This is a genomic window from Bacillus salitolerans, assembly GCF_042680805.1.
GTDB lineage: Bacteria > Bacillota > Bacilli > Bacillales > SA4 > Bacillus_CJ > Bacillus_CJ salitolerans.
In genome coordinates, this window is record NZ_JBHUEM010000003.1 from 346,029 (window position 1) to 459,427 (window position 113,399).

The 113,399-nt window shown below is 35.9% G+C and carries 123 protein-coding genes and 1 other annotated feature (2 of these 124 cut by a window edge); of the genes, 89 read left to right on the forward strand and 34 right to left on the reverse strand.

Annotated elements, in window-relative coordinates; genetic code table 11:
• A protein-coding gene (locus ACFSCX_RS03310; RefSeq protein ID WP_377926682.1) for a glycine--tRNA ligase crosses the window boundary here: on the reverse strand, positions 1–1,348 show its 5' portion. Its footprint begins 35 nt before the window's first position; only the first 1,348 of its 1,383 coding nucleotides appear in the window; its start codon is at positions 1,346–1,348; the stop codon falls past the left edge of the window.
• A gap of 56 nt (positions 1,349–1,404) precedes the next feature.
• Positions 1,405–1,583 (reverse strand) — a binding site (T-box leader).
• 124 nt (positions 1,584–1,707) lie between these two features.
• On the opposite strand from ACFSCX_RS03310, the gene ACFSCX_RS03315 reads away from it, so the two are divergent.
• Positions 1,708–1,980, forward strand: coding sequence for a small, acid-soluble spore protein, alpha/beta type (locus ACFSCX_RS03315; RefSeq protein WP_377926683.1), 273 nt, complete (start codon positions 1,708–1,710; stop codon positions 1,978–1,980).
• A gap of 117 nt (positions 1,981–2,097) precedes the next feature.
• Here the strand turns inward: ACFSCX_RS03315 and ACFSCX_RS03320 are convergent, their stop codons facing one another.
• Positions 2,098–2,283, reverse strand: a complete 186-nt coding sequence (locus tag ACFSCX_RS03320) for a DUF6954 family protein (protein ID WP_377926684.1) — start codon at positions 2,281–2,283, stop codon at positions 2,098–2,100.
• A gap of 179 nt (positions 2,284–2,462) precedes the next feature.
• On the opposite strand from ACFSCX_RS03320, the gene ACFSCX_RS03325 reads away from it, so the two are divergent.
• The 5 genes from ACFSCX_RS03325 (at position 2,463) to ACFSCX_RS03345 (ending at position 5,706) form a co-directional block, all read left to right on the forward strand.
• Positions 2,463–2,825 (forward strand): DUF2500 domain-containing protein, encoded by a 363-nt coding sequence (locus tag ACFSCX_RS03325; RefSeq protein WP_377926685.1) that lies wholly within the window; start codon positions 2,463–2,465, stop codon positions 2,823–2,825.
• A 12-nt stretch (positions 2,826–2,837) separates the two neighbouring features.
• Positions 2,838–3,083 (forward strand): glutaredoxin family protein, encoded by a 246-nt coding sequence (locus ACFSCX_RS03330; RefSeq protein ID WP_377926686.1) that lies wholly within the window; start codon positions 2,838–2,840, stop codon positions 3,081–3,083.
• Between the two features lie 183 nt (positions 3,084–3,266).
• The gene (kynU, locus tag ACFSCX_RS03335) at positions 3,267–4,532 is read left to right on the forward strand and encodes a kynureninase (protein WP_377926687.1); all 1,266 of its coding nucleotides are present in this window, start codon (positions 3,267–3,269) and stop codon (positions 4,530–4,532) included.
• A gap of 21 nt (positions 4,533–4,553) precedes the next feature.
• Positions 4,554–5,174 (forward strand): arylformamidase, encoded by a 621-nt coding sequence (gene kynB, locus ACFSCX_RS03340; protein WP_377926688.1) that lies wholly within the window; start codon positions 4,554–4,556, stop codon positions 5,172–5,174.
• Positions 5,175–5,376: 202 nt separating this feature from the next.
• Positions 5,377–5,706 carry a hypothetical protein gene (locus tag ACFSCX_RS03345; RefSeq protein WP_377926689.1) on the forward strand — a complete coding sequence of 110 codons (330 nt, stop codon included), beginning with the start codon at positions 5,377–5,379 and terminating at the stop codon, positions 5,704–5,706.
• A gap of 173 nt (positions 5,707–5,879) precedes the next feature.
• On the opposite strand, the gene ACFSCX_RS03350 is transcribed toward ACFSCX_RS03345, so the two are convergent.
• On the reverse strand, positions 5,880–6,101 hold the full coding sequence (locus ACFSCX_RS03350; protein WP_377926690.1) for an IDEAL domain-containing protein: 222 nt from the start codon (positions 6,099–6,101) through the stop codon (positions 5,880–5,882).
• 148 nt (positions 6,102–6,249) lie between these two features.
• Positions 6,250–6,744, reverse strand: coding sequence for an Lrp/AsnC family transcriptional regulator (locus tag ACFSCX_RS03355; protein WP_377926691.1), 495 nt, complete (start codon positions 6,742–6,744; stop codon positions 6,250–6,252).
• A gap of 200 nt (positions 6,745–6,944) precedes the next feature.
• Here ACFSCX_RS03355 and ACFSCX_RS03360 point away from each other — a divergent pair, with 200 nt between their 5' ends.
• Positions 6,945–7,877, forward strand: coding sequence for a DMT family transporter (locus ACFSCX_RS03360; RefSeq protein WP_377926693.1), 933 nt, complete (start codon positions 6,945–6,947; stop codon positions 7,875–7,877).
• Positions 7,878–8,051: 174 nt separating this feature from the next.
• Here ACFSCX_RS03360 and ACFSCX_RS03365 read toward each other — a convergent pair whose 3' ends face one another.
• Positions 8,052–8,207 carry a hypothetical protein gene (locus ACFSCX_RS03365; RefSeq protein WP_377926694.1) on the reverse strand — a complete coding sequence of 52 codons (156 nt, stop codon included), beginning with the start codon at positions 8,205–8,207 and terminating at the stop codon, positions 8,052–8,054.
• 364 nt (positions 8,208–8,571) lie between these two features.
• Here ACFSCX_RS03365 and ACFSCX_RS03370 point away from each other — a divergent pair, with 364 nt between their 5' ends.
• The 3 genes from ACFSCX_RS03370 to abc-f all read left to right on the forward strand — a co-directional run bounded on the left by ACFSCX_RS03370 (position 8,572) and on the right by abc-f (position 12,073).
• Positions 8,572–9,807 (forward strand): PLL family lectin, encoded by a 1,236-nt coding sequence (locus ACFSCX_RS03370; protein ID WP_377926695.1) that lies wholly within the window; start codon positions 8,572–8,574, stop codon positions 9,805–9,807.
• Between the two features lie 71 nt (positions 9,808–9,878).
• Positions 9,879–10,016: an RAxF-45 family protein gene (locus ACFSCX_RS03375; RefSeq protein ID WP_377926696.1), complete on the forward strand. Its 138-nt coding sequence runs from the start codon at positions 9,879–9,881 to the stop codon at positions 10,014–10,016.
• Between the two features lie 161 nt (positions 10,017–10,177).
• Positions 10,178–12,073 carry a ribosomal protection-like ABC-F family protein gene (gene abc-f / locus ACFSCX_RS03380; protein WP_377926697.1) on the forward strand — a complete coding sequence of 632 codons (1,896 nt, stop codon included), beginning with the start codon at positions 10,178–10,180 and terminating at the stop codon, positions 12,071–12,073.
• 37 nt (positions 12,074–12,110) lie between these two features.
• On the opposite strand, the gene ACFSCX_RS03385 is transcribed toward abc-f, so the two are convergent.
• Positions 12,111–13,406, reverse strand: a complete 1,296-nt coding sequence (locus tag ACFSCX_RS03385; protein WP_377926698.1) for an S-layer homology domain-containing protein — start codon at positions 13,404–13,406, stop codon at positions 12,111–12,113.
• Between the two features lie 131 nt (positions 13,407–13,537).
• On the opposite strand from ACFSCX_RS03385, the gene ACFSCX_RS03390 reads away from it, so the two are divergent.
• The 3 genes from ACFSCX_RS03390 to ACFSCX_RS03400 all read left to right on the forward strand — a co-directional run bounded on the left by ACFSCX_RS03390 (position 13,538) and on the right by ACFSCX_RS03400 (position 15,913).
• The gene (locus ACFSCX_RS03390) at positions 13,538–14,023 is read left to right on the forward strand and encodes a GNAT family N-acetyltransferase (protein WP_377926699.1); all 486 of its coding nucleotides are present in this window, start codon (positions 13,538–13,540) and stop codon (positions 14,021–14,023) included.
• A gap of 62 nt (positions 14,024–14,085) precedes the next feature.
• Positions 14,086–15,342, forward strand: coding sequence for an ATP-binding protein (locus ACFSCX_RS03395; RefSeq protein ID WP_377926700.1), 1,257 nt, complete (start codon positions 14,086–14,088; stop codon positions 15,340–15,342).
• A gap of 103 nt (positions 15,343–15,445) precedes the next feature.
• A complete protein-coding gene (locus ACFSCX_RS03400) occupies positions 15,446–15,913 on the forward strand; it encodes a DinB family protein (RefSeq protein ID WP_377926701.1) in 468 nt (155 codons plus the stop codon).
• Positions 15,914–16,023: 110 nt separating this feature from the next.
• Here the strand turns inward: ACFSCX_RS03400 and ACFSCX_RS03405 are convergent, their stop codons facing one another.
• Entirely contained in the window at positions 16,024–16,440 is a 417-nt protein-coding gene (locus ACFSCX_RS03405) for a hypothetical protein (RefSeq protein WP_377926702.1), read from the reverse strand.
• 219 nt (positions 16,441–16,659) lie between these two features.
• Between ACFSCX_RS03405 and ACFSCX_RS03410 the strand changes: the two genes are divergently transcribed.
• Together ACFSCX_RS03410 and ACFSCX_RS03415 are read left to right on the forward strand one after the other, a co-directional pair.
• Complete coding sequence (locus ACFSCX_RS03410; protein ID WP_377926703.1) at positions 16,660–17,985, forward strand: MFS transporter; 1,326 nt, start codon at positions 16,660–16,662, stop codon at positions 17,983–17,985.
• Between the two features lie 108 nt (positions 17,986–18,093).
• Positions 18,094–18,744 carry a glycoside hydrolase domain-containing protein gene (locus ACFSCX_RS03415; RefSeq protein ID WP_377926704.1) on the forward strand — a complete coding sequence of 217 codons (651 nt, stop codon included), beginning with the start codon at positions 18,094–18,096 and terminating at the stop codon, positions 18,742–18,744.
• A 243-nt stretch (positions 18,745–18,987) separates the two neighbouring features.
• Here ACFSCX_RS03415 and ACFSCX_RS03420 read toward each other — a convergent pair whose 3' ends face one another.
• The gene (locus tag ACFSCX_RS03420; protein ID WP_377926705.1) at positions 18,988–20,769 is read right to left on the reverse strand and encodes a methyl-accepting chemotaxis protein; all 1,782 of its coding nucleotides are present in this window, start codon (positions 20,767–20,769) and stop codon (positions 18,988–18,990) included.
• Positions 20,770–20,935: 166 nt separating this feature from the next.
• Here ACFSCX_RS03420 and ACFSCX_RS03425 point away from each other — a divergent pair, with 166 nt between their 5' ends.
• Both ACFSCX_RS03425 and ACFSCX_RS03430 read left to right on the forward strand, forming a co-directional pair.
• Positions 20,936–21,844, forward strand: a complete 909-nt coding sequence (locus ACFSCX_RS03425) for a chemotaxis protein (RefSeq protein ID WP_377926706.1) — start codon at positions 20,936–20,938, stop codon at positions 21,842–21,844.
• Between the two features lie 264 nt (positions 21,845–22,108).
• Positions 22,109–23,719: a GGDEF domain-containing response regulator gene (locus ACFSCX_RS03430; RefSeq protein ID WP_377926707.1), complete on the forward strand. Its 1,611-nt coding sequence runs from the start codon at positions 22,109–22,111 to the stop codon at positions 23,717–23,719.
• A 375-nt stretch (positions 23,720–24,094) separates the two neighbouring features.
• On the opposite strand, the gene ACFSCX_RS03435 is transcribed toward ACFSCX_RS03430, so the two are convergent.
• The 3 genes from ACFSCX_RS03435 to ACFSCX_RS03445 all read right to left on the reverse strand — a co-directional run bounded on the left by ACFSCX_RS03435 (position 24,095) and on the right by ACFSCX_RS03445 (position 26,062).
• Positions 24,095–24,559: a YkyB family protein gene (locus ACFSCX_RS03435; RefSeq protein WP_377926708.1), complete on the reverse strand. Its 465-nt coding sequence runs from the start codon at positions 24,557–24,559 to the stop codon at positions 24,095–24,097.
• 334 nt (positions 24,560–24,893) lie between these two features.
• Positions 24,894–25,343 (reverse strand): L,D-transpeptidase family protein, encoded by a 450-nt coding sequence (locus tag ACFSCX_RS03440; protein WP_417281894.1) that lies wholly within the window; start codon positions 25,341–25,343, stop codon positions 24,894–24,896.
• A 518-nt stretch (positions 25,344–25,861) separates the two neighbouring features.
• On the reverse strand, positions 25,862–26,062 hold the full coding sequence (locus tag ACFSCX_RS03445) for a hypothetical protein (RefSeq protein ID WP_377926710.1): 201 nt from the start codon (positions 26,060–26,062) through the stop codon (positions 25,862–25,864).
• Positions 26,063–26,146: 84 nt separating this feature from the next.
• Between ACFSCX_RS03445 and ACFSCX_RS03450 the strand changes: the two genes are divergently transcribed.
• The 3 genes from ACFSCX_RS03450 to ACFSCX_RS03460 all read left to right on the forward strand — a co-directional run bounded on the left by ACFSCX_RS03450 (position 26,147) and on the right by ACFSCX_RS03460 (position 29,137).
• Positions 26,147–26,545, forward strand: a complete 399-nt coding sequence (locus ACFSCX_RS03450; RefSeq protein ID WP_377926711.1) for a fluoride efflux transporter FluC — start codon at positions 26,147–26,149, stop codon at positions 26,543–26,545.
• A complete protein-coding gene (locus ACFSCX_RS03455; RefSeq protein ID WP_377926712.1) occupies positions 26,542–26,931 on the forward strand; it encodes a fluoride efflux transporter FluC in 390 nt (129 codons plus the stop codon). The genes ACFSCX_RS03450 and ACFSCX_RS03455 overlap by 4 nt, the downstream gene beginning before the upstream one ends.
• Before the next feature lie 100 nt (positions 26,932–27,031).
• A complete protein-coding gene (locus ACFSCX_RS03460) occupies positions 27,032–29,137 on the forward strand; it encodes a sensor domain-containing protein (protein ID WP_377926713.1) in 2,106 nt (701 codons plus the stop codon).
• A 23-nt stretch (positions 29,138–29,160) separates the two neighbouring features.
• Here ACFSCX_RS03460 and ACFSCX_RS03465 read toward each other — a convergent pair whose 3' ends face one another.
• On the reverse strand, positions 29,161–30,024 hold the full coding sequence (locus ACFSCX_RS03465; protein ID WP_377926715.1) for a metallophosphoesterase: 864 nt from the start codon (positions 30,022–30,024) through the stop codon (positions 29,161–29,163).
• A 282-nt stretch (positions 30,025–30,306) separates the two neighbouring features.
• Between ACFSCX_RS03465 and fadH the strand changes: the two genes are divergently transcribed.
• The 4 genes from fadH to ACFSCX_RS03485 all read left to right on the forward strand — a co-directional run bounded on the left by fadH (position 30,307) and on the right by ACFSCX_RS03485 (position 33,928).
• Positions 30,307–31,071 carry a 2,4-dienoyl-CoA reductase gene (gene fadH / locus ACFSCX_RS03470; RefSeq protein ID WP_377926716.1) on the forward strand — a complete coding sequence of 255 codons (765 nt, stop codon included), beginning with the start codon at positions 30,307–30,309 and terminating at the stop codon, positions 31,069–31,071.
• Positions 31,072–31,206: 135 nt separating this feature from the next.
• Positions 31,207–32,421, forward strand: a complete 1,215-nt coding sequence (locus ACFSCX_RS03475) for an EAL domain-containing protein (protein ID WP_377926717.1) — start codon at positions 31,207–31,209, stop codon at positions 32,419–32,421.
• 182 nt (positions 32,422–32,603) lie between these two features.
• The gene (locus tag ACFSCX_RS03480) at positions 32,604–32,843 is read left to right on the forward strand and encodes a hypothetical protein (RefSeq protein ID WP_377926718.1); all 240 of its coding nucleotides are present in this window, start codon (positions 32,604–32,606) and stop codon (positions 32,841–32,843) included.
• 293 nt (positions 32,844–33,136) lie between these two features.
• Positions 33,137–33,928 carry a DUF3993 domain-containing protein gene (locus ACFSCX_RS03485; protein ID WP_377926719.1) on the forward strand — a complete coding sequence of 264 codons (792 nt, stop codon included), beginning with the start codon at positions 33,137–33,139 and terminating at the stop codon, positions 33,926–33,928.
• Between the two features lie 596 nt (positions 33,929–34,524).
• Here the strand turns inward: ACFSCX_RS03485 and ACFSCX_RS03490 are convergent.
• Positions 34,525–35,478, reverse strand: a complete 954-nt coding sequence (locus ACFSCX_RS03490; RefSeq protein WP_377926720.1) for an MBL fold metallo-hydrolase — start codon at positions 35,476–35,478, stop codon at positions 34,525–34,527.
• A gap of 288 nt (positions 35,479–35,766) precedes the next feature.
• Between ACFSCX_RS03490 and ACFSCX_RS03495 the strand changes: the two genes are divergently transcribed.
• The 9 genes from ACFSCX_RS03495 to ACFSCX_RS03535 all read left to right on the forward strand — a co-directional run bounded on the left by ACFSCX_RS03495 (position 35,767) and on the right by ACFSCX_RS03535 (position 43,035).
• Entirely contained in the window at positions 35,767–36,003 is a 237-nt protein-coding gene (locus ACFSCX_RS03495; RefSeq protein WP_377926721.1) for a YkuJ family protein, read from the forward strand.
• A gap of 298 nt (positions 36,004–36,301) precedes the next feature.
• Positions 36,302–36,820 carry a ribonuclease H-like YkuK family protein gene (locus ACFSCX_RS03500; protein ID WP_377926722.1) on the forward strand — a complete coding sequence of 173 codons (519 nt, stop codon included), beginning with the start codon at positions 36,302–36,304 and terminating at the stop codon, positions 36,818–36,820.
• Between the two features lie 69 nt (positions 36,821–36,889).
• On the forward strand, positions 36,890–37,087 hold the full coding sequence (gene abbA / locus ACFSCX_RS03505) for an antirepressor AbbA (protein ID WP_377926723.1): 198 nt from the start codon (positions 36,890–36,892) through the stop codon (positions 37,085–37,087).
• Between the two features lie 668 nt (positions 37,088–37,755).
• The gene (gene cbpB, locus ACFSCX_RS03510) at positions 37,756–38,199 is read left to right on the forward strand and encodes a cyclic-di-AMP-binding protein CbpB (RefSeq protein ID WP_377926724.1); all 444 of its coding nucleotides are present in this window, start codon (positions 37,756–37,758) and stop codon (positions 38,197–38,199) included.
• A 64-nt stretch (positions 38,200–38,263) separates the two neighbouring features.
• Entirely contained in the window at positions 38,264–39,772 is a 1,509-nt protein-coding gene (locus tag ACFSCX_RS03515; protein WP_377926725.1) for an MDR family MFS transporter, read from the forward strand.
• Between the two features lie 25 nt (positions 39,773–39,797).
• Positions 39,798–40,679 (forward strand): LysR family transcriptional regulator, encoded by an 882-nt coding sequence (locus tag ACFSCX_RS03520; RefSeq protein WP_377926726.1) that lies wholly within the window; start codon positions 39,798–39,800, stop codon positions 40,677–40,679.
• Positions 40,680–40,751: 72 nt separating this feature from the next.
• Positions 40,752–41,468 carry a 2,3,4,5-tetrahydropyridine-2,6-dicarboxylate N-acetyltransferase gene (dapD, locus tag ACFSCX_RS03525; protein ID WP_377926728.1) on the forward strand — a complete coding sequence of 239 codons (717 nt, stop codon included), beginning with the start codon at positions 40,752–40,754 and terminating at the stop codon, positions 41,466–41,468.
• Positions 41,469–41,547: 79 nt separating this feature from the next.
• On the forward strand, positions 41,548–42,675 hold the full coding sequence (locus tag ACFSCX_RS03530) for an N-acetyldiaminopimelate deacetylase (RefSeq protein ID WP_377926729.1): 1,128 nt from the start codon (positions 41,548–41,550) through the stop codon (positions 42,673–42,675).
• 114 nt (positions 42,676–42,789) lie between these two features.
• On the forward strand, positions 42,790–43,035 hold the full coding sequence (locus ACFSCX_RS03535; protein WP_377926730.1) for a YkuS family protein: 246 nt from the start codon (positions 42,790–42,792) through the stop codon (positions 43,033–43,035).
• Between the two features lie 242 nt (positions 43,036–43,277).
• On the opposite strand, the gene ACFSCX_RS03540 is transcribed toward ACFSCX_RS03535, so the two are convergent.
• Complete coding sequence (locus tag ACFSCX_RS03540) at positions 43,278–44,120, reverse strand: mechanosensitive ion channel family protein (RefSeq protein ID WP_377926731.1); 843 nt, start codon at positions 44,118–44,120, stop codon at positions 43,278–43,280.
• A gap of 267 nt (positions 44,121–44,387) precedes the next feature.
• Between ACFSCX_RS03540 and ACFSCX_RS03545 the strand changes: the two genes are divergently transcribed.
• The 7 genes from ACFSCX_RS03545 (at position 44,388) to ACFSCX_RS03575 (ending at position 53,565) form a co-directional block, all read left to right on the forward strand.
• Entirely contained in the window at positions 44,388–44,936 is a 549-nt protein-coding gene (locus tag ACFSCX_RS03545) for a peroxiredoxin (RefSeq protein WP_377926732.1), read from the forward strand.
• A gap of 63 nt (positions 44,937–44,999) precedes the next feature.
• Complete coding sequence (locus tag ACFSCX_RS03550) at positions 45,000–45,449, forward strand: TlpA disulfide reductase family protein (protein ID WP_377926733.1); 450 nt, start codon at positions 45,000–45,002, stop codon at positions 45,447–45,449.
• 207 nt (positions 45,450–45,656) lie between these two features.
• Positions 45,657–47,405 (forward strand): ABC transporter ATP-binding protein, encoded by a 1,749-nt coding sequence (locus ACFSCX_RS03555; RefSeq protein ID WP_377926734.1) that lies wholly within the window; start codon positions 45,657–45,659, stop codon positions 47,403–47,405.
• A gap of 14 nt (positions 47,406–47,419) precedes the next feature.
• Positions 47,420–49,237 carry an ABC transporter ATP-binding protein gene (locus ACFSCX_RS03560; protein WP_377926735.1) on the forward strand — a complete coding sequence of 606 codons (1,818 nt, stop codon included), beginning with the start codon at positions 47,420–47,422 and terminating at the stop codon, positions 49,235–49,237.
• A gap of 998 nt (positions 49,238–50,235) precedes the next feature.
• Positions 50,236–51,468 carry a peptidoglycan recognition protein family protein gene (locus tag ACFSCX_RS03565; protein WP_377926736.1) on the forward strand — a complete coding sequence of 411 codons (1,233 nt, stop codon included), beginning with the start codon at positions 50,236–50,238 and terminating at the stop codon, positions 51,466–51,468.
• Positions 51,469–51,831: 363 nt separating this feature from the next.
• Entirely contained in the window at positions 51,832–52,830 is a 999-nt protein-coding gene (locus ACFSCX_RS03570) for a DUF4349 domain-containing protein (RefSeq protein WP_377926737.1), read from the forward strand.
• 72 nt (positions 52,831–52,902) lie between these two features.
• Entirely contained in the window at positions 52,903–53,565 is a 663-nt protein-coding gene (locus ACFSCX_RS03575; RefSeq protein ID WP_377926738.1) for a potassium channel family protein, read from the forward strand.
• Positions 53,566–53,592: 27 nt separating this feature from the next.
• On the opposite strand, the gene rnjA is transcribed toward ACFSCX_RS03575, so the two are convergent.
• Together rnjA and ACFSCX_RS03585 are read right to left on the reverse strand one after the other, a co-directional pair.
• Positions 53,593–55,260: a ribonuclease J1 gene (gene rnjA, locus ACFSCX_RS03580; protein WP_377926739.1), complete on the reverse strand. Its 1,668-nt coding sequence runs from the start codon at positions 55,258–55,260 to the stop codon at positions 53,593–53,595.
• 2 nt (positions 55,261–55,262) lie between these two features.
• On the reverse strand, positions 55,263–55,472 hold the full coding sequence (locus tag ACFSCX_RS03585; protein ID WP_377926740.1) for a DNA-dependent RNA polymerase subunit epsilon: 210 nt from the start codon (positions 55,470–55,472) through the stop codon (positions 55,263–55,265).
• A gap of 631 nt (positions 55,473–56,103) precedes the next feature.
• Here ACFSCX_RS03585 and ACFSCX_RS03590 point away from each other — a divergent pair.
• Together ACFSCX_RS03590 and ACFSCX_RS03595 are read left to right on the forward strand one after the other, a co-directional pair.
• Positions 56,104–57,003 (forward strand): DMT family transporter, encoded by a 900-nt coding sequence (locus tag ACFSCX_RS03590; protein WP_377926741.1) that lies wholly within the window; start codon positions 56,104–56,106, stop codon positions 57,001–57,003.
• Between the two features lie 32 nt (positions 57,004–57,035).
• Positions 57,036–57,806 carry a Cof-type HAD-IIB family hydrolase gene (locus tag ACFSCX_RS03595; RefSeq protein ID WP_377926742.1) on the forward strand — a complete coding sequence of 257 codons (771 nt, stop codon included), beginning with the start codon at positions 57,036–57,038 and terminating at the stop codon, positions 57,804–57,806.
• Positions 57,807–57,844: 38 nt separating this feature from the next.
• On the opposite strand, the gene def is transcribed toward ACFSCX_RS03595, so the two are convergent.
• Entirely contained in the window at positions 57,845–58,399 is a 555-nt protein-coding gene (def, locus tag ACFSCX_RS03600; protein ID WP_377926743.1) for a peptide deformylase, read from the reverse strand.
• Between the two features lie 273 nt (positions 58,400–58,672).
• Here def and ACFSCX_RS03605 point away from each other — a divergent pair, with 273 nt between their 5' ends.
• From ACFSCX_RS03605 to lpdA, 5 genes are all read left to right on the forward strand, one after another.
• Positions 58,673–59,326 carry a YkyA family protein gene (locus ACFSCX_RS03605; protein WP_377926744.1) on the forward strand — a complete coding sequence of 218 codons (654 nt, stop codon included), beginning with the start codon at positions 58,673–58,675 and terminating at the stop codon, positions 59,324–59,326.
• A 389-nt stretch (positions 59,327–59,715) separates the two neighbouring features.
• Positions 59,716–60,831: a pyruvate dehydrogenase (acetyl-transferring) E1 component subunit alpha gene (pdhA, locus tag ACFSCX_RS03610; protein WP_377926745.1), complete on the forward strand. Its 1,116-nt coding sequence runs from the start codon at positions 59,716–59,718 to the stop codon at positions 60,829–60,831.
• A 3-nt stretch (positions 60,832–60,834) separates the two neighbouring features.
• Positions 60,835–61,812, forward strand: coding sequence for an alpha-ketoacid dehydrogenase subunit beta (locus tag ACFSCX_RS03615; RefSeq protein ID WP_377926746.1), 978 nt, complete (start codon positions 60,835–60,837; stop codon positions 61,810–61,812).
• Between the two features lie 73 nt (positions 61,813–61,885).
• A complete protein-coding gene (locus tag ACFSCX_RS03620; RefSeq protein WP_377926747.1) occupies positions 61,886–63,187 on the forward strand; it encodes a dihydrolipoamide acetyltransferase family protein in 1,302 nt (433 codons plus the stop codon).
• A gap of 3 nt (positions 63,188–63,190) precedes the next feature.
• Complete coding sequence (gene lpdA / locus ACFSCX_RS03625) at positions 63,191–64,600, forward strand: dihydrolipoyl dehydrogenase (RefSeq protein WP_377926748.1); 1,410 nt, start codon at positions 63,191–63,193, stop codon at positions 64,598–64,600.
• Positions 64,601–64,626: 26 nt separating this feature from the next.
• On the opposite strand, the gene ACFSCX_RS03630 is transcribed toward lpdA, so the two are convergent.
• Positions 64,627–65,022 (reverse strand): thioredoxin domain-containing protein, encoded by a 396-nt coding sequence (locus ACFSCX_RS03630; RefSeq protein ID WP_377926749.1) that lies wholly within the window; start codon positions 65,020–65,022, stop codon positions 64,627–64,629.
• Between the two features lie 161 nt (positions 65,023–65,183).
• Here ACFSCX_RS03630 and ACFSCX_RS03635 point away from each other — a divergent pair, with 161 nt between their 5' ends.
• The 3 genes from ACFSCX_RS03635 (at position 65,184) to ACFSCX_RS03645 (ending at position 67,805) form a co-directional block, all read left to right on the forward strand.
• On the forward strand, positions 65,184–65,429 hold the full coding sequence (locus ACFSCX_RS03635) for a hypothetical protein (protein WP_377926751.1): 246 nt from the start codon (positions 65,184–65,186) through the stop codon (positions 65,427–65,429).
• A gap of 95 nt (positions 65,430–65,524) precedes the next feature.
• On the forward strand, positions 65,525–66,391 hold the full coding sequence (locus ACFSCX_RS03640; protein WP_377926752.1) for a polysaccharide deacetylase family protein: 867 nt from the start codon (positions 65,525–65,527) through the stop codon (positions 66,389–66,391).
• A 337-nt stretch (positions 66,392–66,728) separates the two neighbouring features.
• On the forward strand, positions 66,729–67,805 hold the full coding sequence (locus tag ACFSCX_RS03645; protein WP_377926753.1) for a M23 family metallopeptidase: 1,077 nt from the start codon (positions 66,729–66,731) through the stop codon (positions 67,803–67,805).
• An 87-nt stretch (positions 67,806–67,892) separates the two neighbouring features.
• Here ACFSCX_RS03645 and ACFSCX_RS03650 read toward each other — a convergent pair whose 3' ends face one another.
• A complete protein-coding gene (locus ACFSCX_RS03650) occupies positions 67,893–68,327 on the reverse strand; it encodes a DUF1885 family protein (protein WP_377926755.1) in 435 nt (144 codons plus the stop codon).
• A 244-nt stretch (positions 68,328–68,571) separates the two neighbouring features.
• Between ACFSCX_RS03650 and ACFSCX_RS03655 the strand changes: the two genes are divergently transcribed.
• Positions 68,572–68,871: a DUF3055 domain-containing protein gene (locus tag ACFSCX_RS03655; RefSeq protein WP_377926756.1), complete on the forward strand. Its 300-nt coding sequence runs from the start codon at positions 68,572–68,574 to the stop codon at positions 68,869–68,871.
• 176 nt (positions 68,872–69,047) lie between these two features.
• Positions 69,048–69,179, forward strand: a complete 132-nt coding sequence (locus tag ACFSCX_RS03660; RefSeq protein ID WP_377926757.1) for a GapA-binding peptide SR1P — start codon at positions 69,048–69,050, stop codon at positions 69,177–69,179.
• A 55-nt stretch (positions 69,180–69,234) separates the two neighbouring features.
• On the opposite strand, the gene ACFSCX_RS03665 is transcribed toward ACFSCX_RS03660, so the two are convergent.
• Positions 69,235–70,704: an aminotransferase class I/II-fold pyridoxal phosphate-dependent enzyme gene (locus ACFSCX_RS03665; RefSeq protein ID WP_377926758.1), complete on the reverse strand. Its 1,470-nt coding sequence runs from the start codon at positions 70,702–70,704 to the stop codon at positions 69,235–69,237.
• Between the two features lie 292 nt (positions 70,705–70,996).
• On the opposite strand from ACFSCX_RS03665, the gene ACFSCX_RS03670 reads away from it, so the two are divergent.
• Positions 70,997–71,953, forward strand: a complete 957-nt coding sequence (locus tag ACFSCX_RS03670) for an NAD(P)H-dependent flavin oxidoreductase (protein ID WP_377926759.1) — start codon at positions 70,997–70,999, stop codon at positions 71,951–71,953.
• A 12-nt stretch (positions 71,954–71,965) separates the two neighbouring features.
• Positions 71,966–72,235, forward strand: coding sequence for a UPF0223 family protein (locus ACFSCX_RS03675; RefSeq protein ID WP_377926760.1), 270 nt, complete (start codon positions 71,966–71,968; stop codon positions 72,233–72,235).
• A 36-nt stretch (positions 72,236–72,271) separates the two neighbouring features.
• Here ACFSCX_RS03675 and ACFSCX_RS03680 read toward each other — a convergent pair whose 3' ends face one another.
• On the reverse strand, positions 72,272–72,901 hold the full coding sequence (locus ACFSCX_RS03680; protein ID WP_377926761.1) for a YktB family protein: 630 nt from the start codon (positions 72,899–72,901) through the stop codon (positions 72,272–72,274).
• A gap of 238 nt (positions 72,902–73,139) precedes the next feature.
• Here ACFSCX_RS03680 and ACFSCX_RS03685 point away from each other — a divergent pair, with 238 nt between their 5' ends.
• The 3 genes from ACFSCX_RS03685 (at position 73,140) to ACFSCX_RS03695 (ending at position 74,745) form a co-directional block, all read left to right on the forward strand.
• Positions 73,140–73,328, forward strand: coding sequence for a hypothetical protein (locus tag ACFSCX_RS03685; RefSeq protein WP_377926762.1), 189 nt, complete (start codon positions 73,140–73,142; stop codon positions 73,326–73,328).
• A gap of 140 nt (positions 73,329–73,468) precedes the next feature.
• Positions 73,469–74,275 carry an inositol monophosphatase family protein gene (locus ACFSCX_RS03690; RefSeq protein WP_377926763.1) on the forward strand — a complete coding sequence of 269 codons (807 nt, stop codon included), beginning with the start codon at positions 73,469–73,471 and terminating at the stop codon, positions 74,273–74,275.
• Entirely contained in the window at positions 74,275–74,745 is a 471-nt protein-coding gene (locus ACFSCX_RS03695) for a GNAT family N-acetyltransferase (protein WP_377926764.1), read from the forward strand. The genes ACFSCX_RS03690 and ACFSCX_RS03695 overlap by 1 nt, the downstream gene beginning before the upstream one ends.
• A 9-nt stretch (positions 74,746–74,754) precedes the next feature.
• Here the strand turns inward: ACFSCX_RS03695 and ACFSCX_RS03700 are convergent, their stop codons facing one another.
• Positions 74,755–74,934 carry a DUF5325 family protein gene (locus ACFSCX_RS03700; protein WP_377926765.1) on the reverse strand — a complete coding sequence of 60 codons (180 nt, stop codon included), beginning with the start codon at positions 74,932–74,934 and terminating at the stop codon, positions 74,755–74,757.
• Between the two features lie 149 nt (positions 74,935–75,083).
• Here ACFSCX_RS03700 and typA point away from each other — a divergent pair, with 149 nt between their 5' ends.
• The 3 genes from typA to ACFSCX_RS03715 all read left to right on the forward strand — a co-directional run bounded on the left by typA (position 75,084) and on the right by ACFSCX_RS03715 (position 77,621).
• Positions 75,084–76,931 carry a translational GTPase TypA gene (gene typA / locus ACFSCX_RS03705; RefSeq protein WP_377926766.1) on the forward strand — a complete coding sequence of 616 codons (1,848 nt, stop codon included), beginning with the start codon at positions 75,084–75,086 and terminating at the stop codon, positions 76,929–76,931.
• A 70-nt stretch (positions 76,932–77,001) separates the two neighbouring features.
• Positions 77,002–77,316, forward strand: a complete 315-nt coding sequence (locus tag ACFSCX_RS03710; RefSeq protein WP_377926768.1) for a YlaH-like family protein — start codon at positions 77,002–77,004, stop codon at positions 77,314–77,316.
• The gene (locus tag ACFSCX_RS03715; protein ID WP_377926769.1) at positions 77,313–77,621 is read left to right on the forward strand and encodes a hypothetical protein; all 309 of its coding nucleotides are present in this window, start codon (positions 77,313–77,315) and stop codon (positions 77,619–77,621) included. The genes ACFSCX_RS03710 and ACFSCX_RS03715 overlap by 4 nt, the downstream gene beginning before the upstream one ends.
• A gap of 65 nt (positions 77,622–77,686) precedes the next feature.
• Here the strand turns inward: ACFSCX_RS03715 and ACFSCX_RS03720 are convergent, their stop codons facing one another.
• Positions 77,687–77,887, reverse strand: a complete 201-nt coding sequence (locus tag ACFSCX_RS03720; protein WP_377926770.1) for a YlaI family protein — start codon at positions 77,885–77,887, stop codon at positions 77,687–77,689.
• 137 nt (positions 77,888–78,024) lie between these two features.
• On the opposite strand from ACFSCX_RS03720, the gene ACFSCX_RS03725 reads away from it, so the two are divergent.
• Positions 78,025–78,480, forward strand: coding sequence for a pyridoxamine 5'-phosphate oxidase family protein (locus ACFSCX_RS03725; protein WP_377926771.1), 456 nt, complete (start codon positions 78,025–78,027; stop codon positions 78,478–78,480).
• A gap of 30 nt (positions 78,481–78,510) precedes the next feature.
• Here the strand turns inward: ACFSCX_RS03725 and ACFSCX_RS03730 are convergent, their stop codons facing one another.
• On the reverse strand, positions 78,511–79,137 hold the full coding sequence (locus ACFSCX_RS03730; RefSeq protein ID WP_377926772.1) for a YhcN/YlaJ family sporulation lipoprotein: 627 nt from the start codon (positions 79,135–79,137) through the stop codon (positions 78,511–78,513).
• Between the two features lie 255 nt (positions 79,138–79,392).
• Between ACFSCX_RS03730 and ACFSCX_RS03735 the strand changes: the two genes are divergently transcribed.
• Entirely contained in the window at positions 79,393–80,721 is a 1,329-nt protein-coding gene (locus ACFSCX_RS03735; RefSeq protein ID WP_377926773.1) for a PhoH family protein, read from the forward strand.
• A gap of 81 nt (positions 80,722–80,802) precedes the next feature.
• On the opposite strand, the gene ACFSCX_RS03740 is transcribed toward ACFSCX_RS03735, so the two are convergent.
• Positions 80,803–81,303, reverse strand: coding sequence for a peptidyl-prolyl cis-trans isomerase (locus ACFSCX_RS03740; RefSeq protein WP_377926774.1), 501 nt, complete (start codon positions 81,301–81,303; stop codon positions 80,803–80,805).
• 110 nt (positions 81,304–81,413) lie between these two features.
• Between ACFSCX_RS03740 and glsA the strand changes: the two genes are divergently transcribed.
• The 4 genes from glsA to pyc all read left to right on the forward strand — a co-directional run bounded on the left by glsA (position 81,414) and on the right by pyc (position 87,541).
• On the forward strand, positions 81,414–82,346 hold the full coding sequence (glsA, locus tag ACFSCX_RS03745; protein ID WP_377926775.1) for a glutaminase A: 933 nt from the start codon (positions 81,414–81,416) through the stop codon (positions 82,344–82,346).
• 95 nt (positions 82,347–82,441) lie between these two features.
• On the forward strand, positions 82,442–82,723 hold the full coding sequence (locus ACFSCX_RS03750; protein ID WP_377926776.1) for an Fpa/YlaN family protein: 282 nt from the start codon (positions 82,442–82,444) through the stop codon (positions 82,721–82,723).
• Positions 82,724–82,859: 136 nt separating this feature from the next.
• Positions 82,860–84,017: an FtsW/RodA/SpoVE family cell cycle protein gene (locus tag ACFSCX_RS03755; RefSeq protein ID WP_377926777.1), complete on the forward strand. Its 1,158-nt coding sequence runs from the start codon at positions 82,860–82,862 to the stop codon at positions 84,015–84,017.
• Between the two features lie 83 nt (positions 84,018–84,100).
• Positions 84,101–87,541, forward strand: coding sequence for a pyruvate carboxylase (pyc, locus tag ACFSCX_RS03760; protein WP_377926778.1), 3,441 nt, complete (start codon positions 84,101–84,103; stop codon positions 87,539–87,541).
• Between the two features lie 62 nt (positions 87,542–87,603).
• On the opposite strand, the gene ACFSCX_RS03765 is transcribed toward pyc, so the two are convergent.
• On the reverse strand, positions 87,604–88,551 hold the full coding sequence (locus ACFSCX_RS03765; protein ID WP_377926779.1) for a COX15/CtaA family protein: 948 nt from the start codon (positions 88,549–88,551) through the stop codon (positions 87,604–87,606).
• A 582-nt stretch (positions 88,552–89,133) separates the two neighbouring features.
• Between ACFSCX_RS03765 and cyoE the strand changes: the two genes are divergently transcribed.
• The 8 genes from cyoE (at position 89,134) to ACFSCX_RS03805 (ending at position 96,306) form a co-directional block, all read left to right on the forward strand.
• Positions 89,134–90,075, forward strand: a complete 942-nt coding sequence (gene cyoE / locus ACFSCX_RS03770; protein WP_377926780.1) for a heme o synthase — start codon at positions 89,134–89,136, stop codon at positions 90,073–90,075.
• A gap of 102 nt (positions 90,076–90,177) precedes the next feature.
• Complete coding sequence (gene coxB, locus ACFSCX_RS03775; protein ID WP_377926781.1) at positions 90,178–91,224, forward strand: cytochrome c oxidase subunit II; 1,047 nt, start codon at positions 90,178–90,180, stop codon at positions 91,222–91,224.
• Positions 91,225–91,248: 24 nt separating this feature from the next.
• Positions 91,249–93,126, forward strand: a complete 1,878-nt coding sequence (ctaD, locus tag ACFSCX_RS03780; RefSeq protein WP_377927065.1) for a cytochrome c oxidase subunit I — start codon at positions 91,249–91,251, stop codon at positions 93,124–93,126.
• On the forward strand, positions 93,126–93,752 hold the full coding sequence (locus tag ACFSCX_RS03785) for a cytochrome (ubi)quinol oxidase subunit III (RefSeq protein WP_377926782.1): 627 nt from the start codon (positions 93,126–93,128) through the stop codon (positions 93,750–93,752). The genes ctaD and ACFSCX_RS03785 overlap by 1 nt, the downstream gene beginning before the upstream one ends.
• Position 93,753: 1 nt before the next feature.
• The gene (ctaF, locus tag ACFSCX_RS03790) at positions 93,754–94,083 is read left to right on the forward strand and encodes a cytochrome c oxidase subunit IVB (RefSeq protein ID WP_377926783.1); all 330 of its coding nucleotides are present in this window, start codon (positions 93,754–93,756) and stop codon (positions 94,081–94,083) included.
• Between the two features lie 201 nt (positions 94,084–94,284).
• On the forward strand, positions 94,285–95,166 hold the full coding sequence (gene ctaG / locus ACFSCX_RS03795; protein WP_377926784.1) for a cytochrome c oxidase assembly factor CtaG: 882 nt from the start codon (positions 94,285–94,287) through the stop codon (positions 95,164–95,166).
• A gap of 81 nt (positions 95,167–95,247) precedes the next feature.
• On the forward strand, positions 95,248–95,715 hold the full coding sequence (locus ACFSCX_RS03800; RefSeq protein WP_377926785.1) for a DUF420 domain-containing protein: 468 nt from the start codon (positions 95,248–95,250) through the stop codon (positions 95,713–95,715).
• Between the two features lie 84 nt (positions 95,716–95,799).
• Positions 95,800–96,306, forward strand: a complete 507-nt coding sequence (locus ACFSCX_RS03805) for a GNAT family N-acetyltransferase (RefSeq protein ID WP_377926786.1) — start codon at positions 95,800–95,802, stop codon at positions 96,304–96,306.
• A 200-nt stretch (positions 96,307–96,506) separates the two neighbouring features.
• Here ACFSCX_RS03805 and ytvI read toward each other — a convergent pair whose 3' ends face one another.
• Positions 96,507–97,568: a sporulation integral membrane protein YtvI gene (ytvI, locus tag ACFSCX_RS03810; RefSeq protein WP_377926787.1), complete on the reverse strand. Its 1,062-nt coding sequence runs from the start codon at positions 97,566–97,568 to the stop codon at positions 96,507–96,509.
• A gap of 153 nt (positions 97,569–97,721) precedes the next feature.
• Between ytvI and ACFSCX_RS03815 the strand changes: the two genes are divergently transcribed.
• Positions 97,722–98,078 (forward strand): Asp23/Gls24 family envelope stress response protein, encoded by a 357-nt coding sequence (locus tag ACFSCX_RS03815; RefSeq protein ID WP_377926788.1) that lies wholly within the window; start codon positions 97,722–97,724, stop codon positions 98,076–98,078.
• Between the two features lie 264 nt (positions 98,079–98,342).
• On the opposite strand, the gene ACFSCX_RS03820 is transcribed toward ACFSCX_RS03815, so the two are convergent.
• Positions 98,343–98,705 carry a YugN family protein gene (locus ACFSCX_RS03820; protein ID WP_377926789.1) on the reverse strand — a complete coding sequence of 121 codons (363 nt, stop codon included), beginning with the start codon at positions 98,703–98,705 and terminating at the stop codon, positions 98,343–98,345.
• Between the two features lie 307 nt (positions 98,706–99,012).
• Between ACFSCX_RS03820 and ACFSCX_RS03825 the strand changes: the two genes are divergently transcribed.
• Positions 99,013–99,441, forward strand: a complete 429-nt coding sequence (locus tag ACFSCX_RS03825; protein WP_377926790.1) for a CBS domain-containing protein — start codon at positions 99,013–99,015, stop codon at positions 99,439–99,441.
• A gap of 315 nt (positions 99,442–99,756) precedes the next feature.
• Positions 99,757–100,833, forward strand: coding sequence for a CAP domain-containing protein (locus tag ACFSCX_RS03830; RefSeq protein ID WP_377926791.1), 1,077 nt, complete (start codon positions 99,757–99,759; stop codon positions 100,831–100,833).
• A 116-nt stretch (positions 100,834–100,949) separates the two neighbouring features.
• Here ACFSCX_RS03830 and ACFSCX_RS03835 read toward each other — a convergent pair whose 3' ends face one another.
• The gene (locus tag ACFSCX_RS03835; protein WP_377926792.1) at positions 100,950–101,312 is read right to left on the reverse strand and encodes a hypothetical protein; all 363 of its coding nucleotides are present in this window, start codon (positions 101,310–101,312) and stop codon (positions 100,950–100,952) included.
• Complete coding sequence (locus tag ACFSCX_RS03840) at positions 101,309–101,818, reverse strand: PaaI family thioesterase (protein WP_377926793.1); 510 nt, start codon at positions 101,816–101,818, stop codon at positions 101,309–101,311. The genes ACFSCX_RS03835 and ACFSCX_RS03840 overlap by 4 nt, the downstream gene beginning before the upstream one ends.
• Positions 101,819–101,974: 156 nt before the next feature.
• On the opposite strand from ACFSCX_RS03840, the gene ylbD reads away from it, so the two are divergent.
• The 4 genes from ylbD (at position 101,975) to ACFSCX_RS03860 (ending at position 104,061) form a co-directional block, all read left to right on the forward strand.
• Positions 101,975–102,379, forward strand: coding sequence for a YlbD family protein (ylbD, locus tag ACFSCX_RS03845; RefSeq protein ID WP_377926794.1), 405 nt, complete (start codon positions 101,975–101,977; stop codon positions 102,377–102,379).
• Positions 102,380–102,393: 14 nt separating this feature from the next.
• Positions 102,394–102,633 (forward strand): YlbE-like family protein, encoded by a 240-nt coding sequence (locus ACFSCX_RS03850; protein ID WP_377926795.1) that lies wholly within the window; start codon positions 102,394–102,396, stop codon positions 102,631–102,633.
• A gap of 92 nt (positions 102,634–102,725) precedes the next feature.
• Positions 102,726–103,157 carry a hypothetical protein gene (locus ACFSCX_RS03855; protein ID WP_377926796.1) on the forward strand — a complete coding sequence of 144 codons (432 nt, stop codon included), beginning with the start codon at positions 102,726–102,728 and terminating at the stop codon, positions 103,155–103,157.
• Between the two features lie 433 nt (positions 103,158–103,590).
• Positions 103,591–104,061: a YlbF/YmcA family competence regulator gene (locus tag ACFSCX_RS03860; RefSeq protein WP_377926797.1), complete on the forward strand. Its 471-nt coding sequence runs from the start codon at positions 103,591–103,593 to the stop codon at positions 104,059–104,061.
• A 100-nt stretch (positions 104,062–104,161) separates the two neighbouring features.
• Here the strand turns inward: ACFSCX_RS03860 and ACFSCX_RS03865 are convergent, their stop codons facing one another.
• Positions 104,162–104,488, reverse strand: a complete 327-nt coding sequence (locus ACFSCX_RS03865; protein WP_377926798.1) for a hypothetical protein — start codon at positions 104,486–104,488, stop codon at positions 104,162–104,164.
• 96 nt (positions 104,489–104,584) lie between these two features.
• On the opposite strand from ACFSCX_RS03865, the gene ACFSCX_RS03870 reads away from it, so the two are divergent.
• Entirely contained in the window at positions 104,585–104,860 is a 276-nt protein-coding gene (locus tag ACFSCX_RS03870; protein ID WP_377926799.1) for a YlbG family protein, read from the forward strand.
• 47 nt (positions 104,861–104,907) lie between these two features.
• On the opposite strand, the gene ACFSCX_RS03875 is transcribed toward ACFSCX_RS03870, so the two are convergent.
• Positions 104,908–105,282, reverse strand: a complete 375-nt coding sequence (locus ACFSCX_RS03875) for a DUF7147 family protein (protein ID WP_377926800.1) — start codon at positions 105,280–105,282, stop codon at positions 104,908–104,910.
• Positions 105,283–105,437: 155 nt separating this feature from the next.
• On the opposite strand from ACFSCX_RS03875, the gene ACFSCX_RS03880 reads away from it, so the two are divergent.
• The 4 genes from ACFSCX_RS03880 to coaD all read left to right on the forward strand — a co-directional run bounded on the left by ACFSCX_RS03880 (position 105,438) and on the right by coaD (position 108,470).
• Complete coding sequence (locus ACFSCX_RS03880) at positions 105,438–105,689, forward strand: hypothetical protein (protein WP_377926801.1); 252 nt, start codon at positions 105,438–105,440, stop codon at positions 105,687–105,689.
• A 15-nt stretch (positions 105,690–105,704) separates the two neighbouring features.
• Positions 105,705–107,102: a stalk domain-containing protein gene (locus ACFSCX_RS03885; RefSeq protein WP_377926802.1), complete on the forward strand. Its 1,398-nt coding sequence runs from the start codon at positions 105,705–105,707 to the stop codon at positions 107,100–107,102.
• A gap of 304 nt (positions 107,103–107,406) precedes the next feature.
• Positions 107,407–107,982 carry a 16S rRNA (guanine(966)-N(2))-methyltransferase RsmD gene (rsmD, locus tag ACFSCX_RS03890; RefSeq protein WP_377927066.1) on the forward strand — a complete coding sequence of 192 codons (576 nt, stop codon included), beginning with the start codon at positions 107,407–107,409 and terminating at the stop codon, positions 107,980–107,982.
• Positions 107,982–108,470, forward strand: coding sequence for a pantetheine-phosphate adenylyltransferase (gene coaD, locus ACFSCX_RS03895; RefSeq protein ID WP_377926803.1), 489 nt, complete (start codon positions 107,982–107,984; stop codon positions 108,468–108,470). Before rsmD ends, coaD begins: the two co-directional genes overlap by 1 nt.
• A 15-nt stretch (positions 108,471–108,485) precedes the next feature.
• On the opposite strand, the gene ylbJ is transcribed toward coaD, so the two are convergent.
• Positions 108,486–109,718, reverse strand: coding sequence for a sporulation integral membrane protein YlbJ (ylbJ, locus tag ACFSCX_RS03900; RefSeq protein WP_377926804.1), 1,233 nt, complete (start codon positions 109,716–109,718; stop codon positions 108,486–108,488).
• 164 nt (positions 109,719–109,882) lie between these two features.
• Here ylbJ and ACFSCX_RS03905 point away from each other — a divergent pair, with 164 nt between their 5' ends.
• A complete protein-coding gene (locus ACFSCX_RS03905) occupies positions 109,883–110,680 on the forward strand; it encodes a patatin-like phospholipase family protein (RefSeq protein ID WP_377926805.1) in 798 nt (265 codons plus the stop codon).
• Entirely contained in the window at positions 110,667–111,689 is a 1,023-nt protein-coding gene (locus tag ACFSCX_RS03910) for a SepM family pheromone-processing serine protease (RefSeq protein WP_377926806.1), read from the forward strand. The genes ACFSCX_RS03905 and ACFSCX_RS03910 overlap by 14 nt, the downstream gene beginning before the upstream one ends.
• Before the next feature lie 23 nt (positions 111,690–111,712).
• Here the strand turns inward: ACFSCX_RS03910 and ACFSCX_RS03915 are convergent, their stop codons facing one another.
• Entirely contained in the window at positions 111,713–112,930 is a 1,218-nt protein-coding gene (locus ACFSCX_RS03915; RefSeq protein ID WP_377926807.1) for a nucleotidyltransferase, read from the reverse strand.
• Positions 112,931–113,125: 195 nt separating this feature from the next.
• Between ACFSCX_RS03915 and ACFSCX_RS03920 the strand changes: the two genes are divergently transcribed.
• Positions 113,126–113,399: the 5' portion of a YceD family protein gene (locus ACFSCX_RS03920; protein ID WP_377926808.1), read on the forward strand. The gene runs 236 nt beyond the window's last position; only the first 274 of its 510 coding nucleotides appear in the window; the start codon lies at positions 113,126–113,128; the stop codon falls past the right edge of the window.

Below are 113,399 nucleotides of genomic sequence, written 5' to 3' on the forward strand. Positions count from 1 at the left end.
GCTCATTTATTGTTATTCTTTGCTGTTCCATAGTATCACGGTCTCTTATTGTGACAGTATGGTCCTGTTCTGAATCAAAATCATATGTGATACAGAAAGGAGTCCCAATTTCATCCTGACGGCGATAGCGTTTTCCGATTGACCCAGATTCATCGTAGTCTATCATGAAATATTTGGCCAGTTCAGAGTATACGTTTTGAGCTCCTTCTGATAATTTTTTGGATAATGGAAGAACAGCTGCCTTAAATGGGGCGAGTGATGGATGTAATCTCATTACTGTCCTAGACGTACCATCCTCAAGACCTTCTTCTTCATAAGCATCGATCATAAATGCTAAAGTTACACGATCTGCTCCTAAAGAAGGCTCAATACAATATGGTATATACCGTTCGTTTGTTTCCTGATCAATATAGTTGAAATCTTCACCAGAGAACTGTGCATGTTGCTTTAAATCATAATCGGTTCGTGAAGCAATTCCCCATAGTTCACCCCAACCAAATGGAAATTTATATTCGAAATCGGTTGTTGCATTACTGTAATGGGAAAGCTCATCATCTGAGTGATCTCGAAGACGAAGATTCCCTTTATTAATTCCAAGCGAAAGGAGCCACTCGTTTGCAGTCTCTTTCCAAAAATTAAACCACTGAAGTTCTTCTCCGGGCTTACAGAAAAACTCTAACTCCATCTGTTCAAATTCTCTTGTGCGGAATGTAAAGTTTCCGGGAGTAATTTCGTTCCGGAAGCTTTTTCCTACTTGGGCAATACCAAACGGTAATTTCTTTCTCATGGACCTTTGCACATTTTTAAAGTTTACAAATATTCCTTGTGCTGTTTCAGGGCGAAGATATATTTCGTTGGTGCTCGTTTCTGTAACCCCTTGGAACGTTTTAAACATTAGGTTGAACTGGCGAATAGTTGTAAAGTCTTTGCTTCCGCATTCAGGGCACGAGATTTCATTTTCTTTAATAAGTTCCTCCATTTTCTCAAATGGCAATCCATCTACAATAATCTCTTGTCCTTTTGCTTCAAGAGCATTCTCAATTAGTTTATCCGCTCTATGTCTTGCTTTACAGTTTTTACAATCAATCATCGGATCATTAAAGTTGCCTAAATGGCCAGAAGCTTCCCATGTCTTTGGGTTCATCAAAATCGCTGCATCTAATCCTACATTGTATGGAGACTCCTGTACAAACCTTTTCCACCAGGCTTTTTTAATATTGTTTTTAAGTTCTACACCTAGTGGTCCATAATCCCATGTATTGGCCAAGCCTCCGTATATTTCAGATCCCGGGAATACGAATCCTCTATGTTTTGCATGAGACACTACTTGTTCCATTGTTTTTGTCATAACGATTTTCTCTCCTTTAAAATAAATAAAAAACTCTCGTCTCTAGGCCACAATAGCCTAGGGACGAGAGTTATGTTCCCGCGGTTCCACCCTAGTTGGTTTGAAAAAACAAACCCTCTTTTCATAAAATTCGCTCAGGATCGCCGTTTCTCCATTCATCATCATCAGGCTTTCACCATCCCTGATTCGCTATAGATGATTGGAATAGATACTATTCATCCGTCACAGCAACTTATTAATAGAATTTCATATAAACATAATATTACCAAAAAATAAAAATGATAGTCAATGTTTAATCAAAAACATTTGTGTATTTAAACAGGATATGTGTAAAACATAGTATAAAGGAGGCGAAATAAATGGGGCGAAGAAATCGAAAGCTGTTAGTACCAGAAGCTAGGGATGGATTAAATCAGTTGAAATACCAAGTAATGGAGAATGAGGGGTATCACATTCACCCCCAAAACAACAAGCAGCTGAATCTAGAGATTGCAAAAGAGCAAGGAATACAAATGAACCGTTCATATAATGGGGAAATGACTGCTAAAGAGGCAGGGAAAATTGGTGGACCGATTGGTGGGAAGTTAGTGGCTGAATTAATTAGGATGGGGAAAAATCAGCTTAATAAATAAGGTGATAGACGAGGATTCACACAAGCGAATCCCCGTCTTTATGAAATATATCTTCTTCTAAACATATATAAGTTTGTAATAAATAGCGAAGGAATTATAGTGACCCATAGCTTTTCGCTATTTTCTAACTTTTTGAAGAGCTTTTTTTAATGTGATTGATAGAATAATATACAATAAGATGATTGCTACTACTGTTACCATTCTCTCGTGAATGGAACCGTCAGCTAAAAGTACCGGGCCTAATCCAAAGAATGTAACTAAGATATATAAGAAAACAAATAAAATATACAAAAACCACTTCATTACGATTCCCCCAATAATTGCTTCTTATAATAAGTAACGTCATATTAAGATAAAAAGTTACATTGTCACATTATAATTTGATAAAGTTATTGTAGAAGATCATACACAGCTGTTTTGACAAAAACTGAAACCTTCTATATATAGAATGCGTATATATTATAATAAAGGAGGGGGACTCTATGGTACACGATCCTTTTGGAGGGCCACCAGCGTTTTTTAATTTTTTTATGGTTGTCATTCCAATCTTGGTAATAGGTGGGTTTATTTTTATTATTGTAAAAGGTCTTTCTACTTGGGCAACTAATAATGCTTCCCCTGTATTAGTAGAACGAGTGATAGTAGTATCCAAAAGAACAAAAGTTTATGGCGGGGGAGAAACGAATGCTCGAACAGCTTACTTTGTCACTTTTGAATTCATTGAAAGCAAAAATCGCCTTGAGTTACAAGTTTCTGGACAAGAGTCAGGATTACTCATAGAAGGGGATATTGGAGACCTAACATATCAAGGTACGAGATATAAAGGATTTAATAGAATTCAATAAAGGAGAATGTAAATGAGTTATAATGTAATTATTTATACACAAGAAACATGTCCTCCATGTCACGAAGAGAAGCTTTGGTTTAAAGAGCATGGCATTCAGTATGAAGAGAGAGATATTCGAAAGAATCCAGAGTACCTTGATGAAGTGATTCAATTAGGAGCTGCTGCCACACCAGTCACTGTTGTTAAATCAGAAATAGGAGAAGAGGTAATTTACGGATTTGACTATGAAAAATTATCCAAGCTGTTACAAACTTAAATGGGCCGCATAGGCTCTTTTTTTGTTAAAGATTCTTTGTTGAATAAGTAGATTTGCTTCATATCCAATAAAGTTTATTCTTTTGGATAAAAAAGTCAAAAAAAATTAAAGGATTTTGAATATGTGTTCACGAAGCTATTAATAATAGATAAAGATTAAAAGAATGAGTGAATGGGGTATTCGATGGAACAATATTTAGTAACAGCAAGATTACTGGACGCTCAAGATCCGTTAGCAAGTTTTCGAAACGAATTTTATTTGAAAGATCAAACTATTTATCTAGACGGAAACTCTTTAGGACTATTATCAAAAAGAGCAGAAAAAAGTTTGATAGGGGTTCTGAATTCTTGGAAGGAACATGCAATCGATGGTTGGATGAAGGGTGATAATCCATGGTTCTATCTTTCAGAAAATTTAGGTAATCAGATGGCGAAACTGATTGGTGCCTATGAAAATGAAGTCATCGTTACTGGTTCAACAACCGTGAATTTACATCAAATGATTGCTACTTTTTTTCAACCAACGAATCAGAAAACAAAAATACTTGCGGACGAATTAACGTTTCCTTCAGATATTTATGCAATCAAAAGTCAGCTTGAATTAAATGGTCTGAGTCCTGAGAAACATCTAATCCAAGTGAAAAGCCAAGATGGCTTTACTTTAAAAGAGGATGACATAATTAATAATATGACAAGTGATGTTAGCCTCGTCATATTGTCATCTGTTCTATATCGTAGTGGTCAACTTCTAGATATTAAGAGATTAGTTAACGCAGCTCACGAACGTGATATTATCATCGGTTTTGATTTAGCACATTCTATTGGTGTTATTCCTCATAATTTTCAGGAAAGTAAGCCAGACTTTGCTTTTTGGTGTAATTATAAATATGTCAATAGCGGCCCTGGATCTGTTGGAGGGTTATATGTAAATAACAAGCATTTTGGCAAAGCACCTGGACTAGCCGGATGGTTTAGCTCAAATAAGTCTAAGCAATTTGATATGAAACACACACTTGAGCATGAAAATCATGCTGGGGCTTACCAGATTGGTACACCTCATCTTTTAAGTATTGCACCATTAATAGGATCGTTACAATTATTTGAAGAGGCAGGAATCCAAAATATTCGAGAAAAATCGTTAAAACTTACAGATTTTCTGATGCAATTAATAAAAGAAGAGCTGGAAGAATTTGAAATCATCAATCCTACTTTGGAAAATGAGAGAGGAGGACATGTTTGTCTTCAACATGAGGATGCAGCGCGTATTTGTAAAGCGTTGAAAGAAAATGAGGTTATTCCAGATTATCGTGAGCCGAATTTAATTAGACTTGCTCCAATTGCCTTTTATACATCATTTGAAGAGGTATGGGAAACTGTAAAAAGATTGAAACACATAATGGATACAAAAGCATATGAAAAGTTTAAAAATGAACGGGAGATTATCGCTTAATAAGTAGCGTTGGAGGTATATATGGGTTGGATAGATATTTCAATGCCTTTGAATGAAACCACGGCTGTTTGGCCAGGAGATACAAGGTTTCTTTTTTCATTAAACTGGTCGAAACAACATACTGGATCAGTAAATGTAGGTAAGATAGAAATGAGTACACATACCGGGACTCACATTGATGCACCCTATCATTTTGATGACAGTGGTAAAAAAATTCATGACTATAATTTAGAAAGATTTATAGGTAATGCTCTTGTAGTTAGTTTAGAGACTAAAAAGAGTATTTGTATCGATGATGTAGTTGACATCGATACTCAAGGTGTCGAGAAATTGTTACTTAAAACGAATGCATGGAAGGATAGGTCCATTTTTCCAGATTCTATTCCCTGTATTGAACCAGGAGTGGCAGAGTGTTTAGCTAGGAAAGGAATCAAATTACTAGGACTAGATTTGCCTTCTGTCGACCCAATCGATAGTAAGGAATTGGTTGCACATCATGAGCTCGCTTCACAGGATATTCTGATTTTAGAAGGATTAGTCCTTAAGGATGTAAATCCTGGCCACTATGAAATGGTAGCAGTTCCCTTGTCAATAAAAGGTGGAGATGCAAGTCCAGTTCGTGCTATAATTAGACCTTTATAATTTTCTTATGATTTATTTAAATTAGTTTAACATATGGACAGTAAAAAGTAGAAAAAGGAAAACTTTACCGAAAGGAAGGACGACGCTAAGGCAATGGGTCTATGTTGTAGAAAGACGATAAGTTCCTGGCTATCAAGTTTTACACATATTACTTCCCCTTTTGGTAATGTCCCTGATCCCATTTAGATTGGAGGATGTTATCATGTTGTATGAAAAACGTGAGCTTTTAAGACGATTAGAAAAATTTAATAAACTTATATTAACCGAGCAAGACCACCCAAGTTCTGTCACAAGCTTTGTAAGCTTTTTTAGACAGTTACTGAGGAGCTCGATTCCTAGAGAATTGTTACCGGTCCGTGAGCTTGTTACTATATTAAAATATGAGAAGCCCAATATATTCCATATGATGAAACGGCAAGCACATCAGGATCTTTTACTTGAATTTCTAACAAGCATGGATATGGACTTACAACTAGCAAGAAATAAAGTAGAGCAAATAATAAAGGATAGTAAGGACAGAAAGAACACGTAGAAGTGTTCTTTTTTTTGATTGAAGGATAAAAATACACTGTTTAGTATCTTAATTGAGCCAGGCACTCGATTATGGTTAAATAGCCTGTCAAAGCCTTGTTCTTAACAAGCGGCAAAGAAAAAAGAACACCAAAATGGTGTTCGATTATACTTTATGTTTTGAAATATTTAATGTTATGAAAGAAGTTGGGTATATCGTCTAGACAATTCTAAAAATTCTTTTTTATCTCCTCGTTCTAAGGCTTTATCTATTTGTTTCATGAGTCTTTGCCGGTTAAATATTAGAATGGATTGATCTAATATTAGCTTCGCGGCAAGGGAAAATTCAGATTCATCTTCTGTGTGATCACATACTATCATTAGTTCGTTTTTAGGTTCCTGTTGGTATTGACTCATTATGATTCCTCCTTTGCCTTTTTACTATTATCAATGGAAATCAAAAATTTGTAAAGTAATTTTTAGAAAATTTTAAATATTTATTTATTTACTTATACCTTCAATGTTTGCTAAACATGATGAAAATTTGAAACTTTACTATAGTACACTATAGATCTTCATTATGATTATCCACTATAGGTAAGACAGTCGAATACTTAATTTCTCTTAGTCCTAAGCTGGTTTGGATTTTCGTGATCCCAAGCTTATTTAATTTACGAATAAAAGCTTGTAAATCTTTTCGATCTTTATTTGCAACCTTTAACAGATAATCATACTCCCCTGTTAAACAGTGACATTCTAATACCTCTGGCATTTGGCGAAAAGCTTCTTCTAAAATATCTAATTTCTCCGCATGATGGATATTTGAACTTATAAAGACAAAACATAATAAATCAAAACCTAATCTCTCAGGGTTTAAGATTGCTACATGCCGATTAATATAACCTTCATTTTCTAATCGTTTAATTCTTGTGTGGACAGCTGGTGAAGATAAATTTACTCGTCTAGCGATTTCTGCATTACTTACGTGTGCTTGCTTTTGCAGAATGTCTAAAATTTGAATATCCACTTTATCAAGCACCTTACTGACGATTGATTCCATCAAAACGCCTCCTTTAAATTATTTCATAATTAGCCGTTTATCATAGCTTAAAGCAGAAGAAAATAAATGAAAAGTCTAAGAAACTTTAATTTGTTTTGATTATTATCTATTATACAAAAGATTGTTTAGGATATTAATCTTTAATGTTAAAGTTATTAATATACTAGCTGGCGATATGAAGATACATGGGGGAGTTAGGGATGCGCTTTTTCTATTTTGGATTATTACTTTTGACGAGCTTTTTGTGGGCAGGAAATTTTATCGTAGGAAAATGGCTTGTCGGGCATGCTTCTCCAATGACGTTAACAATGCTACGTTGGCTAATTGCTGTCTTGTGTTTACTTCCTATTGTATGGGCAGTTGACAAAAAGCCTTTCCCCCCTCGAAAGGCTGTTTTTCCGTTGATATTAATGGGGCTGACAGGGGTTGTGTTATTTAATGTTTTACAGTTTATGGCGTTAGAGCATACGTCTGCGACAAATGTAGGGTTAATTTCCACCTTAATTGCCCTATCAATTGCTTTTTTTTCGTTTATATTCCTTAAAGAAAAATTAACTTTTTTTCAGATTACAACGATGTTCATTTCGCTATTTGGTGTATTGCTTGTCTTAACAAATGGCAATAGACAACTATTAGTTTCTCTAGAATTTAATCTAGGAGACGTATATATGATCGGAGCTGTTTGTATATGGGGAATTTATGTTGTCCTCAGTAAATGGGCAATGAATTACACTTCACCCATGATGGCTACATTGTACTCTGGAATCTTTGGCCTACTGATTGTATTGCCGTTTAACCTTTCAGATTTTACTGTTACCAATATTAATGCGACCTTCGTTTATTCGATATTATACACTGGTGGAATCTCAACAGTCGTGTGCATTGTACTTTGGAATATAGGGGTGAAAAAATTGGGAGCAACGACAGCAGGACTTTTTCTTAATTTCAACCCAATTTTTACAATGATCTTAGCTTTTCTTTTACTTGAAGAAAGAATGACATTTATACAAATTCTTGGGAGTGTCATTGTGATTACTAGCTGCTATTTATTTACATATAATAAAAAGAAGGCCTATTCTTCTAGAAAACAAGTCCAACATACGATACAACGAAAAGTGGAAAGAGGAGGCTAGGAGCTACAGAGTGCAATACTTGAAGAACATACACAATAAAAAACGCTTGAATCTTTCTTCAAGCGTTTTTTATGTGCTCAAAATTAACTGTCTTTTGATTTGCGGAAGTATAAATTTGGATTTTCTCCACAATAAAGAAACTAGTTATTTAAAGGGGATGTATTCTTTACCATCTTATCTTTCGTTTTGTTGTTTTTCTATGTAATCATTTCGTTCCATTCCATCAGATAATTCTTCAGCAAACTCGTGGGCTGATGGGAGTTCTGAATTTTTTAGATCAGTTGAAGATAAATTGTTATTAGGTGCAGCCTCATTATTCCATTTACTCATTGAAAGTACCTCCATAATCCATAATTGTGGTTCTGATTATATTGTTTTATAAGTTTCAAACTTTTATTCTTTAATTGGTGGTTTATCGAATAATACACTAATGAATCGTAGGGATGAAAAATGGAAAGCGAAGCTTACATGATTAAGTAGCAAATTAAATTTTAATTAGGAGATAACAATTATTCAAAATCTCTAAGAGTAACTCTAATTACGTATTTATTCAGAGCAGCTAATGGCTGCTCCATTTTTTTGCCTAAACCTATGCAATCCATAAAAAATTGCAATAAAATGACCAAGATATACATATGGATGATAATGGAGAAATGTTTAGATTTTCAAATTAAACGAATGGGGGTATTTGAGCGTGGCATATTCACCTCATCATTATACTGGTATGTATCGTCCTACACATCCTGGAGAACAGGAATTTCTACAGTATTATTATTATGTATCCTCAAGGCAACCAAATGATCAGCTTCGAATAGTATGGAATGAAATCAAGGATGATCTGAAAAAATTAGCAGATGGGTTACAAGAATTCAATGTGAATCGTGGTATTTCAAGGTATTTATTTCGTTTAGCAGTAGAGTTTACGATTTCAAATAAAGCAAAAATACAAGGATCTCTTAGTCAAAGGACAAATCAGGTCTATGAAAGGTTCACATCTCAGAATGTTTGGGTTTCCCATTTTTTAAGAGCTTATGGTGTACCACAACAGAAAATAGAACAAGTATTTAAACAAGTGATTCGTTTAGCCTTAGAGAACGTTGAAGTTGTTCCAGAAAAAAACTGGAGTGATTGGGAATCGCTCGGTGGCTTTCTGACCTCAGGACCTACCGCCTCTTCATGGGGGAGAAATAGGATAGATGTGTTTTCGAGAGGAAGAGGTCAGCAAATGTATCATATTTATTGGAATGGATCAAGATGGAGCGATTGGGAATCTCTTGGTGGTAAGTTAACCTCATCACCAGCAGCAGTGTCATGGGGACCAAATCGAATCGACGTATTTGTAAGAGGGGAAGATCAAGCACTTTATCATAAGTGGTGGGATGGTTCTAGTTGGAGTGATTGGGAAAATCTTGGTGGACAGCTAACGTCGTCTCCTGCAGTCGCTTCATGGGGAGAAAACCGATTAGATGTATTTGCTAGAGGGTCAAATAGAAGACTTTATCATAAGTATTGGAATGGCTCAAGATGGAGTGGATGGGAGGATTTGGGAGGAACTCTGACGTCGGCACCAGCAGCCATATCATGGGGGAAAAATCGAATTGATGTTTTTGCACGAGGACAAAACCGTCATTTATATCATAAGTGGTGGGACGGCTCTAGTTGGAGTGATTGGGAGAACCTTGGTGGTTCGTTGACATCTAGTCCTGCAGCAACATCACAAGGACAAAACCGAATTGATGTCTTTGCAAAGGGAGATCAAAATGAACTAATTTATAAGTATTGGGATGGTGATAGCTGGAGTGAATGGGATAAACTTCAGGGGTCTTTAACATCAGAGCCTGCAGCAGTTTCATGGGGAAGAAACCGAATAGATGTTTTTGCAAGAGGGCAAAATCAACAACTTATTCATACATGGAAATCGGGGAGTTAAATAATAAAATCATTTGTCTTTAGAAACTTAACCATGTATAATAATGGTAACTATTTAAGGAGGTGAAAGAGATGGTTTATGCTGTTGCTATTCGTACACAATTGCTTCAATTTATTTACAATTGTCGTGCGATTATTTTTGCATTTGTTTTCCAAGGGAGAAGTCTGCCCTTTTTTAGCAAATGCATAGCAACATCACACATCTCTTAAACCAAAACGGATACAGGATATTTGGACTAGAGATGCCTTTTTGGCATCTTTTTTTCATACATTCGATTTAATAGATAATGATTGTTTTGTCTATTTAAAAAGCCATGGGTATCAGGAGATACTCATGGCTTTTTCATTTCATTTTTAAGGAGCGATATTAGATGATAATTTGCACAGTTTCAGATATAAAAAAAATATATGGTGGTACTACGATTATTGAATCATTAAGTTTTGACATACAGGAAGGGCAACGTATCGGCCTTGTTGGTCCAAATGGAGCAGGAAAGACAACAATCCTGAAATTAATTGCTGGAGAAGAGTCTCTAGATGGTGGTGCTATTCATCGTAAAAAAAGATTAAAGGTTGGTTACTTATCTCAACTACCTTCATATACAGCTGATATGACTGGACGTAATGTTCTGGAATTGGCGTTTAACCACGTAATTGCACTCGAACAAAAGATGCAGCAGTTAGAGGTAAGGATGACAGATCCAACAATAAACGAGGAGACATTATCGGAAATTTTAGCTGAATATGGACAAAGCCAAGAGGAATATACACATATCGGTGGATATGAAATGGAATCTTCATTAAGTGCGGTTGCAAGTGGTTTAGGAATTGAACCTTTATTAAACCAATCTTTCAATCTCATGAGTGGCGGGGAGAAGACGAAAATTTGTATAGGATTATTGTTGTTACAACAACCAGATTTATTATTGTTAGATGAACCGACTAATCATTTAGACGTTGAAGCCATTGAATGGCTTGAAGACTACTTAAGGAGGGAGAATGTTACGGCTGTAGTTGTATCACATGACCGTTATTTTCTAGATCAAGTTGTAACGCATATTTATGATTTAGATGAAGGGGAAGTAACAAGTTATCACTTGAATTATTCGAGCTTTGTTGTGGAAAAAGAAAAGAGGCTCATGGATCAATTTGCAGCCTTTAATGAACAACAGAAACGAATAAAAAAAATGAAGGATTCGATAAGGAGATTAAGACAATGGGGAAATGAATCAGGAAATGAAAAGTTTTATCGAAAAGCGAAGAGTATGGAAAAGGCGCTAGAAAGGATCGAAAAGATTAAACGACCCATACTAGAAAGAAAGAAGATAAATCTTGAACTAGAGATAACGAATCGGAGTGGAAATGATGTGTTTATTTATGAAAATGTTACCCAAATTTTTAATAGTATAGATCTAATTCATCATTTCTCATTCGCTCTTCGCCACAAAGAAAGAGTAGCAATTGTAGGGAAAAATGGTACTGGGAAATCAACCTTAATTAAAATGTTAACCGGTGAAATCACTCCTTCAATTGGATCGATTCAAGTGGGCAGTAATGTGAAAATGGGGTATTTATCTCAGCATATATTTGAAGAAGAAGCCGACCAGTCAGTAATAGATGCCTTCCGCGAGCAAGTTCCCTGTCTAGAAGGGGAGGCAAGACAAATTCTTGCTAAGTTTCTGTTTTATGGAGCTTCCGTATTTAAGAAAATCAATCAATTAAGTGGTGGAGAACGAATGCGATTACGATTAGCTCAACTAATGTATCAGGATATTAATGTGCTTCTCCTTGATGAACCGACCAACCACTTAGATATAGATTCAAAGGAAGTTCTTGAGGACGCTCTAACTGATTTTGAAGGAGCTATTTTATGTGTATCCCATGATCGATATTTCTTAAATAAAATTTTTAATCAAATTTTATGGTTAGAGAACAAGGAGATTACTCATTATATAGGCACGTATGATGAAGCAAAGCTGAAAAGAATAAAAATGATTGGGAGTAATGATGATGCAAAACTAAAGAAAAAGGATAAAAGTATTACTTCAAACAAAATGAGCACAATGTCCCATCAAATTGCCGGAAGAAGCCTAGATGAGATTGAATATAGTATTGAGCAGCTAGAAGAAAAGAAATTGGTGATTCAACGTGAAATGATGAGTGTAAATGATTTAGACCGTTTGCATGATTCACAGAGACATCTTGAAGACATAGAAACCCAACTTGTGAATTTATATAATGACCTTGAATCACTGCTAGACTCATAACAGAAATCCCCCCAAACAATAAAAAGGGGGGATTTTCCTATTCTTTCATGAGAGACAATAAATAGGTTCTATATAAAAATGCAGCAAATTGTGCTCGAGTCGTATTCATATCAGGTTTGAAAGACCCATCTGTATATCCTGTTGTTATTCCTAGTGACGCAAGTGTAGTGATATATGAGTATGCCCAATGGTTTGTATCAACGTCAGTAAATGTTACTTCTGTCTGTTCATTAAAATGATAGGCAGTCATTAAAATTTTGGCCATTTGTGCCCTGGTAAGAGGTGAATCTGGATTAAAGAATTCCCCCTTTTGAAAAATTCCAGCCTCGGTAAGCTTAGCTATCGCCATATATGCAGGGTGAGACTCGTCAATATCCTTGAAGTAAGGATTAGCAGGTATTGATTGATCAAGATTCAAGACGTTGTACAGTACATGTGCAGCCTCTGACCTAGTAATAGGTAGGTTAGGTCCGAACGTATTATCTGTAATCCCAGGTAATAACTCTGAACGAGCTAGTAGATAGATGGCTTCCTTTGCGTAATGATCTTCAGGAACATCCGTAAAGACAATCTTTTCATTTTCCTCGTACTCTTTTAAAAAGGTATTCGCCATTAGTTGATACCCTTCAACAGTTGGATGTACGTCAAGCGGATTGGGTAAATATTTTATTGGATCTTCATCAAACACATGGTACATTGAGACGTAATGCACGTTTGAAAGCGTGGCTGCTGTTTCTATAGCGGTGTTAATAGAAACTGTGGCAGCTTTCATTATATTTTGTTGTTCAACTGTCCCGTGTGGAAAGGAGAAATAATAGCCAATTAAGTAAATCGTCGAGTCAGGGTTTAATTTTTTAATTTCACTAACAATTGAGCTTATATTTGCGGATATTTGTTTTAAAGTTAGGATTGCCGTTTGTGCATCAATGTTAACTGTTAATGTTTGTTTATCTACAAAATTTAGAAAATCATTTGCACCAGCTTGTATCGTAATGATTGATGCTTGCTTGATTTGATCAGTAATAGGTAATTTATTTCGGGTGACATTATTAACAATATCATCTAATACTTGATGGGTTGTATATCCACTCGTCGCAAAATCATCAACATACGTAGATAATGATCCGTTTTCTAATAGACTTTCAGCAATGAAATCCGTGTAGCTATTCCCAAATTCCCCGTCAGAATTTAATCCAGCAGGAAGAGAGTCACCGAGCGCCAAATAAAATTCTTTTTTTTGAAAAGCATTGGTTTGTAATGGAACCAATGTAACAGATACAGTTAAAAATATTAGACAAACTAGTCTGATACTATACATCAAACTCTTTTTCAAAGGCTTCACCGCTCTTTCTGTTTAATTTAACCCGTTCATAATATTCTCGATTTAGATGAATCATTCCTTTATTTTTTTTCTCTTTGTGATATGATTTTTTTGGATATTTTGACATGAAGAGGGAGAGGAATATGCGAATTGTAAATAAAAGGGATGTAGACGAGGGGCATGTATTACGATTTTTTATAGAGCATTGGGGTAGTCCAGAGATGATCGTATCAACTGGTGTTTACCAGTGTCATAAATTAGATGGGTATATTATGATGGATGATAATCAAATGATTGTCGGGCTAATTACCTTTGCTTGTGATCATGAAGATGAAGAATTAGAAATCATCTCACTCGATAGTATTGTGGAAAATAAAGGGATAGGAACGGAGCTATTGCAAACAATAGAACGTGAAGCTAGAAATAGAAAATGCAAAATAATTAAACTGATTACGACGAACGATAACGTAAAAGCTTTAAAATTCTATCAAAAAAGAGGCTACGTTCTATCAAAATTGATGGTAAATGCTGTTGAAAAAGCTAGAACTTATAAACCAGAAATTCCACTAATAGGGAATGATGGAATTCCGATAAGAGATGAGATTGAACTAATGAAAGTGATGGATTGAGGAGATGTCTCCTCTTTTTTCGTATAGTTATTTTGCGAAGCGTTAGTTTGGAGGAAAATGTATTGATAACACTTATTAAACCTCTAATTGTAAATATAACAATAATATTTTCTTTAACATTTAATGCAAATTTATTTTTTCCGTTTCATAGAGGAAAAAAAATAAGTTTAAAACAGAAGATTATTTACGGATTATTAAGTGCATTTGCCGGTTTATTATGTATGTCCTATCCTGTTGAAGTATTAGGGGAGACAAATTTTGATTTTCGAATGATTATGATTCTAGTCATAACCTTGTATGGAGGATTTTTACCTGGGCTAATTTGTACAGTCATTATTCTAATAGGAAGAATCTTTCTTGTCGGAGGAAATTTCGCTTCTGTAGGGGTCATTGTGTGTATCTTAGCATTTATTATTTCGATGCTATTTAGATCGACATATATTAGAGCGACTAATAAATTATTATTTGCTGTTTTAGTATTAAGTTGTTACCTATTATCATACATATTTGTTATCTACCAGGCCGTAGATTTTCTTGATACGAAATTTTACATCATTTACTTCTCTAGTTTTACCGCTACGTTTTTTTTCCTTATCGTTGTGATTGAGCGTCTTATCCATGCGAATAAAAGGCTAGATGAGGATGTATATCTTGATAAACTAAGTACAGTCGGACAAATGGCTGCGTCTTTTGCACATGAAATAAGGAACCCAATTACTACGGTTAGAGGTTTTATTCAGTTTTTAGAAAAGGAAACAACCGATCGAAGACTCAAGCAATACTCACCGTTAATATTAGAGGAATTGGATCGAACAAATGAAATTATTACGAACTATTTAACCTTGGCAAAACCTGAAAAGATAAAATTAGAGCCGGTATGTTTAAATGTTATTATCGAGAAATCCGTTGAATTGATACGCCCCTTAGCCTCCTATCATGATGTGGATCTAGTAATAAAAATGTCTGAAGAGTATGAAGTTTTTGCAGATAGTAATCATTTAAAACAAGTTTTTCTAAATTTAATAAAAAATGGAGTTGAATCAATCGAGAAGGGGGGATGTGTGTTTGTTGCAACATCCAAAGGTGAAAAAAAAGGTACTGTCCAAGTCATTATAGAAGACAATGGAAAAGGAATGACTCCAAAGCAATTAAAAAAAATGGGTTTACCATATTATACAACGAAGACAAAAGGGACTGGACTTGGTAGTATGATTTCGAATCGTTTAATTCGTGAAATGAATGGGAATATTCAATACTCAAGTGCGCTAAATGAAGGTACTAAGGTTATTGTTACTTTACCTCTACATATCAAAAAATAAGCGGAGTTTTGTAAAGTCATAAGAAAAAGGATTCCTCGTGCTTATAGTAGAATTAGTAAGTGGAGTTGAAAGAAAACACCCTTAACATTGGAGGTAATGACAAATGATAGATTCACATGAACAAGTGATGAAGGAGCAAGCTTCATTTGTAAATTGGGTAAAATCCCTATCAAAAATGTCAAATGAACAATGGTTTATGCCTTATTCCGAGGGAAAATGGTCAAGCTCTGAAATTATTTCTCATTTGTTAAGCTGGGATCAATTTTTAATTAGTTTGAACATCATGAAAATTCAAGAAGGGGATGTACTTCCGTCATTTCCACCTATACAAGAGGTGAATGAAAAGGCAGCACATTATGCAAGAGAAATAGTGTCAAAGGATGAGTTAATTCATCAGTTTGTGGAAACTAGAAAACGATATATGAATCAACTTTCAACTATAGGTGAAGAAGATTATTCACGTTCTTTTAAAATTGGTACATTTGAATTTACTATTTTATCGTTAATCGAGGATTTTCAGGGGCATGATCACCACCATCAAAAGCAAATTCAATTAGTACTAAGCCAATAAAGAATCTCCCTCTTTTAAAGGGGGAGATAATTACTAAATGTAAATGGATGTTCTTGTAAATCAAATGGAAGTACGAATGGTCCAATAAATCGTTCAATAATAGTTGCTTCTCATCTTCCTGTCGGCCTATTAAGCTCTGCAAGGTCTTTCGTAATAGGATCTACAGTGTACCATCCTTGAGTCACCTGATTATTTTCATCTAGTTCATTATCCATCACATCATAAACATGAATTACATATCTTCCATCCTCAAGCTCTGAATCATATAGGACTATTGTATTGCTAGTAGCAGATATGTTTAGGTGCTCGCGAACTAACGCTTCAGCATCAGTCGTTGAGATCCTATCAGCTGTTCCATCCACTTCATCTCTAGAATCTGTTAATAAAGCATCACTATTATGTGCTTCGGCCTGTTCTCCTTCAAACATACCTTCTTCTTGATTGGATTGCTCAGGGGCAGGATCCATTTGCGGTGTACATCCTCCAATCAGCCATGTACTTATGATTAGAATGAAAAGACGTCCCATTTCCTTCTTCCTTTCTGTGTATATGTTATCTTTAGTCTGTAGATTAACACATGAGATTATACTCATTTAACTTTTATCACTAACCACAATCTTAATCATTTCCTTCTTTCAACAGATTTTATTTCTGATTGTAAATTTTTTGTAAAAGAAGAGGGAAGTAAGGAACGGGGGTCGTATTTAAATAATAACCAGTTATGAAGATAGGGGAGAGATGTGTGTATGAGTAATGGTGATATTATGAGAGAGGTTCAACCTACAGAGAGAAAGACGATGGCGCTGTATTTTTCTTTGCCGATTCTTTCATGGGCTTTATATGATTTTGCTAATACTATTTTTTCGTCGAATATTACCACTATATTCTTTCCGTTTTATCTACAGGAGGTAATAGGAGATAATGAGGTCTTAAATCAAATAGCAAGTACATTTATTACGTATGCTAATGCACTTGCAAGCTTCTTTTTAGTCCTATTTTCTCCTTTATTTGGAGTATTAATTGATAGAACCAATCAGAAGAAAAAATATTTAGTACCATTTGCACTTATCTCGATTATTGCTACGATTCTTATGGGAGTATTTGCACCCATTCAAGCAGACACACAAATTTTAGGTTTACCATTAGGACTATTGCTAGTGCTTGCTGCATTCGTTGTTGCTAAGTTCTTCTTTAATTCGAGCCTTGTCTTCTATGATACGATGATTTCGGATATCGGAAACGAACGAGAAATTCCCCTTATCTCAGGATATGGTGTTGCGGTAGGATATTTAGGAACATTAGTTGGATTAACAGTCTACCCGTTTGTCGGAAACGATAACTTCCATGAAGCTTTCATACCTACTGGGATTTTATATTTATTATTTTCGTTACCTATATTCTTCTTTTTCAAGGATCAGCCTAGAAAAGCTGTTGTGGAAAAGAAGAGCTTTCTTAGTGGATACGGAGAGATTCTTCAAACGTTTAAAGAAATGAAAAAACATAAATCGATCTTTTTGTTTATGATTGCCTATTTCTTTTTTAATGATGCGATAGCAACTGCTATTGCTGTTATGGCAATCTATGCAAGTGCCATCGTAGGTTTCACGACAGGAATGTTCATTTTACTTTATTTAGTTTCTACTATTTCTAGTATTATTGGTTCCTTCCTGTTTGGTTATATTACGAAAAGGATAGGTGCCAAAAGTGCTGTAACAATGGTTGCAACTATTTTAATTATTGCATTAATTACCGCTGTGTTAGCAACAAATCAAGGGCTATTTTGGATAGCGGGTAGTTTATATGGTGTTGCAATGGGGGCTATGTGGGTCACATCTAGAACACTTATTGTAGAATTAACCCCAACAGATAAACGGGGACAATTTTTTGGACTGTTTGCTTTCTCGGGTAAAATATCATCCATTATCGGTCCATTAATCTATGGTACGATTACACTTGTTTTAGCTGAACATGGAAATATAGCAAGTCGTATTGCCCTTTCATCCTTATTACTTATGGTCATTATTGGTTTAGTTTTTCATGTGAGGGTTCCATATCAAAAAGTAAAAATTTAGTAAAAGGCACATAGAAAACTGCCTCATTTCTTTTATTAACTTATGAACATGAACAGTGACCTTCCTACATATAAATGAACTAGTCTGGTGATAAGGTGGGGGAGGCAGATGGCACGGAAAATATGGGGAGTTGACTCAGCTGCAAGAGTGACAGAGATATTGTATTCATGTGTAACATCGAATTTTGGCAGCCCTAAATATTGGGGAAGATATTTAACAGATGTTCCAAACGTTTCTGATGGCTTAACAAGAGAAGAGATTTCTTTTCTACGTACTAAAGGCACGAAGGTGTTACCCATTTATAATGTATTTAGGACGGCAATCGGTTATGATAAAGGACAAATCGCAGCTAGAAATGCAGTCTTTCATGCACGAAGGCTAGGTTTCCCAACAGATACAGTATTATTTGCAAATGTTGAAAACTTCTTTGAAGTGGACAGTGCTTGGATTCGCGGCTGGGTTGAGAGCTTGCTCCCAACAGGCTATCGTCCAGGAATATATCATGATCCAGTAAAAGGAGAATTTAGTGCTGCATATTGCCAAGCAGTTCAAGAAAATAACCAGGTTGCTAGCCAAGTGATCTTATGGAGCGCGGAACCAGAACCTGGTGTAACAAAAGAAAGAAACGCCCCAAGATTCAATCCTAAAGCACCTAATTGCCAAGGTAACGTATGGTTATGGCAATATGGACGTGACTCTGCACAATGTTCCATTGACACAAATTTAGCGGATGAGCGAATTCTAAAATATTTGTGTTAAAAGAAGACCCTGCCTATGAATACATAAGCAGGGTCATCCTATGTTAAAAGAAAAAGGGAGAGTACCCTATTCTCTTTAAGGAATATTTGCTTTGCCTGATATTGCAGGATGTAGCTCAGCTAGACGGAGAAGCAGGAGGTTGATTTTTGCCTGAGCCTTAACGATTGGTACTGATTCTAGCACTAGTTAGCCCTAAAATGTCCAAGATATCCTTCCAATTGGACCTTCCTTATGCTTTTGTTATTACTCTACCTTGAAAGATTTTACGCCTTCAAGCAGTTCCTCTGACATTGAACGAAGTTCCTCAGCTCCTACATTAATCTGTTGTACCATTGCACTTTGATTCGTAATGTCTGAAGTAAATTCGTTCACTGAATCAAATGCTTGCTTCGTAATGGTATTTACCTCTTCCATTAGTGACATGATGTGTAGTTTATTTTGAGTAATTTGTGTTGTTGCTCTTTCAACAACACTCATTTGAGCTGTGATTTTTTGAATTGATTCCATTGCCTGTTCAATCGTATTGCCTGTCTTAGTCACCGAAACACATCCCGCATGTATTTCATTTGTTCCATGCTCGATTGTTTGAATGGAAAGTGTTGCTTTTTCTTTTAAATCAAATAATAATTGTTTAATTGTTTCAGCGGCCTTGCCAGATTGATCTGCAAGTTTTCGAACCTCTTCAGATACGACTGCAAACCCCTTGCCTTGTTCACCTGCACGTGCTGCTTCAATAGCAGCGTTTAATGCAAGTAGATTTGTTTGATTCGCAATTTCAGTAATAAAGGAAACAAAATGATTAATATCATTAATTTTTAAATCAAGTTCCTTCATTACGACTGTTGAAGCATGCTGGGCACTTTCGATGTTTTTCATTTGACTTATTGCTGTCTGAATATGGTGTTTACCGGTAATAGACAATTGAGATGCCTCGTCATAGGAGCGTGAAACAGATTTGATACTAGAAGTAATATGATCAATATCAAGACTTATTTCGTTCATCTTTGATGAAACTTCTTCATTAAGCTCCTTTTGCTTTGTTGTTCCTTTTGATAATTCATGCACTGTATGAAGGATTGTTTCGGTAGATGCAGCAGTTTCCATAGTATTATTAAATAGTTCTTTTGAAAATTGAGTAACTTGTTTAGAACTTAGTGTAATTCCCTTCACCATTTGTTTTAGCTGCTGAATCATAGTCGAAACAGCTCTTGTCGTGTGACCAATTTCATCCTTCTTAAGAGAATTTAATTGTACTGTAAAATCGCCAGTTTGGACCTGTTTAACTTTCTGTTGTAGTTCTTTCAAAGGTCTAACCATTTGTTTTGATAGTACATATATGATGACGATTATAATGAGCAGGTTAATAACGATAAAGATACTGACTTTTAGTCTTTCCTTAGAAATTAGTTCATAAATATTTGAAGCATCAAAATCTCCGCCAATGATACCGATTACTTTATTTTCAGAATTCTTAATTGGCAAATAAGCTGAAATTAATGCACCGTATTCATCCGTGTAATCTAATTCGCCAATATGTGCTTCACCTCTTTCAAATGTTTCAATGATTAGAGGAAAGTCATTTTCTTCAATAGCACCTAGCTCAGAGACATCCTCGTAGTCAAGTGGTGCACCATCTACCACATAAAAATATTCGTACGAATCTTCTTTTGTACGCCTTCCCATCGTGTAGAGATACTTTAGACCATTTGTCTCCTTAATGGTAGTTAACCTTTCTCTTAGTTCATAGTAGTACTCGTTTGGTTGACCAGTTGGATCAATAGACTGATACTTTTCAATATCTATGGTAGATAATGCATGCTGAGTAATCTTTTCAGCTTGATTACTAACAGATTGAACAGCCAGACTTATAGATGAAGAATAAATAAAATAGCCTAAAAGTGTACTAGATATAATGAAAAGTATGGAGAAGAAAAGTAGCATTTTTGTTTGTAGGCTTTTCATGTTTTGGGTATTCGCTCCTTTAATGAGAATAATAGACAATTCATTATAGTATAATTTTTCCATTTAATCCATAATATGAATTCTACCAGCTTGTACACCCTAAAAAATTCATAGATTTTACTTGGTAAGTGCTGAATTCGTGTAGTTATAATAGATAAGAACCTTTATAATAAGGAATAAGAAGATTTTTATTTATGAGTAATAAAGTAACATAAAAGGATGTGCAATTATGAGCGATAAAAACATGGGAATATTACTTGAAAGTGGTACAAATGAACTTGAAATCGTCGAATTTACAATTGGGGAAAATAAGTTTGGTATTAATGTTATAAAGGTAAAAGAAATTATTAACCCTGTAAAAGTGACAAAGATACCACATTCACATCCGAACGTAGAAGGAATCATCGAAATTCGAGGGGCAGTCCTTCCAGTTATTAATATCGAAAAAGCACTTGGAAGCTCTATCTCTGAACAAGGATTGAATGATAAGTTTATTGTTGCAGAATTTAATAAAATAAAAGTGGTTTTTCACGTTCATTCTGTTTCACAAATTCATCGGATTTCTTGGAATGATATCGAAAAACCGTCAGAAATGTATCAAGGACTTGAAAGCTTAATTACTGGAGTCATCAAAAAAGAAGATGGTATGGTCCTTTTACTAGACTTCGAGAAGATAGTGGTAGACATTAATCCTGCTGCTGGTATTAATAAGGACCAAATAAAGAAGTTAGGAAAACGTGAAAGATCCGATAAGAAGATCATGGTAGCTGAAGACTCTCCACTACTCCGAAAGCTAATTCATGATACGCTAGGGGAAGCTGGATATTCAAATCTAGAGTTCTTTGAAAATGGAAAGGATGCCTTTCACTTCTTAGATAGTTTAGCATCAAGTGGAAACCCAATTCGCCAAGAAATACAAATGGTTGTAACAGACATTGAAATGCCCCAAATGGATGGGCATCATTTAACTAAACGAATCAAAAATGATACGAGACTAAGTGAATTGCCTGTTGTTATTTTCTCTTCACTCATTACGGATGATTTAAGGCATAAAGGACAACAGGTTGGTGCTGATGGACAAGTTAGTAAGCCCGAAATTGGCGAACTTGTTGGGTTAATTGATCGACTTATTCTATAACCAATCTGGGAAGAGGACCCAACCTCTTCCCTTTATTTATTGAATAGGAAATACTAATTCGGCCCCAGCGATCGCCCAGCCCGCCTGAGGATAACCGCTGCCCTGAGCCTTTTGTTTATTCAAGGTCTTTTAAAGGGAAGTATTTGTTTTTTACTTTGTTGAAGTACCGAGCTTCGTTCAAGAAGATCTTTCTTATTTACAGGATAGCCATTATTATGTGATGAAAAATGACGATAAAGTATTGCTAAAAGGTAGGGAAAGATAGTGGAAAAGTATCAACAAACATTAATGGAGAATATTCGACATCAACTTTCTCTTTGGATTGAAGCTGATAAACTTTCAGTGCTAAATGAGGACGTATATCGTTTTTTACATTCAGTTGCAGGAACAGCAAGGACGATTGGACTGAGCGATATATCAGCACTGTCCAAAACATTACTAGATTCCATTGATGAGTTGGAAGAGAAGAATTGGTCTACAAAAGAGTTGAGAGAATTTTTAATGCCATTATTATCGATTGGTTACGATAACCAAACGGACGAATCAGTAAACTTGAATAGACGATCGGATAAAGAAAAAAAACCATTGGTATTAATAATTGATGATGATCCGACATTGCTCATGTATATGAAAGAAGAGCTTGAAAGAGAAGGGATAATGGCAATCGTAATAACGGATCTTGAAAATGCGGTTTCCTCTCTATATGATTTACACCCTGATTGTGTCATAATCGATGTCTATATGAAAACGAATTCAGGATTTGAAATTTTGAATTTCCTAAAAGTAAAAATGAAGCAGCAGTTTATTCCTACAATTATCATGAGCTTTAAAGAAAAGAAGGATATACGCAAACAAAGCTATGAAATGGGGGCTGACGATTTTATTGCTAAGCCCTTTGAAATGGATGATTTTATTGCAAGGATAAAACGACATTTAGAACGAAAAGAATTATTTGATAACCTTCTATTAGTAGATGAGCTTACAAGAGTGTATAACCGAAAGTATCTACAAACAGCTTATGATCAGCTATTGCTAGAAAGTCAATTGAGTTCAGATTCTTTCAGTATGGGACTACTTGATTTAGATTTATTTAAAAATATTAATGAACAGTTTGGACATTTAGCAGGTGACGAGGTCTTAAAGGAATTCGCATCGTTTTTAAAGCAGAAGCTATCAAGGTTGGATATTGTGGTCCGGTATGGCGGTGAAGAATTTGTTGTTCTATTCCCCCGCGTGACTGGACTTGATGCTAAACAAAAAATGCAAACTTTACAAAATGAATTATATGATAGTCCTTTTACGTTTAATGGTAATGAAGTTTTTGTTACTTTTTCATGTGGAATTATTGAGGTTGAGTCTAGAAATGAACCACTCACTTATTGGTTAAACTTAGCCAATCACGCCTTACACGAAGCGAAGAATCAAGGAAGAAATCTAATTTACGTCGTTGGGAAGGAAAGTATTGTGCCTTATAAAAAAATGTTGAAAATTGGTGTAATAGATAATGATCCTATTATTCGGACAATGCTAGTTGAAATGATTGAAAGAATTCAAGGAGACCACTCCCTGTATCTTGATATCCAGGCTTATAAAGACGGAATAACATTCTTTGAGTCAGACTGGTATCTTTCTGATGATCCATATGTCATTATTCTTGATGGGATCATGCCAAAAATGGATGGACTTGAAATACTTCATCGTCTTCGTTCAGAACGGAATAGAAATCAATATACAGTCATTATGCTCACCACAAGAAAAAGTGAACAGGATATTATTAAAGCATTAAAACTAGGAGCAGATGATTATATGACAAAACCTTTTAACATGCTTGAGTTAGAAGTAAAATTGCGTAGGCTAATACAAAAATTGAAGTAATAATTTTTTTATAAATTTTGCTTTTGGCAATCGCATCAGCGTTTTAAGAAAAAGAGAAAGAACCCGATTAGGTACTAAAAAATCAGTGTAGGATGAAGAAAACCCACTGATTGAAGTTTCAATTTATTTATTCTGACCAAAGTGGTGAGATTTGATATCAACAGAACGGAACAAAAAGCTCAGGGCGCCCCGTTTAGCCAAAGGCCGAGCAAATATTCCTAAATGAAAAATAGGGTACTTTTCTTTTTCTCATTTAGGATTATTTAACCTCCAGTGGCTGTTGGGAACCTGTATTCCAAGTCACTAGCCCACTCTCTTGCTGAAAAATTTATACTTCTTAATAACTAACAAAGTAGGGTCTAAAGACCCTACTTTTTAGTATGTTTCACCAAGACGTTTGAATACTGGCTTTTGATAGCGTCGATTCATTGGTTTTCTTTGAGTCCTTTGGTTAGAGGGAAGATGTCCAACATACTTTTGCAAGATATCCTTTGCTTGAGAGAGAGACATATTCGTTTTTGGGTTTCGGTATGTTTGATTTAATGAACCTAAGTGTGGAAGAGAATCGAAGTCTTCTTTTGAAGGTGGCATATGAAAATAATAATCACCTGCTGAGACTAATACATCCGATTGTTGCTTACTATTCTTGGGGTTATTTGAAAAATGTAAACCTACTTTTTTGGCTTTTCCTTCTTTAACTAATTTTTCTAAAGCCTTTCTCTTTAGTAAATATAAATATTTAGGATCGGGAGCAGTTTTAGCATGTCGGTTTACTGAGAAGATTGCGCGAGTTATATTTGGGAGAGTTATCTCGAGTGAATATTTATGATTTGAATCCATGTCAAGTCTCCTTTCATTATCTCATATGATAGCTCATTTTAACAAAATTGCCAAATCTTTTGAGAAATTCGGTAATTTTTTGTGAATGGGTGTTGTATTTTACTAGAAAGAAGGAAAAAACAACTAGCTAAATCTTGTTGTTTTTTCCTTCTTCCTGTTAATTAGTAAGAAAGTATAAAAGGTTTCAGCAAGAGAATGGGCTAGTGACTTGGGATCCAGGTTCAGCACCCAGCCACTGGAGATCAAATAACCCTAAATGAGTAAAAGGGGAAAAGCTAAACGGGGCGCCCTGAGCCTTTTGTTCTAAAAGTTGAGATGATAAAAAGGATATCCTCTAAGGTCTAATATAAACAGCAGTTCCATTTGGAACGAAACTAGCTAGTTCTAGAACATCCTCATTGTACATTCTGACACATCCAGCTGATACAGCTTTTCCAATCGAACTTGGGTCGTTTGTTCCATGGATGCCATAATGTATTTTGGATAAACTTAACCACATTGCCCCAAAAGGTCCCCCTGGATTTGGTTCACGGTTGACGATGATAAAATCTCCTGTTGGTGTTTGATCAAGTATTTTTCCTATTGAAATGGGATAAACCTTTCTTTTTATCATATTTTGATATAGAATCAGTGTTCGTTTTGATAGAGAAATCCAAATGGAATATGGGATGGAATGTGGGGAAGGTAAGCCAGGTATGATAATTTTTTGTCCCGGATACAATACATCAGGATTATGAATACTGTTTGCTTGGATAAGCTTTCCTATCGAAGTTCGATAGTTCATTGCAATAGAACTTAGTGTTTCACCTATTTTTACTATATGAATCAAGAGATCACTCCTTTTGATGATTCATTTTCCAATGAATGAAACATTCATAATGAGAAGGATTAGAAATCTACTTAGCTCATGATGACGGATAATGTAAATGCGAGAGAAAAAGATGATAAAGGGATTACCTTTCCGTATAAAAGTTAAGATTGGTATTGAAAATGACAGTCCGATCATGCTTAATTGTCTGAATTACCATGTAGAGATGATGAGAAGGGGGAGCCTTCTATTGGCTTGTTTTTTAATAAGTTAAGAAAGATAAGTTTCTGGTGTTTAGTTTATACAATGTTATGGCTAAATCCAGCTCCAGCGCTCAGCCAAGATGAAATGGCGACGTTGTTTGCCATTTCATCCTACTCTTGGGTCAGATACAGTGAAACTTCCATCATTGATTTTTTCTGTTGGTTAGGTGAACATTTGCTCTACCTGAAGACTAAACGGAGCGCTTGCCTTTTTTTTTAGTTATTTTACGTTTATTTCCTATATTGGAGATGCCTAACATATGGATATCCATAATATGGGTAAGGATAATATGGTCCTGGACGATAGTATGGCCCATAAAATGGTCTTGGTCCAAAACCACCGTATAGTAGTGGACTAACTGCAAGACCAGCTAAAAAAGGTAAAGCTAAATAGAGCTGGTCATGATGCTGTGGGTATATATAAGAAATCACTAATGCTACCTCCTATATTCTATTTCATACTATAATATGGGAATAATAATAAAATGAGCACGTCTAATTAGGAGAGGAATATTGATGAGAAAGAGAGAACTAATATTTGTAGGGGTTGGGGGATTCCTTGGTACGGGAATGAGATATTTATTAGGAAAATGGATGAGCGATTTTCATCCGATAGGCACGCTTTTAGCTAATTTGATAGGCTGTTTGCTTATTGGATTTTTAGCATCTGCGACTGTTCAAACCCGAAATAGAAGATGGACTTGGCTCCTGTTTGGAACAGGTTTTTGCGGTGGATTTACAACTATGTCTACTTTAACAAGCGAATTGGTTTACACGGGAGTTGCAAGAGGTTTGTTTTATTCTGCTATGTATTTGATGGTGACCTTAGTAGGTGGTTTATTGTTAACGTGGTGTGGCTACGAGTTACATTCGTTATGGAATAAGCGAAGCTCTAAGGAAGGTGAAGGTTCATGACATTTATATCTATTTGTATTGGGGGCTCTATAGGAGCACTACTGCGATATTGGATTTCTGTCAATTTGGCTAACCGGTTTCCTTCGAAAAATCTAGTAGCTACTTATCTTGTGAACGGAATAGGCTCCTTTTTGCTAGGGGTGATGATTGGCTTAATTGAAGCTGGAAAAATTCCTAGCTCGATGATAACGTCCATTATTTCTATCGGTTTTTTAGGAGCATTGACAACCTTTTCAACCTTTTCACTAGAATGTCTACAATTACTAAAGGATAGAAATATAGGTTTATTTATTCAATATATCTTATGGACTTTTGTAAGTACAGTTATGTTGTTTTTATTAGGGTCTACTTTTTTGAGTAGAGTGTATTCTCTTCTTTTTCATTGAAAAATTTGGTATAGTTAATGAGTGTCTATTTGTGTCGAACCGAATAGATATATGACTAAAAATACGATACTAGTAAACTCACTTGAGGAAGCGATAATGAATGAAGCGGATGAAAGAGATCCTGAGCGCTGATTTGAAAACAATAGATTCTAGCCAAAAAGTAAAAAGTCAAATTTTTGAGATTATTTTTAATGCTGTAAAAGATATGGTTTATATTATGAGGGTTGATGAAAATCTTCATTTTCGCTATATTTATGCAAACGTAGAAGCGGTAAAACACGCTCGTTTATCAGATGCTAATATTGGACAAACACTCCAAGAAGTTCTTGAACCGAATCTTGCTTCCTATCTACATAACAAATACATAGAAGCGGTTATACATAACAAACCATTAAGTTTTCAGGATTCCTTTATTATTAAGCAACAAGAAGTTTTCAGTGAATCCATATTAACACCTATTCATGATGACGAGGGTATATGTCGGTATGTAGTGAGTGTCACAAGAGATATAACGGATTCAGTACAAGAAAAAAAGAGGCTAGAAGAGAGCCAGCAGAGATACCGGTCGTTAATGGACCATAATATGGATGGAGTCTTATCCCTAAACGAAGTGGGAATTATTCAACAAGCAAATCCATCCTGCTATTCTATACTAGGTTATACCGAACGAGAATTAAAATATTTATCAATGATAGACTTAATTGAGCCAGAGTACAGATGTGTTGTAGAAAATGCGCTAAACAGTACAATTTCTGGACATACGAATGATACGATTAACTGTCAGTTGGTTCATAAATCCGGTGATGCACTATTTGTCCAACTAAAAATGATTCCGATTGTCATCTATGGCACAATAACCGGGGGATATTGCATCATTCGTGACATTACTGATCAAGTTCGGAATGACGAAGTGATGAAATTTATAGCCTTTCACGACCACTTAACCGGTCTTCCAAATCGTAGCTCGCTAAAAGAGGATATTGTACAATTTGTTCAAGACGCTACCTACAATAAGGAAAGCTTTAGTTTAATGTATTTGGATTTAGATCGATTCAAGTTTTTAAATGATACAATGGGGCATAACATGGGTGATTTATTGCTAAAAGAAGTAGCAACAAGACTACTATCGATTGAACAGAACAAAGGAACAGTATATCGTCAAGGCGGAGACGAGTTTATCTTTATTCTTCAAAATACAAATCGATTTGAAACACACGATATAGCCGAACAAATATTAGATTTATTCCGAACGCCATTTCTTCTAAATTCACAAGAATTTTTTGTCACTCCAAGTATAGGCATAAGCATGTTCCCAAGAGACGGTTCAGACGGTGAAACCCTTATTAAAAGTGCAGACACGGCTCTTTATCGAGTGAAAGAAAGAGGTAGGGGTCATTTTCAATTTTACTCAAATGACATGCGAAAAGGTAATTCACATATCATGCTCCTTGAAACTTGCTTAAGAAAAGCTATAAAAAAAGACGAACTACTTCTCTACTACCAACCACAAGTTGATTTATCCACTGGTAAAATTTCTAGTTTTGAAGCACTATTAAGATGGAATTGTGGACTTCTTGGCTTTGTTTCACCAGCTGAATTTATTCCATTAGCAGAGGAAACCGGGTTAATATTACCAATTGGAGAGTGGGTGATAGAAGAGGTATGCAGACAGCAAAAGGAATGGCATGAAAAAGGGTATAACGAAATAGCCGTTGCTATAAATTTATCAGCAAGGCAGTTTCAACAACCAAATTTAGTTGAAGTCATTAAGAATTCCTTACATAAAAATAACGTCAATCCTAGCATATTAGAAATAGAAATAACAGAAGGCGCTATGCAAGATACAAGAGAAACAATAGTTATTCTTCAACGATTAAAAGAGCTCGGTGTGCAAATATCAGTTGATGATTTTGGGACAGGTTATTCGTCTTTAAGTTACTTAAAGAGGTTCCCGCTTAATACTTTGAAAATTGACCAATCTTTTGTCAAGGATGTACTAACAGATAGTAAGGATGCTGCGATTATTACATCTATTATTCATTTAGCTCAAAGCTTAGGTTTTAATGTTATTGCAGAAGGAGTCGAACTAGAAGAACAAGCACAATTTTTGCTGAGAAAGGGATGCCATAAAGCACAAGGCTTTTTATTTAGTCGCCCTCTTCCAGCAAATCAAATTGAAGAACAATACTTATTAGGAAAAGAGTGAATGACCGATATCATTCACTCTTTTCAATCTGCTTTTAAAGTGAACAGAGAAATTTCTGGCTTTGAGAAAAACCTAAAGGGAACTCTAGTCGTCCCTAATCCCCTGTTCACATACAAGGTGAGTGGCTTTTGACCAATAGAGTAAAAACCCTCTACATATTCAGTTCCGTACGGTGGTGTAACAATAGGACCTATAAAAGGAATTTGTATTTGTCCTCCGTGACTATGGCCAGATAGTTGAAGTTGAACTGGATAAGAATGGCTTACCTTAGCCACATCTGGTTCATGAGCAAGGAAAATTGTATAAGAATTCTCTGGGATTTTACCAAGTGTTTGTTCAAAATCAGGTCGCCCAAGCATATAATCATCTAATCCAGCTAAATAAATGGATGAATTCTTTACAGTAATGGGTATGTACGAATTAACAAGTAATTGAAAGTCAGAAAGCTCCATGATAATTTTGTATGATTCTGTCCCGTATCCTCCATGATCGTGGTTCCCATATATTGCGAATTTCCCTAATGGAGCTACGATTTTTTTCAGAATTGGAATAAGTTCCTCTGGGTGTCCGTATTGATCTGGGGCATCGATAAGATCTCCTGTGAACAAGACGAGGTCTGGTTTTAAATGATTAATAGTCTCTACTAATTGCTCTAACTGCCTTGCATCATAGTAATGTCCGATATGAGTATCACTGAATTGCAAAATTTTTACCCCATCAAATGGTTCTGGAATAAATGATGATCGGATGGAATGCTCTGTAACTTCAAGCTGCTTAGGTTCTATGAATCTAGCATACGTATAACCAAATAATATGGTAAGGGTTGTCCCTATTGTTAAGCGGTACGCTTTCTTTAGAAAGCTTCTTCTTGTATATTGATCATTCATTATATTATCCAACCTATCTAAAAATTTTCTTGCACTTATCATCATATAATTCTATAAACAATACAATTTTTGACACGGTCACGTTTCGGTACCGAAGGAATGAATATTATAGACAATTATACCATGCACGTGAATGAAATGTCTGTAACTTATAAATGGTGCTTTTTCATGCAGTAATACAGTTAGAGAGACTAAATTTTCTTAATTTTCATAACTTACCTTTCTATCATAAAAATAAAAGATATAATAGATGTAAGAACAACAACTAAGGAGCTGAATTGTATGAAAGATAAAGTAGTTATTGTTACAGGTGGTTCTAGTGGTATGGGCTTTTATATGGCAAAACGATTTGCAGAAGAAGGAGCTTTTGTTGTCATTACAGGTAGAACAGAAGAAAAGTTAGAAAAGGCAAAGAAAGAAATAGAAACAGAAGCAAATCGAGTGTTAACCATACAAATGGATGTAAGAGAGCCAGATCATGTAAATCATATGGTCCAAAAGACTGTCGAGACATTTGGTACAATCGATTATCTTGTAAATAATGCAGCTGGAAACTTTATTTGTCCAGCAGAAAAGCTATCTTTTAATGGATGGAAATCAGTAATTGATATTGTTTTAAATGGAACATTTTATTGTAGCTCAGCAGTTGGTAAATATTGGATTGAACAAGGCGTAAAAGGAAGTATGATTAATATGATTGCTACATATGCTTGGGATGCAGGTGCTGGTGTCATTCACTCAGCAAGTGCTAAGGCAGGAGTGCTTTCAATGACAAGAACTTTAGCAGTAGAATGGGGAAGAAGATATGGTATCCGTGTAAATGCGATTGCACCAGGTCCAATAGAACGAACTGGTGGTGCAGACAAGCTATGGGAGTCAGAGGAAGCAGCCATTAGAACTATTAAAAGTGTACCTCTTGGAAGACTTGGTACACCAGAAGAGATAGCAGGCCTAGCAACGTTTTTATTTTCAAATGAGGCAGCCTATATTAATGGTGAGTGTATCACAATGGACGGAGGACAATGGTTGAACCAGTTCCCATTTTAGTCAAATTCAAAACTACATAGTTCAAATTGATATAATGTACGCATTGGGGTCGGATCTTCAGTGCGTTACTGCTTTAACTGACTTATGAGTGGTATCAAATTGTAAATCAAAAAACAGAGATTGGGGATTTGAAGGATGGATCCTATTGAAATTCTAACAAATGTTGATAAAGTAATTCCTTTCTTTCAGCCAATCTTTTCAGCAGATGAAAGAATGGTTATGGGATATGAGGTGTTAGGACGTATTCAATATAATGACGAATACGAATCTCTAGGAGCGTTTTTTCAAGACGAAACGATTCCAGATGAGTACCGCTTAGAAATAGACGATATAATCGTCAAAAAAGCCATTGAATATTGGATAACAAATGAAACAAAGCCCTATTTATTCTTGAATCGTAATCCAAATCTACTCATGAAAGATAACGGTGAGTCACTGTTAAAGCTATTATTAAGCTATCAAGAAAAGGGACTACTGTTAGATCATATTATTATTGAGATTTCTGAACATGATTTTAATGGTGATATTGAGCAGTTAAATCATCTTCTTTTGTATTACAGGACCTATGGTCTTAAGGTTGCTGTAGATAATGTTGGCAATGGGGCTGGAAACTTTGACCGAATGAACTTGTTATCACCTGATATTTTAAAAGTAGATTTACATATGCTCAGAAAAACAAACGACCGTACTTCTTATCAGGAGGTGTTGTATTCATTATCATTACTAGCTAGAAAAATAGGTGCGATACTATTGTATCAAGATATTGAAACCATGTATCAATTGCAATACGCATGGCAAAATGGTGGACGGTATTATCAAGGGTTCTATTTAAGTAAACCAAATAGTGAATTTATACAGCCAGATATTTTGAAAGATCAGTTGAACAGAGAAATGAAGCAATTTATAGAGTTTGAAAAGAAAAAAATACAAAGTGTATACCATATTTCAGTGAAAATTCAACAAGAAATTCAAAAAGTGCTTGGGAAAAATAAAAAATCTCTAGAAGGTAACGAACTTTTATATGAGATTTCTAAACAATTATCCTATTGTAGCTTTAGAATGTATATTTGTGATGAAGATGGATTTCAACAATCTTCTAACTATGTTAAAACGGAAATAGGATGGACACAACAACCTTCTTATCTCCATAAAAATTGGAGCTGGAGACCCTATTTTTTAGAAAATATTATGAGAATGAAACTTGAAAAACAGGGTATTCTTTCAGACTCTTATAGTGATATTGAGACAGGGGAAACAATCCGTACTTTTTCATATCCTGTTAATCAACATCAATTTTTATTTATTGATTTGACATATGAATTCCTTTATGATGAGGGCGTTATTTTTTAATACTTGTTTCTTTTCTATGTTGCTAGTAATAAGACAAAGCAATGACTAATTGATAGAATATAAAAAACGCCTCGTAAGCTGTTTCCTTAACTTTTAAGTGAAAATAGCACTGTCTATCTATGTATAACTGTTACCTATTTGTGAAAATATAAAGTGAACTTTTAACAAATGGGGTGATTCATTTGACAATGCTTGATATAGTATTGGCTGTACTAGGGACGATCATTTTAATTACCGGTTTATTCTACACGTTCAATATCTCCAAAAATACGAAATACCAAACAAATGGGTATGATACTGAAGTTAATCCTAAAGTTCAGGATCATCCATATACGAGAAATCCAATATTTTTAACTTATATTATTGCTGGTGTACTCATCATCGGATATATCATCTTTAGGGCATTAACTTCTCAGTGGTAAAAAGAGTATGAAATCATTATTGGATAAAAAAAGGCTACAACCTTATGGATGTAGCCTTTTGTCAATATCTAATAAGATGATTTTTTTAGCGACTTACCATCTTGATATTTTATTTGTTGATATTTGTTTAAACATGAGAGAGAAAGGGAATTTCTGTAGAAAGAAAAGCAAACAGTGTCTAATGCTGCCATTATTTTACGAACGATAGCCAGTCCAAATAAACCTCTTCATTGATACAATGACAAGTAAGAACAAATTTATCCATAAATGGTTCGTGAGAGGGGATTAATCGAATGAAAAAGGGCAACATTTCGGTTATTTTGACTTTTCTTCTTGTCTTATTTGCGATCAATCATCCAGTACAAGCATCAAACATGTTGGACAAGCAGGGGGTTAAACAACTGCTAAAAGATGCACATGAAGCACAATTGTCTTTAACAGAAAAACATCATACGTGGGGTGAGGTGACTAGTAAACTTTATCCTTACCTAAGTAGAACATTTGCAAAAGACTTTTTAAAAGAGCATGTTGTTTATGAAGAGGAAGGCTATATTGTTTATGGCACCGACTTTTCAAAATATGTTATACCACAATTAAGATTTGATGAAGAAACGGGTATCGTCTACAGTAAAGCGCAAAATCAAATCTTTATTTATGAGAAACAATGGGGAGACGGACCCGTCAGATTTGATGCTGAATATGAATTAGTAACCATAGAGTTAAATAAAGAAAAATGGGTGATTCGTGATATTGAGTATGTAAACGACTTGCCAGAACAGGTCCTGGAAAGTAATAGTCCAATCCAGAATAAAGAAGTATATCAACAAGATACTATCCATCGTCAACAAAATCCTACAAAACCAAATGTACAATATAAACATTCAGATGCTTCAATCGAGAGTAATCAGAATGTGTCACAAACTAACATTCCAAACAAGCAAAGCAAGTTATCTTTTTATGAATTTATTGGGATCCGATCTTACCCTCAATTGATGAATCCGACACCATTTGGCTATCAACCATTAAATTCTAGGCAACAACAACAATCCATTTCATTATTATTTTCCTATATTTTATTCTATTGATAAAAGAGATCCCATGGAGAGATCTCTTTTTTATAAGTTAAGCGTACTATGTCAACTACTTTTTTTGAATTTTTAGGTAAGACAAATACACCTATCCAAAGAAAAAAGGTTTCTCAATTACATCGCCAAAATAGTTGCATATCAAGGCTTTCTGATGAAGCTTCGCTGCATCGATAGAAACAATCAGTACTTGTTCGAGATTAACGTCTCTTAGTTGGTCTCGAAAGAGACTTCCCTTTTCCTTGAATGTGATATTTTATATTAGTCCCCATGTGACTTCAACCTCCTATTTCCTATTGTTTGGGTGGATGAGATTGAGTTCCCTGTCAGGTACTTTTATCTTACTTGAAGTCGCTGGGGATTTTTTTGTGTTTCTTTATGGTAACTACATTATTAGTTTATACACTGTTAGGGCTAAATCCAGCTCAAGCAGCCAGCCAAGATGAAATGGCGACGATTTTTGCCACTTCATCCTACTCGAGGGAAAAAGAAAAATCACTTTTTCCTTGGTCAAATAACCTGTCATGAATAAAAGGGAAAACCATCCTATTTTTCATGACAGGTTATTTGCTCTGCCTTAGGCTAAACGGTGCGCCTTAAGCCTTTTGTTCATTTTTATGAAAATAATCAATAAGTCCCATAGCACAAACTTGGAGATCAAGTCTTAACAGTTCCTGTAATTCATTATTAGGTTTACACCCTTTAGAATCTATATATTTAGTAACTTTTTCAAAGAGGGTATCCTTAAGGAGATCGATCTGTGTAACAACATTTTCAAGTTCACTCATTTGGAGGATGGATTGAGTACAATCAAGAAAAACTGGTATCCAATAACGAAGTTGTTCAAAAATATGCTCAACCTGACGAGATGAGCCAAAATGACCAAAATAAATGCATGTTGGGTTTTGATTCTCAATTCTTTGGGCTGATTCAAGCATAGCTTCTGGATTGAACTGATTAGGTGAGGTAGTAGGCAGGAAAAGATGCATCTCTTCAAGTTGGGAATAGAAAACACCTATTGTATCACCAGTAAAGACCCCACCAGTTCTAGAATCCACTATACTAAAATGATGATAAGCATGTCCTGGAGAATTTAAAAATGTTAAATCAAAATTATTACCAAGCTCTAATCGATCACCATCATCCTTTATGATGACTTTATCTTTAGGAATTGGCAATATTGGATCGAATAATTGATCAAATTTTTCTTTATAAACAGCTTTTGCACCTGCAATCAGTTTAGCAGGATCAACTAAATGTTTAGCACCTTTAGGGTGTACAATTACTTTAGCATTTACACAATGATCTAACAGTAATCCAACCCCACCTGCATGATCCAAATGTACATGAGTGGCAATAATATAATCAATGGATTCAGGACTAATATGTAATGATTGTAACCCCCGAAGGATATGAGGGATAGAAGGACTAGCACTCGGATCAATGATTACTTTCTTTTCTTCATCTAATACATATGTACCTGTTCGATTTGGCATACCTAAGTCAAATGCATCAATTAAATAACGGTGAGGACTTAGCTCACGTATCATAATGTACTACCTCCTAGTAACATTTTGTAGAATGATAAAACCTCTGTGTAAAGGAATATCTAAAATAACCTATTAGGTAAATTCCATTTATATGGATAGAAAATAATCCATTGTTTATCCTAATATTAGAACAGATTTGGAAGTATTTGAATAGTTGAAAATTTTAAATTCATTAGGTTGTACTTGTACTTTAGCTCGTTACGTAATAAGGTAGTTTTATACTTACAGTATACTGTTGTTATTTTTTTCAGTAAAATAAAACAGTTATGTGTGAAAGGGGATTGGAAGATGTCAAAGCTACAAGGAATATTACAACGATTAATTAGTTTAATGGAATCACAGGAGAATGGGGATCCGGCTCAACGTTTTTTTGAAGTGGACGGGGAAAAAAGATGCAGTGTCACTTATTTTCCGAAAACAGAAACCTTTGAAATAGAAGTATACCAACAAGGTGAAAAGCCAAAACGATATCAATTCGATAACATTGATATGGCTACAATTGAGATTTACGATTTAATTCACTAATAGGAGGAATATAATGGCATGAATTATCCAGTGGTAACATGTCCGCGTTGTGAATCAAAGGATCGCCTTGAGAATGTTTTAACTGCACAATCTAATCAGAATGTTATCTTCACATGTCCAAAATGCTCTTACATAGAAAAAAACATTCGAACAAGTAAAGGATAGTTTTTTAACAAGCTGACAAGCTTTTTTGTATAAGATAAAATATAAGCTTTACATATATGTAGTTGCTGAAAAGAATCATGTTCATTTTGTTTATTCACGAATATCTTCAAATCTAGATTGAAGGAGTGAACAGATGAGTGATCCGATGTTGTTTTATAATTTAACAGAGAACAACATGTCGTTTGAACGAGTCTTTTCAAGAATGTTACGGTTCATTGAAGTAGAGCCTAGTTCATCTTATCATCTGTCTGTCGGTACCGATTCACATGTGCACCAACATGAGACAAGGTTTATTTCTGCCGTTCATATTCATCGAGTTGGAAAAGGAGCTTGGGGGTGTCTTAGGCAAATAACCATACCAAGAGAAATTATCAGTATAAGGGAAAAAATATCAATGGAAACAGCCTATTCCCAAGAGCTCGCTTGCAAGTTTACGGCAGCGCATTTAAATGAAATGACAGATATCCTTCTTCCTTATGCAGATGAAGGGGCAGACTTACGATTTGAAATTCATTTAGATATTGGACGAAGAGGGGCAACAAAAGAGCTCATTCAAGAAATGACCGGTAGGATAAATTCTATGGGATTAGAGGCAAAAATTAAACCAGATTCATATACAGCTTCTAGCTATGCCAATCGTTATACGAAATAGATTAAACAAGTATATTTCATATAAATAGAACTATACATGTTAGTAGGGTTATAAGATTGGGGGTGTGCTATGAGCTATTGTATAAAACGGTCTCTTTCACCATTGAGTGAGTCACTGCTATTGGATGTTTTATTTGAACAAGGATTCGCACTTGAACTTATAAGCTGTGAATTAACTGATATCGAAAATGGACTTAAAGAAGTATCTGAAACCCGTTATAAACAGTTAGTTTCCTTGTATCATGAATTAAATCAATTGGAAGCGTAAAAAGAATCCTCTTTGGATTTCTTTTTTTTTTGATGAATAAGAAATTATAAGTTTTTGATTGTATCATATTACGATGTGTTAAGTTATCCAGCACCAGCGCCCAGCCTAGATGAAATGGCGACGATCTTTGCCATTTCATCAACTCGAGTTTTATACAGTGAAACTTCCATCAGTGAATTTTGCTGATGGTTAGATGAACCAATCGGACTCTTTCTTGCGGTTTTGTTTTTTACTGCCAGCTTGCGCCTTTAGTTTTATTCGCTTTAACTGGCTCTAAGACCCCACTTCAAAACTTTAGAAGATTCGAAGCAGTGTAAGCGGGAGATAATCAGTAAGAACCCGATAAAAGAAACACAGTCTATGATCTCCACATCAAGTGGCAACGCCTGAGTGACCCTAATCGTGCGGGCCAACAATCAGTGGAGGATGATGAAAGCCTTCATTGAAGTTTTACTTTATACATATAATTCGTAGTTAAGTCAATAAACAGTCACACGAAAATTGAGATTCCAACAATGATCCGTTTGTAACATTTTTCTGTTCAAAAAATGTTATTATTCAATAAAAGAAAAGAAATATGTTAAAATGAAAAATGGGTTTCACTAGACAACTATCTTTTGAACAAATATATAGTATATAGTGACTAACTAATGTAAGGGGAATCAGCCATGATTAGTCTTCAAAGTGGAGAGTTTGTAGAAACAACAATAAAAGATTTAATTATCTCATCTGATAAAGTTGCGCATGTTCAAATCGGGAACAGCTTGGAGCATGCATTACTAGTTCTAGTAAAGTCGGGATATTCAGCAATACCAGTATTGGACCCTGGGTACAGATTACATGGGTTAATTAGTACTGCCTTAATACTTGATACAACACTTGGATTAGAAAGAATTGAATTTGAACGTTTAGAAACCATGAAAGTAGAAGAAGTAATGAATAAAGAAATTCCAAGACTTCATATTCAAGATTCTTTTTCTAATGGCTTACAATTGGTCATTAATCATCCATTTGTGTGTGTTCAAAATGATGACGAAGTTTTTGAAGGGATATTAACAAGAAGAGTGATTTTAAAGCAACTAAACCAGCACATAAAAAAGTTAAACAAGTAATAGGCGTTGACCGAGTTGGTCAGCCCTTTTTAAATAAGAAATTCAAGTAGAAAGGGTGAAAAAAATGCCAGAGGCATTATCAAACGCCTTACATAATGAACAAGGAAAACAAACAAAACGTCCATTTGTTTTAGCCGCTGTTATGCTTGCAATGTTTATGGCAGCCATTGAGGCAACGATTGTATCTACTGCCATGCCTGCAATTGTAGGTGATTTAGGTGGTTTTTCACTCTATAGCTGGGTATTTTCTTCCTATTTACTAATGAATGCAGTAACGGTGTTAATTTATGGAAAGTTATCGGATTTGTTCGGTAGAAAACCAGTTCTTATATTTGGCATTGTATTTTTTATGATAGGCTCGATTCTGTGTGGTCTAGCAACATCGATGGAGATGCTGATATTCTATAGATTTATACAAGGATTTGGTGCAGGTGCAGTCATGCCAATCGCTTCTACTATTGTAGGAGATCTATATACAAAGGAAGAACGTGCAAAGATACAGGGATACTTGTCTAGTGTTTGGGGAATTTCTGCGATATTAGGTCCCGCAATTGGAGGATTACTCGTCCAGTATTTTAACTGGAAGTATGTTTTTTGGTTAAATGTACCTCTTGGGGTATTGGCGATTGTAATTTTATATTTTTACTTACATGAGGGAATTGAGAAAAAGAAACATAATATCGATTATCCAGGTGCAATATTATTATTTATTAGTGTATCTGCGTTAATGGTTGTTTTAGTTGAAGGAGGCGTAAGATGGCAATGGCTGTCTACACCGATCCTTTCGTTACTAGGTATATTTGTTGTAACCATTCTGTTATTTATTTGGCAGGAACAACGAGTTGGTGAACCGATGATGCCTTTTAGTATATGGAAGGAACGGTCAATCTTAATTGCGAATCTTGCCTCATTAACTACGGGAGTCATGCTTATCGGGATTTCTAGCTTCTTACCAGCATTTGTACAAGGGGTAATGGAAAGAACACCTATAGTAGCAGGTTTCACATTAACGACGATGTCAATTGGATGGCCGATAGCAGCAACTATTGCAGGACGTTTGCTTTTGAGAATTGGATTTAGAGGAACGTCCATTATTGGGGGAGTATCTCTTATAGTTGGGTCTATCCTTTTCGTTACGATGTCCCCTGATTCTGGTCCTTTGTGGGCTGCTGTAGCATCTTTTTTCGTAGGTATTGGAATGGGCTTCACAACGACTGCTTTTATTGTGTCGATTCAAAGTACTGTTGAATGGCAACAAAGGGGCATTGCTACTGCCGCAAATATGTTCATGCGAACATTAGGCAGTACAATTGGGGCTGCATTACTCGGTGGTATACTTAATAGTAAGCTTCAGCAAATGATTCATACAGCAGGAATAGAAAGCTCGGTAAACGTAGATACAACCAATATCTTATTAAATGAAGAGCAACGGAATAGCTTGTCTGAGTCGATCCGTTCTGTCCTTCAAGATGGGCTTACCATCGGGCTACATAATGTGTATTTAGTTGTATTAGCTTTTGCAGTTGTTAGCTTTTTGTTAGTCTTATTTTTACCAAAAAACAAATCAAGTTAATGACAAATGATCAAAGGGGGCGTCTATGCAAACATCGGAATGTAAGCTTCTCGTAACGTTAGCAGATGAGATGAATATGAGAAAAGCAGCTGAGAAACTATTCGTCTCACAACCGGCGCTAAGTCAAAGATTGCAATCGATTGAAAAAGCTTGGGAAACACAAATATTTGTTCGATCACAAAAAGGACTTACCTTAACGCCTGCTGGAGAAAAAATTATAGAATATGCCAAAGGAGTAGTCGCAGAGGAGGAGAAGGTACGCGAGGAAATTAGTGCGTTAAACACTCAAGTTTATGGAACACTAAAGATTGCAGTAGCTTCAATTATTGGACAACACTGGTTGCCCAAAGTGTTAAAGCAATTCGTAAGCACCTATCCTCATGCGAAAATCTCATTAATTACGGGGTGGAGTAGTGAGATTTTAAGGCATCTGTATGAAGATCAAGTACATATAGGAATTATTCGAGGAACCCCTGATTGGAAGGGGCGAAAGCAACATATTTTAACTGATTTCCTCTATCTAGTAGATACTGAAATTCAACATTTAGATGAACTGAAGACGACTGAAAGACCGTTTATTCAATTTAAGAGTGATTCTACTTACTATCAAGAAATTCAAGACTGGTGGCACAGGCAGTTTCAACAACCTCCAAAACGAACAATTGTTGTTGATCAAATTGAAACATGTAAACAAATGGCATTTCATGGAATTGGTTATGCAATCCTGCCCTCCATCACATTTCACGAGAATGATCCACCTGTTTACAAGATCCCCCTTTATGATGATCATAACCAAACGGTTAAACGTGATACTTGGTTACTTGGCTATGAGTCAGCTTTTCAATTAAAGCAGGTTGAAGCATTTCTTAAGATAGTGAGTCAAAATATTGACACTTTAGATAAGTAATTTGCTTGTCATTATAATTATCGTTTGATAGAGTTAAACTATTCGAGGTACTTTCAAGGAGGTCATATACATATGAAAATGATGGATGCAAATGAGATAATCTCATTCATACAGAAAAGTGAAAAGAAAACTCCCGTTAAGGTCTATGTAAAAGGGAATTTATCTGATATAGAGTGGGGTTCTAATACAAAAACGTTCTTTAATGGTAACACTGGAGTAGTCTTTGGTGAGTGGACTGAAATCCAATCTGTTCTTGATGCCAATAAATCTAACCTTGAGGACTATGTTGTCGAAAATGACCGCAGAAATTCTGCAATCCCTCTTCTTGATCTAAAAGGAATCAAGGCTCGTATAGAGCCAGGTGCTATTATTAGAGATCAAGTAGAGATTGGTAATAATGCAGTTATCATGATGGGGGCACTTATTAATATTGGTGCTGTAATTGGTGAGGGTACAATGATTGATATGGGAGTTGTTCTTGGAGGTCGGGCGACCGTTGGGAAGAATTGTCATATTGGAGCTGGCTCGGTATTAGCTGGTGTCATTGAACCACCTTCAGCAAAACCTGTTGTTGTAGAGGATGATGTGGTTGTCGGAGCAAATGCTGTTATTCTTGAAGGTATTACTGTAGGGAAAGGTGCAGTTGTCGCTGCTGGAGCTATAGTAATAGAAGATGTACCACCAAACACAGTGGTTGCGGGAACACCAGCAAGAGTGATTAAGCAAATTGATGAAAAGACAAAATCCAAAACAGAAATCAAGCAAGAATTACGTCAATTAAATGATTAATAAACCGGGAGAGCGTAGATCATGATCTACGCTTCCTTTTTACATTTGCTGAAATTTTTGAATGAATAGGGGATTACCAATGACTCAATATGAAACGTTTATTAAGATTCGTCGAGAACTACACCAAATACCTGAAATTGGATATAAGGAGTTTAAAACACAAACTTATTTGTTAAATTATCTTCAATCACTCCCGTCTGAGCGTATCGACATTAGACCATGGAGGACTGGTGTTTTTGTAAAGGTTCATGGAACAAATTCAAGCAAAATTATCGGTTACAGAGCCGATATTGATGGCTTGCCAATTTCGGAAGAAACGAACCTACCATTTCAGTCTATTCATGAAGGATACATGCATGCATGTGGTCATGATTTCCACATGAGTATTGCTTTAGGTGTTTTAACGAAGCTTGTAAATGATCCAATAAAAGACGATGTATTATTTATGTTCCAGCCAGCAGAGGAAGGACCTGGCGGGGCTGAACCGATGCTAATGAGTGATATTTTTTTGAATTGGAAGCCTGATCTAATTATGGCACTTCATATTGCTCCGGAGTATCCTGTTGGAACGATTGCAACAAAAGAGGGTCTATTATTTGCCAATACATCTGAACTATTTATCGATTTGACTGGAAAAGGTGGGCATGCTGCTTATCCACACAACACAAATGATATGGTAGTTGCAGCATGCTCTCTCGTTACGCAATTACAATCGATCGTATCCAGAAATGTCGATCCTCTAGACAGTGCTGTAATTACAATCGGAAAGATTACAGGAGGAACAGTACAAAACATTATTGCAGAAAAGGCTAGACTTGAAGGGACAATTAGAACGCTTTCTGTCGAATCGATGGATAAAGTAAAAGAACGTATCGAGGCTATTGTAAAAGGGGTTGAGATAGGTTATTCATGTCAAACTTTGATTGATTACGGTTCAATGTATTACCAAGTATATAATCATGAGGTGTCAACTAGAGAGTTCATGGAATTTGTTCAAAACCAAACTGACATACACCTCATTGAGTGTAAGGAAGCAATGACAGGTGAAGATTTCGGCTATATGATTAAAGATATCCCTGGCTTCATGTTCTGGTTAGGTGTTGATTCTGAATATGGACTACATCATTCTAAGTTAACCCCTAATGAAGAAGCCATCGGAAAAGCAATTGAATTAATAAGTGGATATTTAAATTGGAAGAGTAAGTAGTAATTAGATCAACATACACAGACTTCTTAGACTATTTTTCTACCTTGATATCATGTGTGATGTAGTATATTTTCGATGCTTTTGTTGCACATTACACTTGAGGAGGTGGATGAAATGGCTCGTATTGGTGTAGAGGGATCTTTAACAGATGTACGTGATGCCTTAAAAGAAAGAGGCTATGACATCGTAGACTTACGAGGAGAAAATGATGCAAAGAATTGTGACTGCTGCGTCGTTACAGGATTAGATTCCAATGTAATGGGTATTAGCAATACAGTAACAGCTGGTTCGGTTATAGAAGCAAACGGTCTTACAGCAGAGGAAATATGCCAGCAAGTTGAAAGTAGACTACAAAGATAAGAAGAACAGCCATTAGCTGTTCTTTTTTTGTAAGTTAAAAAAGTATAAGTTTCTGGTGTTTAGTTTATACAATGTTACTTCTAAGCGCCCAGCCAAGATGAAATGGCGACGATCTTTGCCATTTCATCCTACTCGAGGGAAAAAGAAAAATCACTTTTCCCTATGGTCAAATGCTCTGCCTTAGGCTAAACGGGGCGCACTGTGCCTTTTGTTCTATCAAGTATAATGGATTTGATTAGTATTTATTGTTGATCTTTCTTTTCAACATAAACTTGATGAGGATAAGGGATTTCAATTCCATGTTTATCAAGTGCTTGCTTCAGAGCTTTTCGTAGTTTTCGCTCAGCAGCCCATTGTCCCATATTTTCAGTTTTTGCAATGATACGAATGACTACATCAGAAGTACCTAGTGATTGAACTCCAATTACATTTGGACCTTCTTTAATGGTCTCATCTTCTTTTGCTATTTGATCACAAGTTTCTTGAAGTACGTGAATTGCGTTATCTATATCATCATCATACGATATTCCAATATCTACAAGTGCCCTCATATTTCCTCTGGAGTGGTTGCTTAAACTCGAGATTTGTCTGTTTGGAATGTAATGAAGCGTTCCGTCAAATCCACGAACTTGGGTAGTTCGTAGTCCAACGGCTTCAACAATTCCAGAAAAACCTGCGGTTGTAACATAGTCATCCACATCAATTTGTTTTTCTAATAATAAGAAAAAACCCGTAACAACATCACTCACTAACCCTTGGGCGCCAAACCCTATTGCTAGACCTACGACTCCAGCCCCTGCTAATAAAGCTTTTGCATCATAATTAAATATCTCGAAAACCATGACAGTAAATATAAACATAAGTATGTAAGAAAAGACATTTGTTGCAAGGCTTTCTAACGTTTTTGCTCTGCCTAATGATACATTATCACGTTCGACGACTTTTTTGAATGAGCGTTTTATTAGCGATTTTCCTGCTTGCTTCACAATAAGAAAAACAAATAGGATAATGACTAGCCTTACTACTATTTGTCCAGAACCTACGATTAGGCTAGTCCAATCAATTTGCTCGAGTGAAAAATTCATGATGATTACATTCCTTTCTTGCTAAAACTTATAAAGAGCATATTAGTATATTCCCTTTTTTCAACATGTTAAACTAATAGTAGGGAAAAAATGTAATAAATTGTAACGAATAACGAAAAAATCCTATTATTTATAATAATTACTTATTAATATTGACTATTATCAACTTACTTGTTTATACTTTTTACATGGATTAAAATGGGAATTGGTTGAGAATACTAATTTGGTGTTCTTAATTGAAATATTTAATTTTTGGAGGGAATACATATGGCAGAGCGCATGGTAGGAAAGCAAGCACCACGGTTTGAAATGGATGCAGTACTTGCAAATAAGGAGTTTGGAAAAGTTAGTCTAGAAGAAAACATGAAAAATGATAAGTGGACAGTGTTATTCTTCTATCCAATGGACTTTACGTTTGTATGTCCAACGGAGATTACTTCTTTATCAGACCGCTATGATGAGTTTGAAGACTTAGATGCGGAGGTAATTGGAGTATCAACTGATACCATCCACACCCACCTTGCATGGATTAAAACAGATCGTAATGATAATGGCCTTGGAGATTTAAAATATCCTTTAGCTGCTGATACGAATCATCTTGTTTCGAGGGATTACGGGGTATTGATTGAAGAAGAAGGTATTGCTCTTCGTGGTCTATTTATTATAAGTCCAGATGGAGAACTAATGTATTCTGTTGTAAATCATAATAACATTGGCCGTGATGTAGATGAAACATTACGTGTTCTTCAAGCTCTTCAAACTGGTGGACTTTGCCCGGCAAACTGGAAGCCTGGTCAAGCAACATTGAACGTATAACCTGTAATAAGGTCTAACAAATAATGTTAGACCTTTTTAGTCCATTAAAAGGAGGAAAAAGAGATGAAGCTAAGAGAACAGATGCCACCGTTAGAAGGAGCAACTGCCTGGATAAATGGAGAGGTTACAAAAGAGCAGCTAATTGGGGAGAAACCTACGCTCATTCATTTCTGGTCCGTTAGCTGTTACTTATGTAAAGAAGCGATGCCAGACATTAATCTGTTTAGAGATAACTATCGTGATAGACTAAATGTTATTGCCGTACATATGCCAAGGTCAGAAGAAGATTTAGATATAGAAAAAATCAAGGATGTCGCAAACGAACATGATATTACTCAGCCTATTTTTGTCGATAGTGAGCATAAATTAACAGATGCATTTCAAAACGAATATGTTCCAGCTTACTATGTATTTGATAGAGATGGAAATTTACGACACTTTCAAGCAGGTGGAAGTGGCATGAAGATGCTTACTAAACGGGTTGATCGTGTTTTAAATGAAGCGGCACAGTGAATTTGAACTAGATCCAGTGATTAGCTGGATCTTTTGCGTTTTATGCAAGGAAAGTACTAGGTTTTATTGGAATTAAAACCTTCAAAAAAAGGAAATAAAATACTGGTAATTTACTTCGGAATCCGATATATTTTAATATACGTCGTATTTTTTGTCATTTCTGAATATATATTTATTTGTTTCAGTCGGAACTAAGGAGGGAACATAATGGAAACATTTAAAAAGCTGAAGCAATTTTACTGGCCTTATCGTAACTTTTTTTACTGGTCAATGTTTTTCTTATTATTTGTAACGGCAATTACAGTTGTCTATCCGATGATTTTGCAATACACGATCGATAATGTGGTACTAGCTGGAAATTATAGCTATATTCCTTATTTATCTTTAGGATTTGTTGCGCTGATGATTATTAAAGGTATAACCACATACTTTCATCAATACTTAGGTGATATGTTTGGTATACGATCGGTATATCGACTACGTAACGCACTGTATGAAAAACTGCAGTTTTTACCTTTTAGATATTATGACAATGCAAAGACAGGTGACCTCATGTCACGATTGACAGCTGATGTGGAAGGGTTTCGCTTCTTTTTATCATTTGGTTTCGCGGAATTGTTGAGATTTACCTTACTAATAACGCTCAGTTTAGGTGTGATGTTTTATTACTCTGTACCTTTAACTTTGGTTACAATGGCAGCGTTACCGTTTCTTGCTGTCGTTGTTTATCAGTTTGATAAAAAGGTTCACCCTGCTTTTCGTGGAATTCGCAAGTCATTTGGACGGTTAAATACAAAGGTCCAAGAGAACATAAGTGGGATCAATACTGTCAAATCTCTATCAAGAGAAGATTTTGAGATTGATAAGTTTAACACATCAAATGGAGACTACCGAGAAAAATATTTAACTACTTCAAATGTTTGGGCGAAGTATTTTCCATTAATGGAGTTTATAGGTAATATTTGTGTTGTGGCCTTACTCTCATATGGTGGATATCTAGTGATAAACGATTCTGTTCAACCAGGGGAGCTCGTCGCTTTTTTTAGTTTAGTGTGGTATATAATGTGGCCAATCATGAACCTTGGATTTGTTATTAATCTATTCTCACAAGCTAAAGCATCAGGTGAAAGATTGCTTGAAATATTAGAAGCAGATAACGAGATTCATGAAAAGGATAACCCAATTGAAAAAGAACGATTAGATGGAAATGTAGAATTCAAGGATGTGTCCCTCCTGTACCGTAAAGAAGATGATGAAGCTTTAAAATCTGTTTCATTCCAAGCTCATCCAGGAAAAATAATTGGTTTAATAGGGGCAACTGGTAGTGGTAAAACAAGTATTACTCAGTTAATTACAAGGTTTTATGAACCAACGGAAGGTCAAATATTAGTGGATGGTATCGATATAAAAGAATATGCACTACGGACACTTCGAAAGAATATAGGCTTTGTTCTTCAAGAATCCTTCTTATTCTCATCTTCCATTAGGGCCAACATTGCCTATGGGAATCCAGATGCGAGCATGGAACAAATTATCGATGCTGCCAAACGTGCACAGGCTCATGAATTTATTATGGAAATGCCGGATGGGTATGACACGATGTTAGGTGAGAGAGGAATGGGGCTATCTGGAGGGCAAAAACAAAGAATCGCAATTGCAAGGGCCATTTTAATTGACCCTAGTATCCTAGTATTAGACGATGCAACAAGTGCGGTAGATATGGAAACAGAATTTAGAATTCAAAAGGCATTTAAAGAGGTTATGGATGGACGAACAACTTTTATTATTGCTCACCGGATTTCTTCCTTGAAGCATGCTGATGAAATCCTAGTGTTAGAGGATGGTATCGTAGTTGAAAGAGGCGTACATGAAGATTTATTGAAAAATAATGGTCCATATCAACGAATTTACGACATTCAATATAAAGATCGAGAAGTCGTATTACAAGAACAATAGGAGGGAGGATTAATATGAAAGGTAGAGAATCAAAAAAGCATTTAGATCGTTTCCACTATTCAACGGAACAGGTAATCGAGAAACCGTTCAATTGGAAGCAGTTATCAAGGCTATTTAGTTATATGAAGCCATATTCAAAAAACTTACTTCCATTAGCATTTCTGGCAATGATTGTTTCAACGGCTGTTCGGTTAATTGTACCGATTATCATAGGGGTATATACATTAGATTATGCAATTGCAGAAAAGAATTCAAAGCTACTGACGACATTAGTTATCGTTATTGCCTGTTTATACTTGTTATCCTATATTGGAAATGTACTGAGAATTCGCTGGACGAACTTACTTGGTCAGAATATTATCTATGATTTAAGGCAACATCTATTTACTCATGTACAGCGATTATCACATCGATTCTTTGATTCAAGGTCAGCTGGATCCATTCTAGTCCGAATATTGAACGACATCAACTCACTGCAGGAATTATTCACAAGTGGAGTCATCAACCTACTAATGGATTTAATTATGCTAATTGGGATTTTTGTAATCTTATTTTCATTAAGTCCCGAATTGACCATCGCAGTCATGATTATACTCCCAATTATGTTTTTCATCTCAACAAGTTTACGTAGGAAAATTCGTCGTTCGTGGCAGGTTGTCCGAATTAAACAATCAAAATTGAACTCACATTTAAATGAAAGTATACAAGGAATTCGTGTTACTCAGTCATTTAAACAAGAGCATCAAAACATGGAGTTTTTTGATGGAGTGAACACAGAAACACATGATTCATGGCAAGATGCAACAAGGAAGAATGCCATGTTTAGGCCATTCGTTGAAATGTCAAATGCAATTGGTACAGCTATACTAATTTGGTACGGTGCAAGTTTAATTGCCAATGACACGATTACGATCGGAATTTTTGTTTCCTTTGCTTTTTACTTAGGTATGTTCTGGGAGCCTATTTCTCGCCTTGGTCAAATTTATAATCAGTTGTTAATGGCGATGGCTTCCTCAGAGCGTATTTTTGAATTTCTTGATGAAAAGCCCAATGTTCCAGAAAAAGAAGGTGCCACTCGTTTAGAAAATATTAAAGGTCATATTGAGTTTGAACATGTAGAGTTTGCATATGATGAGAAACGAAAAGCACTGAAGGGTATTTCGCTTGAAATGAAGCCTGGTCAGACGGTAGCACTTGTCGGTCATACTGGTTCAGGGAAGACAACGATTGCAAATCTAGTGAGTCGTTTTTATGATCCCACTAGTGGAATCGTTAAAATCGATGGGAATAATCTGCGAGATGTCACGTTAGAAAGCATTCGTTCGCAAATAAGTGTTGTTCTTCAAGATACGTTTATTTTTTCAGGAACCATTAAAGAGAATATTAGATTTGGAAATCCAGAAGCAAGTGATGAAGAAGTAGTAAAAGCAGCACAAGCGGTGGGTGCACATCTATTTATTGAGAAGCTTTCGAATAGCTATGATACCGAGGTTGAAGAACGAGGAAATATCCTCTCGGTTGGGGAACGACAGTTGATTTCTTTCGCAAGAGCCTTACTTGCAGATCCAAAAATATTAATACTCGATGAAGCAACAGCAAGTATAGACACCGAGACTGAAGTAAAGATTCAAACTGCACTTAAAACTTTACTCAAAGGTCGAACAGCGATTATTATTGCTCATAGACTATCGACCATTCGAGAGGCAGACAATATTATTGTCCTCGATCATGGTGAAATAATTGAACAAGGTAACCATGCTCAATTAATGGACGTGAAAGGCGAATACTACAAACTAGTGAAAGCTCAATTTAATATGCTTAGTGCTGGTTAAAAGAAACTCGTTTCGAGTTTCTTTTTTTGTGCGAAAATTTGAGAATTGGTCATTTGAAAAATAACTGAACGATATAAAGAAATGAAAGATCAATAGTGATCAATGAAAGTTAAATCAACAGAGGTAAGTAAAAGAAAAAACGAGGTAAGTAAAATAAGGAACGGGTAAGTAAAAAGTATAACGAGGAAAGTAATGCATATGAGAGGTAAGTAAAAGAAAAAACGAGGTAAGTAAAATAAGGAACGGGGTAAGTAAAAAGTAAAACGAGGAAAGAAACGCGCAAGAGAGGTAAGTAAAAGATGAACCGAGGTAAGTAAAATAAGGAGCGGGGTAAGTAAAAAGTAAAACGAGGAAAGTAATGCACAAGAGAGGTAAGTAAAAGATGAACCGAGGTAAGTAAAATAAGGAGCGGGGAAAGTAAAAAGTAAAACGAGGAAAGTAATGCGCAAGAGAGGTAAGTAAAAGATGAAACGAGGTAAGTAAAATAAGGAACGGGGTAAGTAAAAAGTAAAACGAGGAAAGTAATGCACAAGAGAGGTAAGTAAAAGATGAAACGAGGTAAGTAAAATAAGGAGCGGGGTAAGTAAAAAGTAAAACGAGGAAAGTAATGCACAAGAGAGGTAAGTAAAAGATAAAACGAGGTAAGTAAAATAAGGAACGGGGTAAGTAAAAAGTAAAACGAGGAAAGTAATGCACAAGAGAGGTAAGTAAAAGATAAAACGAGGTAAGTAAAATAAGGAACGGGGAAAGTAAAAAGTAAAACGAGGAAAGTAATGCGCACGAGAGGTAAGTAAAAGATGAAATGAGGTAAGTAAAATAAGGAACGGGGTAAGAAAAAATAGAGCAAGTAACCGAAACAGAGTTAAAATTCCTGCTTTTCACCCTTTCTCAAGGAAAGAAGAGTGGAAAATAATACTATATAGGAGAAACAGTATGTATTACCATAGACACATCACCATTTTTCTAAAATTGCCATATATATAAGAGGGGTGATATTTATGGAGATTATTGATAAAAGGAATGAACTGCCAAGTCATCCAACAAAGACATATCGTAGAAGAGCACTTTCTGCCATAAAAAATATTGCGATTCATCATAGCGCGACAACTTCTGGGAGTGCCGAAAGCTTTGCCAGGTATCATGTAAATGAGTTAGACTGGCCAGGGATTGGGTATCACTTTGTTATAGATAAGGATGGCGATATTATTCAGTGCCATGACCTCGAAGTGATTAGCTATCATGTTGGAAATAGTAACTCTAGGGCACTTGGGATTTGTATGGTCGGTGATTTTCGAACGCAGCAGTTGACTGACCCTCAGCGTAAGGCAACATTGAATCTAATCCTCGATTTAGTAGATCAGCTTGAGCACGTAGGTATTAATGATGTTTGGGGCCATCAGGAGTTTCCAGGTTATGAATGGAAGCCTTGTCCGTCCGTCAATATGGAAAATATCAGAGCAGAATTACTTTCCATCCAAAAAGGGGGCTCACCTATATATTATCGATCTCCATCCTATATTTCAGGTAGGAGGAAAAGAACCTACTTAAGCATTGGAGATCAAGGTGATGACGTATTGGCACTGCAGGAGAGACTTACTGAGTTGAATTTCAAACCGGGTGATGTGGATGGTATATTTGGAAAAATTACAGAGGATAGTGTTAAACGATTTCAACGGGCAGCTAGCTTAAACATTGATGGGGTTGTCGGGCCATTGACTAGAGAGGCATTAAAAAGCTATGAAGCCGTTTCAAACATTGAACTTGCATCTCCAACTGATGAGGCAGATGATCAGGAAAGTATGTACGAAATGGAGTCAAGGCGTCTTTTACGACTACTTCGGCCTTATATGAGGGGCGACGATATACGAAATATCCAACAAAAGGTAGGAGCAGTCGAGGATGGGATTTATGGTCCAAGTACAGCAGAGTTAGTGAGGGAATTCCAAAGAAAAAATAACTTAGTATCAGATGGAATCGTCGGACCAAGAACGTGGCAAGCTCTGGATCGTACAAGTACAAGAGGAGTTCCGTACTCACGCCTATTATTCTTAAATAATCCGTATATGCAAGGGCGTGATGTAAAAAGAATTCAGGAAGCGTTAACGATTACAGCAGATGGGATTTATGGCCCCTTAACAGATCAAGCAGTTAAGTCTTTTCAACGTCGTGAAAGGCTTAATGTTGATGGTATAGTAGGGGAAAGAACATGGAATCGATTATTTCAGGCATAGACTTTCACTTATAAAAGTGGGAGTCTTTATTTGTGGATAACTGAGCGATATGCGTGGTAATCCGGCTCCAGCGACCAGCCCGCCTGAGGTCAAATAACCTGTAATGTTTTATTCAATTATCAAGAAAGTATAAAAGTTAGTGACTTGGAATCCAGCTCCAGCACCCAGCCAGGATGAAATGGCGACGATTATTGCCATTTCATCCTATTCAAGGTCAAATAACCCTAAATGAAAAGGGGAAAAGCACTCTTTTTCTCATTTAGGAACATTTGCTCTGATTGAGGCGAACCGGTGCGCAACTCCTTTTTTTCTTTGTAACATTTTTGTAACAATTGCGTCTAATGATGAAAAGGAGGGATTGTCATGAAAATGAAAAGCATGATAATAAGTATGGTGTTTATAATGATGATATTCACTGTGAGTGCGTGCAGTGGTGGATCACAGCTTTCCACAGAGGAATCAACCAGTTCAGATAGTCAAGCGGCACAGGATTCCACAGAGGAATCAACCAGTTCAGATAGTCAAGTGGCACAGAATTCTGCATCGATGGAGTCAAAATCAACTGAAAATTCTATGAAAATGAAACAGGAAGGTGCAGATTCTGGAACAGAGCTACTAACTAGTGAAATAAAAAATGTAACCGATCAAATGATTATTTACCATGCTAACATCCGTATGGAAGTGAAGGATTTTATGGAAGCTAGAGAAAATATTATCAATTATATAACAAAGAACAATGGATACATTGCAAATTCTACAACAGAACAGATGCATGATGGTAATTTAGGTGGCTCCCTAACAATTCGGATTCCACAAGAACATTTTCAAACAGTTATCAATCAGGCAGAATCGTTGAGTGTAAGAATTCATCATCAAACCATTGAAGGACAAGATGTGACAGAAGAATATGTGGATCTCAATTCTCGATTAAAATCAAAGGAAGTTGTGGAACAAAGATTGTTGGGCTTTATGCAAAAGGCAGATAAAACAGAGGATTTATTAAAAATTTCTTCTGATTTGGGGCGAGTTCAAGAAGAAATTGAACAAATTAAAGGTAGGGTCCATTATTTACAAAATCAAGTTTCTTTTTCTACAATCCATCTATCCATTTTCGAAAATAAAGTAATTGTGCCATCGATTGATGAAAAAGATACAAACACTTGGGATAAAACGAAAAAGCAATTTGTGAATAGTATTCAGTTTTTACTTAGTCTTGCATCTGGAATATTTATTTTTATAATTGGGAATTCACCTGTTTTACTATTCTTTGCGCTAGTAGCTATTATGGTTATCTTGATTATTCGTCATCAAAAGAAAAAACTGCATAAGAAGGGTTCAGAAGAAAATTCAAACATGGAATAGAAGATAGAGACAATCACTCATCATATGATAAAATGGGGAGAAAAGATATAGCACCAAAATGGAGGAATATATGTGAAAAAGGAGTTTGCAGTAATAGGTCTGGGGAGATTTGGTGGTAGTATATGCCGTTCATTAAGTCAACAAGGAATGGAAGTACTTGCTATTGATATACATGAAGATAAAGTAAACGAATTTTCATCCATTGCTTCACATGCTGTTGTGGGAGATACAACTGATGAGATGGTTTTAAAGAGTCTAGGGATTCGCAATTTTGATCATGTTATTGTTGCAATTGGTGATAATATTCAAGCAAGTATTTTAACAACGCTTATATTAAAGGAGTTAGGGGTCAAACATATTACAGTAAAAGCCCAGAATGACTATCATGAAAAAGTGTTAACGAAAATAGGGGCAGATCATATCGTGCATCCTGAGAGGGATATGGGCCAGAGAATCGCTCATAACATCGTTTCCAATAATGTGTTAGATTACTTAGAGCTCTCCGATGAACATAGCATTGTAGAGATTATCGCTAGCAAACATGTTGATGGATATTCTTTAATTGATTTAGATATCCGCGCGAAATATGGGATCAATATCGTCGCAATAAAGCGAGGCAAGGATATCCTTGTTTCACCACAAGCCTCTGAGCTCATCCGTCAAGGAGATATACTCATTGTAATTGGCGCTGACACTGATATTAATCGGTTTGAAAAGAATTTAATAGAAGATTAAAAAAGGCCTCTAGGAGGCCTTTTCTTTTTAAACTTCCATAATGATTGGTAAGATCATTGGTCGTCTCTTTGTTTTTTCATAAAGGAATGGTGCTAATGTATCTGTAATTTCATTTTTAATTTCAGACCATTGTGTCGTTTTTCGTTCCATTACTTTATTTAAATGATTCGTTATTAATTTTTGAGCATCGTTGATTAAATCGCCAGATTCCCTCATATATACAAAACCGCGAGAAATTAAGTCAGGTCCTGCAGCAATTTTAAATTCTTTCATATTGATACTCACAACCACTATAACAAGACCTTCTTCGGAGAGAATACGGCGATCTCTTAGAACGATATTCCCTATATCGCCAATACCGCTTCCATCAATATACACATTCCCAGAAGGGATTTTACCGGACACGGACGCTTCTTCTGAGCCTAAAGCGAGCACTTCCCCGTTATCCATAATAAAGCAGTTTTCCTCTTGAACACCACAATCAACAGCTAGCTTAACATGCATTTTTTGCATGCGGTACTCACCGTGAATAGGCATAAAATACTTTGGCTTCATTAATCTGAGCATTAACTTTTGCTCTTCTTGTCCACCGTGCCCTGAAGTATGAATATCGTTCAATGAACCATGAATAACTTCTGCACCAGCACGGTACAAACGGTCAATTGTGCGACTAACACTGATGGTATTACCTGGAATAGGTGACGAAGAAAATACAACGGTATCACCAGGAATAATTTGAATTTGCCTATGTGTACCATTTGCGATTCTTGATAAAGCTGCCATTGGCTCCCCTTGGCTACCTGTGCACAGAATTACCACACGATCAGCAGGCATACGGTTAATTTGTGAAGGCTCGATAATCGTATCCTTAGGACAACTGATATATCCAAGATCTTGGCCAATTGTGATAGCTGCCTCCATACTTCTTCCGAATACAGCGATTTTCCGTCCGTTCAGTACAGCAGCTTCCACCACTTGTTGTAAGCGATGAATATTTGAAGCAAATGTTGCAAAAATGATTCTTCCTGATACTTTACGGAAAATCTCATGAATGCTCTCACCCACACGGCGTTCTGACATTGTGAAATGAGGAACTTCACTATTTGTAGAATCAGATAATAAACAGAGAACTCCTTCTTTTCCGATTTCAGCCATTTTTGTAATATTAGCTGGCTCTCCTACCGGAGTAAAATCGAATTTAAAATCACCCGTGTGAACGATTTGTCCTGGAGGTGTTTTAACAACAATTCCGAAGGCATCTGGAATACTATGTGTCGTTCTGTAAAAAGAGACGGAAGTTTTTCTAAACTTTATCACATCGTCTTCTTTAATCTCATGTAACTGAGCAGTCCGTAATAGCCCATGTTCTTCTAGTTTATTTTTAATTAAACCAAGGGCTAGTTTTCCAGCATAAATCGGAATATTTATTTCACGTAAAAGGTAAGGAATCCCCCCAATATGATCCTCATGTCCATGTGTAATAAATAATCCTTTAATTTTTTCAACATTTTTGATTAAGTAGCTATAATCTGGAATAACATAATCGATGCCTAGTAATTCATCTTCAGGAAATTTTATCCCCGCATCAATAATTATGATTTCGTCCTGAAATTGAACTGCGTACGTATTTTTACCGATTTCACCCAGTCCGCCAAGGGCAAATACGGCTGTTTGGTCGTTTTTCACAAACTTCATAATTAGACCGTCTCCACTTTATAAGCTTCAGCTAGTTGCTCATACTCTAAAAAAGCACCTGTAACAGGCTGGACAAATTCAATGTTATAACGACGATCAGCTAATACTTGACGAACTTCTCTTTCGCTGTTCGCTTCTACATATAACGTTTTTGTACGTTCTCTAACGGGTGCTTCAAAAATACTTTCTTGATAATAAATCTTAAATATCATTTCTATCTCTCCTTGAAATACGTTTATAGATCATGTTCATTTGTTTAAAAAGCCGTGCCGTACAATATGATAGGCAAAAAGCCACTTTTATGTTGGGGGTGTACTGGCTTTTTACCATTATGAACGAATCTAATAAATAAATTTTTGCTTTCTAAAAAACTGGCTTTGAAGCCAGTAATTACTATATTTATATATAAGTGAAGACTTTTATATCTTCAAATGTAAATAACAAAGTATATCTGTCCTTCCATTATAACGAAAAAACAAAATATTTTCATGTTTTTTCTAACGTATGAAATTTTTAGTAATAAATGTGAGCAACTAGAAGATGTCCTTCATTTATGTGAAGGACATTTTGTTTAGGTTGAATGATTTAAGTTAAGCAATTGTTTTTTTACGAAGAATATCGTTCCATTGTCTCCATAATCTTTTTCTAAGCTTTTTTAACATTTTACCCATTCTCTCCTTTCAAGTCCAATGTTATACCTTTCACTGAGCGCTTGTTTGTTATTAGTATATGGAATAATAGACTAACCTTTCATGGGTATATATGGAATTGAAATCATATACATTGACAATAATTCTAGCTTCATTTAGCGTTTTGTTTAGATAAATGAGAGGGGTAGATGGAATGGGGCGTCTGTATGGTGCTTTATTGATTTTAAGCTTAATATGGGGAACTTCATTTTTATTTATAAAATTTCTTGTAGAACCATTGGGGGCATGGGGTGTTGTATTTTGGCGGTGCATTTTTGGTTTAATGATTCTGCTACTTGTTGTTACCGTTCGAAAGGAATGGAGAGCGATTAATAAACTACCCTATAAAATGATTTTTCTTGTATCCCTTCTTAATAATGCTATACCATGGGCACTCATTGCCCTTAGTGAGACCAAAATTTCTAGCAGCTTTGCATCATTATTGAATGCTACGACTCCAATCTGGACAGTGATAATAGGATATATTTGTTTTTCATCAAAGCTAAAAAATACCCAGTGGATCGGTGTAGCTATTGGTTTTTTAGGTATCATTATTTTGACTAACTTTAGTATTCTTAATTTATTTCAACAGTCTTTTATCGGCTTATTTACAATGATATTTGCTACCATTTGTTATGGTTTTTCAACCCATCTTTCTAGGAATTACTTAAGAGGTGTGAGCATCACGATGATATCGACAAGTACTTTAGCAGTATCGGCTGTCATTAGCTTCCTGTTTGCGATTATCTACAATCCTGAGGCTTTTCAAAACTTTGTAGAACTAGATGTTATCTTGTCCTTAGTAGGTTTGGGAATTTTTGGATCAGGAATTGCCTATCTATTATATTATTATATGATTCAAAAGGGCTCAGCTGAGTTTGCTTCCTTAGTTACGTATCTCGTCCCGATTACAGCACTTATTTGGGGATATCTTTTTTTACGTGAAGAAATTACCTTATCCATGATTTTGGGTTTTTGTTTCATAATCTTTGGTGTTTATCTTACTTCAAAAAAACCAAGACAATCAAAAATTCGCTCTAAAGCTATTGCCTAACTTTATTACCTAGAAAAAGGGGACTTATAAGAATGAGAAAGATTGTATTTTTTGATATTGACGGGACATTATTGGACCATGATAAAAAAATTCCTACTGATACAATAAAAGCTATACAGGAATTAAAGAAGAATGGTCATTTTGTAGCGATTGCTACAGGAAGAGCCCCATTTATGTTTAGTGACATAAGAGAGGAGCTCTTAATTTCTTCCTATATTAGTTTTAATGGTCAGTATGTTGTAGTAGATAATGAACCTATTGTGAAGAATTCATTAAGTAAAGCTACTTTAAAAAAATTACATGAGCATGCAAAAAAGAGTGGACATCCACTTGTCTTTATGAATCATGAAACAATGAAGGCAAGTGAGGGAAACCATCCTAATATACACGAAAGCTTAGGTACATTAAATTTTGCTCATCCAGAGGCAGATCCCTTATTTTATAACCACCATGATATTTACCAAACACTTTTATTCTGTGGGAAAGGTGAGGAAGATGAGTATGTGAATCGCTATGAAGATTTTCATTTTATTAGATGGCATGAAGTTTCTACAGATGTATTACCGAGTGGGGGATCAAAAGCAAAGGGAATCCATCATTTCATTAATGAACTAGGGTTTAAACGTGATGACGTAGTAGCGTTTGGAGATGGGCTAAATGATGTAGAAATGCTTCGTTTTGCAGGTAGTGGAGTAGCGATGGGCAATGCGACACCCGAGGCAAAAGAAGCAGCAAATTATGTTACAAAGGCAGTAGATGATGGTGGAATTGTACATGGGCTTGAACGTTTAAACCTAATATAAAAAAGAGCGCCCAAGGGGAACTGGGCGTTCTTTTTTATTTATCGGTCAATGGGTTTTGCATGTTTAGGCTCAAGGAAAGGATCTTGATCATTAATATGGTCATAAAACATGACCCCGTTTAAATGATCGATTTCATGTTGAAAGACAATTGCTATTAGCCCTTTTAACCTTAGTTTAACTTCTTCTCCATTTAATGTAGTTCCTTTTACCGTAACTTTTGCATACCTAGGAACGTAGCCAGGTACATCACGATCCACCGATAGACAGCCCTCACCACTTGTTAAATAACACATTTCAACTGAATGGCTAATAATTTTTGGGTTAAAGAGGGCATAACTATAAAGATTCTCTTGGTCATCTGTAACATGAATAGCAATCATTCTTTTTGAAACATTAATTTGAGGTGCTGCTATTCCAATGCCAGGACGAAGTTGATATTTGGCAGCTATTTCTGGATCTTGACTGTTAATAACAAATTCGAGCATTTCCTTAAGAGTATTTTTTTCTTCCTCAGTTGGAGGAAGCTTTACCTCTTTTGCTACTTGTCGAAGTGTAGGATGTCCCTCTCGTATAACATCTTTCATTGTAATCATGATGAACAACTCCTTATGGCCATAAAGATATACTTTCGTTATTATATATATACGAATCCTTTACAGGATACCATAACTGCTAGCTTTTAAAAAAGAAAACTATTAAATATTCCGATAAAATTGGAGATTTTTAAGTGAGTATGAAACTACATTACTTTACATAGGACTATTTTTTAGGACAAGTGCATATGGATGGAATATAGTTTTGGTTGTAAAAATGTTTAGAAAAAATTATAGTAGAACTTGGAGTATAAAGGGGGAAATTCTAAAACGATGAGATATGTATTATATATTCTACTGCTAAGTGGCCTTTTAATAGCTGGATGTCAATCTGGACCAACTCCAGCTGAGCAAATATATGTTCATTTGGAACAAGCTGTTGAATTAGAACAGGACTTTGAAGATCAACAGGATCCAATGGTAAAACTTGAGCAAGAAGAAAAGGCTATTTATGATCAAATAATAACACTTGGTATGAAGGAAATTGACAAAATTAAGGAACTTTCGACAGAAGCAAGTGTAATTGTTGATGAGCGTAAAGAGAGATTAGAAAAAGAACGAGAGAGCATTTTGAAATCGAAAGAAGAATTTAGCAAGGTAGAAGAAATAGTAACAAATATTGAAGAAGAAGAATTGAGAGAATTAGCTAACCAGCTGACACAATTAATGGCTAATCGCTATGAATCGTATGAGAAATTATATAACGCTTATTCAACATCAATCACTTTAGATAAAGAGCTATACGAGTTATTTCAACAAGAGGACTTAACGATGGATCAACTTGAATCTCATATTGAAAAAATCAATGATAGCTACGAAGAAGTGATTACACTGAATGAAATGTTTAATGAAATAACAACAAATTATAACGCAGCAAAGAAAGAGTTCTACACAGCTGCAGGACTAGAAGTTACCTATGAGGAATAGGCGCTAAAGAGAGGACCGAAAAGGTTCTCTTTTTTTCTGTTCTATAAAAAATGGTACAGAAGTTAGTTGTGTAATAATACAGAGTTTTAAATTTGGATAATTATGTAAAATTATGATCTTGCTAAATGTTATTAAACTCAATGATTGACGAAAAAAAGCGAGATGATGTACACTAAAAATTAGAAATAGAATTGTATTAGTTAATATTTGATTATGACTGATACAGATGACCAAGTAACTTTACATACATCTGTTAGTCAAACATGGCTTTCATGCTTTTATTAGTATGACTTTCATTCATAAATTTTGGGTAACCTAATGCTGTATGTAAACTTATTAAACTATTTTATAAAATCACATGGATTATTAAAGAAGGAAGGGTGACTTAGATGGCTGCAAACACAAAGAATGCTACTTTTGATCAACAAAAGCAGTTTGATGCAATCGCAGACCAATTTCAAACGTTTCAAATCTTGAATGAGGAAGGCGACGTGGTAAATGAATCAGCGATGCCTGAATTATCGGATGAGCAATTAAAAGAATTAATGACTAGAATGGTTTATACACGTATATTAGACCAGCGTTCTATTTCCTTAAACCGTCAAGGACGCTTAGGATTCTATGCTCCAACTGCTGGTCAAGAGGCTTCACAAATTGCTTCACAATTTGCACTTGAAAAGGAAGATTTTATATTACCTGGTTACCGTGATGTTCCGCAAATGATTTGGCATGGATTACCACTTTATCAAGCATTCTTATTCTCCAGAGGACACTTCCATGGAAACCAAATGCCAGAAGGTGTAAATACCATTTCTCCACAGATTATTATTGGTGCACAGTATATTCAGTGTGCTGGAGTTGCTTTAGGAATGAAAAAACGTGGAGCAAAATCTGTTGCGATTACCTATACAGGTGACGGTGGGGCTTCTCAAGGTGACTTCTATGAAGGCATTAACTTTGCTGGAGCGTTTAAAGCACCAGCTATCTTCATTGTTCAAAATAACCGATTTGCGATCTCCACACCAGTTGAAAAGCAGTCTGCTGCAAAAACAATCGCCCAAAAAGCAGTTGCTGCAGGTATTCCAGGAATTCAAGTTGATGGAATGGACCCATTAGCAGTTTATGCTGCTGTAAAGGATGCTCGTGAAAGAGCTATTAATGGAGAAGGACCAACGTTAATTGAGGCATTAACGTATCGCTATGGCCCTCATACGATGGCAGGGGATGACCCAACGCGTTATCGTACAGAAGAGCTTGATAATGAATGGGAAAAGAAAGATCCACTTGTTCGTTTTAGAAATTTCTTAGAGAAAAAGGGAATTTGGAATGAGGAAGAGGAAAATCAAGTAATCGAACGAGCGAAGGAAGAAATAAAAGAAGCAATTAAAAAGGCAGATGATCAACCAAAGCAAAAGGTAACGGATCTAATGTCAATTATGTATGAAGATATGCCAAACCATTTAAAAGAGCAAATGGAAATATATAAAGAAAAGGAGTCGAAGTAAGCCATGGCTCAAATGACAATGATTCAAGCAATTACTGACGCGCTACGCACGGAGCTCAAGAATGACCCAAATGTTTTAGTTTTTGGTGAAGATGTTGGGGTTAACGGTGGAGTATTCCGTGCTACTGAAGGATTACAAGCAGAATTCGGTGAAGACCGAGTATTCGATACACCACTAGCTGAATCAGGAATTGGTGGACTTGCAATTGGCTTAGCCCTTCAAGGCTACAGACCTGTACCGGAAATTCAATTTTTCGGGTTTGTATATGAAGTTATGGATTCTATTTCTGGTCAAATGGCACGTATGCGTTATCGTTCAGGAGGTCGATACACTTCACCAGTTACGATTCGTTCTCCGTTTGGTGGAGGAGTACATACACCAGAATTGCACGCAGATAGCTTAGAAGGACTAATGGTTCAACAGCCAGGATTAAAGGTTGTCATCCCTGCAACTCCGTATGATGCAAAGGGATTACTAATCTCAGCAATTAGAGATAATGATCCAGTCATTTTCTTAGAGCACATGAAGCTATATCGCTCTTTCCGCGGGGAAGTACCTGAAGGGGAATACACTATTGAACTAGGTAAAGCAGATGTAAAACGTGAGGGGTCAGATTTATCAATAATCACGTATGGTGCGATGGTTCATGAATCCTTAAAAGCGGCAGAAGAACTCGAAAAAGAAGGACATTCTGTAGAGGTCATTGATCTTCGAACTGTGATGCCGCTTGACCTTGATACAATCATTGCCTCTGTTGAGAAAACAGGCCGTGCAATTGTTGTACAAGAAGCGCAGAAACAAGCAGGGATTGCAGCAAATGTGGTAGCGGAGATAAATGATCGTGCGATTTTAAGCTTAGAAGCCCCTGTATTAAGAGTAGCTGCTCCTGATACAGTTTATCCATTCTCAGCGGCTGAAAGTGTATGGTTACCAAATTATAAAGATGTGATTGAAACAGCGAAAAAGGTTTTAAATTTCTAAATATAAGAAAAGTTGATAGAAGGAATCATTGACTTGATTTCTTCTCCCATTAAAAAAATAGGAGGCGAAACCTGTGTCATTTCAATTTAAATTACCTGATATCGGTGAGGGTATTCACGAAGGTGAAATAGTAAAGTGGTTTGTTAAGCCTGGCGATGAAATCAATGAAGATGATGTCCTGGCTGAAATCCAAAATGACAAAGCAGTCGTGGAAATTCCATCACCTGTTAAGGGGAAAGTGATTGAGTTAAAAGTTAATGAAGGTGAAATAGCAACGGTGGGTCAAACGATAGTAACATTTGATGCACCAGGTTACGAAAACCTTAAGTTTAAAGGTGATGACCATGATGAGTCGCCGAAAGATGAGGAAAAGGCAGCACCTGTAGTAAAAGAAGCAGCTGTTCCTTCAGCAGAGGCAACTCAAGAAGTTGATCGAAGCCGCCGAGTAATTGCAATGCCATCTGTACGTAAATTTGCTCGTGAAAAAGGTGTAGATATAAGAGAGGTATCTGGTACAGGCAAGAATGGTCGAGTATTGAAGGAAGACATTGAAGCATTCCTTTCTGGTGGAACGAAGACTACAGCTCCTGCAGTAGTAAAAGAACAAGCTTCTACCCAGCAAGAAGCAGGAGAAGAAAAGGCTATTGCACCTACTCCAATACCTGAAGGGGACTTCCCTGAAACACGTGAAAAAATGAGTGGTATGAGAAAAGCAATTGCGAAAGCAATGGTAAACTCAAAACACACAGCACCGCACGTAACATTAATGGATGAAGTGGATGTAACAGAGCTTGTTGCACATCGTAAGAAATTTAAGCAACATGCCGCTGATCAAGGTGTTAAGCTAACCTACTTACCATACGTTGTGAAAGCTCTAACATCAGCATTGAAGAAATATCCAGTTTTAAATACATCATTAGATGATCAGACAGAAGAAATAATTCAAAAGCATTACTACAACATCGGTATTGCGGCTGATACAGAAAAAGGTTTGCTAGTACCAGTTGTAAAGCATGCTGATCGTAAATCAATATATGATATATCAAATGAAATAAATGACCTTGCTTCAAAGGCTCGGGATGGAAAACTGTCAGGGAACGAAATGAAGGGTGCTTCTTGCACAATCACCAATATTGGATCTGCTGGTGGTCAGTGGTTCACACCAGTTATCAACCATCCAGAAGTGGCAATACTAGGGATTGGGCGCATTGCTGAAAAACCAGTCGTACGAAATGGTGAAATTGTTGTTGCACCTGTTCTTGCTTTATCATTAAGCTTTGATCACCGTATGATTGATGGAGCGACAGCACAGAACGCTTTAAATCACATTAAACGTTTACTAAATGACCCACAATTAATCTTAATGGAGGCGTAATCAATGGTAGTAGGAGATTTTCCAATTGAACTAGATACTCTTGTCATTGGAGCAGGACCAGGTGGTTACGTTGCTGCAATTCGTGCAGCTCAATTAGGTCAAAAGGTAACCATAGTCGATAAAGGTGTATTAGGTGGAGTATGTTTAAATGTTGGATGTATTCCTTCAAAGGCACTAATTGCAGCTGCACACCGTTATGAAACAGCACTACATTCAGAAGATATGGGAATCAAGACAGAAAATGTAACAGTTGACTTCTCAAAGGTTCAGGAATGGAAAGCCGGCATTGTTAAGAAATTAACAGGTGGAGTAGAAGGGTTATTGAAGGGCAATAAGGTTCAAATCCTGAAAGGGGAAGCATACTTTGTTGATGCCAATACCGTGCGTGTAATGGATGAAAACTCAGCACAAACGTATAAATTCAATAATTGTATTATTGCAACAGGCTCTAGACCGATTGAAATTCCCACTTTTAAGTTTTCGAAAAGAGTCATCGATTCTACAGGTGCACTAAACTTAACTGACATTCCAAAAAGCATGGTTGTAATTGGTGGTGGATATATCGGAACAGAACTAGGAACTGCTTATGCTAATTTTGGCACACAAGTTACGATTGTTGAAGGTGCTGATGAGATTCTGAATGGATTTGAAAAGCAAATGAGTTCAATTGTAAAACGCCGTTTAAAGAAAAAGGGCGTTGAAATCTTCACGAAAGCAATGGCTAAAGGTGTAGAAGAAACAGAAAATGGTGTGAGTGTAACGTTCGAAGCAAATGGTGAAACAAAAACTGTTGAAGCAGAATATTGCTTAGTAACGGTTGGCCGTAAGCCGAATACAGACGAATTAGGAATAGAGCAAGTAGGCGTTGAAACATCTGAGCGAGGTATTATCAAGATTGATAAACAATGCCGAACGACGGTGGAAAATATTTATGCTATTGGCGACATAGTTGATGGTCCACCACTAGCACATAAAGCATCATATGAAGGAAAGATTGCAGCAGAAGCAATTAGTGGCCATCCTGCGCAAATTGATTATCTTGCAATACCTGCTGTTGTTTTCTCTGATCCAGAAATGGCAACAGTTGGATATTCAGAACAAGAAGCAAAAAATGAGGGAATTGAAATCACTGCTACTAAGTTTCCATTTGGGGCTAACGGTCGTGCTCTAGCATTAGACAGTGCAGATGGTTTCTTAAAGCTTATTACACGTAAAGAGGATGGTTTAGTAATAGGTGCACAAATCGTTGGTACAAATGCTTCTGATATGATTGCTGAGCTAGGTTTAGCAATTGAAGCAGGTATGACAGCTGAAGATATTGCGATGACTATTCATGCACACCCAACATTAGGAGAAATTTCAATGGAAGCAGCTGAGGTTGCCATTGGAAGTCCTATTCACATCATAAAATAAGTTCTACTAAATGGAAACAATCGCTCCTAGAGAGGGCGATTGTTTTTTGTTATATGTAAAAACTCGTTCATTTCATATAAGATTTCATCTTTTTCTTGTTTACCTTGAATCTTAGTAATGACCTTTTTATTGCTTATTAAAAGTAAAGTGGGATATGTTTCAATTTCCAACTTGTTCTTTAATTTCTTTATTTCATCGTGACTAACGACAACTACTTCTTCGAGTACAGTAGGATAAAGCTTCTTAATTTCTAAAATTGCATCATAATAATTATTTTCAAAATCAACAGTGTCTTCATTGGAAACTAATAAAGCATCCGCTTCTAGAAGAGACAGTAATCTTGGGTCATTTTCCCTGTTTTCAAATTGACAAGAGGACAACAATAAAAAAGAACATACTGTCAAACAGAAGCGATAAAGCATGAATACGTCACCCTTTACAACTAACTCAAGATTAATTAAGGCTATTGTAACACTTTATATTTTAGATTTTGGGAATGTCATGTAAATGTTACAAAAATGAAAAATACGTCTTTATGTACATGCATACACATTAGTAAGCGTAAATAGTTAGGAGATGGCTTATGAGAGGATTAGTAGTCGTTAGTATCCAAGGCATGATTTATAGTAGTTTTGTCATTGTAGAAATGTTATCTCATAGGGATCGTTTGTATGCAAAAGCATTGCTCTTCATTGTATTTTTTTATTTAGCTTTTTTTTCTGCGAATGCATTCGGATATTCTACTAAACACGCTGTAAAGCTTACGTTTACTACTTTAGCCTTTTTCTTCTTTTTTCAAAGAGTGTTTTGGTGGTTTATCTCCTTGTAGTTGTTTTGGGTACTTAAGGCATATTTACATCATGAAATTGTTATAGTACTTTAAAGATAATCACATCTAGTTAAAACGGAAAATAGGGGATGTATATGAAAAAATTCTTTTTGTTATGTATAACTATCTTTTTATTAGTAGCATGTTCGAAAGAATCTACGGACTACGTAGATGAGACAAACGAACAACCAAACGTTGAGAAACAAGGATCGGATGAAGGAAATAATGATATCGAAGATAAACCTAATGACCAAGATGATCAAACCAATGTCGAAACCAATGATGAAGAACCATCATCTGTTGAAGAAGTTGTCAACACACCACAATACCGGATAAATGATTCTACTTGGGAAATTGAACATATTGTACCTGCAGATGAAAAACTCTTACTATTAACAATTGATGATGCTCCAGATAAATATGGCTTGGAAATGGCTACATCCTTAAAGGATCTTGGAGTTAATGCGATATTTTTTGTCAATGGGCATTTTATTGATACTGATGAGGAAAAAGCGGTGCTTAAGAAAATATACGATTTAGGTTTTCCAATTGGTAACCACACATGGAACCATAAAAATTTAAAAGAGCTTTCAGAAGAAGATCAATACAACGAAATTATTAAGCTAAGTGATGAGATAGAAGCGATAACTGGGGAAAGGCCAAAATTCTTTAGAGCTCCATTTGGTGCGAATACAGATTATGCAAAGGACATCGTAAAAAATGATGGCATGATTCTTATGAATTGGTCATATGGTTATGATTTTGATAAAAATTATATGACAAAAGAAAGTATTGCAGACATTATGGTAAACACACCTCTTTTAAAAAAAGGAGCAAATTTACTAATGCATGATAGGGAATGGACATACTTGGCATTACCTGATATTGTTCAAGGACTACGTGATAAGGGGTATGTTATGGCAGACCCTAAACTAATTGAAACAATTCCAGCATCGAAATGATGCTGGTTTTTTATAAGTTAGAAAATATATTCTGCTGTTTAGTTAATACAATGTTACGGCTAAATCCAGCTTCGCCCAGCCAAGATGAAATGGCGAAGATCATTGCCATTTCATCCTACTCGAGGGAAAAAGAAAAATCACTTTTCCCTTGGTCAAATGTTCTATCATGAATAAAAGGGAAAACCACCCTTTTTTCATGATAAAACATTTGCATGCCTTAGGCTAAACGGGGCTCCATGCGCCTTCTGTTCAGGTTCAAACCCTTTACAGTGTTTGAATTAAAAGTAGCTAACATGTAAAATATGAAGATGAATAGTACAAAGAAGGGATAACAGACATGAAAAAATGGATCACGGTTCTCATAAGCATGGTCTTGCTAATGAGCTGCGCTAGAAAGGAAGAACTAGAGGTATCCCAAAAGGATCATTCCGAAAAGGAACAAAGTATAGTCAAGAAAGAGGAACCACCACTCATGGCAACGGTACCGCTATTGACGATTAATAATCAAATGTATATTTCATTGGAGGAGCTTTCGAACTTCGTTAAGCTTGATGCTACATATGATGCGACAAATCAAACGCTTAGCATGTTATACACAGGTCATCCATATTTTTTTATTTTCGATGTTCCTGTATTTCAGAAGGGAATTGATTTTTTTCCTATGGAACGGTCTGATTTTAATGTCGTTGATGAAAAACCATATTTGTCTATACAATTTATACAAAGTGAATTACAGTTACCAATAACTGTCCATGAAAACAATGTGATGATTGCATTGAATAATAATAGTAACGATATTGAGGCAATTACTTTGCCTAAGAAGCCAACAACAGTTGAGGAAGTAACGACTATTCTATCCGTTTTACAAAATCCGATTATAGGAGCACAGGTTAGTACTAAGGATTCACATTTACCTGGTGCTCCTCGTTCGTATCGAAACGGATATCATGAAGGAATGGATTTCTATGGGTATAGTTCTGGAGTAACCATTAACCGGGAAACACCCATCTATGCTATGGGGGAAGGAACAGTAATCCGAGCTGATCATGACTATGAGAGTTATCCAAGTGAAGAAGCCCGCAATGAAGATCTCTCTAAGTCTTGGAATCAACCAATAACCCCTGAGTATATACTTGATAAGCTTCGAGGAAGGCAAGTTTGGATTCGCTATCCGGGTGGCATATTAGCAAGATTTTCACACCTAGATCGGATTCCTGAAGACATCCAAGTGGGAGACACTGTTGATTCTGAGAAGATTGTTGGTTATGTAGGGAATTCAGGTACAAGTGGGGAAGTTAAAAAAGATGATTCAGAACTGCACTTACATCTGGATATCTTGATATATGGTGAACTATTTTGGGAAGGTTTAAATTCATCTCAAGTAAGAGAAATATTAACAAATGTATTTGAATAACTAACAAGATAGACAGCTATATAGAATGCTGTTTATAGTGAATTTATTGAGTCTTACAAAATAAACCGACAGCAATTGCTTGTCGGTTTATTTTCGTTTATAGTAATACATGACTCTTCCATTAAATAAATGAAGCTCTCCTTCAAGCTTTTTGGCTAGAAATTTACAAAATTCATTTCCTTTTCCTTTATCACCATGAGTAGCTCCATCGGGTAAGACTACTTGGATATACTCTTGCTGCTTAAGGGTACCTTCCTCATCTTCTATTTCCTCTGTTCCAACTCCGATAACAAGCAAATTGTATCCACGTTCCTCGGATTTTAAATAAAACCATTTATCCTTACCTTCAGGTTTTTCTTTTAACTCATATGGAAACGCAGCATCCTTATATTCCCACTCTAATTGTGAACCAGTTTTAGAAGTAATCTCTTTGTAATAGTGAAATAATTCTTTAACATCATCTAATGAGATGGACTGTTTCGTTGATGCAGGTACTAATTTTATGTAAGAACTACTTGGCAATGTAATTTCACTCCTAATAATGTCATTTTTTAATCTATAAAGAATAAGTTTTATATAAATTACAACTACGTTTCCATTCTAGCATTGGATTGAAATGGTTGACAACCGATAATAGTAGCTTATCAAAGATTAAACATAACTTTTTGATTTTTATTTTCTAAGAATGGGCAAATAGGCGGATTGATGTTGACTTCGATTCCAATTATAATAAAATTCTGAATAATAAAAAAATGGGAGGGGTTTAATGAATTATTTTGAACGCTTATATGATGAACAAGAGTACTCGAAAGTAAGATTCGTTGGATTTACTACAGATGAAATTCGATATGACTTTGGCTTAGTTTATACGAATATGTTTTTTGGAAAACCACTTGTTATCTGCATGCAAACAGGAAGATCTACCCTCCTTGATCCTCAAGATATTAGTGACCTTGATCACCTACAAAGAGTTTTCAAAATACGTACCCTTAAAGAAGCTGAGGATTTAGCGGAGTTTTTTAAAGAGACTCTTCCTACCATTCCACTCGAAACACAATATGATTAGAAAAAGACGTTCATTTGAAAACGTCTTTTATTTAACCATTTAAAAGTAACATTAATTAGGCTGTATCTATCAAATGTGTTATACAATTTATGATTGACATCCTCATTATGACATATTATTATAAAATTAAAGAAGCTAATGATAACGCTTTCAATCATTAAGAGGAGATGAGAAACATGGGAATCATCATATGTCAGTCATGCGATAAAACAATTGCACATTATGAAGAAGAAAAAGTAACGACACTTTATGCAAAATGCAATAGTTGTTCATGTAGCTCAAACAATCAAACCCAACATAAATCATAATAGATGTATAAAAAGAAGCATGCAGAAGAAAGAACTGCATGCTTCTTTTATGGCGTTATCTAATAGCTCTATGCTCTTTAATGACTCTTAAGTGTTTTAAATCAAAGTCCTCAGGACCTTGAACTGGTAAACCAGCGTCGATATTTTCGGTTATATAGTTTAAATTTTCGGCTGTAATAATTTCTCCTGGAATAAAAATCGGTATTCCTGGTGGATAGACCATAATAAACTCTGCGATGATTCTACCAGCAGATTGCTCGAATGGGATGACTTCTGTTTCGGAATAGAATGCATCTCTCGGTGTTACAGCTAATACAGGGATATCTGGGACGTGGACATTTACCATTTCGTTTTTTGCTTGGTGTCTAAATGTTTCAGAAAGCTCCTTCAAAGCAGTTACTAATAGCTCTGTTTCCTTCTCCGTGTCCCCAGGCGTGATAATACAAAGTATGTTATATAAATCAGACATTTCTACTTCGATATTATGCTTTTCCCGAAGCCATTTTTCTACATCAAATCCTGTTAGACCTAATTCTCTAACCATGATGGTTATTTTCGTTGGGTCGTAGTCATATGTTGCTTTAGTTCCGAGTATCTCTTTGCCTACACAATATAAAAAGTCAATTTCATTAATCGCCTCACGAGTTTTGTCAGCCAGTCTCAAGGCTCGTTCAATTAAATCCTTTCCTTCTGTTGCTAAACGTCTTCTAGCAACATCTAGCGATGCCAATAGAAGATAAGAGGTAGAGGTAGTTGTTAGCATACTTATAATCGACTGGACCCGTTTAGGTGACACGAGTCCTGTTTTTATATTGAGTATGGAGCTTTGTGTCATGGAACCGCCTAGTTTATGAACACTAGTTGCAGCCATATCAGCCCCAGCCTGCATAGCTGACAATGGTAATTCATCGTGAAAATGGATGTGAACACCATGTGCCTCGTCAACTAAAACAGGAACATCGTAGGAATGGGCAACCTCAACAATTTTACGTAAATCGGCTGCCACTCCAAAATAAGTAGGGTTGATGACTAATACACCTTTCGCATCAGGATGTTGCTCTAATGCTTTCTCGACAGCTTCAGGTGTAATCCCATGTGAGATCCCTAAATTATTATCCAACACAGGGTGGATAAAGATAGGAGTAGCTCCTGAAAAGATAATGGCTGACATTACAGACTTATGCACATTTCTTGGAACGATAATTTTCTCCCCTGGACCACAAACAGCCATCACCATCGTCATAATTGCACCACTTGTTCCTTGGACAGAGAAAAATGTATAATCAGCACCAAACGCTTTTGCAGCCAAATCCTGTGCTTCTTTGATCATACCCTTCGGATGGTGTAAATCATCAAGGGGCCCAATGTTGATTTGATCTATAGATAAAGCATTTAATCCAATAAAATCACGAAATTCAGGATCAATTCCAGTCCCTTTTTTATGACCAGGAATATGAAATTGGATTGGATTTTTCGTTACATGTTTTACTAAACCTGTAAATAGCGGAGTTTCCTTTTGGTTCAATACATACACCTCTTTACTTCATTCTAAAAATAAACAAAAGTGATTATAGCACTAAACCATCTGTTTGCATAGAAAAAGATGGAATAATTCAGAGAATACTACTGTCACTATATACCTTCTCCTAAGTTGGTTCTTATAAACGTATTAATAGAAAACTTGGCTTGAGAAAGACCGATGGACTATGGGGTCAAACACAGTTTTTTCATGCGACTAGATTTGCCTTTAGCTGAGAACAGGAAGGAATTTTTCATCTCAATAGAGAAGCATTAATAAATAAGGAGTGATGCAATACATGAAATGGGATACGAAGGTTTCAAACTTATTAAATATTGAATATCCAATTATACAGGGCGGCTTAGCATATTTAGCATATGCAGACTTGGCTGCAGCTGTTTCAAATGCAGGTGGACTAGGACAAATTACAGCGATGTCATTAGATAGCCCCGAGGCGCTTCGGGAAGAGATAAGAAAAGTTCGGTTAAAAACGAATAAGCCTTTTGGCGTCAATTATGCAATTGGACAGCATGGTAGACCCTTTGAGCACATGCTCCAAGTTGCAATAGATGAAAAGGTTCCCGTTATTTCAATGACAGGAGGGAATCCTGCGCCAGTATTTAAACTTCTTGAGGGAGTGGATACGAAAAAATTAGTTCTAGTTGCTGCAAGGAGACAAGCTGAAAAGGCAGAGGAACTTGGTGCGGATGCTGTAATGGTTGTGGGACAAGAGGGGGGTGGACATTTAGGTAAATTAGATATTGGAACAATGGTCCTCGTTCCTCAAGTTGTAGACGCTGTAAAGATACCAGTCATTGCTTCGGGAGGAATAGGAGATGGGAGAGGCTTGATGGCAGCCCTAAGTCTTGGGGCAGAGGGCATCGAGATGGGTACTAGGTTCATAGCGACAAAGGAATGTATTCATGCAAGTGATGTTTATAAACAACGATTAGTGGAAGGTACTGAAAATGACACAACGGTTATAAAGCGAAGCCTAGGCGCTCCCGCAAGAGCTATCACTAATAAATGGACAGATAAAATCTTAGAAATAGAGGCCAAACATGGGAATTATGATTCACTAAAGGACTATATTAGTGGTGAAGCAAATAAACGATACATATATGAGGGACAACGAGAAGAAGGCTTTGCATGGGCTGGACAAGTAATGGGAAGAATCAAGGATATCCCAACGGTTCAAGAGCTAATCACAAGAATGATCCGAGAGGCTGAGGAAATTAGGCGTTCTTGGTGCTAAGGAGGATAATATATGTCATATCAATATCCAATATCAGTTGATTGGTCAACAGAGGAAATTGTAGATGTTGTTCAATTTTTTTCTAGTATTGAAAAAGCATATGAAAAAGGAATTGATCGGGAGGAGCTTTTGCTATCCTATAAGAAATTTAAACAAATCGTTCCAAGCAAGTCTGAAGAAAAAAAACTGTGTAATGAGTTTGAAGAAGATAGTAAGTATTCACCATATCTTACAATCAAAAAAGCGAGAGAGCTGGAGAATGTCCGAGTAATTAAAATGTAAAAAAACCCGCATCAGTTTTTGAAGCGGGTTTTTATTCTATTCTTGATATGAAAGCTTATATAGTGGTAACAGCTTTTCGTATGTTTCCCTAGCAAATTGAATAAGTGCTTCTCCATTCTGGACAATGTCGTGATGAGGGGAAAGATGACGTCCTACAAGAAGCTCTGCCTTTTTTACATCATGAAAACGCTGCAAAGAATCGGCTAAACCGTGTTTGCCTAATGTGTTGATAGTCGTTGCGTCTTTTTTAGTATGGTCAAGTGATATGACATAATCTTTCGGTATAAGTTTGGAAACTTGATTTTGATGATGGAGAAAGTTACTTGCAATTGCTTGTTTATTTGGTAATTCATAGATAAAGGCTAGCCAAATGAACAAGTGATCATCAAATAATCCTAGTTGAAAATGAGGGTGCTGTTTATATCCTCGTTTATTATCACAAATAGCTAACCACGTATCCTTAGGTGGGTTCACTGTTCTCCTAGCGTGTTTTGCTATATGTAGAAACATCTCTTTTCCAGTTAAAACAGATAAATCTGTAGCTAATATGTCCCCAATCTCTTGAAACTTTGGACGAATACGCTCGGCAATTGCTGTCATTCTCTCATCTAAACCTTCAATCTTAAATGTTTCAAAATCTAATGAAGTAAAACCTTTAACACTCATGAAACCCTTCCCTTCTCAAAAAATACAGGCTTTACTTATAATAGCATAGGCGGTTCTATATCAAAAAAAATCTGTTTTTTTGACAATAATTGTGGGTAAACGCACATTTTTGTTGCATAGCACAAGACCCCTTCATAATATATATTAAAATAAAATATCTGAAAATTTGGGTAAATTGTCAAGTGGCTAAGAAATAAGTTATTGAAAGGTCATCAAAATGGAAAGGGGTGCATTGTTCATGAAACAATTGGTAAACACAAATAAAAGGACGGATGTAGAAAAACGTATTCCAGTTTTACGTTTGGAAGTAGATTATGAATTAGCAACCCTTTATGAAGCGTTAATGAGTAAAGACGATCAAGCAATTCGTGAATGCAAGCGGAAATTGGAAAAACTTCGTTCAGAACTCATGAAGTTAGAAGCTTAAAACAAAATAAAGAAAACCGGACCTTGTTAAAGGGGTTCGATTTTTTTGCGCATAATCGAATTAAAATCCGGAAAACTTGATTTTAACAGCTTCATTCCATTAATCTAATGATAGCAGTCAAGACAAAGGAGAGAGCATAAATGATTGGGAAATCAGATTGGTCAATGATTGATACATATGCAAAATCTTGGATTAAAGAGGCTGGATCTAGAATTCGGGATTCATTTAATAAGAAGCTACTAATAAAAACAAAATCGAATAAAGATGACTTAGTGACAAATATGGACCATGAGACGGAACAGTTTTTAATATCAAAAATAACCGAAACATTCCCAAATCATCAAATTTTAGGAGAAGAGGGTTTTGGTGATGAAGTAAAGGCTCTTGATGGAGTTGTTTGGATCATTGACCCTATTGATGGAACCATGAATTTTGTTCATCAACAACGCAACTTTGCCATCTCAATTGGTATATATGAAGATGGAGTAGGGCAAATAGGATTAATCTATGATGTGGTAAATGACGAACTGTATCATGCGAAAAAGGGGCAAGGTGCTTTTTTTAATGATACAGCACTTCCTGCTTTATCTGATGTTTCAGTAGATGAGGCGGTAATTGGAATAAATGCTACATGGGTTCTAGAGAACAAGAGAATCGACTCCTCCGTGTTAACTCCACTCGTTAAACAGGTAAGAGGAACAAGGTCATACGGTTCAGCTGCATTAGAGATGGCTTATGTAGCAGCAGGAAGATTAGATGCTTACATCACGATGAGGCTTGCACCTTGGGATTTTGCAGCAGGGATGATCCTTATTGCAGAAGTAGGTGGGGTTGTTACGAACATTAAAGGACAACCTGTCGGCCTACTAAATGAAAGTTCTGTCTTCGCATCCAATGGTAACTTACATAAGGAAGTTATGAAAAACTATATAGAAGGATTTATTTAATGGATTTAACCTTTCGTCCCATTCAAGATGGGGATGTACCCTTCATTCGTAGACTCATAAAGGATAGTCCAGAGTGGTTGAAAGAAGAAGGAGAGAGCCTTGATGTTTATGGAATTTTTAATCAGTACAAGTACTTGCAAGGACAGTGGTTAGTTTGGAAGGAAAATAACAGTTTGGTTGGTATCTCTTTTTTAGTTGAAAGTGCACCTTCTAATAATCGGCCGTGGATAGGTACAATCATCGTGAGAAAGGATAAACGAAGACATGGCATGGGTAGTAGTATAATCGCTAAACTTCTAGCAATGCTAAAACAAGACGGTCATAAAATAGCGTATGCTGCTGTACCGATCGAGAACAGCTCCTGGATAAATTTTTTAACTATTTGCGGATTTGAACAATATAAAATTGAAAAAAATGAGGATAATAAAATATATCTACTGTTTGTTTGTCCATTAGAAAGTAAAGAGTAAGGGTAGACCTTACTCTTTTTTACGTAGCTTACCTTTATAAGCAAAGCCGATCCCCATGATAAGGATAACACCTATTATGGATCCTATAATACCAAGTATACTTCCCTCGCCGATAGCCACACCGATTAACATCATAAAAATAGCAGTCGTAATGGCGAGAATTAAAAAAATTACATTTTGTCTTTGCATAATGTCAAACCCCCTTTTCTTAGTTTACAAAAGTTTAATGGAAATGAAAATGAATTCCTTCACGACGATCTATTTGTTGTGTTATAATAGCAAGGTTGTAAAAGAACAGTTTTTACTAATTACCTTATATAGAAGTAGGAGATGAGATCGTGAATTTACGTAACGATTTACGAAATATTGCTATTATTGCTCACGTTGACCATGGAAAAACGACATTGGTTGACAAGCTATTACATCAATCTGGAACATTCCGCTCAAATGAACATGTTGAAGAGCGTGCTATGGATTCAAACGCTCTGGAAAAAGAACGTGGTATTACCATTTTAGCGAAAAATACAGCAATTGAATATAAAGGGAAAAGAATAAATATTATGGATACTCCTGGCCATGCTGACTTTGGTGGTGAAGTAGAACGTATCATGCGAATGGTAGACGGGGTTCTGTTAGTAGTGGACGCTTACGAAGGAACAATGCCTCAAACACGTTTCGTATTGAAAAAAGCATTAGAACAAAAGTTAACGCCAATTGTTGTCGTGAATAAAATTGATAAGCCTTCAGCTAGACCGCTTGAGGTTGTCGATGAAGTCATTGATTTATTTATAGAACTTGGTGCAGAGGAAGATCAATTAGAATTTCCTGTAGTATACGCTTCAGCTATTAGTGGTACAGCAAGCTTAGATCCAGATCCAGCGAATCAAGAAGAAAACATGTCTTGTTTATTTGATTCCATTTTAGAACATATCCCGGCGCCTGTTGATAATAGTGATGAGGCCTTACAATTCCAAGTTACATTACTTGATTACAATGACTATGTTGGTCGTATCGGTATTGGACGTATTTTCCGTGGAACGATGAAGGTAGGCCAAGAAGTTTCTCTTATGAAGCTTGATGGTACGGTGAAAAAATTCCGTGTTACTAAAATGTTTGGATTTATTGGTCTTAAACGTATTGAAATACAAGAGGCGAAAGCTGGAGATCTAGTAGCTGTTTCGGGAATGGAAGATATCAATGTTGGAGAAACAGTATGTCCAACAGATAAGCAAGAAGCTCTTCCTGTTCTTCGTATTGATGAACCAACATTACAAATGACATTCCTTGTCAATAACAGTCCGTTTGCTGGAAGAGAAGGAAAATGGGTAACTGCACGTAAAATAGAAGAGCGATTAATGGCCCAATTAGAGACAGATGTTAGTTTACGTGTTGAGAATACAGATTCGCCAGATGTATGGATTGTCTCAGGTAGAGGAGAATTACATTTATCCATCCTAATTGAAAACATGAGACGTGAAGGATACGAGCTTCAAGTCTCAAAGCCAGAAGTAATTGTTAAAGAAATTGATGGAACAAAGTGTGAGCCAATTGAGCGAGTGCAAATTGATGTACCTGAAGAATATACAGGGTCTATTATGGAGTCATTAGGAACTCGTAAAGGTGAACTTGTTGACATGTCAAGTAATGGTAATGGTCAAACACGTATGGTGTTTAATGTACCGGCACGCGGGTTAATCGGGTATAGAACAGAATTTATGACATTAACAAGAGGTTATGGAATTTTAAATCATACTTTTGATTCCTATCAACCAATGTATCATGGTCAAATTGGTGGCAGAAGAAATGGAGTACTGGTTTCATTAGAGACAGGAAAGGCAACACAATATAGTATCCTTGCTCTTGAAGACCGCGGAACGATTTTTATCGAGCCAGGAACTGAAGTTTATGAAGGAATGATTGTTGGAGAAAATAGTCGTGATAATGACTTAACTGTAAACGTTATTAAGGCAAAACAAATGACGAATATGCGTTCGGCTAATAAAGATCAAACGACAACGATGAAAAAACCTAAAATTATGACCCTTGAAGAATCGTTAGAATATTTAAATGATGATGAGTACTGTGAAGCTACACCTCAGTCTATTCGTTTACGTAAAAAGATTCTTGATAAAAACGAACGTGAAAGAATGGCTAAAAAGAAAAAGTATGCTGAAATGGAACAATAATAGGACAGCTGGGGTCGACAAAATGTTGGCCCTATTTGTCTATTTAACCGAAAAGGGGGGGCTATTAATAATGGTAGAAGTTAGTGAACGTTTATCATTCTTTGCATCTTTATTTATGGTTGATAAAAACCCTAAATTAGGAATGTGGCTACTATTTATTACTATTTTTCTTCTCTCAGTAATCGTCTATAAACTGGGATTTGCAAAAAAACTACCGCTACTAAAATCAGTGATCATTTATCTATTTCTTGGTGTTGGCTGCACAGTCTTAACTTTTTTGGGAATCTTTCTTCCAGTTGCTGAAGGGCTAGTTGTTGCTTCATTAATCCTTATCATTTATAAAGTTCGTTTGCATCAATCCAAGAATGAGGAAGCCAATTCATGAGATCGTTGCAGGATGCTTTATACAATTGGCTAACCATTAAAGTAGTTGCTGATGCAAGGAAAGAAGATGTGTCAGCAAAAGAGACAACACAATTGTTTTATGAGATTCTAACAGAAGAACATGGTTTATCTAACATCAATATAAAAAAAGATGATACGATGTACTTTGTTACATATGAAATAGATCAAACCGTAAAGCAGTCTAGATTTCCAATTGAATTAATTGATGTAATGATAGAGCAAATGGAAGCAGAACCAGAGAAATATGTGAATTATCCTGAAGAAGAAGAGGGACCTAACAATTAGGTCCCTCTTTATTGATATATTTTTAGGTTAATGCAAGGTTAACTCCATATCCCCTTATATAGTACTTACCAATCTTCCTTCAGTTTTTTTTCTTTATATAATCTAAAGTTACCTGAAGTAAGACGTTCGTTTGTGCGTTCTTCAATACGAATATAGCAGGACTTACACATATATGTATGAATAGGTCTGTTGCGTAAACGTTTTGCTATTAAAGTCTCATCGTCAATAGTCTCGATTATATCGCATAATGCACATTTAACTCTCATTCTTTCACCTCAAAATAATTGAAATTGTTCTTCAATCAGTATAGCATGGAATATGAATCAATGTTGTATATTAGAAGGATTTTGAGCAATAAACAAGAATATACTTACAAATAGTAAATACACAGGAGGATAAAGTAATGGTAAACCAAGTTGAAAATTTATTGCCAAAAGGTTTATTTGAAGTTCTCCAAAAAGAACGTTTTCTAACAATTTCGACCGTGGACTATGAGACAGGAGGACCAAATATTACCTCTGTTTCTTGGGTTTTTGCTCCTGATCCAAAGCATGTTTTATTTGCAATTGACTCTAGATCAAGAACAGTGAAAAATATCGAGAATAATCCTTTAGTAGTCCTAAATCTCCTTGCAATTGAATCTGCTTACGCCATTTCTGGTAATGCAAGCATCAAGATAGAAAAATTAAATGAAGTACCTTTAAAGTTAACCCTTGTTGAAGTGAATATTAATGAAGTCCGTGATGTCATGTTTTATGGTTCTAAAATATCTGTCGATCCTAAGTTTGAAAAGACGTATGATAAAGAGGCCGCTGCTAAACTTGACAGACAGGTAATGGAGGCTATTAGAAAAGCTTAGTAATGCTTTCATTACTAAGCTTTTTATAATTTATTGATTAGTTGGTACTTTTGGATTGCTACGATTATTCATTTTCCCTTTTGATTGATCATCTTGCTCTTTATCAAGTTGCTGATCTTGATTCTCAGATAGCTGTTTATCGTTTACATCTGTTGGTCTTTTAGTTGAATCTTGAAAGATATCTGCAGGTAACTCTGGCATTAATCGTCCTACAATAGCTGATAGCTCATCCATGATTCCTGCAATGGGTCTTCCTTGTTGAATTTCTCTTCCCATCTCTCGTAATCGTACATTAGCATCGGGATCAGCAATGACGATTGCATTTGCGCCTAAGGGATCATGCTTTAAGCTCTCGGCAACTGTGTACTTTATTGTACCAACTCGAGAACGGTCTATTTCTGAATTGACATCAATTCCAACAACGGCGACCTTACCAACGACAAGTGCGGTTGCATCATTTACATTTTCCACGCTAGTTGCAAGGTCAACTAAATGTTCAGCAACTTCTCTAGCAGATCTTTGTTCAGTAGTAGTTGGTGCTTGGTTTTTAACTTGTACCAAATTGTCATTGCCCTCATTATTAGTAGCTTCATTATTGTTACATCCAACGACAAAGCATAGTATGACAAATAATAGCCAGCTTCTATTTCTTTTCATTCATATCACTCCTCTTCATAAGTCCTACAGAGATTTGTATTTGTTATTATTGTTTAATAATTCTTCTATCTTTATTCATTAACACATATATTAAAGCAACGGTCTGTCTCATCTATTGATGGACAAAGTTTTCACTCCTTCAAGAATCGGTTAGAAAGATACCGAAACTTCAGATTATAACGTGTTTTTATGGGGGAATATCGTAGTCCCAAAAAACGTTATATATAAAGAAAAGCGGAGTCAGGAGGCGGAGATTTGAGCAAAATCTATGTACTAGACACAAACGTGCTTTTGCAAGATCCATTATCGATCTTCTCTTTTGAAGATAATGAAGTAGTAATCCCGGCAGTGGTTCTAGAAGAGGTAGACTCTAAAAAAAGAAATATGGATGAAATCGGAAGGAATGCAAGACAAGTTTCAAAGATGATTGATAAGCTGAGAGAAACAGGAAGACTTCACGAAAAAATTCCTCTTGAGAATGGTGGAACATTTAGAATTGAACTTAACCATCGATCATTTCATCAGTTACAAGAAATTTTTGTTGAAAAAACAAATGATAATCGGATTCTAGCAGTTGCTAAAAACCTATCCTTAGAAGAACAAACGAAGGAAAATGGGAGATCCGTTATTTTAGTCAGCAAGGACGTATTAGTTCGGGTAAAGGCTGATGCGTTAGGGTTGCAATCTGAAGATTTTCTAAGTGATCGTGTTGTTGAATATGACCATATATATAATGGTTTTCTAGAGGTATATATACAATCAGATGTGATGGATCGCTTTTATGAAAGAGGGGAAATATTGACTTCAGATTTAGCAAATCATCCATTCTACCCTTACCAATTTGTCATCATGAAAGATGCATTAGGGGGTTCTGGATCGGCTATTGGGATGGTTGACCCGCAAAGAAAAAAAGTGAAAAAATTAGTATATGGTCAAGAACCGATTTGGGGCATAAAAGCAAGGAATGTTCAACAGATAATGGGGATGGAACTACTATTAAGAGAAGATATACCGCTCGTTACATTATTGGGTAAGGCTGGGACAGGTAAGACATTGCTAGCACTTGCTGCTGGTTTATTTCAAACTGAAGATCTTGGGTTATATAAGAAGCTTTTAGTTGCACGACCTATTGTACCTGTAGGCAAAGATTTAGGGTTTTTGCCAGGAGAAAAAGAAGAAAAACTACGGCCATGGATGCAGCCAATATTTGATAATCTCGAATATTTATTTAATACAAAAAAACCAGGGGAATTAGATGCCATATTAGCTGGAATGGGGTCCATTGAAGTAGAGGCACTAACCTATATTAGAGGACGCAGTATTCCTGAACAATTCATTATTATTGATGAAGCACAAAACCTAACGAAACATGAAGTCAAAACAATATTAACAAGAGTAGGAGAGAGGAGTAAGATTGTACTAATGGGTGATCCTGAACAAATCGATCATCCGTACCTTGATGAGTATAATAATGGATTAACTTACGTAGTTGAAAGTTTCAAGGACCAGAATGTCAGTGGACATGTTCGTTTTGTAAAAGGTGAACGGTCTGGATTAGCACAATTAGCAGCGGACCTGTTATAAAAGAAAAAAAGGTTGTACCATGTACAACCTTTTTTGGGGTAATAAGCAATTGATTTGATGGACATTCATGCTTTAGATTGACTATTGAATGATAAATTCTTGAATGTCTTTTATTGGATTTTCTATATTTTTACCATTGCCGTAATAAAAATAAACTGGGCCGTCCTCAATAAGAGGCTTTCCTTCCTTAGAAAACAACAAGATCCCATCTAATGCTTCTGAGAGTGAAATCGTACGATGAGAAGAATCCTTTGTGACAATTACTAATTCTTTTGCTGAATCATTTGGTTCTGCATTTTGAATAAAATATTTGAGAGGCATTGCAAAAGTACCTTCTAAAATCTTTTGTTTCTCAAATTTTTTCACACTTGATTGTATGGGGGGGAAAGAGGCTCCTTCTCTAATTTCCCTATCCCAATGTTCAGAAACAGATTTTGTATAAGCAGTCAGCTCATCTATCTCTTTTCTTTCAGAAGTAAAATAAGTTGTAAAATCTACTTTTCGATCATCAAAAATCCAAACACCTGGATCTAATGTGATAGGGTATTTTACTGCACCCTTCAATAGAATAATTGAGTTCATAAACATTCTCCAATCTTTTCATCCTTGATTAAAGTATAAACCGATTTGATGGATTTGTCATACAAGGGGATACTACTATATAAAAATGGCTTATATAGTGAGGTGTCCGGATGCTTTGTCAAAGTTCAACTGAATTAATGGAATTGGTTACATTAGTTAAACCATATACAAAACAAGGAAAAGTCGCCAACTATATCCCTGCACTCGGAAGAGCGAATCCAAGTGATTTATCCATTTCCGTTTTTAATATTCACTCTTCGAAATGCCAATCAGCTGGCGATATTAGTGTACGATTTACATTGCAAAGTATATCAAAGGTTATTACACTTGCACTAGCATTAGTAGATCATGATGAGGAATATGTATTCAACAAGGTCGGTATGGAACCGACTGGAGATCCCTTCAATTCGATAATAAAATTAGAAATGCTTTCTCCTTCAAAGCCACTTAACCCGATGATTAATGCAGGTGCACTTGTCGTAACAAGTATGATTAAGGGAGGTACTGTTCAAGAAAAATTGGAAAGGATAATGTCTTTTGTAAGAAAACTGTCGGGAAATAACGACATCTCTTATTCAGAGGAAGTGGCTATATCAGAATATAACACCGGAAGTTTAAACAGGGCCCTATGTTATTATATGAAGCAGCACAATGTATTAGATGCTAATGTTGAGGAGTTAATGGAGCTTTATACAAAGCAATGTTCAATTGAAACTACTTGTTTTGATTTAGCACAAATAGGCGCGGTGATGGCTAATAATGGAACTTGTCCAATCACAGGTGAGAGATTCATTCCAATAGAGATAGCGAAAATTTGTAAAACATTTATGGTGACATGTGGAATGTATAATGCTTCAGGAGAATTTGCGATTAGAGTAGGGATACCAGCGAAAAGCGGGGTATCTGGTGGAATTCTAGGTATTGTCCCTAATGAAGCTGGTATCGGAGTATATAGTCCTTCTTTAGATGAAAAAGGAAATAGTGTCGCTGGATTAAAGTTGTTAGAAATACTATCAAAGAAGCATAATTTTAGTATGTTTTAAGTATATTACCCCACGTTTTTTCTTGCATTTTTTTGTATATCACGATAAGATTTAAAGACAAGTATGCAATCGCTCGTGGAACGGGAGGGATTCAATTGACGTCTGAGATTGCTGTCAATCATCACGAAAAAGCATATGAGCTATTAAAAGCTGATGCAGATAAAATACTAAAATTAATTAAAGTTCAAATGGACAATTTAACAATGCCCCAATGTCCATTGTATGAGGAAGTATTAGATACACAAATGTTCGGGCTATCTAGAGAAATTGATTTTGCGGTTCGACTTGGGCTGATTCAAGACCAAGTTGGAAAAGATTTGATGGATACGTTAGAAAAAGAATTATCACTGCTACATGATGCTTTTACGAATAAATAATCTCAAACTCAAACTATCTTGTTTGAGTTTTTATTTTATCTATTTTGTTCTCTTTTTAAGGTTTTTACCAAAAATGAGTTAATCTATAGTAATATAAATACTATAGGACTATTTTAATTTATAAGGAAGATTTGCCATGCTGAAAAGGATGTTTCAGTTATACGATTATTCTATAGTAGTTGCAGTTTTTTTACTTAGCTTGTTTGGTCTAATTATGGTTTATAGTTCAAGTATGGTTGTAGCGGTATCAAGATTCGAAGTAGATGCGGATTTCTTTTTTGCAAAACAAAGGATGTCATTGATTTTAGCTACTGTAGCCTTCTTTGTTACGATGGTTCTGCCATACCGATTATACTTTAGGCTATTTAAATTAATTGCATTTGGAAGTATTATTTTACTTGGGCTAGTATATGTAATTGGAAAAACAGCAGGAAATGCTCAGAGCTGGATTTCTCTTGGTCTATATAATTTACAGCCAGGTGAATTTGTGAAAATATCAGTAATTATTTATTTAGCAGCTATCTATTCAAAAAAGCAAACCTACATAAATGATTTTGGTACAGCCGTTTTACCACCACTTGTTTTCATCTTAATCATATTCGCACAAGTGTTCTTTCAACCAGATTTAGGAACAGCTGTACTAATTGCAATGATTGCAGTTGTTATTACGTTCTCATCTGGTATGAATATTATGAATATCGGAAAACTCTTGCTTCTTGGTGGAGGGGCACTTGCTGCAATTATTCCATTAGCAATAAATGCAGGTGCTTTATCTGACGAACAATTATCAAGATTTGGAGCGGCTTATAACCCCTTTTCTGATCCATTAGGTGACGGGCATCAACTTATCAATTCGTATATAGCTATAGGTTCGGGTGGGGTGACTGGAGTAGGATTAGGAAATAGTAATCAAAAATACGGTTTCTTACCAGAATCGCACACTGATTTTATTATGGCTGTTATTTCAGAAGAATTAGGTATTTTAGGTGTGGGATTTGTTATTCTTTTACTTAGTTTTATTGTTATAAAAGGGTTTTTACTAGCCCGTAAATGTCATGATCCATTTGGTAGCTTATTGGCAATTGGAATAGCATCGATGATCGGCATCCAAGCATGTGTAAATCTAGGTGCTCTAACAGGATTATTACCGATTACCGGTGTACCATTACCGTTTGTTAGCTATGGGGGATCTTCATTATTAGCTCTGATGGCATCTGTTGGGATTTTAGTAAACATCTCAATGTTTGTAAACTACCAGAAAGATAAACTTAAAAATCAAGGAATTGCCGCTTAATTGGCTCTGTTTTAACAGAGCTCTTTTTTAGCACCACTTTAATTTTCTCTATTTTCTGATATTTATTTCAAGGAGGCTCTAAAATGACGAAGAAAATACAAAAAGTACTAGTGGCTAATAGAGGAGAAATTGCAATTCGTATTTTTCGCGCATGTACGGAATTAAATATTCGAACAGTTGCTATTTATTCAAAAGAAGATACAGGATCTTATCATCGATACAAAGCAGACGAAGCTTATCTTGTTGGAGAAGATAAGAAGCCTATTGATGCCTATTTAGATATTGAAGGAATCATAAGCATTGCTAAATTGAATGATGTAGATGCAATTCATCCTGGATACGGGTTTCTTTCGGAAAATATTGAGTTTGCAAAAAGATGTGAAGAAGAAGGTATAACCTTCATCGGTCCAAAATCTATTCATCTTGATATGTTTGGTGACAAAGTTAAAGCTAGGCATCAGGCAGAAAAAGCAAATATTCCTGTGATTCCCGGAAGCGGCGGGCCAGTGAAGAGTGTGGATGAGGTACTTGATTTTGGGACTACATACGGGTACCCGATTATGATAAAAGCTACCCTTGGTGGTGGCGGAAGAGGAATGAGAATTGTAAGAAGTGAATCAGCTGTTAAGGATTCATTTGAACGCGCAAAGTCTGAGGCAAAAGCAGCATTTGGAAATAGTGAGGTATATGTTGAAAAGTTCGTTGAAAATCCTAAGCATATCGAAGTACAAATATTAGGAGATCATGAAGGAAATATTATTCATTTGTTTGAAAGAGATTGTTCTGTTCAACGCCGACATCAAAAAGTAGTAGAAGTCGCTCCTAGTGTATCCTTAACTAAAGATTTACGTGATCGCATATGTGACGCAGCGGTCCAATTAATGAATAATGTTCATTACTTAAATGCAGGTACAGTAGAATTTCTTGTAAAAGATAATGAGTTTTATTTTATTGAAGTAAATCCCAGAGTACAAGTTGAACATACAATAACAGAAATGATTACCGGTGTCGATATCGTACAATCTCAAATCTTACTAGCAGAAGGCCATACCTTGCATAGTAAAAAAGTTGGAATACCGAAGCAAGAGAATATTGTGACTCATGGTTATGCCATTCAATCCCGTGTAACCACGGAGGATCCATTAAATAATTTTATGCCTGATACGGGGAAAATTATGGTCTATCGATCTGGTGGAGGGTTTGGAGTAAGGTTAGATGCTGGAAATGGATTCCAGGGCGCGGTTATTACACCACATTATGACTCGTTACTTGTGAAGGTATCGACTTGGGCCTTAACGTTTGAACAGGCTGCTGCTAAGATGATTCGGAATTTAAAGGAATTTCGTATTCGTGGTATAAAAACAAACATAGCCTTTTTAGAAAATGTTATGAAGCATAGTAACTTTATGTCAGGTGAATATAATACATCCTTCATTGATACTTCGCCAGAATTATTTGTGTTCCCTAAGAAGAAGGATAGGGGAACAAAAATGCTGTCTTATATAGGAAATGTTACGGTAAATGGATTTCCTGGAATCGAAAAGAAGAAGAAACCAATCTATTCAAAGGCGAGAATTCCAGACATAAAAACAGGTCAATCATTCCAAAATGGTACGAAGCAAATTCTAGATACTAATGGAGCAGAAGGATTACAAAAATGGATACAAGCACAGTCCCAAGTGTTATTGACCGATACAACCTTTAGAGATGCACATCAGTCCTTACTTGCTACTCGAATTCGGACGAAAGATCTTCTTAACGTTGCTGAACCAACGGCAGCATTATTACCTGATTTATTTTCACTTGAGATGTGGGGCGGTGCAACATTTGATGTAGCGTATCGGTTCTTGAAAGAAGACCCATGGGAGCGATTGATTGCCCTAAGGGAAAGGATACCTAATGTTTTGTTTCAGATGTTATTGCGTGCCTCCAACGCAGTCGGCTATAAAAATTATCCTGATAACTTAATTCAGGAGTTTGTAGAAAAGTCAGCACATGCAGGAATAGATGTGTTTAGAATCTTCGATAGTTTGAATTGGGTTAAGGGTATGACTGTCACCATTGATGCTGTTCGAAATACGGGTAAAGTAGCTGAGGCAGCCATTTGTTATACAGGAGATATTAGTGATCCTTTAAGGAAAAAATATGATCTAACTTACTATTTGAATATGGCAAAGGAGCTTGAAGCTGCTGGAGCACATATCCTAGCAATAAAAGATATGGCAGGTTTATTAAAGCCTCAATCTGCCTACACGTTAATCTCTGCACTTAAAGAATCAATCAATATCCCTGTGCATCTTCATACACATGATACAAGCGGAAACGGTATCTATACTTATGCAAGAGCGATAGAAGCAGGCGTTGATATTGTAGATGTAGCTCTAAGCTCTATGTCTGGGCTAACATCTCAACCGAGTGCAAATACGTTATATTATGCTCTAGAAGGATCAGAACGAATACCGAGTACCAATATCCAATCTCTTGAGAAGCTATCCCATTATTGGGAAGATGTAAGAAAATATTATACAGACTTTGAAAGTGGTATGAACTCCCCTAATACCGAGGTTTACAGGCACGAGATGCCAGGCGGTCAGTATAGTAACTTAATGCAGCAAGCAAAAGGTGTAGGGCTAGGAGAACGATTTGAAGAAGTTAAGGAAATGTATAGAAGAGTAAATGATATGTTTGGAGATATCGTCAAGGTTACACCTTCTTCTAAGGTTGTGGGTGACATGGCATTATACATGGTGCAAAACAACTTAAATGAAGATGATATTTATGAAAAGGGAGAATCTTTAAGTTTTCCAGATTCTGTGGTAGAACTCTTCGAAGGATACTTAGGTCAGGTCCACGGAGGGTTTCCTAGAGAATTACAGCGAATTATTCTAAAAGGTAGAGAGCCAATTTCGGTAAGACCTGGTGAATTATTAAAGCCTGTGCAATTTCATGCGCTAAAGGAATCTTTATTCCATTCCTTAAAACGACAAGTGACCAGTTTTGATCTTATCTCTTATGCTCTATATCCGAAAGTGTTTATGGAATACCAATCCATTGTAGATGAGTTTGGGGATGTATCGGTACTAGACACACCTACCTTCTTTTATGGCATGAGACTAGGGGAAGAAATTGAAGTTGTGATTGAACAAGGAAAAACCCTGATCGTAAAGTTAGTATCTATTAGCCAGCCACAATCAGATGGAACGAGAGTTGTGTATTTTGAACTGAACGGTCAACCGAGAGAGGTTGTCGTGAAAGACGAGAGTATCAAATCTGCCGTGGTAACAAGATTGAAAGCAGACCGAATGAATGATCAGCATATAGCTGCTACTATGCCAGGCACAGTAATTAAAGTACTTGTCAAGAAGGGTGAGAAGGTTGAGAAGGGTGATATTTTGATGATAACAGAAGCCATGAAAATGGAAACTACCATTCAATCTCCCTATAGCGGACAAGTGAAAGAGATTCATGTAGGTGATAGCGATGCAGTTCAAACAGGTGATTTGTTAATGGAGCTAGATCGCTAATCAAATTACCAAAAAAAACGAGGGTAGATAACCCTCGTTTTTTTGGTGCTTACATACACTGTTTATAACTGTGCTGTTTTATCAATCTTGTTCTTATACTCGTTGTTTTGACCATTTCGAGTAACGAGTAATACTAAGTAGCTGAGTACACCAAATAGGCAGGAAATAAAGAGAGCATGAAGCAACGGGATGATAATGAATTGTAGTTTTGTCAATACAACAAGTGCTCCAGTTATGACTTGCATGGTGACCAATATAGCAGCGATCATCCAACTCTTTTGTACGACACGATGGTTTCTATAGTATTTGAATGCTAAGTATGTTGCATATAAAATCCAAACAAAAAGTACACCGGCAAGGAAACGATGGCCCATCTGAATCCACTCGTGCATTTGAGTAGGGAAGCCTAATTGGTTTGACTTACTACATAGCGGCCAATCGGGACAAGCAAGGCTAGCATTTTTGTGGCGAACAAGAGCACCTGTATAAACCACTACATAACTATAAACAATAATTCCAATAATATGAAAGCTCATTCGTTTATCAAGGGGAAGAGTCTTTTCAACCTGTTTTTTATCTGCTTCAAAAATTAATAGAGTTAATAGTAAAACAGATGAAAAGGAAATTAATGAAATACCAAAATGTAGAGCAAGTACAAAAGATGATTGTCCCCACATAACAGCCGCTGCTCCTATTAGAGCTTGAAGCATGAGAAATGAAAAGGACAGGATTGATAGAAATTTTGTTTCTCGTATATGACCAATTTTTCTCCACGTCCATATTGATAGGATTAATACAAGGATTCCAACAGATCCTGAGACTAATCTATGACTTAGCTCTATTACGAGTTCAAACGTGATATTGCTTGGAATAAGTTCACCGTGACATAGCGGCCAACTATCACCACAACCTGCACCCGATTCTGTCTTCGTAACAAGTGCACCTCCTATTAATACAAAAAGCATACCAATGGTTGTAAGAATAGCAAACCCTTTAAGAGCTTTGTACAAAATCATCCACCTACATTCTTATAATAATTACAATGATGATGAAATAAATAATAAACCCAGTAAAATACATACATTAGATATCATATAAAAAACATGTCGAAATATCAAAGGGAATAAAGTGACAATTGTGTGATGTTTGTTGGGGGGATAATAAAAACACTCATTGAAAATAGGTATATTTCTGTGAACTAAAAGCCTCAACCAGTCATGCGATAACGCTCCGTTCGACAGCCTCAGCCGTAAAAAAATACGAAAAAAGGTTGAATAATGAGTAGGAGTTTGCTAGAAATATAAAGGAGGTTATTTGGTTTCTACTAAATATTTTGTTACATACTAAATCAAAGAATTGTTTATACCAATAAGTGTAACATGCATTATTTAATTATTTGGTATAATATTTAAACTGTAGCTATTTTTTTAATAGAATTCGTGGTAAATTAAGGCTATGTGCTTTTTCACAAAAATGACAAAATTCAACCACACATCCTTCACAAATATGTAACTTTTTATGGTTTAATTAACAGAAGGAAAAAATCTTATTTCAGTATAACTGCCTGTTTTACTCAAAAAGGAGGAGTAGTAATGGCAAATTCGAGGACAATTGATGAAGCATCTGTGCCTACAAGCGAGCATGAAGGTCCTCAGAGTAATGCATATGAAACAACTGTCTGGCAAGACTTTTTAGCTCTAATTAAAGTTGGGATTATTAATTCGAATTTAATTACAGCTTTTACTGGTTTATGGCTTGCATTCCACTTTACTGGACAAAGCTTCTTACAGAATTGGGACATTGCTCTGTTTACTTTACTCGGAACTTCATTTGTAATTGCGGGTTCCTGTAGTTTAAATAATTATATTGATCGTGACATAGACCATCTTATGGAGCGAACAAAATTAAGACCGACTGTAACAGGTAGATTTAATGCCAAACGAGTATTAATGATTGGTATTTTATTGACTATTATAGGTACAGGGTTCTTACTAGCGACAACCTTAATGGCAGCTGTCATTGGGTTAGTTGGGGTCTTTACTTATGTAGTGTTATATACAATGTGGTCAAAGAGACAGTACACGATTAATACTGTCATTGGAAGTATATCTGGAGCTGTACCACCATTAATTGGATGGGCAGCAGTTGATCCTAACCTCCATATGGTGGCTTGGGTTTTATTTATGATTATGTTCATTTGGCAGCCACCACATTTTTTAGCACTTGCTATGAAAAGATGTGAAGAATATAGAGCTGCTGGAATACCGATGCTACCGGTAGTACATGGTTTTAAAATGACGAAGCGCCAAATCATGATTTGGATAGCTTGCTTATTACCACTGCCATTCTATTTATACTCTTTAGGAACAGTTTTTCTAATTTTAGCTACCTTACTTAATGTTGGTTGGTTAGCTTTAGGAATTAAAGGATATAAATCTACGGATGAAATTAAGTGGTCAACCTCAATGTTTGTATACTCTCTTAACTATTTGACTATTCTGTTTGTAGCGATGATTGTAGCAACATTGTTTTAATGAAGGGATTCCTTTTTTGTTATATATTATAAAACAGGGATGGGTTTTTCCCGTACCAACTAAGAAAATGATTATTTTATGGAAAGTGGGGTTAACTACGTTATGAAGCAAAGGCACTTAAAGTGGCGCTTATTTTCATTATTTGCAATGATGGCGCTTTTTTTAGCGGGCTGTGGTGAGTCATTCTTAACGACACTAGAGCCAAAAGGTGAAGGAGCCGAAATGCAATATTCACTCATGATGATCAGTACAATCATTATGGTATTAGTTGTATTAGTTGTTACTTTAATCTTTATTTACGTTATCTTCAAATTCCGTCACCGTAAAGGAGACGAAGATCGTATCCCTGAGCAAGTAGAAGGAAACCATAAGCTGGAACTTATCTGGACTGTTATACCGATTTTATTATTAATCATCTTAGCAGTACCGACAGTAGCTTATACATTCAAACTAGCTGATGTTACACCGATGAAGGCTGAAACTCGTGATGAGGATGCACTTATTGTGAATGTAACAGCTTACTTATATTGGTGGGAGTTTGAATATCCAGACTATAAGGTTGTTACATCACAGGATTTGGTCATTCCAACGGGTGAACGAGTATATTTAAACCTTAAGGGAGCGGATGTGAAACACGCATTCTGGGTACCGACTATTGGTGGTAAGATGGATACAAACACTGATAATATTAATCAAATGTGGTTACATGCATATGAAGGACAAGAAGGAATCTATTATGGAAAATGTACTGAATTATGTGGACCATCACACGCATTAATGGATTTTAAAGTAAGAGCAGTACCAAAAGAAGAATTTAATCAATGGATCGATTCTATGGCTAACATCGATTCAACAGTAGAAGGAGAAATCGCTCAAACGGGTGAAGAAATCTTCCAGCAGAGCTGTATTGGTTGTCACGCAGTAGGAAATGAAGGTAGCCGCATAGCGCCAAACTTATCAAACTTTGCGGATCGTACTCGTATTGCTGGGGTTCTTGACCACAATGAAGAAAACCTTAAAGCATGGTTAAATGATCCAGAAAGTTTAAAACCAGGTAACAAAATGTCTGGTACGTATGGTGAATTATCTGATCAAGATATCGATGCATTAACTGAATACTTATTCCAATTATCTGTTGATAAGGAATAAAGCATCATCTGAAAGGGAGGTAAAATCGTGAGCTTAACAAAGAAAACTGTTGGCGCGACAATATGGGATTACTTAACGACAGTTGACCATAAAAAAATCGCCATACTATACTTAATTGCCGGTGGATTCTTTTTTGTCGTCGGTGGATTAGAAGCATTATTTATTCGTATTCAGCTAGCTGTTCCGAATAATGATTTTGTTAGTGCCGGTCTGTATAATGAAATATTGACAATGCACGGTACAACCATGATTTTCTTAGCAGCTATGCCATTAATATTTGCATTTATGAACGCAGCTGTTCCACTGCAAATTGGAGCACGTGATGTTGCGTTTCCTTTCTTAAACTCACTTGGGTTTTGGCTATTCTTCTTTGGAGGAGTATTCCTAAACATGAGTTGGTTTTTAGGAGGAGCCCCAGATGCTGGGTGGACTTCATATGCTTCTTTAGCAATGGAGAGTGAGGGTCATGGTGTAGACTTTTATGTATTAGGTCTACAGATTTCTGGTGCAGGTACGTTAATTGGGGGAATAAACTTCCTTGTTACGATTGTAAATATGCGTGCACCAGGAATGACTTACATGCGTATGCCATTATTTACATGGTCTACTTTTGTAACATCAGCACTCATTTTATTTGCCTTTCCAGCTTTAACAGTAGGTTTATTCTTAATGATGTTTGATCGTTTATTCGGTTCCAATTTCTTTAATGAAGCCCTTGGTGGAAACACAATCATTTGGGAACATTTATTCTGGATTTTCGGTCACCCTGAAGTTTATATATTAATATTACCTGCATTTGGTATTTTCTCTGAAGTGATTGCAACATTTTCTAAGAAGCGATTATTTGGATATTCAGCGATGGTATTCGCCACGGTTTTAATTGGTTTCCTTGGCTTCATGGTGTGGGCTCACCACATGTTTACAACTGGACTCGGACCAATTGCAAACGCAATTTTTGCGGTTGCGACAATGGCAATTGCTGTACCTACAGGTGTTAAAATATTCAACTGGTTACTAACAATGTGGGGCGGTCAAATCCGTTTTTCAGTCCCGATGCTATACTCAGTTGCATTCATCCCAACATTCTTAATGGGTGGGGTAACAGGTGTAATGCTTGCAGCAGCGGCAGCAGACTATCAATACCATGATACTTATTTTGTAGTTGCGCACTTCCACTATGTAATTGTTGGTGGAGTTGTATTTGGTCTATTTGCAGGTGCACACTACTGGTGGCCTAAAATGTTTGGTAAGATGTTACATGAAGGAATGGGTAAGATTACATTTTGGACTTTCTTAATTGGATTCCACTTAACATTCTTTATTCAACATTTCTTAGGATTAATGGGTATGCCTCGTCGTATCTTTACTTTCCTACCAGGTCAAGGATTAGAGCTTGGTAACTTCATTAGCTCGATAGGTGCATTTGGAATGGCAATCGGTACGATCGTATTATTAATTAATGTTATTTACACTACAGCTAAAGGGAAAAAGGTTGGAAACGACCCTTGGGGTACTGGTCGTACACTAGAGTGGGCGATATCTTCACCACCACCAGAATATAACTTTAAGCAAACACCTTTAGTTCGTGGACTTGATGCTTTATGGATAGAAAAAATGGAAGGGCGTAATGAAATGACGCCTGCTGAGCCAGTTGGAGACATCCATATGCCAAATGCATCAATTCTTCCATTTGTAATGTCTGTTGGATTATTCATTGCAGCATTTGGATTTATGTACGCGAACATCCCTGGAGATGTTACAAATGTTCCATCACTAATTGTGGGTATTGTAGGTATGTTAATCACTTTAGGATCAATGTTCTTACGTTCTGTTATCGATGATCATGGATTCCACATCCATAAAGAAGATTTAGAAAATGAAGACAAGGGGGTTAAGGCATAATGGCACACATTGAAGAAAAATTAACTGCTGAAACCTTTCCTGCTGAACCACAAAAAGCAACCCTTGAAGGTAAGAATAAATTTTTAGCTTTCTGGTTCTTCCTTGGCGGAGAAACTGTTCTTTTCGGATCGTTATTTGCAACATATCTTGCGTTAAAAAATTCCACAGCAGGTGGACCAACAACTCAAGATTTGTTTGATATGCCAATTGTATTCCTTGCAACAATGTTACTGTTAACAAGTTCATTAACTAGCGTATATGCAATGTACCATATGAAAAACTTTGATTTTCGTAAAATGCAACTATGGATGTTTATAACCGTGTTACTTGGTGCAGGATTCCTTGCACTAGAAATTTATGAGTTTAATCATTATGTACACGAGTTTCACCACACCTTTACTAGTAGTGCATTTGGCTCTGCCTTTTACACGCTTGTAGGGTTCCATGGTGGTCACGTTGCATTCGGTTTACTTTGGATTATAACTTTAATGGTTCGTAATGCTAAAAGAGGGTTAGACCTATACAATGCACCAAAGTTTTATATTGCAAGTTTATACTGGCACTTTATCGACGTTGTATGGGTATTTATCTTTACAGTAGTCTACTTGATGGGGATGGTGAGTTAATATGGCATCAAAACAATCAGGTAATCCAAATGTAGATTTAGCTTTTCGTCGCAAGAAGAATAAAGAGGATATGAAGCACCAAGTTATTACGTTTGCTTTAATGATTGCTTTAACTCTTGCAGCATTTCTAGCAGTAGGATATGAAGGGTTTACAGCATGGTTTGCTGTACCATTCATATTATTACTAGCTGTTGTTCAAGTAATTTTCCAATTGTATTATTTCATGCATATGAGTCATAAAGGGCATGAAGGTCCTGCATTATTTTTATACTCAGGTCTTCTTGTTGCACTTATTACAGTGTTAGCATTTGTGACGATTGTTTGGTGGTAAAAAAAGGTGAGCGGAGAGCTCACCTTTTTAGTTTAAGTATCGAAAAATCAATATACAAATCCTCGCGGGGAGGACATAGTTTAGTAACTATTTACTAGACTTGTTCACATATCGTTCATTGCTACTTAAAATGTGACTATTGTATAATAGGTATGTTAACTAGATTGTTCCCTAAGCATTGTCTTTGGAGGTTGAATAAAGATGGATATTAGTATATTTGGATTTCGAGCATTGTGGAGTCCTGGCTTTTTCTTTCTCATAGCTGGAGTAGTTGCATTATATTTCTATCTAATAGGGAAAGAACAGTATAAGGCGACTGTAAAACAACAATTCTTTTTTGTTACTAGTATGGTTTTATTTTATGTAATGAAGGGTGGACCATTTGACCTTTTAGGTCACTTAATGTTTAGTGCACATATGACTGCTATGGCTGTCATATATTTAGCGGTTCCGCCATTACTAATACTAGGGATACCTCAAAACTTGTTAAGAGATATTGTGTCTACAAAAGTGGTTAAACCACTCTTTTCATTTTTTACAAAGCCATTGATTGCATTAATTCTCTTTAATGGTTTATTTTCAATTTACCATATTCCGTTAATTTTTGATGTTGTTAAAACAGATGAGTTATTACATTCAATATTTTCAACACTAATGTTTCTCGGTGCGATCACAATGTGGTGGCCTGTCGTTAATCCTTTACCAGAGCAACAGTTATTATCACCGATTAAAAAAATTGGATATATATTTGCTGACGGAGTCCTGCTTACTCCAGCTTGTGCACTTATTATATTTGCATCAGCACCGATGTATAGTACGTATACAGATCCAACTCTTTGGATGAGTGCATTGGAGCTATGCGTTCCTGCTTCTACGTTAGCATCATTAAATATTGGTACACCTGAATTATTTAATTGGTTCCCGTTGTTAGAAGATCAGCAATTAGGCGGAGTGATTATGAAAGTAGTTCAAGAGATTGTCTATGGTTCAATATTAGGGTATATCTTCTTTCAATGGGCTAAAAACGAACGACAAAAGGACGATGTGGAGCTCAATAATATGAATCCGCAGCCCGCTGAGTAAAAATATTCCCCTTATTGGGTTTGAATTATTTTATTGGGTAGGACTACCATCACTTTTGTAAAGAGAAGAAAGGATGCTATTATGGATTTACAATTACCTTTACTGCCAACTTTAAGTACGAGCTTTATTGTACTAAGTGCCATTTGCGTAGCAATCGGCTGGTATCTAGTGGCCAAACGTAACATTGAGGCACATAAAAAAACGATGACATTAGCTGCAATCTTTGCCATCATTTTCTTTCTTATTTACGCTTCAAGAACTGTATTTGTTGGAAATACAGCGTTTGGTGGGCCAGATGACATTAAAATTTATTATACCATTTTCCTCATATTTCACATTACGTTAGCAACCGTAGGGGCAATATTAGGAATTGTGACCTTACTATATGGTTACAAAAATAACCTTGATAAGCATCGCAAAATTGGTCCAGTAACGAGTATCGTCTGGTTTTTTACAGCTATTACAGGAGTAGCAGTTTATCTACTGCTGTACGTGTTTTATCATGGAGGAGAGACGACCTCTGTTATTAAAGCGATTTTAGGGTTCTAAAAGAAATAGTCATATAGAAAGTTGGTCATAGAATAATATATTCTATGACCTTTTTATTTACAAAGTAAAGGAGGAATTTCGTTCATGGAAATTATCACAGAACGCTTACTCCTTGTACCGTGTTCCCTAGACTTAACAAAGTCATTAGCCCTTCATAGGAGAGAACTTGAAAAACGATCTCCCATCAAAATTCCAACTGGTTGGCCATCCTCTCATCTCATTGGTATGCTACCGTACTATATAGAGAAGTTAGAAACGGATGAGACGGAGTATGGTTGGGGGATTTGGATGATGATTTTATATGAAGAAAAAAAAATAGTTGGTGACATTATGATGAAGGGGAAACCAACAGAAGACGGAGTAGTTGAGTTTAGCTATAATTTAGTTAAAGATATTAGGGATTCAAGTATTGCATTTGAGGCCATTGAGGCAATGATTGAATGGCTTTCGGAAGCACATCAAGTGAAGACTATTTTGACAGAATGTGATATGAATGATGAAAAAGCCATTCTGTTACTAGATAAGCTTGGGATGAAATGTACGGTTAAAGATGGGAATTTCCTGTATTGGGAGCTAAATAATGCAGTTTAAAGGTAAAGAGGGAGACCTAGTAAATAGGTCTCCCTCTTAGCAAAAGGATATCAAGTTATGGAGTTCTTCATAACTAACTATATTGCTTTTATCGTCTAGCACTATAGTCTGACACCCGAGGTCAAATAACTTGCCAAAAGGAAACGTACTTTTTTCATGCCAGACCGGTTGCACTGGTCAAAGCAAATGATCTGGTCGAATTAAATTTTAAAATTAAGCTTTATAATACCGGCTTCTCTTGCTGAATTGAAGGCAATTAATAGAAGGGGACCAACGATAAAGCCAAGGATACCAAATATTTTTAATCCTAGGTACATCGCAATAAGTGTAGACAAAGGAGATAATCCAATATGGCTGCCCATGACCTTCGGTTCTACCGTTCTTCTAATGATTAACAATACTCCAGCTAAGATGGCTAAATTTGTTCCAATTGCGATATCCCCAGTTAATAGGTGGAAAAGTGCCCATGGGCCCAAAATCACAATTGAACCAATAATTGGTATGAAGTCAATAATCCATATAATTAGTGACATAACAAGCGCAACCTCTGGTGAAACTATCAATAGTAATCCAATAAAAGAAGCTATAAAAATCAAAATACTTACCAAAAATTGTGCTTTTAGAAATCCGAATACGACAAAAGATAGTCTTGAGGTCATAAATTGTACCTTTTCAGCAGTCTTATCCGTCATATGTGTAAAGGTTCGCTCTTTTAATCTTGGTAGTTCAATCAAAAATAAAAATAAAGCAATTAAGTAAACAAGAAGGCTTACTAAATAATTCGGAATATCTGTAACAATGTTTTTCAAGTTCTCAATGTTTACAGAATCTGTAATACTCGTTCTTAAACTCTCTAAGAACTCCTCCACCTGTCCTGTTACTTCATCAACAAACTCTTTTGGTAAATCCTGTGCAGCTATCTCTATCTGTGTTTCAAAATTATACCACGCCCTGTTAATATCATTAATATACGCAGGAGCATTTTGAGCAATATTGATTACTTCTCCAATTACCTTGGTGGTTAAGAAATAACCACTTATTCCAATAAAAAATAGAAATAATAAAAAGACAATGAGTACAGCTAGGCTTCGAGAACATTTAAACTTATCTTTTAACAACCTCACAACTGGCTCTAAAAAAAGAGTCGTAATAAAAGCTGTTACAAGAGGTACAGATATCGGAAGAATAATAAAAAATAGAACGGCAAGTGCTATGACGATAATTGCATATATAGCGAATCGCTTCGTAAAAATATAGGACAATTCTTTTCTCCTTTCTAGGTGCCTGTCTTCATATTTAAATTATAGTATGGATTTGAGAAGAATTACAGTAAAACAGTATAGTAAAATAAATTTGTGCCCAATATTAATTTTTATCATACTATATCATGAACAAATTTTCGGGGGAGTGGTTCTATGTTTAATAAAGTATTACCATATGGAAATGTGCATATTGCAGACCAAATTGTTTCCTTAATAGCGTCGTTAGCAATTGTAGAAGTTGACGGTGTTGCAGGTACGGTAACAGATTTAAAAGATGAGATGATCCGCGTTGTAAATAAAAAAACAAAGCAAAAAGGGATATCCGTTGAAAAGAGTGAGCAGGATGAGATATCGATTGATATGAGAGTGGCATTATATTATGGTGTTGATATTCTTGAAACATGCAAAACCATTCAAAGAGTGGTAAAGCAAGAAATAGAAGCAATGACTGGAATTCAAGTAAATACTGTACACGTAAAGGTAGAACAAATAAAAATGAAAAACGCATGAGCAATCATGCGTTTTTCATTTTAAGGTAAGAAAGTATAAGTTTCTGGTGTTTAGTTTATACAATGTTACTGCTAAATCCAGCTCCAGCGCCCAGCCAAGGTGAAATGGCGACGATCTTTTCCATTTCATCCTACTCAAGTGAACAAGAAAAATTAATTTTTCCTTGGTCAAATAACCTGTCATGAATAACAGGGAAAACCATCTTTTTTCATGACAGAACATTGGCTCTGCCTTAGGCTAAACGGAGCCCTTGAGCCTTTTGTTCTATGCTATTTTATCAAGCTCAGTCTTTAATTTTGTTAAAAGATCTTGACTACGTGTTAAAACAGCTTTTGGGAATTGTTCACCTTCACCGTATTCTACTCCATGAGGATAATAATGTTTACCCAATAAAGGAGTAAGTAATTCGATCACTGCATCATGTCTGCCGATATCTCCTTCTACTGCGTGTCCTTGAACGCGTAAATAATACACTTCTTTAGCATCTAATACTTCAATTTTATGATCATATGTTACACGTTCGTAATCCCATTGACCTGCACGAATAAACCCAAGCTCCTCCATAACTTCATCTAATCTTTCTAAGTCCGCCTTTTGGTTTTCAATTCCTGTATTTTCAAATTTCATTGTATGTATTCCCTCCTCTTTAAACTATCCAAAACTAATAATAGCTTTTATTAAAAAAACTTGCAATGGATTGTATCATGATTTGATTGACGAAATTATGAAAAATATATTTAAAATGTTTAAATGCACAAGGTATAAAAACAACTTTCGCTAAGATATGGTAACTATATTGTTGAATAGTATCGTCCACTAAAGGTTTATACTAAGTTGTAGTATGACACATGTAAAAAAAGTTATACTACTTATCAGTGCATCAATGTGTATATAAAAGAAATGCTCTAGCAAAAACGCTTTTAGGAGGTACAATATGCAAACTGTAAGAGATGTCATGACAACGAACGTTGAATATTGCACTCCGTTAGACAATGTATACGAAGTGGCGGTCAAGATGAAAGACTTAAATGTTGGAGCGATTCCAATCTGTGAGGAAGATAAACTAATTGGGATGATTACTGACCGTGACTTAGTTATCAGAGGTTATGCAGAAAAACGTTCAGGCTCATACGAAGTAACGGGTGTAATGAGCTCTGATCTGATAACTGTTTCTCCTGATACATCACTTCAGGAAGCATCAGCGATTATGTCCGAACACCAGATCCGAAGGTTACCTGTAGTAGAAAATGGGATGTTAATAGGAATTGTCTCGTTAGGTGATCTTGCCGTAAACGAAATGTCAGATGATCGAGCAGGTCATGCTTTATCCGAGATATCAGAACCAGCGCATCCCGCTCATTAATAATCACTTATTGCACCCAAATATTTGGGTGCATTTTTATTGGTAAGTAGAAGTGGCACATCATTTCGAACGTTTAGTTGCACTTTAAGATTTGGTCAGTAGCAAAGGCTGATCATCTACAGAGAAAACCACCTGCACTCTTAAGGGTAGATAAATTTCAGACGGTTAAAATATAGTTGCCATGGCTAAAATGAATATAATGAAAAACTAGTAAACTCTACTAGTTTTTTCAATGTTTCATGGGTGTTTCAATGAATATTTTATGGTGGTTCATAATATAATGATAGAAATAGTATTTATAGAGGGAGTGGGAACATGAAAAAGATAAAATTAATTCTATTAGTACTATTAGGGGTCTCCTTTTTCTCACTTTATACACACGGGAAGTCGTTCATAAATGATCAGGAACGTAATCAAGAACATTTAATAGAGATAGTATCCAAAGAAGAACCAATTGAGTCAGTAGAAACATCCACCATAGCTTTGGAATCTATAAAAACAGATACTTATAAAAAGGGGTTACATAATCTAATAGGGGCCTCGGGTGATGATATCATCAAGGAATGGGGAAAACCTGATAGAATTGATCCTTCATCCTATGACTATGTGTGGTGGATTTATAAAACTCATGAAGCTTACATTCAAGTTGGTGTATTGGAGAATAAAGTTGTTTCATTATATACAATTGGTGAGGGAATCAATCTTGAGCCATTTTATATCGGACAATCTTATGATGAAATTGCTAAAGTGTTTCCTATTTCGAATTCGCACTCTTTACAGGTGGAAGATAATTCATATCGGTTTGAGTTAACAGAAGAAGAAATACGGGTAAGGCCGCTGTTTCAATTTGGGAATGTGTGGGCACAGTTGTATTTCGATCAATTTACAAACCAATTATCGAGTATTAGGTATCTAGATTCTAAAACTTTAATAAAACAAAGACCTTATGAACTCATTTATCGAGGTGAATTACTATCAGCAAGGGATATTAATCTTGAAGAGTGGAAAGCGATTGAAAAGGGAAGCTCCCAGCAAATTCTCGATATAACAAACGCAATTCGAAAGAGACATCAATTAAACCCTGTGGAGTGGCATGAGGAAACAGCCTCAGTTGCATTTCTTCATAGTAAAGACATGAAAGAGAATGATTACTTTGCCCATGACTCTCCTACAAAAGGAGGACTTGCTGATCGTCTGAATGGAGGTAATATAAAGTATCACCTAGCGGGTGAAAATATTGCTGCCAAATACGTTGATGGCATTGCAGCTGTTGAAGGATGGCTTAACAGTAAAGGACATCGTGAGACACTATTAAATGAAGAATTTACCCATTTAGGTGTTGGAGTATTCGAAAAGTATTATACGCAAAATTTTATAAGCACGTGGGAATGAAATAAAGAGGCGACATTCGCCTCTTGTTATTTTCCAGTTCCTCTGACAATTTGACTGTGTTCAAAGTAGTTTCTCACCATATAAAATAAAAACACAGGTAAATAGAAATTCTACCATTAGGAACGAGCGGTGTAGCGATTAAAAATAAAAGTATCCTTCTCCCAATATCCATAGCAGGTGATTTGTTCGCCTTCCTTAATAGTAGGAGGTATGCTATCTGAAGTGATCGGAATCCTTCTAATTGCTTTAAAGGATTGCTTGCTTCCTTTTAACACATAACGCTCAACGACTATTTTATAATCAAAGGCAAAACGCTCTATTTTAGAGAGGGACTGCTTCACCTCTCCAGCAATTACCGCTAATTCTTTAACCTCTGCAAGCCGAAGCCATTCCTCGTGTCGCTTTTTCCGATTTTCTATAGTCAAATGTAGAAAATAGAAAAAAATGAGAGGTATAACAATTGCTGTTACCAAAATCATTCACTCTTTCTTCTAGGTATGATAAAAAAGCTCGCAGTTGAATGAGCCATCAATTTGCCGTCATGCCGATAAACTTTTCCTTCACATACAAATGTCTTTTTTCCTCTATGGATTATAGATGCAACACATTTTATGTCTTCTCCAACTCCTGGTGCTACATAATTGATTTTCATCTCGGACGTCACAGCAGCCATGTCTTCGGGGAGTATTTTGTGAACTAATGTTCCCATTGCAGAATCTAATAAGGTTGCGGTTATTCCACCATGAACGATATTTAGTGCATTTTGGATAATGTAACTGTTAGGGATGGTCATCACTAATTGTTGTTCTTTTTCATCAAAAGAACTTGATGCTTTTAATAACCCACCTAAATAAGAGCCGTTTTCCTTACGTTGTTTTCGTAATAAACCATCTAATACTTGTGTAATGACTAGTTCTTCTTCTTCATTTGCATATTGTAAATACTCCATGACTTGTTCATGAATCTTACCTTTTACTTCTTCCATCTATACTAATCCTTTCTGTGACTCGGTGTGTTAATTCCCACTTATTTTATCATATTCACCTGATTCTGGTACAAAAATGGGCGAACCAACTTTCATAAACTATCTACACTATATAGTAGGCGGTCGCACCCGAACTGTATACTAAGAGGTGAAAATATGAGTAATAAAACATTACATCCTTCAATACAAAAGTTTAAAGTATTCGTAAAGGAACATCCTAAATTAAAAGATGAAGTCAGAAAAAACAAGAAAACTTGGCAGGAGTTATTTGAAGAATGGTACTTACTAGGAGAAGAAGATGAAGTGTGGCAGAAGTATAAAAGTGAAGGTGAAAAAACACAAAAGGGTAAAGGGGAAAGCGAAAAAACTGATTTTATGTCGACTATCGTTTCCGCTGTGAAAAATATGGATTTAGCCCAGATGCAACATCACATTTCAAATGTAGGAGATGCCATCTCAAATATCCAACAATTAATTAAACAATTTCAAGGTAGCAGTTACCAGTCAAACTCACCTTCATCTAATGAAGCTCCAAAGCCATTCTCATTCACAAAAGATTGAAGGTGGTGATTTGTTTGCGACAAGATATACGTTCATATATTAAAAATGATACCGAATTAACAAAGTATATTAGAGAACAGCCCTATTGGTACCGAAGATTGAGCCGTGATCCAGATCAATTAAACACATTTGTACTATCTTCAAGAGAGCATTACAGGAAAACAATTCCTCACAAAGTGCAGCAGTTTTCAGAGCAGCTACAAATGGCTTCAATGATGATTAATATGTTTCAAGTAATGAGAGAGAATGATTAGAAACGAGTGTTGGTTAGTAGCACTCGTTATTTATTTACATGTGTATAATACCCCTCTATTGTAAACACTAATCTTAAAAGGGGGGCATCTACATGAACATGAACTATGGTTATATTTTGTTTTTATTAGCAGTATTGACTGGTTGTAATACGGATGATCCGAATCCTCCGGAAGCTTTAGTTATACCGATGGAAATTGCTCATTACCATGAGGATGGAACAGTTGAAGCAAGTATTACAGGATCGAAGGATGTTACTGTTCGACATCACGTAAAAGGAAAAGATGTGTATGTGGAAGTTATTGTCCCTGGATTTACCTTTAGTTCACCAGAACAAAAAACAAAAAAGGACGGTCAAGGGTTTCTAAATCTATATTTAAACAATAAAAAAATTGATGAAATTCATCAAGCAGCTTTTATCGTAAAAGGTTTGCCAACAGGTAAACATACCTTAAAAGTAGAATTAGTCCATAACGACTCAAGTACTTATGGAATTGAACGAGAGATGGATGTGGAAATTCCTTAAGCAGAAGAATTGAGCCCATTCCTTAAGCTCTCAGGCTGTCGAGAAAGACTCGACAGCCATTTTTATTTTCAAACACAATATACAAAGGGGGGGGGATTGTGTGATACAGCATTTATTCTGGAAAAAGAGGAACTCGTCAACATTTTCGTGAGCGGGATTCTATTGGTTATTTCAATGTGGTTTGTTCCAAGATTGGCGTTTTCGACAAGCCTAGGCTCAATTGTATACTTCACCTACATTACAGGTATCAATTGTTTTTATAACATTTATTCATTCAGTCAGTATAAGGTAATGATTAACCTTAAAGAACATGGCGATAACCAAGTTCCAAATTTGAAAGTATGTAGGAACTAAAGTATAATAGTATACATTCTTCAAGCGATGGTTGAAGATGATTTACCAGTTATAATATGTATCATCATCTTGATGGAACATGTTAAAATGTAGATGGGAGGTGTCTGGATTGCTGGCAACTTTAGAAAGAATTGAATTAGTTGAAGAGGCTGAATTATTGGCCAAAATGATAATAAATTCAGAGATTGCAACACATTACCGAAATTGCTATCAAGCATTACAAGATAATACTGAAGCTCAAACGTTAATTAGGCAATTTATTAAAATAAAAGAACATTATGAAGAAGTTCAACGATTTGGGAAATACCATCCTAATTATTCGGAAATTATGAAAGAAACTAGAATACTTAAAAGAGAAGTAGATTTACACCCAGCAGTAGACGCTTTCAAAAAAGCTGAAAAGCAGCTTCAGGAATTATTAGACGAGATAAGCATATTAATCGGACGATCTGTATCAGAATATATAAAAGTGCCAACAGGAAATCCTTTCTTTGATTCAATGTCATGTGGTGGAGGATGTGGGTCAGGAGGAAGCTGTGGCTGTAAATAACCATACTTGTCGTATGGTTTTTTTAATAGTTTAGATAAGTTTATTTCCCTTTTCAGAAAAAAAGGATAACTTGGATTACAAAAAAGATAAAGGTGGAGCCTTACTTCTTTTTTAAACGGATACAATCTTCACATAGATTACCACAGCAAAACATCTTCTCTTGTGGTACAAAGAATCGATGACGATAAACAAACTGTTTGGCTTCTTTTCGAACAAAAACAGTTTCTGAATGGAGTCGTTTCCCCTTCATTGCATGAGCAGATGCTAGTCGAATGTGTTGTTCGATAAGTTCAATATCAATGGCATCATTTCTTGTTTCAATGAATAAGAAAGGGAGTCCACTAAATTTTCTCATTTCAGCTTTTTCAATATCTATATGTTGCTCTAATTCAAGAAGAAATGATGACCAGATTGAATTAAGATTCATGAGTATACACTCCATTTTTTTTCGCTCTATTGCTTGTATTTTATATTTCATGCTAGACTATACAATGAAAAGATGGAATTTAAAGGGGAAAATCGGATGTTAGAAAAACGTCAAGGCATTATTATTTGGCTCCAACATTTAAAGAACATTAAAAATCTTCGACGATTTGGAAATATTCATTACGTTTCAAAACGTTTAAAATATTGTGTGTTATATTGTGACATGAATGATACGGAGCAAATTATGAAAAAGATTCAAGTTTTACCTTTTGTGAAATCAGCCGAGCCTTCATATAAGCCTTTTATAAAAACTGAATATGAAAATTCAAGACCTGATAAAGCAAAAGAATATGATTATAAGATTGGTATATGAGATTAAAAATCTACCCTCCAAATTGGAGGGTACTATTTAATACATAGTTATAAACTTGGCAAAATATGATGAAGTCTAAGGATACCTAGTAAGTATTGATAATATAATTCTTTCTCTGAAAATGCAGAGGAAGGCTTTATTTCAAATGAAATTAGTTTCTTATTTACTTCCTCACTAAGTGATCGGAATAATTGGTACCTTTGGCTGTCAATTGGAATTCCCTCCCTACATATGTAAATGGGCATGAATTTACCTTCTTTCGCCGGCTGTAGAACAATGGCGATGGACACATATTTTTTTTCATTTATTGTGGTGTGCAAAGCAAGCATTTGTTTAATTCTATGTGGATTACTCTTACCTAACTCCATTAATTCATAAATATCCGAATAACCTTCTCCTAGCTCAATGAACCTTTGAATCACGTTATGATCATCCTTTCTCTAGTTTTACCCATTACTTTAACATTCCTGGCATAAAATGAGAAGTAAACATTAACCCCTATAGGTAACATCATGAATGTTAGGAGGAGTTATATGGTTTACGCCTTATTTTTACTTGTCATTGGATTATGGGTAACGTGGATCGAACAACTGATAAGGTAGAGATTGATAAGGACAAGGTAAGCAGGTTTATTGTAACTGGAATGATTGCGTCCTTATCAACTGAAGGAATAATGAATATGGCAGAAGAACAGGAATTAAGCGATACTATTTTATCGTACTTAGAAGGATATGTTTTAGGGAAAACTGAACTAGAATGGGCTTCTATTTGTTATACATCCAAATCTGATGAGATAAACCATGATTGTGACTACGATTTTATGATTTAGTTAAGGAGTATTAGAATGGCAAGATTTATTGTGATATTTGTTTTAATATTGGCTGCAGGAAGTGGTAGCCTTCTATATTATCAATGGAACTCCAAAAGCTCTGATAATCATACACAACTTCTTACTACTCACCCTATTCATTCTATTGTTTCACTTGTCCATTCTGAGAAAGAACTCACGATTGTTCAAAGGTTCAATGGATTAACACCATCTACTTATACCCTCAATATTCCAAACAAGATTGAAAGACTCCAATGCGATACCAAAGGCGATAACTCATGTGAAATAAATGGAACGACATTAACTTCACACACACCCGATATTACTTTAACTTACTCTATCCCTATTAAAGAAGAAGTGGATATTTGGTTACAGGGATTTTTTGTTACAGTATCTTCCAGTCAGCCGACTGAGTATGAACTTGAAGTAGTCGAAGCTGTGAATAAAGATTATCAGTGGGTAAGTGGCGGAGAATTTGTTGCGTACAGGGAAAGGGAATTGATTGACTATTATAAATGGAGATCAACAAATAAAGACCATTTATCATTATTTATGTCACCATTACCTTTAAATGAAAATAAAGTGGATAAAGATTTGATCATCTATTCTTCTAGTAACGTTCCATCGTGGACATGGATTAGAAAAATAACACCTGATCGATTAACAGTTGTTATTACAGATAGTAAGGAAACTTATTTTTCAAATCACCTGGTTGTATTACAGCAACATGCAGGTGATCTCCTTACACTAGAAGATCAGTTTGTGAAAGCGTATTTATTGACTCTTTTTCCTCCTGCCCAGGAAGAATTACGTCCTGTTTGGAGCACATTAGGATCCGTATTAGTAGGGAGAAAAATTCCAGAAGACAGAAGTAGACAAAACAGTGAAGCATTACTAGCACAATTATCGGAATCGGAGCTGGAATCCTTTTTCGAATATTTACAGCGAATGGGCAAAGAGTCTTATCATTTAGTTGATTTTGATGAAAGTCTTTCTTCTGTTCTAGGAGGATCAACTACTTTTTTCCAATCTATGTATGAAAGGCCAAATGAAACAATTCCGTTATTCTATAGCATTGATAAACAGATTGTTGTGAACAACCACTCCATTAATGTGAAGGCTATTTCCTATAATGGGGAAGCACAGTTTCCTTTTAAAGAAGTAATGGAAGCTCTAGGATATCGTGTTTCTGTCTTTTCTAATAATGAAACGATTATAGTCTATAAGGAACTAAATAGTTGGAGATTTTCCTTTAATCAAAACTATTTTATCTATAATGAAGAGAGCTATGGACTTCTAGCCACCCCATTAACAAATATCAATAACGTTGTTTATATTACTGAGAAATGGTTAGAAGAGATTTTTAAGGTGAGGGTAGTAGAACAAAAGACACATATCATGATAAGTAGTTAAAAAAAATCCCTGCAACAACTAAGCTGCAGGGTCCTTCTATTTCTCGATCAATTTCAAGATTAAGAAGGCAAAGGGAGAGGAGAAACCGGAGGAAGAACTTATGGGGAAACGTAAGTCTTCTCCGCGGTTGGCAACAACATCACGAAAAGGATGTTGTTACTACTAAGTATGACCAAATGACAAATGACTATACATTTGGATAACATATTATTTGGAAATGTTTTTTCTTTTTACCATTTGTGTTAGGATAAAAATGTTTATGAGTATTATAAAATGTTCCAAACTAAAGGTTGTGTTATAGATGATGAGAGTAATATCAGGTAAACGTAAAGGCCATCCTTTGAGAGCTGTTCCAGGTCAGAGCACAAGACCTACTACTGATAAGGTGAAAGAGTCTATTTTCAATATGATTGGCCCTTATTTTAATGAAGGTATTGGATTAGATTTATTTGGTGGTAGTGGAGGGCTTGGGATAGAAGCGTTAAGTCGGGGATTAGATAAGGTCATTTTTGTAGACCGGGATCATAAAGCGATTCAAACTATTCGATCAAATGTACAATCCGTACATTTCGAAGACCAAGTCGAAATTTATCGTAATGATGCAGAGAAGGCGATAAAAGCTTTATTAAAAAGAGACATTCAATTTGATATTATTTTCTTAGATCCTCCTTATAAGAACCAAAAATTGAAAGCGCTTATTTCTATACTTGACTCTAATCAGTTAATAAAAGAGGATGGAATGATTGTCGTTGAACATGCAGATGATGTTCAGTTGCCAGACCAAATTGGGAGGTTAGTAAAAAAACGTGAAGAGAGTTATGGCTTGACAGTTATTTCAATCTATCAGATAGCTGAGAATAGAATAAAGGAGAATGTATAATGAAAAACATAGCAGTTTGTCCCGGAAGCTTTGACCCTATTACTTATGGGCATCTAGATATTATTAAAAGAGGAGCAAGAGTGTTTGATCAAGTGAATGTGGTCGTGTTAAATAATTCTTCAAAAAATCCACTTTTTTCTGTTGAAGAGAGAATCGAGCTCATAAAAGAAGTGACGAAAGATATTCCGAACGTGGAGGTTGATTCATATCGTGGGCTTCTAATGGATTATGCAAAATTAAACAATGCTAGAGTTATATTAAGAGGGCTTAGAGCTGTTTCTGATTTTGAATATGAAATGCAAATAACTGCTATGAATCGTAAGTTAAATGAAGATATCGAGACATTTTTTATGATGACCAATAATCAGTATTCTTTTTTAAGTTCATCAATAGTAAAAGAAGTTGCTAAATATAATGGCAATCTCTCGGACATTGTACCTGAAACTGTGGAAAAGGCACTAGGCAGGAAATTTAATCAACATACATAACCCCCAATTCGGGGGTTATTCGTTTTTAACGATTTTTCTTGTCAGCAATAACACGTAAACAAGTAAAGCAAGAAGCGTAATGAGTGGGCCTATTTTTGCCATGGCGTTCCATAATTGTAGAAGGTTTGTCGATGATTTCTCAATAAAATTCATTACAGGAACTGCTTTTGATACACTTTCATTCGATTGGAAATGAACATAGAATGGCTCCCACAAAATATAAGCAAAACAACTTGCAAAAAAACCATGGAAAATGCGCGCAATAAAAAAAGGTTTGAATCGTATATCTGTTTCAGAAAGAATACTTGCAACCTGTGCTTGAACAGAAAATCCACAAAACGCTAAAATGAAGCTTGTAATAACAACTTTGTGAGCTAAATCGACGTTTGTAGTTTCACTAGTCATTTGGCTACCTAGTGTTATTTCAAATAGTCCAGAAATTAATGGGACACTTAGTTCACTTGGTAGTGATAATACGGATAATAGAAAGGATATGAAATACCCTAAGATGTCTGTGATATGTACTAGTGTTAATAGCCTATTAAGGACAGAAAATAGAATAATGAATCCTCCAATCATTAACAACGTTTGAATGGACGACATAACCGCGTCTCCTAGTAGCTTCCCTAAAGGACGTTTATCATTTAAACGAGTATGATGTAATGCGTAAAATGCATTTTTGAATGATAATTTACTGTTCTTTTCACTAGAACGCTCACCCTTATTTTGCTTAGGTGCTCCATGAAATCGCATTAGCAAACCTACACATATATTCCCAAAGTAATGGGCAAGTGCAAGAACAATCCCAATTTTTGGATTATGGAAAAAGCCAACCGCTACTGCACCAAAAATAAATAATGGGTTCGAAGAGTTTGTAAACGACACGAGTCTTTCCGCTTCAATGGCCGTCAGCTGCTTTTCTTGTCTAAGCCTAGCTGTAAGCTTTGCCCCTGCAGGAAAACCTGAAGCCATTCCCATAGCCCAAACAAAGCCACCCACACCTGGAACTCTAAAAAGGGGTCGCATGATTGGCTCAAGGAGAACACCAATGAAATTTACAACACCAAAACCAATTAACATTTCAGAAACGATGAAGAAGGGTAAGAGTGATGGAAATACAACTTCCCACCACATTTCTAATCCTCTTATTGATGCATCAAATGATTCCTGTGGAAATGATATAAGTGCTCCTGCCATTAAAGTAACAAAAGATGCTAGAATAAGGGTCTTAAGTTTGGGTGATATCAATGTGACTGCCTCCTGGCTATCAAAATAGTGAGTATTGAATCCGCCTCAGGTGAGAGAGCTTGGAATCAGTTGTCCAAATTATTATCTTTACAATATACGTGTATAGGGGGGACAATTAGACCATAAGATTATGTAAGAATGGAAAATAGAGTGGGAGGTGACGTATGTCACAACCAAAAATAGGGCTAGCGCTTGGATCGGGAGGGGCGCGTGGCTTTGCACACTTAGGTGTTATCAAAGTATTACGGGATCATCATATTCCAATAGATTTTATTGCAGGAAGTAGTATGGGTGCCTTAGTTGCTAGTTTTTTTGCAGCAGGTCAAGATATTGATAGGCTTTATAAATTTGCAATTGCGTTTAAACGGAAATTTTACTTAGATTTTACCGTTCCTAAAATGGGATTTATCGCTGGAAACAGAGTTAAGGAACTTGTTCGAGTCTTTACACACGGAAAAAATATTGAAGATCTACAAATTCCAATATCTATTGTTGCAACGGATTTAATTAAAGGTGAAAAAGTGATTTTTAAAGAAGGATCTATTGCCGATGCAGTGAGAGCGAGTATTTCTATCCCAGGCATTTTTGTTCCAGAAAAGGTGAATGGTAGGCTTTTAGTTGACGGTGGAGTAATTGATAGAGTACCTGTTTCTGTTGTACGGGAGATGGGGGCAGACATTGTAATAGCTGTTGATGTATCTCATGTGAAGATAAATGAAGATATTACATCTATTTTTGATGTAATCCTACAAAGTATCGATATCATGCAAGACGAACTTGTGAAAAATCGCGAAATTGCATCTGATGTGATGATACGACCACATGTTGAGAATTTTAGTTCAAGAGCGTTTACCAATATTGAGGAAATTATTAAAATAGGGGAGGAGGAAGCAGAGCTACTTCTTCCAAATATAGTAAATGTTATTGATGAGTGGAAGGGGAAAAAAGGTGAGCAAGCATAAAACACGTATATGGATTATCATTTTAATCATTGTATTTTTAACGTTAAATTATATCAAACTTCCGTATTATCTAAATCTTCCCGGTGATGCTTATGACTTAAAAAAAATTGTTGAGGTTCGTGATGGTGATCATGCATCTGGCGCGTTTATGATGACAACGGTAGGAGTTAGCCGTTCTAAGATAAATATTTTTGCTTATGTTTGGTCGTTTGTAGCTCCATATCATGAATTAATACCGGCTGAAAATATGAGAAGACAGGGAGAATCTGATAAAGAGTATTATTATAGACAAATACATATGATGGATATGTCTCAAAATGTAGCGGTAGCACTTGCTTACGAGAAGGCAAATAAACAAGTAAATTATTTGTATAATGGTGTGTATGTCATGAGCCTTATTAAAGGAATGGATGCTGCAAATAAACTTAAGATCGGCGACCGGATTTTTAAGGTGGATGGAAAGTCGATGAAACAATCAGAGGAATTTATTAAATATGTGGCGGATTTGTTGCCTGGAGATACAGTCACGCTCACGCTAGAACGTGATGGGGACATCCTTGAGAAAGAGATTACCTTGAATGTCTTTCCAGGAGAACCAGAAAAACATGGCGTAGGAATTTCACTTGTCACCGATCGTAAATTGGACGTAGAACCAGAAATTCTTATTGATACGAATAAAGTTGGTGGACCTTCAGCGGGATTGATGTTTTCACTTGAAATTTATAATCAACTTACAGAAGGTGACTTAACAAAGGGATATAAGATTGCAGGAACTGGGACGATAAATTATGAAGGAATAGTTGGCCCGATTGGGGGTATCTCTCAAAAAATTGTAGCGGCTGATCGTGCAGGAGCAAAGTATTTTCTTGCTCCAAATGAAAATGGGGTGCCAAACTCCAATTACCGCGATGCATTACAAACAGTTAGGGATATCAATAGTGATATGGAAGTGATACCAGTGGATACATTTGAAGACGCACTGACATTTTTAAATAGTTTAAATAATTAAAAGGGAAGAACAATTTGTTCTTCCTATTTTAGTTGAATAGGTGGAGTCGAATATTCTAATTTTAAAAAATCAGTTCTAATTGGCTCAGCAAACCCCATTGCATATGTGTTTGCTGCACGAATATCCAGCTGTAACATTTCGTCTAATGAATTAGATAATTTTGAAATAATGGGAAGTGAAAAGTCTTTTTTATATTTTTGTAAGTATGAACGGCCATTTTCAGTCATGCCAAGTAGGCGTATGTATGTCGCTTTCTTGTTATGAGTTAATTTCAGCATTTTTTGCTTAGATGTGTTCGTTAAAATATGTACACATACTCGCTGTAAGCGCGTCCATGTATAACGTTTTGTTTTTATTTTTGTCATAAAATGATGAAAGCTTGAAGCGTCTTTTATGTAAGCTAGTAGTCGATGTTCAAGTCCTTCTTCAACTTCATAAATAGACCTTAACTCATCTGGAGTTGAAGTGAGTAGTTTATATTTAAGTAAAGGAAAGTAATTTTCCCAAGAATGCAGACTGTGATATTGTTTGTTGTAGCATACTAATTGTGAATAAGAATGATCAGGAACGAAGTGCTGGACATCTTCGAAATGACCATTATCTGAAAAAATGGCTTTTCGAATACTTGTTGCACTGGCAATAGGAGATGAATTAAACTCTTCATCATGATAATTGGCCATTGTTCGCTTAATTGTAACTGGTTTTATTGATGCCTGTTGATCGAGTATTGCCTTTACATAATGATAGCCTAGGATGTTATTTGGCCTACTTAGGTCAACTTTAGTCTTACTATGTAAAGATTCAAATGCAAGCGAAGAAGATTTGGGAAAACTATTTCCTTGCCGCACGTAGTGCTGAAGCAATCCATTCAACTCATCCTTATTCTTTTCTAGAATATCTGCTGTTTCGATAAAACCTTCAATATTTCCAGATTCACTCCCAAAACACACATTATGAACTTTTAACGCTTCTAATATAGAAATGGCTCCATTTGCAAAATACTCGGCCTTTTGAGTTGAAAATGCGTATGGTAGTTCAACAACAAGATCTACACCATTTAATAAAGCCATTTTCGTACGATTCCATTTAGAGACTAATGCAGGTTCACCACGTTGAAGAAAATAACCACTCATAACTGCAATCAAAATATCATGCTGACATACTTTTTTGGTTTGCTCTAGATGATAGAGATGACCATTATGAAAAGGGTTATACTCAACAATGACACCAGAAGCTTTCAAGGTTTGTCCCTCCTTTTAGTTGAACAGGTGTAAAATAGGATTTAGATTGGCATATTAAAAGAAAACATGTTAAAGTAAGTTCTAAAAGAAATTTCATATTTTATTCTCTTTCCATCTAGTATAGTGTAAAGAAAAAATATTGACAATTATTCCATACAAAGCTATAATTACCTTTGTTGCCTTGAGGTGATCAATATGAAATGGCATGTACATCAGTTAAAGAAATTTCAACATAAACCACTTATTCTTGATGAAGTGGTGGATTTAAGCGAACTGAAAAAGAGAAATCATGAAATTCGGGATATATTATCAGTACATGTAACTGGTAAAGTTGACGTAAGTAATGATCGAGCCACTTTTCATTTGCATTTAACAGGCACACTTGTGTTGCCTTGTTCTAGAACGTTAGTGGATGTCAAGTTGCCTTTTGATATCACTACAACAGAACACTTTTTATTACAACCTGCTC

What these genes read in the sequence shown, in the direction of transcription:
- ACFSCX_RS03315 (WP_377926683.1), top strand. Translation starts at nt 1,708, where the DNA reads ATGGGGCGAAGAAATCGAAAGCTGTTAGTACCAGAAGCTAGGGATGGA.
- ACFSCX_RS03320 (WP_377926684.1), bottom strand. Translation starts at nt 2,283, where the DNA reads ATGAAGTGGTTTTTGTATATTTTATTTGTTTTCTTATATATCTTAGTT.
- ACFSCX_RS03325 (WP_377926685.1), top strand. Translation starts at nt 2,463, where the DNA reads ATGGTACACGATCCTTTTGGAGGGCCACCAGCGTTTTTTAATTTTTTT.
- ACFSCX_RS03330 (WP_377926686.1), top strand. Translation starts at nt 2,838, where the DNA reads ATGAGTTATAATGTAATTATTTATACACAAGAAACATGTCCTCCATGT.
- kynU (WP_377926687.1), top strand. Translation starts at nt 3,267, where the DNA reads ATGGAACAATATTTAGTAACAGCAAGATTACTGGACGCTCAAGATCCG.
- kynB (WP_377926688.1), top strand. Translation starts at nt 4,554, where the DNA reads ATGGGTTGGATAGATATTTCAATGCCTTTGAATGAAACCACGGCTGTT.
- ACFSCX_RS03345 (WP_377926689.1), top strand. Translation starts at nt 5,377, where the DNA reads ATGTTGTATGAAAAACGTGAGCTTTTAAGACGATTAGAAAAATTTAAT.
- ACFSCX_RS03350 (WP_377926690.1), bottom strand. Translation starts at nt 6,101, where the DNA reads ATGAGTCAATACCAACAGGAACCTAAAAACGAACTAATGATAGTATGT.
- ACFSCX_RS03355 (WP_377926691.1), bottom strand. Translation starts at nt 6,744, where the DNA reads ATGGAATCAATCGTCAGTAAGGTGCTTGATAAAGTGGATATTCAAATT.
- ACFSCX_RS03360 (WP_377926693.1), top strand. Translation starts at nt 6,945, where the DNA reads ATGCGCTTTTTCTATTTTGGATTATTACTTTTGACGAGCTTTTTGTGG.
- ACFSCX_RS03365 (WP_377926694.1), bottom strand. Translation starts at nt 8,207, where the DNA reads ATGAGTAAATGGAATAATGAGGCTGCACCTAATAACAATTTATCTTCA.
- ACFSCX_RS03375 (WP_377926696.1), top strand. Translation starts at nt 9,879, where the DNA reads ATGGTTTATGCTGTTGCTATTCGTACACAATTGCTTCAATTTATTTAC.
- abc-f (WP_377926697.1), top strand. Translation starts at nt 10,178, where the DNA reads ATGATAATTTGCACAGTTTCAGATATAAAAAAAATATATGGTGGTACT.
- ACFSCX_RS03390 (WP_377926699.1), top strand. Translation starts at nt 13,538, where the DNA reads ATGCGAATTGTAAATAAAAGGGATGTAGACGAGGGGCATGTATTACGA.
- ACFSCX_RS03400 (WP_377926701.1), top strand. Translation starts at nt 15,446, where the DNA reads ATGATAGATTCACATGAACAAGTGATGAAGGAGCAAGCTTCATTTGTA.
- ACFSCX_RS03405 (WP_377926702.1), bottom strand. Translation starts at nt 16,440, where the DNA reads ATGGGACGTCTTTTCATTCTAATCATAAGTACATGGCTGATTGGAGGA.
- ACFSCX_RS03410 (WP_377926703.1), top strand. Translation starts at nt 16,660, where the DNA reads ATGAGTAATGGTGATATTATGAGAGAGGTTCAACCTACAGAGAGAAAG.
- ACFSCX_RS03415 (WP_377926704.1), top strand. Translation starts at nt 18,094, where the DNA reads ATGGCACGGAAAATATGGGGAGTTGACTCAGCTGCAAGAGTGACAGAG.
- ACFSCX_RS03420 (WP_377926705.1), bottom strand. Translation starts at nt 20,769, where the DNA reads ATGGAAAAATTATACTATAATGAATTGTCTATTATTCTCATTAAAGGA.
- ACFSCX_RS03425 (WP_377926706.1), top strand. Translation starts at nt 20,936, where the DNA reads ATGAGCGATAAAAACATGGGAATATTACTTGAAAGTGGTACAAATGAA.
- ACFSCX_RS03435 (WP_377926708.1), bottom strand. Translation starts at nt 24,559, where the DNA reads ATGGATTCAAATCATAAATATTCACTCGAGATAACTCTCCCAAATATA.
- ACFSCX_RS03440 (WP_417281894.1), bottom strand. Translation starts at nt 25,343, where the DNA reads ATGAACTATCGAACTTCGATAGGAAAGCTTATCCAAGCAAACAGTATT.
- ACFSCX_RS03450 (WP_377926711.1), top strand. Translation starts at nt 26,147, where the DNA reads ATGAGAAAGAGAGAACTAATATTTGTAGGGGTTGGGGGATTCCTTGGT.
- ACFSCX_RS03455 (WP_377926712.1), top strand. Translation starts at nt 26,542, where the DNA reads ATGACATTTATATCTATTTGTATTGGGGGCTCTATAGGAGCACTACTG.
- ACFSCX_RS03460 (WP_377926713.1), top strand. Translation starts at nt 27,032, where the DNA reads ATGAAGCGGATGAAAGAGATCCTGAGCGCTGATTTGAAAACAATAGAT.
- ACFSCX_RS03465 (WP_377926715.1), bottom strand. Translation starts at nt 30,024, where the DNA reads ATGAATGATCAATATACAAGAAGAAGCTTTCTAAAGAAAGCGTACCGC.
- fadH (WP_377926716.1), top strand. Translation starts at nt 30,307, where the DNA reads ATGAAAGATAAAGTAGTTATTGTTACAGGTGGTTCTAGTGGTATGGGC.
- ACFSCX_RS03475 (WP_377926717.1), top strand. Translation starts at nt 31,207, where the DNA reads ATGGATCCTATTGAAATTCTAACAAATGTTGATAAAGTAATTCCTTTC.
- ACFSCX_RS03485 (WP_377926719.1), top strand. Translation starts at nt 33,137, where the DNA reads ATGAAAAAGGGCAACATTTCGGTTATTTTGACTTTTCTTCTTGTCTTA.
- ACFSCX_RS03490 (WP_377926720.1), bottom strand. Translation starts at nt 35,478, where the DNA reads ATGATACGTGAGCTAAGTCCTCACCGTTATTTAATTGATGCATTTGAC.
- ACFSCX_RS03495 (WP_377926721.1), top strand. Translation starts at nt 35,767, where the DNA reads ATGTCAAAGCTACAAGGAATATTACAACGATTAATTAGTTTAATGGAA.
- ACFSCX_RS03500 (WP_377926722.1), top strand. Translation starts at nt 36,302, where the DNA reads ATGAGTGATCCGATGTTGTTTTATAATTTAACAGAGAACAACATGTCG.
- abbA (WP_377926723.1), top strand. Translation starts at nt 36,890, where the DNA reads ATGAGCTATTGTATAAAACGGTCTCTTTCACCATTGAGTGAGTCACTG.
- cbpB (WP_377926724.1), top strand. Translation starts at nt 37,756, where the DNA reads ATGATTAGTCTTCAAAGTGGAGAGTTTGTAGAAACAACAATAAAAGAT.
- ACFSCX_RS03515 (WP_377926725.1), top strand. Translation starts at nt 38,264, where the DNA reads ATGCCAGAGGCATTATCAAACGCCTTACATAATGAACAAGGAAAACAA.
- ACFSCX_RS03520 (WP_377926726.1), top strand. Translation starts at nt 39,798, where the DNA reads ATGCAAACATCGGAATGTAAGCTTCTCGTAACGTTAGCAGATGAGATG.
- dapD (WP_377926728.1), top strand. Translation starts at nt 40,752, where the DNA reads ATGAAAATGATGGATGCAAATGAGATAATCTCATTCATACAGAAAAGT.
- ACFSCX_RS03530 (WP_377926729.1), top strand. Translation starts at nt 41,548, where the DNA reads ATGACTCAATATGAAACGTTTATTAAGATTCGTCGAGAACTACACCAA.
- ACFSCX_RS03535 (WP_377926730.1), top strand. Translation starts at nt 42,790, where the DNA reads ATGGCTCGTATTGGTGTAGAGGGATCTTTAACAGATGTACGTGATGCC.
- ACFSCX_RS03540 (WP_377926731.1), bottom strand. Translation starts at nt 44,120, where the DNA reads ATGAATTTTTCACTCGAGCAAATTGATTGGACTAGCCTAATCGTAGGT.
- ACFSCX_RS03545 (WP_377926732.1), top strand. Translation starts at nt 44,388, where the DNA reads ATGGCAGAGCGCATGGTAGGAAAGCAAGCACCACGGTTTGAAATGGAT.
- ACFSCX_RS03550 (WP_377926733.1), top strand. Translation starts at nt 45,000, where the DNA reads ATGAAGCTAAGAGAACAGATGCCACCGTTAGAAGGAGCAACTGCCTGG.
- ACFSCX_RS03555 (WP_377926734.1), top strand. Translation starts at nt 45,657, where the DNA reads ATGGAAACATTTAAAAAGCTGAAGCAATTTTACTGGCCTTATCGTAAC.
- ACFSCX_RS03560 (WP_377926735.1), top strand. Translation starts at nt 47,420, where the DNA reads ATGAAAGGTAGAGAATCAAAAAAGCATTTAGATCGTTTCCACTATTCA.
- ACFSCX_RS03565 (WP_377926736.1), top strand. Translation starts at nt 50,236, where the DNA reads ATGGAGATTATTGATAAAAGGAATGAACTGCCAAGTCATCCAACAAAG.
- ACFSCX_RS03570 (WP_377926737.1), top strand. Translation starts at nt 51,832, where the DNA reads ATGAAAATGAAAAGCATGATAATAAGTATGGTGTTTATAATGATGATA.
- rnjA (WP_377926739.1), bottom strand. Translation starts at nt 55,260, where the DNA reads ATGAAGTTTGTGAAAAACGACCAAACAGCCGTATTTGCCCTTGGCGGA.
- ACFSCX_RS03585 (WP_377926740.1), bottom strand. Translation starts at nt 55,472, where the DNA reads ATGATATTTAAGATTTATTATCAAGAAAGTATTTTTGAAGCACCCGTT.
- ACFSCX_RS03590 (WP_377926741.1), top strand. Translation starts at nt 56,104, where the DNA reads ATGGGGCGTCTGTATGGTGCTTTATTGATTTTAAGCTTAATATGGGGA.
- ACFSCX_RS03595 (WP_377926742.1), top strand. Translation starts at nt 57,036, where the DNA reads ATGAGAAAGATTGTATTTTTTGATATTGACGGGACATTATTGGACCAT.
- def (WP_377926743.1), bottom strand. Translation starts at nt 58,399, where the DNA reads ATGATTACAATGAAAGATGTTATACGAGAGGGACATCCTACACTTCGA.
- ACFSCX_RS03605 (WP_377926744.1), top strand. Translation starts at nt 58,673, where the DNA reads ATGAGATATGTATTATATATTCTACTGCTAAGTGGCCTTTTAATAGCT.
- pdhA (WP_377926745.1), top strand. Translation starts at nt 59,716, where the DNA reads ATGGCTGCAAACACAAAGAATGCTACTTTTGATCAACAAAAGCAGTTT.
- ACFSCX_RS03615 (WP_377926746.1), top strand. Translation starts at nt 60,835, where the DNA reads ATGGCTCAAATGACAATGATTCAAGCAATTACTGACGCGCTACGCACG.
- lpdA (WP_377926748.1), top strand. Translation starts at nt 63,191, where the DNA reads ATGGTAGTAGGAGATTTTCCAATTGAACTAGATACTCTTGTCATTGGA.
- ACFSCX_RS03630 (WP_377926749.1), bottom strand. Translation starts at nt 65,022, where the DNA reads ATGCTTTATCGCTTCTGTTTGACAGTATGTTCTTTTTTATTGTTGTCC.
- ACFSCX_RS03635 (WP_377926751.1), top strand. Translation starts at nt 65,184, where the DNA reads ATGAGAGGATTAGTAGTCGTTAGTATCCAAGGCATGATTTATAGTAGT.
- ACFSCX_RS03640 (WP_377926752.1), top strand. Translation starts at nt 65,525, where the DNA reads ATGAAAAAATTCTTTTTGTTATGTATAACTATCTTTTTATTAGTAGCA.
- ACFSCX_RS03645 (WP_377926753.1), top strand. Translation starts at nt 66,729, where the DNA reads ATGAAAAAATGGATCACGGTTCTCATAAGCATGGTCTTGCTAATGAGC.
- ACFSCX_RS03655 (WP_377926756.1), top strand. Translation starts at nt 68,572, where the DNA reads ATGAATTATTTTGAACGCTTATATGATGAACAAGAGTACTCGAAAGTA.
- ACFSCX_RS03660 (WP_377926757.1), top strand. Translation starts at nt 69,048, where the DNA reads ATGGGAATCATCATATGTCAGTCATGCGATAAAACAATTGCACATTAT.
- ACFSCX_RS03670 (WP_377926759.1), top strand. Translation starts at nt 70,997, where the DNA reads ATGAAATGGGATACGAAGGTTTCAAACTTATTAAATATTGAATATCCA.
- ACFSCX_RS03675 (WP_377926760.1), top strand. Translation starts at nt 71,966, where the DNA reads ATGTCATATCAATATCCAATATCAGTTGATTGGTCAACAGAGGAAATT.
- ACFSCX_RS03680 (WP_377926761.1), bottom strand. Translation starts at nt 72,901, where the DNA reads ATGAGTGTTAAAGGTTTTACTTCATTAGATTTTGAAACATTTAAGATT.
- ACFSCX_RS03685 (WP_377926762.1), top strand. Translation starts at nt 73,140, where the DNA reads ATGAAACAATTGGTAAACACAAATAAAAGGACGGATGTAGAAAAACGT.
- ACFSCX_RS03690 (WP_377926763.1), top strand. Translation starts at nt 73,469, where the DNA reads ATGATTGGGAAATCAGATTGGTCAATGATTGATACATATGCAAAATCT.
- ACFSCX_RS03695 (WP_377926764.1), top strand. Translation starts at nt 74,275, where the DNA reads ATGGATTTAACCTTTCGTCCCATTCAAGATGGGGATGTACCCTTCATT.
- ACFSCX_RS03700 (WP_377926765.1), bottom strand. Translation starts at nt 74,934, where the DNA reads ATGCAAAGACAAAATGTAATTTTTTTAATTCTCGCCATTACGACTGCT.
- ACFSCX_RS03710 (WP_377926768.1), top strand. Translation starts at nt 77,002, where the DNA reads ATGGTAGAAGTTAGTGAACGTTTATCATTCTTTGCATCTTTATTTATG.
- ACFSCX_RS03715 (WP_377926769.1), top strand. Translation starts at nt 77,313, where the DNA reads ATGAGATCGTTGCAGGATGCTTTATACAATTGGCTAACCATTAAAGTA.
- ACFSCX_RS03720 (WP_377926770.1), bottom strand. Translation starts at nt 77,887, where the DNA reads ATGAGAGTTAAATGTGCATTATGCGATATAATCGAGACTATTGACGAT.
- ACFSCX_RS03725 (WP_377926771.1), top strand. Translation starts at nt 78,025, where the DNA reads ATGGTAAACCAAGTTGAAAATTTATTGCCAAAAGGTTTATTTGAAGTT.
- ACFSCX_RS03730 (WP_377926772.1), bottom strand. Translation starts at nt 79,137, where the DNA reads ATGAAAAGAAATAGAAGCTGGCTATTATTTGTCATACTATGCTTTGTC.
- ACFSCX_RS03740 (WP_377926774.1), bottom strand. Translation starts at nt 81,303, where the DNA reads ATGAACTCAATTATTCTATTGAAGGGTGCAGTAAAATACCCTATCACA.
- glsA (WP_377926775.1), top strand. Translation starts at nt 81,414, where the DNA reads ATGCTTTGTCAAAGTTCAACTGAATTAATGGAATTGGTTACATTAGTT.
- ACFSCX_RS03755 (WP_377926777.1), top strand. Translation starts at nt 82,860, where the DNA reads ATGCTGAAAAGGATGTTTCAGTTATACGATTATTCTATAGTAGTTGCA.
- pyc (WP_377926778.1), top strand. Translation starts at nt 84,101, where the DNA reads ATGACGAAGAAAATACAAAAAGTACTAGTGGCTAATAGAGGAGAAATT.
- cyoE (WP_377926780.1), top strand. Translation starts at nt 89,134, where the DNA reads ATGGCAAATTCGAGGACAATTGATGAAGCATCTGTGCCTACAAGCGAG.
- coxB (WP_377926781.1), top strand. Translation starts at nt 90,178, where the DNA reads ATGAAGCAAAGGCACTTAAAGTGGCGCTTATTTTCATTATTTGCAATG.
- ACFSCX_RS03785 (WP_377926782.1), top strand. Translation starts at nt 93,126, where the DNA reads ATGGCACACATTGAAGAAAAATTAACTGCTGAAACCTTTCCTGCTGAA.
- ctaF (WP_377926783.1), top strand. Translation starts at nt 93,754, where the DNA reads ATGGCATCAAAACAATCAGGTAATCCAAATGTAGATTTAGCTTTTCGT.
- ctaG (WP_377926784.1), top strand. Translation starts at nt 94,285, where the DNA reads ATGGATATTAGTATATTTGGATTTCGAGCATTGTGGAGTCCTGGCTTT.
- ACFSCX_RS03800 (WP_377926785.1), top strand. Translation starts at nt 95,248, where the DNA reads ATGGATTTACAATTACCTTTACTGCCAACTTTAAGTACGAGCTTTATT.
- ACFSCX_RS03805 (WP_377926786.1), top strand. Translation starts at nt 95,800, where the DNA reads ATGGAAATTATCACAGAACGCTTACTCCTTGTACCGTGTTCCCTAGAC.
- ACFSCX_RS03815 (WP_377926788.1), top strand. Translation starts at nt 97,722, where the DNA reads ATGTTTAATAAAGTATTACCATATGGAAATGTGCATATTGCAGACCAA.
- ACFSCX_RS03820 (WP_377926789.1), bottom strand. Translation starts at nt 98,705, where the DNA reads ATGAAATTTGAAAATACAGGAATTGAAAACCAAAAGGCGGACTTAGAA.
- ACFSCX_RS03825 (WP_377926790.1), top strand. Translation starts at nt 99,013, where the DNA reads ATGCAAACTGTAAGAGATGTCATGACAACGAACGTTGAATATTGCACT.
- ACFSCX_RS03830 (WP_377926791.1), top strand. Translation starts at nt 99,757, where the DNA reads ATGAAAAAGATAAAATTAATTCTATTAGTACTATTAGGGGTCTCCTTT.
- ACFSCX_RS03835 (WP_377926792.1), bottom strand. Translation starts at nt 101,312, where the DNA reads ATGATTTTGGTAACAGCAATTGTTATACCTCTCATTTTTTTCTATTTT.
- ACFSCX_RS03840 (WP_377926793.1), bottom strand. Translation starts at nt 101,818, where the DNA reads ATGGAAGAAGTAAAAGGTAAGATTCATGAACAAGTCATGGAGTATTTA.
- ylbD (WP_377926794.1), top strand. Translation starts at nt 101,975, where the DNA reads ATGAGTAATAAAACATTACATCCTTCAATACAAAAGTTTAAAGTATTC.
- ACFSCX_RS03855 (WP_377926796.1), top strand. Translation starts at nt 102,726, where the DNA reads ATGAACATGAACTATGGTTATATTTTGTTTTTATTAGCAGTATTGACT.
- ACFSCX_RS03860 (WP_377926797.1), top strand. Translation starts at nt 103,591, where the DNA reads ATGTTAAAATGTAGATGGGAGGTGTCTGGATTGCTGGCAACTTTAGAA.
- ACFSCX_RS03865 (WP_377926798.1), bottom strand. Translation starts at nt 104,488, where the DNA reads ATGAATCTTAATTCAATCTGGTCATCATTTCTTCTTGAATTAGAGCAA.
- ACFSCX_RS03870 (WP_377926799.1), top strand. Translation starts at nt 104,585, where the DNA reads ATGTTAGAAAAACGTCAAGGCATTATTATTTGGCTCCAACATTTAAAG.
- ACFSCX_RS03885 (WP_377926802.1), top strand. Translation starts at nt 105,705, where the DNA reads ATGGCAAGATTTATTGTGATATTTGTTTTAATATTGGCTGCAGGAAGT.
- rsmD (WP_377927066.1), top strand. Translation starts at nt 107,407, where the DNA reads ATGAGAGTAATATCAGGTAAACGTAAAGGCCATCCTTTGAGAGCTGTT.
- coaD (WP_377926803.1), top strand. Translation starts at nt 107,982, where the DNA reads ATGAAAAACATAGCAGTTTGTCCCGGAAGCTTTGACCCTATTACTTAT.
- ACFSCX_RS03905 (WP_377926805.1), top strand. Translation starts at nt 109,883, where the DNA reads ATGTCACAACCAAAAATAGGGCTAGCGCTTGGATCGGGAGGGGCGCGT.